Genomic DNA, 89,734 nt, shown 5'->3' on the forward strand with positions numbered 1-89,734 from the left:
ATGCGCTCCAGGCGTGTTACCTGCATTTTTAAATAAGACAGCGACTGGGCGAGTGAGTCATGAAGCTCACGGGCAATAATCGTGCGCTCGTTGACAAGAGAAAGCTGTTGCTCTTCTTCAATACGCTTCTGTAAAAAGATAGCTGTGGCCAGGTTGTCGGTAAGCGTATTGAGTAGCTGCTGCTTCGATGCGTTGATGGGCGCAGAGTAGCCCACGGTCAGGGAGCCAAGAATCTCCTCGCCAACCGCAACGGGCAGCACGATCGCTTCGGCATTGCGAGCAACTGCATTGCCTCGTTGCGGCTCCAGGCAGGCAAGGCAGTTTAAGTCTCGACAATAGAGAGGCCGCTCGGATGAGTGGGTTGCTAAAATTGCCATATCAGTATCGTCATGCTCGCTGCGCAGCGAAAGCACGATAGGGCCGATATCCAGTAAGTCTTCAAGCTCGCGTAAGATAGGTGCCGTGCTGGCGCAAAGGTCATTGCCGCCCCATAAAGCGTACGGCTCCCATTGTGAATGATCTGGAGGGCGCGATTGTGGCGTTTAAGCTCTGCCTGCTTGCGAGATACACGCGCTTCCAACGCCTGGTAACGCGTATCCAGCCTCGCTGCCATCTGATCAAAAGCGCGCCCAAGCTGGCCTAGCTCATCGTGGCTGGAAAAATTAGAGCGATATTGGAAGTTGCCATGGCCCGCTTCGCGGCTCAGGACTCTAAGCTGGCGAAGCGGCGTCACCAGATTATGCCGAATATCGTAGAGCGCAATGAAAAGCAGCACACCAATCAAAAGGAAAAAAAGCAGCTGCAGAGAACCCAGTAAATGCATCTTGGATTTAGTGCTGCTTTCAAGTGTCGAGACATACTGGTCAATATGATGAATAAGATTATTCAGCGCTACTCTGGCTTGTGCTACATCATTGCTACTACCATGAATAGCATCATCAAGCAGGGGGATTAAGGTGTTATGCCACAGCGCTTTTAGCCCAGCAAGCTGCTCTTGAAGGATCTCATCATGGGTGTAGTGATATCCAACGGCGAGTGCTGGGCCTTCCAGTTTCGCGGTAAGCTGATCAGTCAGTCGGCTAACGTTTTGTTGAGACCCGTTTTGTGTTTGGGTCAATGGGCCTAAGGCTTCAGAAAGCTGCGCGCTGTTCAAGCGTAATGAGCCCGCGATATTAATCGCCGCTGCATCACCTTGGCTATTTTGGGCAATCATCATGGTGAAGCCGATGCTGAGAACGGTCATCCCCGTGATGGCCAGGAGGTAAGCAGTAATACGAGCTACAAGAGAGTGGCGTAAGAGATTCATGCGACTCCCATGGATTTAAAAAAGGAGGGGGCTTAAAAAGATAAGTAAAAGCTGCTGAAGCCGACGGCATGGCTAACGATAAATGACTATATTACTTATCGAAAGATATGAGAAGCAGATACATCGTATCCTGATGAATCATGTAATCTTCTTTGTCTCTCGTCAATATAACGGTTGGTTAAGAGGCCTATCACGTAAAACTTAAAAAAGTGAGGCCGTGTGGTTTTTTTTAGATTCGGGTATTTCTGATGAGCGTTATTTTTAGCGCTCACAAGCGACGTCTTCGCACATTGAAAATGCGCTAGAACTATGGCGTTCAACGGCGTTTAGTAAGCCCAAACAACCGCGAGCAAAACACCCCATCCAAGAATGCCGGCTGACATAATAGTATAAGTGGCTGATATAGTGGCAACATCTAGCTCGTTACGAGTGCAGAGCGCTTGCAAGCCGTGATAAATCAGACTGCATGAAACGCCTAGAGCCGCCAATCCGACGATCACATTGAAAAATAACGAGGGCACCCATAGCGCAAGGGCTGATATCCATAAGGGAAGAGGAGCGAGTGTGGCAAGTAAATAGGCATTTTTATAGCTAATTGAAAGCTGCTCGACACCATTGACGACTGCGTGAATAACCCAGCCCATTATAAAAAAAGTCAGTAGCTCGGCCAAAAAAAGAATTGTCGTAATAAATCGCCACTCCCTTTCAGCAAAACCGGTCATAAAGGTATCGCCATAATGCGTTCCTGCATAATAGAGCATTAAAGGGGGCAATAACGACATGGGAAGAACCACACACCACGCTAACGTGGGAATGGAAGGCGAGTTCGATTTAAGCGCTTGCCAACCAGCGCGATGACTAAAGGGCATTTTGAAAAATGTAAGTACATTCATCTCAACTACCTCTTGGTGTCTTAAAATTAAACGGCTATATATCATATAATGATGTTTTATTTTTAGAGGACGTCTTCGGTATTGTCAAGCGGGGGAAAGTCGTCACGAGCACGTTAAGGAGCATTCATGGCAGAAAAAACAGCAGTGCAAAAAGGTGAGCTTGATAAGGAAGATTTCGAGCGTCTATCTCAGTTTCGCTATCAGTTACGCTGTTTTTTACGTCGCAGCGAAGATATCTGCCGCAAGCATGGGCTCACCGCGTTGCAATACCAGCTGTTGCTGCACTTACGCGGTTTTGCTGAGCGTGATTGGGCAACGGTAGGTGAGCTTGCCGAGCGGCTGCAAGCCAAGCATCACGGCACTGTGGCATTGGTCGATCGCTGTGAGCAGCTATCACTCGTTGAGCGCCGTCAAGGACGTGAAGACCGCCGCCAAATAGAAGTGCACTTGTTGGAGGAGGGAATCGAACGTGTCACCCGAATTGCTGAAGCGCATCAGCCAGACCTCTACCAGCTTCACGCCGGTATGTTATTCCCGCCTGGTGAGTAATGCGCGCTAATGGCGTCACTTTTTATGGGTAACGTCATCAGCTTAGCCATGAAAGCGGAGTCCGATGCATCGCAACGCCCAGTATATAGATAAATACAAGCACCGCTGCCACGGCGGCACCGGCCCGAATGGCTGGTGTTTTACCGCGTTTAATCGCCATTGTACCGAGCAGAATATAAACAATCAGCGCGGTGATTTTGGCGCTGATCCATGGCGGAAGTGGCCAGAAGCTCAGCATGATGGCTAATAGCACGCCGAAGGTTAGAAGCGCCGTATCGATGATATGGGGGAGTATCTTGACCCAGCGCGCCTTAAGAATCGGTCGCTCAGTGACTGACCAATAAGCACGTACTATAAAGAAGGCGAGGCTCGCATAGGCGGCCGCCATATGAAGATGCTTAACCGCAAAATAGTGCTCAATCATACGTTTATCTCTGGATTAAAATAGCTTCTTGTGAACAAAAAACACCTCTTTTCGCTGAGGGGTTATACGGAGTTTCATCGCTATCTTGTCTGATTTACTGCCATGAATGAAACGTCGTCGCCTGTGGTCTTTAGCCGCGTATCCCTTAAGAGGTAGGGTGGGGTTATATGGAGGTAACCTGGCAGATATTGCCGTTTTAATCGCTCAGAATCGATTTCCAAGACGTCTGTTTAGGCATTGCTTTCTTTTTGGCGCCAGGGAGATCGACCATGAGTCATTTTATTGACCGGCTAAATTTTTTCCGCAAAACGCGCGAGCCTTTTGCCAATGACCACGGCGAAGTTCGCCAGGAAGACCGCCAGTGGGAAGACAGTTACCGCCGCCGATGGCAACACGACAAGGTCGTCCGCTCTACCCACGGCGTTAACTGTACCGGCTCGTGTAGCTGGAAAATTTACGTCAAAAACGGCCTGGTGACATGGGAAACTCAGCAGACCGATTACCCGCGTACACGCCCCGACCTGCCTAATCATGAGCCTCGCGGCTGCCCTCGAGGGGCGAGCTACTCGTGGTACCTTTACAGTGCTAACCGTCTCAAGTATCCCCTTGTCCGTAAACCGCTGTTGGAGCTTTGGCGTGCAGCGTTAAGTGAAAAAGGCGACCCGGTAGAGGCCTGGGCCTCGATTGTTGAAGATCCGGCCAAAACCAAAGAGTACAAACGCGCCCGCGGCATGGGCGGCTTTGTTCGTGGCAACTGGGATGAGCTTAATGAGTTAATCGCGGCTTCCAACGTTTATACCGCCAAACAGTACGGGCCTGACCGCATCATTGGCTTTTCACCTATCCCTGCCATGTCGATGGTCAGTTACGCCGCCGGTAGCCGCTACCTGTCGTTAATCGGCGGCGTATGCATGAGCTTTTACGACTGGTACTGCGATTTGCCACCCGCCTCGCCGATGACGTGGGGCGAACAAACCGATGTTCCCGAATCTGCCGACTGGTACAACTCAGGCTATATCATTGCCTGGGGGTCGAATGTGCCTCAGACCCGCACGCCAGACGCCCACTTCTTCACCGAGGTTCGCTATAAGGGCACCAAAACCGTTTCCATTACCCCCGATTACGCCGAGGTTTCCAAACTCACAGATGAGTGGCTCTCTGCCAAACAGGGCACCGACGCAGCGCTCGCCATGGCCATGGGCCACGTCATTCTCAAAGAGTTTCACCTTGAAAATCCCAGCGCCTACTTTACCGATTACGTGCGCCGGTATACCGATATGCCCTGCCTGGTCGAGCTGGAGCCACGCGATGATGGCTCTCTTGTGCCCGGGCGCCAACTGCGCGCCAGTGATATTGCTGATCACCTGGGGCAGGACAATAATCCTGAGTGGAAAACACTGGTTTGGGATGACGCACGTGATCAGCTGGTAGTCCCGCAGGGCTCTATTGGTTTCCGGTGGGGGGAAGAAGAAGCTCACCAGGGTAAATGGAACCTGGAGCCTTTGGATGCCGACGGCGTTGAGATTTCACCTCTCCTGAGCCTTGCCGAGCGCCATGACGACGTCGCGCGCGTGGCTTTTCCCTATTTCGGCGGTATCGAGCATAAGCACTTTGCGCATGTAGAAGGCGAAAGTGGCGACCGCTTGTTCCACAGCCTGCCCGCTAAACGGCTGCAAAAAGCCGATGGCAGCAGCGTGCTGGTGGTGACGGTCTTTGACCTGATGTGTGCCAACTACGGTATCGACCGTGGGTTTGGTCAAGCGGGTGAGGACGATGGCGCTACCGACTATGCCCAGATAAAACCTTACACCCCCGCTTGGCAGGAAAAAATTACCGGCGTCTCGGCAGAGCAGTGCACTCGTATCGCGCGGGAATTTGCCGATAATGCCCACAAGACACGTGGGCGCTCCATGATTATCGTGGGTGCCGGTATGAACCACTGGTACCACATGGACATGAACTATCGCGGCTTGATCAATATGCTGATCATGTGCGGGTGTATTGGCCAGAGCGGCGGCGGCTGGGCACACTATGTCGGCCAGGAAAAATTGCGCCCCCAAACGGGCTGGCTGCCCTTGGCATTTGGGCTTGATTGGACGCGCCCACCGCGTCATATGAACTCTACGTCATTCTTCTATAACCACTCTTCGCAGTGGCGCTATGAGAAGCTTGAGATCAAAGAGATTCTTTCACCACTGGCTGACCCTCGCCGTCACACCGGCAGCCTGATCGACTACAACGTACGCGCCGAGCGTATGGGCTGGCTGCCGTCTGCCCCTCAGCTAACCACGAATCCGCTGCATTTGGCGGGCAAGGCCAAAGACGCCGGCATGGCCACCAAGGATTATGTCGTTCAGCAATTAAAAGCCGGTGAGCTTTCCTTTGCTGCCGAAGACCCGGATAACCCCCAGAACTTCCCGCGTAACATGTTTATCTGGCGTTCTAACCTGCTGGGTAGCTCCGGTAAAGGGCATGAATACATGCTCAAGTACCTGCTGGGGACTCGGCATGGCATTCAGGGTAAAGACCTGGGCGATTTTGGCGGGCAGAAGCCAGAAGAGGTCAAATGGCACGACGAGGCGCCTGAAGGCAAGCTTGACCTATTAGTCACGCTTGATTTTCGTATGTCGACGACCTGCCTCTATTCGGACATCGTGCTACCCACGGCGACCTGGTATGAAAAGAACGACCTTAATACCTCCGACATGCACCCGTTTATCCATCCGCTAACGGCTGCCACCGATCCTGCCTGGGAGTCGCGCAGCGATTGGGATATTTATAAAGGCATCGCCAAGGCGTTCTCGAAAGCGTGTGTGGGCCACTTGGGCGAAGAGACGGATTTAGTCACGCTCCCCATGCAGCACGACTCTCCGGGCGAGCTTGCGCAGATAGATGTAAAGGATTGGAAAAAGGGCGAGTGCGCGCCCATCCCCGGCAAAACCATGCCTGCATTGATAGAAGTACAGCGCGATTACCCCGCCACGTACGAGCGTTTTACCTCACTTGGCCCGGCGCTTGAAAAGCTCGGTAATGGTGGCAAAGGCATCAGTTGGAACACGGATAGCGAAATAGAACTGATCGGCAAACTGAATCACGTTAAGCATGAAGGCCCGGCAAAAGGGCGCCCGAACATCGAAAGCGCTATTGACGCGGCAGAAACCGTACTGACGCTGGCGCCAGAAACCAATGGCCAGGTAGCACTCAAGGCGTGGGAGGCACTCTCCAAAATTACCGGGCGCGACCACTCGCATCTGGCACGACCTAAAGAGGATGAAAAAATCCGCTTTAGCGATATCGTGGCGCAACCGCGCAAGATTATTTCCAGCCCCACTTGGTCGGGCCTGGAGGATGAACACGTCTCCTATACCGCCGGGTATACCAACGTTCATGAGCTGATTCCATGGCGCACGGTCAGTGGACGTCAGCAGTTTTATCAGGATCATGCCTGGATGCGTGATTTCGGCGAAAGCCTGTTGGTGTATCGCCCACCGATCAACACCCGCGCCGCGGAAAATTTCAAGCTGCCCGAGGATAACGGTTTCAAAAGCAAGGCGCTGAATTTCCTGACACCGCACCAAAAGTGGGGGATTCACTCCACCTACTCCGACAACCTGCTGATGTTGACGCTGAATCGCGGTGGCCCCGTGGTGTGGCTTTCCGAAGGTGATGCTGCCGATATCGATATTCAAGACAACGACTGGATAGAGGTTTATAACGCCAACGGGTCGATTGCTGCCCGCGCCGTGGTCAGTCAGCGCGTTAAGGATGGCATGGTGATGATGTACCACGCCCAAGAGCGTCAGGTGAACGTCCCCGGTTCGGAAATTACCGGCACGCGTGGTGGTATTCATAACTCTGTGACGCGTGTTTGCCCTAAACCCACTCATATGATCGGCGGCTACGCCCAGCTCGCTTACAGCTTCAACTACTACGGAACCGTAGGCTCGAACCGCGATGAGTTCGTGCTGGTACGCAAGATGAAGCATATCGAATGGCTGGATGGTGAAGGCCAGGATGACGTTCAGGAGGCGGTGAAATGAAAATTCGCTCTCAGGTAGGCATGGTCCTTAACCTTGATAAGTGCATTGGTTGTCACACCTGCTCGGTAACGTGCAAAAACGTCTGGACTAGCCGCGAAGGTGTCGAGTATGCCTGGTTCAACAACGTTGAAACCAAGCCGGGTATCGGCTATCCCAAAGAGTGGGAAAACCAGGCCAAGTGGAAGGGCGGCTGGATGCGCAGCCGTGATGGCAAGATAGAGCCACGCATTGGCGGTAAATGGCGTGTATTGGCCAATATCTTCGCCAACCCCGACTTACCCGCTATTGATGACTACTACGAACCCTACACCTTTGATTACCAGCACCTGCACACTGCCAAGCCCGGCCAGCACCAGCCGGTAGCCCGCCCGCGTTCACTGATCTCTGGCGAGCGTATGAAGAAAATTGAATGGGGCCCTAACTGGGAGGAAATTCTAGGCACCGAGTTTGCCAAGCGCCGCAAGGACATAAACTTCGAACAGGTGCAGGCAGATATCTACGGCCAGTTTGAAAACACCTTTATGATGTACTTGCCGCGGCTGTGTGAGCACTGCCTTAACCCCACCTGCGTGGCAAGCTGCCCCAGTGGCGCCATTTACAAACGTGAAGAAGACGGCATCGTACTGATTGACCAGGATAAATGTCGCGGCTGGCGGATGTGTATTTCCGGTTGCCCCTACAAGAAGATCTACTACAACTGGAAAAGCGGCAAATCCGAGAAGTGTATTTTCTGTTACCCGCGTATTGAGTCGGGCCAGCCAACCATCTGCTCAGAAACCTGCGTGGGGCGCATTCGTTATTTGGGTGTCCTGCTTTATGACGCCGACCGCATTGAGGAAGTCGCAAGCTCCGCCGACGAGCAGGACTTGTACCACCGCCAGCGCGACATCTTCCTGGACCCTCATGACCCCGAGGTCATTGCCCAAGCCAAGAAAGACGGTATTCCCGACAACGTCATTCAGGCCGCTCAGGCATCGCCCGTCTACAAGCTGGCCATTGATTGGGAGCTGGCGCTTCCGCTGCACCCTGAATACCGCACGCTGCCCATGGTCTGGTACGTACCGCCGCTGTCGCCCATTCAGTCTGCGGCCGAAGCGGGTAAGGTCGAGTTCGATGGCGTGATGCCAAAAATTGAGTCGCTGCGCATCCCGGTGAAGTACTTGGCCAATATGCTGACCGCCGGGGAAGAAGCCCCCGTTGTGCTCGCGCTTAAGCGTTTGATGGCGATGCGCCTTTATATGCGCGGTAAGCATGTTGAAGGAGAAGCGGATATCAGCGTACTGGAAGATGTGGGTCTAAGCGTTGCTCAGGTGGAGGACATGTACCGCTATCTGGCAATCGCCAACTATGAAGATCGGTTCGTAATTCCAACCAGCCACCGCGAGATGGCGCGCGACGCCTTCCCAGAACGGGGTGGGTGCGGATTCACCTTTGGTGACGGGTGCAACGGCGAGAGCACAGCGAACCTGTTCAACGGTCGGCCTGTTGAAAGCACGATGGTGAAACCGGTCAATGTTTTTGATCCGCAGGCGCAATCCGAGGAGGCTCGTCATGAGTAATCTGGCAGAACCGCTCTTGACCCCAGAGCAACAGACCATGCGCAGCCTGCGCGTACTGTCGCGGTTGCTTGACTACCCAACAGCTGAATTGCAGCAGGCCGTAGGGGAGCTTGTCGAGATCGTGGCCGCGGAGAATCGCTGGCCCGCTTCGTTACGCCAACGTTTGATGAGTTGGTGTCAGCAAATTGCCGATAGCGAGCTTTTAAGCCTTCAAGCCGAGTATGTCGCGCTTTTCGAACAGGGGCGGGCTACATCGATGCTGCTGTTTGAACACGTACACGGAGAATCGCGAGAGCGTGGCCAGGCTATGGTGGATCTCATGGATGAGTACCGAAAGGCGGGTTTTGAGCTAGACGCCCGGGAGCTGCCTGACTATTTACCGCTGTTCCTGGAGTATCTCTCCACGCGAAGCGATGCGGAAATGGCCCGCTGGATTGGCAATATCCGCCATATTCTGGCGCTACTTGCCGCTCGCCTGGAAGAGCGTGATAGCGACTATGCCCTGGTGACCCATGCGCTGCTGGCGCTCATTGGCGCCGAAGCGGACATAAACGCGCATCGCCCCGTTGTGAAGGCGGAAAAGCCTGACAATACCCCCGAAGCGCTGGATGCCGTATGGGAAGAGGAAGCCGTACGCTTTTCTGCGGCATCCGACGAGGACTGTGCGTTGCAATCTGCCGAAGGGCGTCGCTTGGCTGAACGCAAGCAGGGTGTTCAACACGATGCCGTTCGCATTCTCTCTCCCGGAGCCCAGCCTCCGGCAATGGGTCGTTAACAGGAGAATCTCAATGTCCGCTATTACGACTTACCTCGAGCATTTTATCTACGGCTACTATCCCTATCTCGCCGGTACCGTATTTCTGTTTGGGAGCCTGGTGCGTTTTGACTACGGGCAGTACACCTGGAAGACCGGATCCAGCCAGATGCTGTCGACCAAAAACATGCGCCTGGCCAGCAATCTCTTCCATATCGGCATCATTACCATCTTTTTTGGCCACTTGGTTGGTCTGCTTACCCCACACTGGATGTATGAGCACTTTCTTCTCCCTAGCACCAAGCAACTGCTTGCCGTGGTGATTGGTGGTATTGCCGGCGTGTTGTGTGTGATCGGCGGGGCGATGCTGCTTTATCGGCGGATGTTCAATCCACGTGTGCGCGCCTCATCGAGTAAAATGGATACGCTGATTCTGGCTATTTTGCTTATTCAGGCATGCCTTGGGCTCACTACCATTTTCTTCACGCTGGGCCATATGGATGGTGAAATGATGCTGACGTTGGCAAGCTGGGCACAGGCCATTGTGTTCTTTAATGGCGGTGCAGCGAACTATCTGCAGGATGTTTCCTGGATATTCAAGCTGCATATCTTTTTGGGGCTAACCATTATCCTGTTGTTCCCTTTCACTCGGCTAGTGCATGTATGGAGCGCGCCTTTCGGTTATCTGACCCGGCGCTATCAATTAGTGCGTAAACGCGGCTAAACGATAATTTATCAGGAGAGTTGTTATGCAAATGATTGATATCGAAGCGCTGCCAAGTGAAGCCACACTACCATTGATACAGGTGGGCAGCCGCGCTATTGAAGAAAGCGACATTGCCCATGAAATGCAGTATCACCCCTCAGACAGTGCGGGGAGTGCCCAGCTTAAGGCTGCGCGGGCGTTGGTTGTCCGTGAGCTGCTGTGTCAGCAGGCCCAAGCGCAAGGTTTATTGGCTGATAATGAAACAGCGGATGACAAGGTGATTGCACAGCTTCTAGAGCAGGCGCTGAACGTGCCGGAGCCCAGCACCGAGGATTGCCAACGCTTTTATGCGCACCACCCCGAGCGTTTTAGTGAGCCCACACGCTTAAAGGTGCGTCATATTTTGCTGGCTGCGGCGCCTGAAGATGCTGTGGCTCGGGATGCACACTATCAGCAAGGCGTAACACTGCTGGAAACATTGAAGGACGATCCTGCGCGCTTTACGGAGTTTGCCCAGCGCCACTCAGCGTGTCCTTCCAACACCCAAGGTGGGGAACTCGGCTGGTTGGCCCAAGGGCAAACGGTTGCTGAACTTGACCGAGTGCTACACCACTTACCCAACGGCCTTCATGAGCGGCCCATTGCCTCCCGCTATGGTTGGCACTTGGTGGTGGTTGATGCCCGCGAGGAAGGGCAGTTGCTGCCTTACGAAGCCGTTACCGAACGTGTTCGCCATCACCTGGAGGAACAGGCAACGCGGCGCGCATTGCGCCACTACCTGTTGTCATTAGAGGCGGAGATAGGCGTCCAGGGAATCGCGCTTGACGACGACGCGGGCGGTAGTCTGATGCAATAGGACCGCTCTGCGTGGTTATCGGCTTGCCCGGACTTTATGGAACCATTTCTTTCTTCTAAGGTTGAAGTGATATAGGAAAAAGGAGAACGGCCATGGAACATGTCGATAAGTGTCAGAAATGTGGTAAGGAATATATCGCCGACGCAAACGATACGGAAAATGCCCTCCCAACGTGTGGCACTTGTGGTGCAGAAATATACAGCGGGGGGGCGAACTCAGAGTTTAGCGTGACAGGTGATAATGATGATGAGCATCCGATTGAAAGGGGATTGCGAAAAGTCACCGATGAAATTACCGGAGATAAAAAGAAAGTTTGATTGAACCGCTTGAGGCTGAAAACTCTCATAGACTCCGCCACCCTTGGCCTAGACGTCGTTACGGCTAGCCAAGGGTCGCAGAACTAAATATCACGCTACATCGTTATGTTGCTCTGCTAATGCCCTGCGTAGCTTGGCGTTTTCAGTAGCCAATATCTTGTTTTCGGCGATAAGCCCATATTTTTCAGATTCAAGGCTGTCGACACGGTTAATAAGCTGGTTGATAACCAAACGCCGGTAAATAGCTGAAAACGCAATTTTGGTACCCTGATGAACAGCGATCATCACTTTCTCCTCCATGAGTTATGTATCAACCCGAATACGGGTGATGAAAGACTATAGGCCTTTTTTCATCTAATGTTACATACTATTTTTAAATCAAAAGAAGGTTTCTTATTGTTAATTTGTATTAGAGTGCATGGCGTCCTCAATAAGTATGATAAATAAGATTATAGTTATAACTACTTATGGCTAAGTTTCTACTACTTAACCCGAAGTGGATTAGCAGGTGGTCTCATTGTTTGGCTAGTTGGCTAACTAACAGAGTTACTGCAGGTTAATAAATAAGTGCGTTTTTACTATCAATTATACTATGTTACTTACAGGCCATTTTTAGTGTGTCAATCTCAACCCACTGGACAAGGATGTTCAGCAAGGAAGCTTGCGGAGTGTACAAGGATGCAACGTTAAAGCCCGGCCTCTGGTCGGGCTTCTTGCTTTAAGCGTAAAAGTAAATAACGTATATCTGGATTATATCGTCGGTTACGTTGGGTTCGCCTTGCCCAAGTGTAAATTCTTCTCAGGTGCGAGGCATACATTTCGTTATGGTGGGTAATCCATGAGAATTAAAAAAATGAACATGGCCGTTTAGCAACCAAGCTAGCCTACTCTACAGGTTGTTGTTTAATAATCATTAACAAGAAGCCCTGCCAAGTTGACCTTTGCTGATACCCGTATCTATACCTATAGGCCTAGTGAACATTTATATGAAAGTGACGAGCTAAGGCGTAGCTTTGCCATGGAGGCTTAAATGAGTAAGCAGCTGGTAGGTGATTTTCTGGTTCAACGTTTGGGTGAGTGGGGTGTTAAACGTATTTTCGGGTATTCGGGAGATGGCAGCAACGGCATCATGGGGGCATTACAACGAGCGGGTGACCAGTTCGAGTTCGTGCAAGCCCGTCATGAAGAGATGGCGGCATTCATGGCGTGTGCTCATGCCAAGTTTACGGGGGAAGTTGGTGTGTGTACCGCGACTTCCGGGCCTGGTGCCATTCATCTGCTTAATGGCTTGTACGATGCCAAAAAAGATCATCAGCCAGTCGTCGCCATTGTTGGACAGCAAGCACGTGCGGCCTTGGGCGGTGAATATCAGCAAGAAGTCGACCTGGTGTCGCTTTTCAAAGACGTCGCCCATGAATTCGTGCATATGGCGACCAGCCCAGCTCAGATACGCCACCTTATTGACCGCGCTATCCGTATAGCCCTGGCCGAGCGGACCGTGACGGTTATCATCATTCCCAATGACCTTCAGTCCCAGCCTGCGGTTGAAACACCTGCGCATGCTCACGGTACTGTGCATTCGGGCGTGGGCTACTCAAGCCCCATTACCGTGCCTCATGACAATGATTTGCGCCAAGCCGCCCAAGTGTTAAATGAAGGAAAGAGAGTGGCGATGCTAGTGGGTGCTGGGGCTCTGAATGCGACCGATGAGATTGTTCAGGTGGCTGACAGGCTAGGCGCTGGTGTCGCTAAGGCGCTACTGGGGCGTGCAGTGCTTCCTGACGACTTGCCTTTCGTTACCGGATCTATCGGGTTACTGGGTACTAACCCAAGCTGGGAGTTAATGGCCAACTGTGACACGCTATTGATGATTGGCTCAAGCTTCCCCTATTCGGAATTCTTACCGGAGGAGGGGCAGGCCCGGGGTGTACAAATCGATATTGATGGGCGCCAGGTGAGTATGCGCTACCCAATGGAGGTGAACCTCGTGGGTGATAGCGCGACTACCTTACAAGCGCTGTTGCCCTATTTAGAGCAGAAAACAGATCGTGGTTGGCGTCAAGATATTGAGAAAAGTGTTGCCCAATGGTGGGAAGTGCTTGAAGAGCGTGCCATGGCGGAGGCTGACCCGGTTAATCCGCAGCGTGTTTTTTGGGAGCTGTCGCCGCGCCTGCCTGATAGCTGCATTCTCACCAGCGATTCCGGTTCCGCTGCTAACTGGTACGCACGTGATCTCAAATTACGCCGTGGCATGATGGCATCGGTTTCTGGCGGACTTGCCACGATGGGAAATGGCGTTCCCTATGCGATAGCCGCCAAGTTCGCTTATCCCGAACGGGTGACCATTGCATTGGTTGGGGACGGGGCCATGCAGATGAACGGTAATTCGGAGTTAATTACCATTGCCAAGTATTGGCAGCAGTGGGCGGACCCACGCTTGATCGTTATGGTGCTTAATAACCAGGACCTTAATCAAGTCACGTGGGAAATGCGGGTAATGGAAGGCGACCCGAAGTATGAAGCCTCGCAGGATCTCCCTGACTTTCCCTATGCCGAATATGCCGAGCTTATTGGGCTCAAGGGCATTAAGGTCAGCGATCCTGAGATGCTTGCCACTGCCTGGGAGCAGGCCTTAAGTGCTGACCGCCCTGTTGTGCTGGAAGTTATAACTGACCCTGATGTTCCGCCGATCCCGCCGCATATAAAGCCCGAGCAGGCGAAAGCCTATATGTCAGCGCTTTTGCACGGCGACCCCGACGCGCTGGGTACGGTTAAAGCCTCGTTTCGGCAGTTTGCCCGGCAGATAACCCCCAAGCTTCGCAAGCACTGACACCCCAAGCCGCATAAAAGGAGAGTCTCATGTCGTTAAAAGCCTTGGCTATCAACTGTACGCTTAAAGCGTCACCCGCAGCGTCTTCTTGTGATCGACTTATATCCGAGACCTTGGCAGCGCTTGAGCGCCATGGCGTCACTGGCGAGAAAATCCGTGCTGCGGATTTTAATATTAAGCCCGGTGTGACATCGGATGAAGGTGAGGGTGATGATTGGCCGCAAATACGAAAGCAGATTCTGGATGCCGATATCTTCATCCTGGGCAGCCCTATCTGGTTAGGCCATCACTCCAGTATCTGTCAACGTGTATTAGAGCGACTGGATGCGTTTCTTGGCGAAACCGATGAGCAGGGACGAATGGTCTCGTATGGTCGGGTCGCCGGTGTCGTGGTGGTAGGTAATGAAGATGGCGCTCATCATATTGTTGCCGAGCTGTTTCAGGGGCTAAACGACGTTGGTTTTACCCTTCCTGCCAACGCATGCACCTATTGGGTAGGTGAAGCCATGCAGGGAGTCGACCTCAAGGATTTTGAGAAGACACCAGAAGCGACTCAGAGCGCTACGGCAGGCCTGGCGCTTAATTGTGTTCACTTGGCCACGTTATTAAAGCAGAACCCGTATCCACCACAAGAGAGCTAGGCGCTGAATGTGCTATAGGTGCACATACGCAGTTAATTCACTTCTCAGCTAAGCTGTAAAGGTATGTCGCACACAACACAAGGAGTAAGTTTAAATGGCATTTCCGAAACGATGTGCCCAATGTGGCAGCGAAGACTACCGTTTCCCTGAAAACACAGACGAAGATGACAATATCTACTGCAGTGCCTGCAATGCCGTCGTGGGAAATAAAAAAGAGCTGGCGAAAGAGGAGTTGGATAATGAAGGCGAGGGCGACCACCAGGTTGAGACGCTGCTTAGATCGTTAACGGGTAAAAAATAGCGGCCTCCTTCTGCTTGCTACATTATTATCGTCCACCAGCCTGTCAGCTGTCAGGCTGGTGGATGTTCAGCCGTCGTACTGTTATCGATACTACTAAGTCGTTGCATATTTTTTGTTAAGTTCATTAACGGCTTCATCGGCTTCAGGCTTGGTCGCACAACGTTTGCGTACCAAATCGCCATCTCTTTCTTCCTCCTCACGCAAGTCTACGACCCACCACTCAGGCTGGGCATCAATTTCAGCGCCTTCCTGAACCGCTCGATACACCATAAACGTCGCCATCATCCGCTCCCTGGTTTGAAATCCTTTTATAACGTAGCTGATGGCGTGCGGCTTGAATACGACGTCAGCCACCTGCCAATCAGTTTTAAAAACCTTCTTAACATGTATTAGGTCACGGGCTGTTAGCTTGGAAATACCGGTCAGGCGAGCTAGCTTGAAATGGAGCTGGCGGCTCATGGATCCTGAATAAGAGGGAGAGAAGGGTATGGATAACCACACGCAAGGCCAGACAGGAAACGGGTTGGACGTCATCAATATTTTAACGACTGACCACCAGGAAATGCTGGAGCTACTTGCCCAAGTAGAAAGCAGTAACGACCCCGAGCAACGTCGAGTCTTGATAGACGCCGCTATTGCCGAAGTGATGCGCCATGCCGTTGCTGAGGAAATGTATGTTTACCCTGCTATGGAGAAACATATTCCTAATGGGCGTGATGAAGTTGAGCACGATAAGAGAGAGCATGATGAATTGGTCAACGTGATGAAGAAGCTAGAGGATGTCGATGCGTCAGACCCCACGTTTATGCCGTTGACTAAAGAGATGGAAAAGCAGCTTCGCCACCACATTGATGATGAAGAGTCCGACCAATTTCCCAAACTACGTAATCATATACCCGTTGATGAACTTATCGACTTGGGGAATAAAGTCGACGCTGCCAAAAGCTAGCGCCGACACGGCCGCACCCTAGCGCACCTCATTCTGAGCTATTTCATAAGAGCGTCGGGCCGGGCGTCGGCATGGTTGATCGGCTACTGGATAAGCTTCAAGGCCGTCATACCGGTTAATAGGCTTTTGAAAACCTGCCATCTGAAATTTATGGTTCGTTGCCGAAAGCCCCATGGTGTGCCGTGGGGCTTTCGTTCGTTGAGTTGTTAACTATTATACGGCATAACGGTACTGCAGAAATTTTCTTTCAGGGAATGCCTATGTCGATGTTTTTCCAGCGTCTTAAAGAAGTGTCTTCGCCTGCTGTTGGCCTTGGTTGTATGAACTTGTCTCATGGTTATGGTCAGCAGGTGTCTGAAAAAGACGCCCTGCGAGCATTGCATGAAGCGTTTGAAATGGGGTATCGGCACTTTGACACCGCGACACTGTATGGGGCCACGGCGAATGAGCGCTTACTGGGCAATGCCTTAAAAGACAAGCGCCAAGCGCTGTTGTTGGCCAGTAAATGCGGTATGGCGATTGATGCTGAGACGGGAAAGCGGGTTATCAATGGTCGACCAGACATACTACGCCAACAGTGTGAGGCAAGCCTGACACGTTTAAAGACCGATCATATCGATATCTATTACCTGCACCGGCTTGATCCCGGCGTACCCGTCGAGGAGAGTGTCGGCGAACTGGGTAAGTTGGTCGATGAAGGCAAGATAGGCGGTGTGGGGCTGTCGGAGGTTTCAGCAAAAACGCTTTCCAAAGCGCATAAGGAGTATCCCGTAGCAGTAGTGCAGTCAGAGTATTCCCTCTGGACACGCAACCCCGAAATTGCGCTCATTAAAGCCTGCCAAACACTGGGTGTGGCGATGGTTGCATTTAGCCCCTTGGGTCGTGGTTTTTTGGCAGGAGCGATTCAGGTCGATACAGTGTTTGGTGAGGACGATATGCGGGCTAACATGCCTCGTTTTAACGCTGACAATCTGCCTAAAAATCTAGCGGTGCTTTCACGCTTTCAGGCGCTAGCCCAAGCGCTTGACGTGACTACCGCCCAATTGGCACTGGCCTGGGTAAAAGCACAAGGTGGCCATATAGTGCCCATTCCTGGGACTTGCTCAATCGCTCATATGCGTGAAAACCTGGCAGCCGATAGTTGGGTGCTCGATAAAAACTATCTCAGTGACCTCAACTCAATGATGACACCTGATCAGGTAGCCGGTGAACGGTATAGTCCAGCGCAGCAAGCGGACATCGATACGGAAGAGTTTACTCAGTAGACTAGAGATAGGGCGCTATTTTTCATGGCAGGTTTTTATCGAATACCGCTATTGCTTTCAGCCTGCTTTAAGCTAGCATTCAGCAAAAGGCTGGCTATCGCCAGCCTGGTTCAGGAAAGCCGCCATGATCAAAGCTTTAATCATCTGTTTTGCAGTGCTTTTCGTACAACTTGCGGTGCTACATGTGGTTGATGCCCGGTTATATGCCTCGCAGGATATTCGCCAAACCGCCAGCAGCGCGGTGACTCCGCTGAAAAAAGATGAAGAAATAGAGAGCTAGAAATCGAGCATTAAACACCACGACTGGCGATGACAATATCGTCAGTCGTGGTTTTTTCTGCAAGATGCCGCTATTCAAATCCGTCAATTCTTTCGTTAGAAGAAAGTTGAGTACTTTACATGAACGAAGCGATAAGGACTTGCGTCTGGAACTTGGTAACGGCATGCTGGTCTATTGTTAGCACTATTATTTGGGGAGCATACGTAGATGGCTTATAACGATCTGAACACGGCACAAACACGATCCAGTGGTGTTGCCAACAGCGTCAGCACCAATAAGGTACTGCGCAATACCTACGCATTATTGGCAATGACACTGCTTTTCTCCGCAGTGACCGCTGGCGCATCAGTGGCTATGGGTATCCAACAAATGAACATCTTTGTGTTCTTTATTGGGGCCTACGGCTTGATGTTCCTGGTACATAAAACGGCAAATTCTGCGGCTGGCTTGCTGGCCACCTTCGCTTTTACCGGTTTTATGGGGTTCACACTGGGACCCATCATTTCAGCCTATTTAACGCTCCCTAATGGTGGCGCGCTGATTATGAATGCGCTGGCAATGACAGGCCTTACCTTCTTTGGCCTTTCAGCGGTTGCGTTAACGACCAAGAAAGATTTCAGCTTCTTAAGTAACTTCCTGCTGGCTGGCGCTATTGTGCTAGTGCTTGCGATGGTTGCTGGCTTGATCTTCAACATTCCTGCCCTGTCACTGATGGTATCAGCAGGCTTTGTTCTGTTCGCCTCAGCGGCCATCCTGTATCAAACCAGTGAAATCATTCATCGCGCTGGTGAAACGAACTATATTCTGGCAACCGTTACGCTGTATGTTTCTATCTACAATCTGTTTATCAGCCTGCTTTCAATTTTAGGTATCATGAGCAACGACTAACCAATAGCGTTGTCAGCTGGTAACCGGACAGACCCTACTTGTAGGGTCTGTCTTTTTTTGGCTATCCGATTCGAGAGACGATAATGGAGTATGGTTTATTGGTGATGGGTGCGCCGTATACCAGCCCCGCACCACACTCTGCTTTAAGGTTTGCTCGTACGCTGCTGGCACAGGGGCACCACTTGTCGGGCGTATTTTTTTATCATGAAGGGGTGCACAACGCGTCTTCACTCATGGCCCCACCCCAGGATGAGCTTAACCTGCACGATGCCTGGGTCGAATTACACCGCGCGCATAACGTTCCCCTGGACGTATGCATAGCGGCGGCACTAAGGCGTGGCTTGGCAAGTGAAGCGGAGGCGCTGCGTCATGGTAAAGCATCGTTTAATATAGATGCGCCCTTTGAGTTAACCGGGCTAGGGCAGTTGTTAACCTTACAGCAGCGCTGTGATCGTTTTATTACGTTTGCCTAACAGGAGAGCTAATGGCTGAGTCAAACAGCTTGCTGGTTATCATTCGTCATGCTCCTTACGGCTCCAACCTGCTGCGAGAAGGGCTGGATACAGCGCTGGTAGCAGCCGCATTTGGACAGCCTGTAGACCTGCTGTTCCTTGGGCAGGGCGCTATGGCGTTATTAAAAGAGCAAGGCAGCGGGGCGCCAGGGCAGAAAGCCAGCCTCCCCACCATCGATATGCTGGAGATGTACGATATCGAGCAGCTTTGGACCACCGAAGAGACCTTGGTTACTCTAGGAGTGCCCGCATCCACGTTGCGAGACGATGTGCAGTTTTTGAAAGCTAAAGTACTACCCGGGTTTCTTCAGCAGTACGCGCAAATACTTAATTTTTAGTGGGATGCTCAGTATGTTGCATATTTTAACCAAGGCGCTAAATAGCGACGCTGCGCAACAGATGCAGCAAGCCGTTGGTGAAGAGGATATCGTAGTACTGACGGAAGAAGGTGTACAAGCGGCGCTGAATACGCACTGGGAAGGTTGGCAGGCGTATCAGTCACGCATCTATCTGTTAGCCGAAGATGTCGCGGCGTGGGGCCTAAATGCTGCCGTTACAGCGAATGGCTTACCTACGGTTGATATGAACGGATTCGTTACGTTAACTGGGCACCACCCTCAAATCGTTACGTGGTATTAATATGTCGGATTCAAAAATATACCGTTATCTTGATTCAGATAAAGAAATTGGATTAGACCCTGAGGGATACTTGGTAGAGCAGTCGAAATGGTCAAAAGCTGTAGCTGAAATGCTGGCCAGTGATGAAGGGCTTGTATTAACTGAAGCACATTGGGAATTAATTAGTGTAATGCGTGATTTTTATAACCGCTATGAAATGGCGCCGGCTATGCGTCCCTTGGTAAAAGCCACGAAGAATGCGCTGGGAGAAGAGAAGGGCAAGTCGATGTATTTAATGTCGCTTTTCCCCGGCAGCCCTGCGAAACGTATAGCGCGGCTTGCCGGGCTGCCTAAACCCACCAACTGTCTGTAGAAGCGGTAAGTTGAAGATTAAGCCAAATCGCCACGGGTACAAACGGACAGAACAACCGCATCATCAGCACTGGTAGACACCAGTGCATGCCCCATATCACTATCAAAATAGATGCTGTCACCTTCAACAAGCAGCAGCGGAGCATAAAACTCGCTGTACAGCATGATATCGCCATGAAGCACCATCAAAAACTCTTCGCCATCATGACGCACCCATTGGTGGTATTCGTCAAAGTTGCGTGCGCGCACAATGGTCTTAAAGGGAATCATGCGCTTTTGAGCCAGCTGGTGCCCCAGTAACTCATGCTCGTAAGTAGGCGTTGGATGTAGCTGCCCTTTGTCTTTACGCGTTAAGTCGCGTCGTCCCATGGTATAGCGTTCACGTTTGGGCGGCGTAAAGAGCTGGGGTAGATCGATATTAAGCCCAGTGGTGAGTTTTTGAACGACGCTAAACGTAGGCGAGACTTGATCATTCTCAATCTTTGAAAGGGTAGAGCGCGCTAGCCCGGTACGCTGGCTAACATCTTCCAGCGTCCATTGGTTAGCCAAGCGAATCTGCTTGAGCCGCGCGCCCAAGAGAAGCGGTTCTACAAACGGTTTGCTGCCGGAGGCAATACGCAGTGCGGCATGTTCTTCAGAAGTGGCGGTCATAATGGTCACATAAGAGACAGCAATAGGGACCATAGTAACATAGCGTTAGCGTCTGCCAGGGTATTCGCGAGTACAGAATATTTAACCTTCTTCTGAAAATGGTAGCCCCAGCAAGGCTCTAATATGCGCCTCCACACCTCTTCCTAATGATTTAGGGTCGTAGCCACCTTCCAGTACAGAGACAACGCGGTTATCCGCATAAAGCGCCGCGATCTCCATTGCCAAATGCGTTATCCAATAATAGTCTTCATCATCCAGGCAGATATCGGCCATCGTATCGTCGCGATGAGCATCAAATCCTGCCGATATCATCACCAGGTCCGGTTTAAACGCATGAAGGGCGGGTAGCCACTGATGCTCAATGAGGCGTCGAAATTCAGCGCTGTCAGTGCCTGATTCTAGCGGCGTATTAACAACGTTGTGCCACTCACTACGCAGATAACGCCACGGGTAAAACGGGTACTGAAAGCTTGTACAGATCAGGACATCTGATCTGCCCTTAAAAATATCGATAGTTCCATTACACTGGTGGACATCAAAATCGAGGATAGCGATACGCTTGGCACCATATACGTCACGTGCATGGGCGGCACCTACGGCGATATTGTTATAAAAGCAAAAGCCCATCGCCTCGCTTGCTTCGGCATGATGGCCGGGAGGCCTAACGGCACAAAAAACATTATCAGCGTGACCCTTAAACACCTGATCGACTGCTTTTATAGTGGCCCCGGCAGCAACCCGGGCAGCTTTTAAGCTATCCGGATTCATGAGTGTTTCGCTGTCCAGGGCGACAATGTCTTCAGCAGGCACACATTTCTCTAAGGCATTAAGGTGCCGGGGCGGGTGTACTTTTGCCAACGCCTCAAAACTGGCTTCTTTGGCATCAGACTGCATGGTCTGCTGTAATAAACCGGCAAGTGAAAGGCGAGCGCGAATTGCTTCCAGACGCTGTGGACTTTCAGGATGTTCTGGTCCCATATGATGCAATGAGCAGTCTGGATGGGTAAGGTAAGAGGTGATCATTCAAGCGCTCCATTGTATTGAGGCCACCTTAATCGCCTCTGGGGCTTGCGCGACAGTGTCAATAAGTCGTACACCGTCGTTATTTACTTCAGGGGAGGCTCAATTTTGAGTACGCGCTTTTTGCATCATTTTTTTGAACCTCGCACGCTAGCCGTGTTTGGCGCCTCTGAAAAACCGGCCTCGCTGGGTGGGTTAGTGCTGAATAACCTGCAAGAGGGGGGCTTTAAAGGCACCCTGTGGGCGGTCAATCCAAAAGGTTATGACCAGGTATTCGGCGTGCCCTGTTTCAGCAGTGTAGCGGACTTGCCCGAAGCGCCGGACCTGGCGGTTGTTTGCTCGCCGATTAAAGGCGTTCCCAAATTAATTAAACGCTTGGGCGAGTCTGGTGTGAAAGCCGCGTTGGTGCTTTCTGGAGGCGCCTACCTGGACCGCGATAGCGACAATACCGGTTCTATTCGTGAGCGGATGTTAAAAGCCGCCATCGCCTCAGGTATTCGAGTGTTGGGCCCAGAGTGCATGGGTGTCATCGTCCCAAGCAAGCGTTTGAATGCCTCTTACGCCAGCCAGCCTGTCAAAGCGGGCCGTGTTGCGTACCTGGGCCAATCGGGCATGCTTGCCAACGCCATGATTGATTGGGCCGCTGGGCGCGATGTTGGGTTCTCTCACTTGATTACGGTGGGGGATAGCGTCGATGTTTTGTTGCCGGATTTAATCGACTACGTGAATCAGTTTTCACCCGCTCAGGCCATCTTATTACACTTGGAAAGGGTGAATGACGCACAACATTTTATGACCTCTGTGCGCGATGCTTCGCGTAACCGCTTGGTACTTGCCATTAAAAGCGGCCGTACGCCGCAATCCGATATTTCGGGGATGGCACCTACGCCGGGTATTGCTAATCGTGATGTCGTTTTCGATGCGGCGTTTGCACGCGCTGGGGTGGTAAGGGTCGACGATTCTGATGAGCTATTGGATGCTCTGGAAACGCTCTCGCGCATGAAGCCACTACGCGGTGATCGGTTAGCCATTGTTTCTAATGGCTTGGGTCCAGCCATGCTGGCGATTGATAAGCTGGTTAGCGCAGGTGGTAAGCTTGCCGTGTTTAGCGAGGAAACCCAAGCGGCGCTACATAAAAGCCAAGTCGATATAAGTAAGCCCGGCGAAAACCCGGTTGACTTGGGTGGCAACGCAACCCCTGCGCGTTTTGTTGAGGCGCTGGAAATTGTGGCCGCCGATGCCAATGTCGATGCGGTGCTGGTGGTCCATGCCCCAACACGGTTGGCACCTTCAGCGATGACGGCTCAAGCACTAATTGATAATCGCAAAAAATTTCGGCGTAACTTGCTGACCAGTTGGATGGGCCTGAAGGAAGCCCTTAATGCCCGCCATCTCTGCAACATCGCGGGTATACCGACCTATATTTCCCCGGAAAAAGCCGTTAAGGCTTTCATGCACATGGTAATTTACCAGCGTGTTCAAGCCTTGCTGCATGAAATTCCACCTAGCCTGCCATTTTCAACCAGCTCGGAAATACGTGCCCAGTGTCGGTCACTGATCATCCAGGCAAAAGAGCAGGGGAGAGAGACACTCAGTCATTCAGAAACAGCCCAGGTACTTAAAGCGTATGGTATTCCTACGGCGCCAAGTGTGTATCTGGGCACCCCTGAAGAGGTCGAATCCGCAGCCCAAAAAATCCAAGGGCCGATGGCTCTGAAAGTGGTTCATGAAGGTAATTGTCGGCCTTACCGATACCGTAAACACCCCCATAAAATGTCTGCCGGGCTGCTACAAGACCTGGAAACGCCTGCTGAAGTGGCGCAAGGGGTACGTCAGCTGGGTGATAAAGTACATGAGAAATTTCCCCAGTACACTATTCGCGAGTTCTGCTTACAGCCTATGCAGCGGGGTAAGCACTCCATGCAGATTTGTGCCGGAATTACCCGCGACCCGGTTTTCGGCCCGCTGATTGTGTTTGGTATTGGCGGCTATAAAGTCAATATTTTGGCAGACCGCCAGGTCGCTCTGCCGCCGTTGAACATGAGCCTGGCGGCCGACGTCGTCGGCAGGACGCACGCAGCCTCTTTAATTCGTGAGCACTCCGCTGAACCTGAGCGCGACATTCAGCGGCTATGTCAGCTGTTAGTCAAGCTTTCGCAAATGGCATCTGATTTGGGGGATCTGCGAGGGTTGGAGATCAACCCGTTACTGCTTAATCGTGATGGCATGCTGGCGGTGGATTTTGCGATGGATTTAGGCACGCCTGCGCGCTTTGCCATCATGCCATACCCGGAAGAGTTGCGAGAGTGGGTAACGCTGAAAAACGGCTGGCAGGTAGAGGTACGCCCCATCAGGGCCGAAGATGCGCCTTTAATCACCGCTTTTCACCGTCAGCTATCGGAAGAGAGTATTCGTTTCCGCTACTTCCACAATAAGTCCAACCTCACTCAACGTGATTTATCGGTTTTGTCACATATTAATTATGATCGACAAATGGCATTTATCGCCGAGCACCAGCACGCAGATGGGCGTAAAGAGATGTTAGGCGTTGTGCGTGTGTGGAACGACCCTGACAATATACGCACCGAGTTTTCGGTGATCATCCGCGATGATTTACAAGGGCTTGGGATTGGCAGCCTGCTGATGAAGAAGATGGTCAATTACTGCACGCATATCGGTACGCTCGAAATGATAGGCAAAATCATGGTCGATAACCACCCAATGCGGGCGTTAATGAAACACTTGGGATTCACGTGCCGCTATAACATGGAAGAACAGGTGATTGATGCTGTCCTGCGCTTAAATGAGCCCGAAAGCGAGTGGCAGCGCCTTCGTCTGGAAAGTCTGCCCGATTAACCCGGCCAAGTGCACCACCTCTACATCACCACTACAGCAGGCCTGCCTAATTAACGTATCACCGAAACAGACCTGCGCTGAACAATAATGAGCGATCTTTATAGGGGTTATGGGGCCAAGCGGAACTGGCTCCACTCTCCACCATCGCGACGCTCGAAACGTATACGGTCATGTAGTCGGCTGGGCTGGCCCTGCCAAAATTCAATCATGTCAGGTTGCAGGCGGTAGCCGCCCCAATGGATGGGCCGCGGGATTTCTTGCCCCTCATAGGCCTGTTCAAAGCGTTTCTGACGCTCCTCAATCCAGTTACGATCAGGAATGACAACGCTTTGCGTTGCAATCCAGGCGCCTAACTGGCTACCGCGAGGGCGGCTGGCAAAGTACTCATCCGATTCATCCGGCGCAACCTGTTCGACGGAACCTTCAATACGCACTTGGCGAGCGAGTGATGGCCACCAAAACGTCATTGCCGCAAACGGCACATTGCTCAGCTCGCTACCTTTATGGCTATGGTAATTGGTGTAAAACACCATTCCTTGCTCATCAAATCCTTTCAGCAATACAACGCGTGCATGCGGCCGCCCTTGGCTATCCACTGTTGCCAGCGTCATGGCATTGGCGTCTTTATCCTCCTTCTCCATGGCCAGGCTAAACCACTCATCAAACAGCACGAAAGGCCCTTGAGTGACATGGGTTTCATCAAGCCTGCCACCTTCGTAATCACGCCGAATGTCGGCTATGTTGCGAGTCATTAGCGGAACTCCCTAAGTTTTAATAACACCCTGAATTTTAATAACGTTCGTCACTCTTTAGATAACGCCCAAAACGTTCACTTACCTGTTTGGCGCTGTTGTTGGCTACGAAAACGTGCGTACCCCATGCAACCTACAAAAAGCGCCAGCGATACGAGCGCTTCCACAATGCCATGCACCGTTTGCCCGGGTACAGAGGCTAGCATGACACCTTGTGTAACGTAGAGAAGGCTGACAAAGGCGAGCCAGGCATGGCCACGTGCACGCTGGCCAAGAATGGAAGGTAAAAAAAGCACCAGCGGTAAAATAAAGGCCACCACAGGCCGCCAATCAAACGTATCGCTTTGCAATGTAAAGCCACGATAAATAACCAGCAGCAAGAGCAGCGTAAAACTGATCAATACACACTTCCGTGCACGCAGTGTTAACGTATTTATGCCGTGGCGCTCCTCCAGGCTAGTTAGCCACTGCTTCATGATGTCCCCTGACGCATGGCATTAAGCGCTACTGCTAGTTTAGCCAGTCGTTTGCCTTGTGCTACGCATAGTGCTCGTTCATGTTCATCTACCGAACGGTCGCTACGTGGGCCTGCCAAATGGCTGGCACCGTAAGGCGTGCCTCCGCCTTGGGTGCTTAACAGGGCCGTTTCACTATAGGGAATACCTGCATAGACCATTCCGTGGTGCAACAAAGGCACTAACATGGTCAGCAGCGTACTTTCCTGGCCGCCGTGTAGACTGGAGGTCGATGTAAATGCACAAGCTGGTTTATCGACCAAAGCACCGTTCATCCATAAGCTGCTTGTGCTATCCAGGAAATACTTTAAGGGAGCGGCCATATTGCCAAAGCGCGTGGGGCTACCCAAGGCAAGCGCGCTGCAGTTACGCAGATCATCAAGTTCAACATACACCGCCCCCTCATCAGGGATTTCCGGCGCGACGGCCTCGCAAGTTGTTGAAACTGGAGGTACCGTGCGTAAACGCGCTTCAATACCCGCAATGCTTTCAATACCTGCAGCCAATTGACGGGCCATATCGGCCGTCGCCCCTGAGCGAGAGTAATAAAGAACCAATACGTAAGGGGTGGTGTTACTCATAAATTTTCCTTGGTCCTGGAAGAATGCCGATAAAAGCCCTGCCTGATGCCTTATGGTATCAGAGCTATGTACTTGGCAGGAGATGGCTTTAAAAGATGGTAGCTGGTTTCGGGTAATCTGACGTAAACCCAGACGTCGCTTCCATCGGCTAACCGTTTTTTAACGCGCTCGTACCGAACGCCCAAGCGTTCATAGCGATCAAGCCGCCTTAACGCTTCCGGCGTCACGGTTAATTTTAGGCCTTCGACGTGGCTACCTGGCTGAGGAGCGACGTCCAGATCGTGACGCTGATACCCTGGAAGAACCGCCGGTTCTGGACTGCCTAAACTGCCAGCGACTAACCAGCGAATCAGTGGATAACGTAGCGTTCCATACACAAACAGCTGATGTGTGCGTTGCTCTACCGTTTGCACCTCATCAGGCGGGGAATAGAGCCAGGGACTTAACAGGGTTAGCCATAGCCATGTGGCCGCTGACAGCAGTAATAAACCTGCCAGAGCGACTGTTTTTTTAACCCAGCCCATCCGTTGCCCTTTTAAAAACGTGAGTGGGATAGCCTGGCGTGCCGTTCTCCCTTAAGCAAGTGTTGAGCAATCTGCTTAAGCAATACGATATGGTTTGCTAGGATAGAGGTAGACCTTATCGGAGGAGCCTGCAATGAACCAGCCACTTCGTGATGATATGGATTTCCGAGCCTCTGTGGGTGATGTAACGCCGTTGGCACGTAGTAATCAGGCCGACGCAGGTAATCACCGGAGGAAGCCTTCTGCAGCACAGCTTGCACGCAGAGAAAGCGCTCAAGAAGAGCTTAGTGAACGTAATTTTCTATCCGATGATTTTGTTGATTTACTGCCCCCTTTTGATCCTATCGAATACCGTCGAGAAGGCATTCAGCAGGGCGTTGTCGATAAATTAAGGCATGGAGGATATAGCGTACAGGCACAACTTCATTTATTGCGTCGGCCGCTGGCTGAATGTCGCCGCATGCTGTTCCCGTTTATTCAGGAAGCCTATGCGCATGACCTGCGTTCGGTCATGATTGTGCATGGAAGAGGGCGCGAACTGGACAGCCCAGCCAACGTGCTGCGCTCTTACCTGGCCAAGTGGCTTGGCCAGTTTGAAGAGGTCCAGGCGTATGTCTCTGCCCAGCCTTCCGAAGGCGGGCTTGGCGCTACGTGGGTGATGCTGCGCAAAAGCCAACGGGCGAAAGCCAATAACCGTGAGCGCCAGCAAAAAAGGAAAGGATAACAACAAAAATGCCCCTGAAAGCAGGGGCATTCACTGTGTGCTTCGCTATCAAGCGTAAGAAGCTACCTTATTGGTTGCCTGTTGGCGCAAGTGAAACAGCGGCTCGGGTTGATCGGTCGCAGGCTGATAAGCGCGACTAAAAATATGCAGATTTCGCAGAGCATCTTCGACCCACTGGTCTTCTCGAAGCGAAAGTCCGTCAAATCCACAGCGGGTCATAAAAAACAGCTGGTCAACCAGCACATCGCCAATGGCACGCACTTCACCCTGGTAGGCATAGCGCTCCCTTAGTAGGCGCGCCAGGCTATAGCCACGGCCGTCAGTGAATTTTGGAAAATCGATTGCAATTAATGGCGCGCTTGAAAGGCGTTCAGACAACTCTGGTGTCAGCTCGGTATCCGCAGGCAACCAGGGAGCTGTCAGCTTGCCCTCTGAAGTGCTATCAAGCCAGATTGAGAGCGGCACGATGGTATGCGCGTCAGATACTGTTGCGTTTGTTTCAGTATCGCGTACTAACGTCCAGCTATCCTGCGTTTCTTGGCCGCGAAACAGGTAAGGACGTTGGCGTTCTACCAGATCTGTCTCGAATGGCAGGTTCTCTTCAGAAGAAGGCTGGTTAAGCATAAACGCGCTCCTTAAAAGGCTTCAGGCCGATACGACGGTAAGTGTCCAGGAAAGTCTCGCCACTATGACGCTCACCCACGTAAACGTTTAGCAGCTTATCAATCACATCAGGCACATTTTCACGGCTAAAGGATGGGCCAAGAATCTTGCCCAAAGCGGCACTGTTGCCTTGATCACCACCCAGCGAAATCTGGTACCACTCTTCACCTTTCTTATCGACGCCTAGTATGCCGATGTGGCCTACATGGTGATGTCCGCAGGCATTCATGCAGCCTGAAATATTAAGATCCAGCGGGCCGAGATCATACAGGAAGTCCAGGTCTTCAAAGCGTTCTTGAATTGACTGTGCCACAGGGATTGACTTCGCATTAGCAAGCGCGCAGTAGTCCCCCCCCGGACAGCAGATAAGATCTGCCAGTGTACCGACCGTGGGATTTGCCAAGCCTAGTGCTTCCAGATCGTGCCATAGTGCTTCCAGTTGATCGGCAGGTACATCACCAAGCACCAGGTTTTGTTCGTGAGTTACACGAAGCTCGCCGAAGCTATATTTGTCTGCCAGGTCCGCTATCTGGTGCATTTGTTCCCAGGTAACGTCACCCGGTGAATGGCCGCTGCGTTTTAGTGACAGCGTCACCGCTTTATAGCCTTTAACTTTATGCCCCTGAACATTGTTGGTCATAAAACGGCCAAAAGCACGATTTTCCTGGCGCAGTGCATCAATAGCCGCTATAGCGTCGTCACTTACCGGGCGGCGGTCAGGATCAACAAAGTATCCTGCAACCCGCTCAATACTTTCAGGCGTTAAGGTTTGAGGGCCATCTTTAAGATGCGCCCACTCCTCGGCTACTCGGCGGCTAAACTCTTCGACACCTAGCGCTTTGACCAGTATCTTGATCCGTGCTTTGAACTTGTTGTCCCGGCGGCCAAACTGGTTATAAACGCGAACCAGAGCCTCCAGATACGTAAGCAAGTGCTGCCAAGGCAAGTCTTCACAAACAACTTCACCGATTAGCGGTGTGCGGCCCAGACCGCCGCCCGCGAGAACTTTTACGCGCACTTCACCCGCATCATCACGCCATAGGCGTAACCCTACATCGTGAACCTGAATGGCTGCACGGTCTTGCTCAGCGCCGGTCACGGCAATTTTAAATTTGCGCGGCAGATAAGCGAATTCAGGATGAAATGTCGACCATTGGCGTATCAGCTCACACCAGGGGCGAGGATCTACTTCTTCGTCTTCCGCAATACCTGCAAATTGATCAGTCGTGGTATTACGAATGTCATTACCACTTGTCTGAATTGCATGCATTTGGACAGTTGCCAACTCCGCCAGCATATCCGGCACCGTCTCAAGCTTAGGCCAGTTCAACTGCAGGTTGGTACGCGTTGTAAAGTGACCGTACCCGCGGTCAAAGTCACGCGCTAGGTCCCCCAACTTACGCAACTGATAGGAAGCCAGCATGCCGTAGGGAATGGCGATCCGCAGCATGGGAGCATAGCGCTGAACGTATAAACCGTTCTGTACCCGCAAAGGAAGAAACTCTTCTTCGCTGAGTCGACCCGCCAGATAGCGGTTCATCTGATCGCGAAATTGAGCAACGCGCTCATCAACAAGCGTTTGGTCGTGAATATCGTAACGGTACATGTGGCACGATCCTGCTAAAAAGCGAAATGGTCACGTCAAGGCGGACATTAATGTAGTGTTACCTTAACGCGTGTTTCATATTCTACAAAAGAATATATAATTATCTTTTTATCGCTAAACGATATTTAAAACATTGGGAGCTAGCCAGCGCTTACGCTGCCAAATCCATAAAAAACCCGCCGAGTTGGCAAATCGATAAACTATCTGTACCAGCCAAACCCCAAGCAGGCCTTGTTGTAAACCAATCCCAACCCACCAGGCAAGGGGCAGAAACAAAAGCCACTGCATGCTTAAGGTCAGCAGCATCACCGTACGCTGCGCGCCAGCGCCCATCAATGCCTGAGCCAGCACCAGCGCCGCCGCATCCAGCACAATCATTGCACCGGTAATTTGTAAGGGCAGCGTGCCCAGGGCGATAAGCTCGGGGCTGGAAAAGAAAATGCTGAGTACCTGCATCGGGAATACGAGCATTGGCAGTGCCAAGAGGGCGAGCAGCACACCGGCAACGCCCAGCGCATCCAGCCCCCACCGATGGGCCGCCCTTTGATCATCCTGGCCTAATGCTTCGCCTACCAGGCTCATGGCAGCAACGCCCACACCCACACCCGGCAGGATTAGCAATAATGACAAGTTAACCAACACATGCCCAACCGCAACACTTGCGGTCCCCATACGACTTAACAACCAAAAAAGCACCACATAGCCCGCCGCAAAACATATCTGCTGTAGGGAATGAGGCAGAGCAAGTGCTAGCGTTGTGCGCAGCGTATCGAACATCGGTAGGCTGAACAAAAAGCCATTCTGGTCGTGCTGTCTTACAGTGACCCAAAGCCAGATAAAAAGGCCTAAAAACATCGAGAGAGTTGTACCTACGCCTGCGCCGCTTGCCCCCATACGTGGTAGCCCAAACAGGCCATAGATCAGCCCGCTACTGGCCGCTACGTTAAACAGCTGAACAACCATAATAATGCGCAGATAAAGGTGTGTCTGTTGGCGGCCATTCCAATAACCACGAAAACATAGTGTTAACGCAATGGCTGTCAGGGCGATAACCCGCCAGCGAAAGTAATCAACCGCCACGTGATGCACCTCAGGCACCTGTGTTATCAAATACAGCAGGGCAGGCGCTTGCCACCAGGCCAGCAGCGATAGCGGCAGCCCAACTACCATGCCAACCGCGACGCCTGCCTGTAAAGGCTGAGCCGAATGCTCACAGCCCGCTCCAAGGCGCTGGGACGTTTGCGATTGAACGCTTGAAGAGAGACCAAACACCAGGGCGGTGAGCATAAACATGGCGTAACCACCCACACCCACACCCGCCAGCGCGACCTGGCCTAAATGCCCCACCAGTGCGGCATCAATGATGTTGAGCATGCTCTGAGAAAGCATGCCCAACATGATCGGTAGCGCCAAGCGAACGACCTTGCCGTGGCGTCGAGTTGCTAACGCCATATCAACTGGGGTCGTAAGAGAGTACCGGCGATAGCCAGCGCTCCATTTCCTCAAACGGCATCTGTTTACGCTCAGCGATTGCTTCTACCTGGTCACGGGTGATTTTGCCTGTCGAGAAATACTTTGACTGCGGATGAGCAAAATACCAACCCGCAACGGCAGCGGCCGGCCACATGGCGTAGCTTTCGGTTAGCGCAAGGCCGGTATTTTCTGTGGCGTTTAGCAGCTTGAACAAGGTGCCTTTCTCGGTGTGATCCGGGCAAGCAGGATAGCCGGGGGCGGGGCGAATGCCCTGATATTTTTCTGCTATCAGCGCGTCGTTATCCAGTGTTTCTTCTGGCACGTAACCCCAGAACTCTTTACGTACCCGCTCGTGAATGCGCTCTGCAAAGGCCTCTGCCAAACGGTCGGTAAGTGCTTGAACCAAAATCGCGTTGTAGTCATCACCTGCCGCTTCATACGCCTTGGTAAGTTCGTCAACGCCATGCCCGGCGGTAACCGCAAAGCCGCCGATCCAGTCGGCTTTGCCGCTCTCTTTAGGCGCAATAAAGTCCGCCAGACTGTAGCAGATACCGTCTCGACCCTTGGTGGTTTGCTGGCGAATATGGTGAAGGCGCTCGATGACCTCACTGCGCGATTCATCGGCATACACTTCAACGACGTCATCATCCACACTGTTGGCCGGCCACAGGCCGATAACGCCCCGAGCCTGAACGCGCTTTTCATCGACAAGCTTGCGCAACATGACTTGCGCATCGGCAAACAGGTTGCGCGCCGCTTCGCCCACGACCTCATCGTTAAGAATTTTTGGGTACTTACCCGCTAACTGCCAGCTCATGAAGAAGGGCGTCCAGTCGATACGCTCGATCAGCTCTTCAAGGTCATAGTTATCGAACGTTTTGAGGCCCAGGAACTTGGGTTCAACCGGCGTCTGGGTGCTCCAGTCGGTGCGGAAACGACGTTTGCGCGCCTGAGTGTAATCCAGGTCCGCCGCTTTAGGACGGCGCTTGGCGTTACGTTCGCGCACCTTGACATACTCTTCACGAATTTCCGCGACATACGCCGTTTTTAGATTGGGGGCGAGTAATCGGCCGGCGACACCTACCGCGCGAGAAGCATCGGTCACATAAATGACCGGTTGCTCGTACTGTGGCTCAATTTTAACGGCGGTATGCGCTTTGGACGTCGTCGCGCCACCAATCAGCAGCGGCAGGTTCATGCCTCGGCGCTGCATTTCCTTGGCTACATGTACCATTTCATCGAGCGACGGCGTAATCAGCCCCGAAAGGCCAATAATATCGGCGTTGTGGTCAATCGCGGCTTGAAGAATTTTCTCGGCAGGTACCATTACGCCAAGATCAATAACTTCGTAGTTATTACACTGCAGCACCACGCCGACAATATTTTTGCCGATATCGTGAACGTCGCCTTTAACCGTGGCCATGACAATTTTGCCCTTGGCCTGAGTGCCTTCGTTTTTTTCCGCTTCGATATACGGGATCAAATAGGCAACCGCCTGCTTCATGACCCGCGCGGATTTCACTACCTGGGGCAGGAACATTTTACCGGCGCCAAACAGGTCGCCGACCACGTTCATGCCATCCATCAGTGGCCCTTCAATGACCTCGATAGGGCGCTCGGCCTGAACGCGAGCTTCTTCGGTGTCGTCTTCGATATAGGCCGTAATGCCTTTCACCAGCGCATGTTCGATGCGCTTATTAACGGGCCAATCACGCCACTCAAGGTCCTCTTTCTTGGCCGGGCCGCTACCGTCACCCTTGTACTTGTCTGCCAGCTCCAGCAAGCGCTCGGTGCCGTCGCTACGCTTATTCAGCACAACGTCTTCCACGGCATCGCGAAGCTCGGCGGGTAAGTCGTCGTATAGCGCAAGTTGCCCGGCGTTAACGATCCCCATGCTCAAACCCGCACGGATGGCGTGATACAGGAACACCGAGTGGATCGCTTCACGTACCGGGTTATTGCCCCGGAACGAGAAGGAGACGTTGGAAACGCCGCCTGAAATCATCGCATGGGGCAGGTTTTCGCGAATCCACTGAGACGCCTCGATAAAGTCGACGGCGTAGTTGTTGTGCTCTTCGATGCCTGTGGCAATGGCGAAGATGTTGGGGTCGAAAATGATATCTTCGGCCGGAAAGCCGATGTCATCGACCAGTAGGCGGTAGGCGCGCTCACAGATTTCCGTCTTGCGTGCGAATGTATCGGCTTGACCATCCTCGTCGAAGGCCATGACCACGATAGCCGCGCCAAAGCGACGACATTTGGTGGCCTGCTCACGAAACGCCGCTTCGCCTTCTTTTAAAGAAATCGAGTTAACAATGGCCTTGCCCTGAACGCATTTTAGGCCTGCTTCGATAATGTCCCATTTGGACGAGTCGATCATGATTGGCACACGGGCAATATCCGGCTCGCCAGCAATCAGATTCAGAAAGCGCACCATGGCTTCCTGCGACTCCAGCATGCCCTCGTCCATATTGATATCGATGATTTGCGCGCCGTTCTCGACTTGCTCAAGCGCTACTTCCAGGGCAGTGGTGAAATCTTCTTCAACGATAAGCCGTTTGAAACGCGCCGAACCCGTTACGTTAGTACGCTCACCCACGTTGACGAATAACGAGTCTGCATCAATGTTGAAAGGCTCAAGTCCGGACAAACGGCAAGCGGAGCTACGCTCAGGAATCTGACGCGGTGCCATGGGACGCACCGCATCTGCAATTGCACGAATATGTTCAGGCGTCGAGCCACAGCAGCCACCAATGATATTAACCAGCCCGCTCTCGGCAAACTCGCTAACAATCGCCGCCATCTCCTCCGGCGTTTGGTCATACTCACCAAATTCGTTAGGCAAGCCAGCGTTAGGGTGTGCAGAGACAAACGTATCGGCTTTGGTGGATAGCTCTTCAAGGTAAGGACGTAGCTCTTCAGCCCCTAGCGCACAGTTAAGGCCTACTGACAGCGGCTGGGCATGGCGAACCGAGTTCCAAAACGCCTCGGTGGTTTGCCCGGAAAGCGTCCGGCCCGAGGCATCGGTGATCGTGCCTGAAATCATCACCGGCAGACGCTTGCCAAGGTCTTCAAACAGCACTTCAAGTGCATAGATCGCGGCTTTGGCGTTAAGCGTATCGAAAATGGTTTCGATCATGATCAGGTCAGCGCCGCCCTCGATCAGCGCCTGAGCAGCTTCATAATAGTTTTCACGCAGCTCATCGAAGGTCACGTTACGCTTGGACGGGTCGTTCACATCCGGCGATAACGAAGCAGTGCGTGAAGTGGGTCCCAATACGCCTGCAACGAAACGCGGCACGCCGGTTTCAGCCGCGACCGCATCGCACACTTCCCGAGCGAGGCGCGCAGACTCACGGTTAAGCTCGACAACAATGTCTTCCATGCCGTAGTCGGCTTGAGAAAGGCGCGTACTGTTAAAGGTATTGGTTTCAATAATGTCCGCACCCGCTTCCAGGTAGCCGCGGTGAATACGCGACACTACGTCGGGGCAGGTGAGCGCCAGTAAGTCATTATTGCCTTTTAAATCTGACGGCCAATCGCTGAAGCGTTCGCTACGAAAGTCTTCCTCGCTCAGCTGGGCATTTTGCAGCATGGTCCCCATACCGCCATCCAGAATTAGAATGCGTTGGGTAAGGCGTTGGGTAAGCGAGGCGTTCAAATCACTAGCGGCCATAACAGGGAATCTTCTCCAGCGTCTTGATCGAAAATATTTTATTAAAATACGTTTTCGAAAAGGGGTATGAGCGGCGTTTTACAACATATCAATAACCAAACGGACATTATGATACCAAAGGGCGCCAAGCAGGGCAGCTATACAATGCAGCTGTTAAAAAATCATTAGCCCGTTAGCCATTTAAATAGCCTACTAAAACAGTCGGGATTGTGTCGACGCGCTGTTTTGCTTACCATAGCAATAAAATGACATGTGAAGTGGTATTGCCACTGTTCACGGGAGGGAAAATAGCCTCATGACCACGACTACCGAAGCACCAGGTATCGACATTACCGATAGCGCCCAAGAGTACCTTGCGGAATTGCTTGAAAAGCAAAACGTTGAAGGTATCGCTGTGCGTATTTTCATTACCCAACCGGGCACGCCGTATGCAGAGACATGCCTTGCATACTGCCGTCCGGGCGAAGAAGAACCCGCTGACGTTACGCTTGAACTTGAAAAGATCAACGTATTTCTTGATAAAAACAGCCTGGCGTTTTTAGAAGAAGCCGTGGTCGATTTCAATGCTGATCGTATGGGGGGGCAGCTGACCATCAAGGCACCCAACGCCAAGATGCCCAAGGTAAATGCTGACAGCCCGCTTGAGGACCGTATTAATTACGTGCTGTATAGCGAGATTAACCCTGGCTTGGCGGCGCATGGCGGTGAGATCAAGCTGATTGAGTTAACCGAGCAAAAAATGGCCATTCTGGCCTTTGGCGGCGGTTGCCAAGGGTGTGCAGCGGTAGATTTAACGCTTAAAGACGGCGTCGAAAAAACGCTGATGGAACGCATTCCTGAGCTTGCCGGTATTCGTGATGTGACAGACCATACCGATAACACCAACGCTTATTACCGCTAAATAAAGCCGTGCTTTGATTCGAGCCCAGCCTTATGGCTGGGTTTTTGCGTTTTATCCAAACGTATACGGGATACGTGTTGTACAAGGATAAGGAGTCTTTAAGATTCGTTACGCGGAATGCTTTATTCGTTGGCGTACCTTGGGCAACATGCGCGATATGGCCGGAATGCGCAGGCACATCAGCAGTGCGCCTGCCATCGCGTATAAAAACCACTCCTGCATGTCGGCGCGTACTATCCACAAGAAATGCAGCAACACCAGCACCAAAATAACGTAGCTAAACTTATGGAGCGTTTTCCAGCGCTTGCCCAGTTTACGCATGGCCCAACGGTTAGACGTAGCGCCTAACGTTACCAAACCCAGCAGGGCAAGCATGCCCACAATAATATACGGCCGTTTAACGATCTCACTGCCTAGCTGCGTCCAATTAAGTCCCAGAATAAATAACGCGTAACAAACGAAATGCAAAAATGCATAGGCCAGCGTCCACAGACCCAGCTGGCGGCGAATAACGCTAAAACCTTTCCAGCGTGTCAGGCGGGTCAGAGGCGTAAGACTTAAGGTAAGCAACAATAGCCATAGTGCGCCTTGGCCAATATTTAACAGCAAATAGCGCCCAGGCTCTGGGCCCGCCAGGTTGTTAGCTACTTGCAAACTCCACCAGCCCAAGGGCGCCAAGGCGAAAATGAAAACGCCTATACGCCATAGCGTCATAAAATAAGCCGGCATCAGTAGTGAACCCGAAGATCCATGCCTGCGTATAAGTCAGCGACTTCATCGGCATAACCATTAAACATACGCGTGTCGATGATATTGGTATTGAAGAGGCTGTTCGGTAAACGGCGTTCGGTGGCCTGGCTCCAACGAGGATGATCGACTTCAGGGTTCACGTTGGCGTAAAAGCCATATTCATTGGCAGCGATTTGCTGCCAGGAATTGAGTGGCTCTTCTTCAACCAGTGAAATGCGCACAATCGATTTAATGCTTTTAAAGCCATACTTCCATGGCACCACTAGGCGAAGCGGTGCGCCGTTTTGATTAGGTAGCTCTCGTCCATACATGCCCATCGCTAGAAAGCTTAGCGGATGCATTGCCTCATCAAGGCGTAGTCCTTCTACATAGGGCCAGTCGATTAGGGCAAAAGCGGAGCCTTGCCCAGGCATTTGCTCAGGATCTACTAGCGTTTCAAAGAGCACGTAATTGGCTTTTGACGTCGGCTCTGCGCGTTGAATAACCTCGGCAAGCGAAATACCTAGCCAAGGAATAACCATCGACCAGGCTTCAACACAGCGTAGCCGGTAAATGCGTTCTTCAAACTGGGAAGGGTTGACGAGATCTTCAAGGGCGAAGCGCCCACCCTTATTGACCTCACCATCAATCACTACGCTCCAAGGCTTAGCCACCAGCGAGCCCGCTTTGCGTGAGGGGTCGCTTTTACCGGTACCAAATTCAAAAAAATTGTTGTAGCTGCTGGCATCCGCATAAGGGGCCATTTTGTCCTGGCTCGGGTCAGTAGGCACAACTGCCCGCCACTCGGCCGCATCGCGTTTGGCCTTAAACCATTCAGGCGCATCGCCTTCGGGAACATCGTTGTAGTCAGGCATTTGCTCACTGGCTGAGGCGTGGCCTGCTAATGCCAGCCCTGCTCCGAGGCCCGCGAGTCCGCCCATAAAACGTCGGCGTGATAAGTAAATCGACTCAGGGGTGATCTCTGATTCATGTAAGTCACCAGATTTAGCAATTTTAATCAGCATGGTGATGCTCCTGCCGGTCAACAACCATCGGCTGGTTAAATGATGTCGGCAGGATAGCCGGTGTCGACGTCATTCAATCATTCTCGTTCAACTGCCTTTCTCTGACGTTTATCGAAGCAGGTAGTTCAGAAAGTTGCTGCTGTAACGCCGTCATTTGTTGACCCATTGTGGTCTGCCATTCGCGCTCACGTTTCATCTGCTCTCGCTGCTGTTTGTTGTTTTCCTGAGCATCTTCCAATTGCTGAGTGAGCGATGCAATGCGCTCTTCTTGGGTGGCGATGTGCTGCTCCTGTTCTTTTGCCTGCTGGGCATATTGGTTTGCCTGAGTCTGCTGTTTTAGTAGATCGCCGCGATTCTGCTTTAGCTCCTCCGTTAACGCCTCGATGCGTTGCTGCTTCTGCTGGAGCCGCTTTTGCGAGGCTTTTTCTTCCTGAGCACGCTCCTGGCGAGCCTCATCCAGCATCGCCATCAATCTTCCCTCGGCATTTTCATTGCGCTGCTCTTCTTGGGCCAGGCGTTTTTCCCATGCGCTCTGTTGCTCTTTTAACGCAGCGGCATGTTGCTGGCCAAGGGCCTCATTATGCTGGTGTAAGGCTTCATTCGCTTTTTTTAACTGCTGGTTTTCCTCATGCGCCTCAGTGGCAGCCTGCTGCCAATGCTGCTCTTTGGCCTGGTTTGCGGCCAGCTCACGGTTAAGCGCTTCAAGACGCTGCTCGGTATGGCGGAAGTGTTCCGCCAGGGCGCTTTCGCGCTGTTCGGCGTTCGCGGCTAACTGTTCGGCATTCTCAGCCAGCTGTTGGGCTTCTTCGACTTGTCGATTCGCCTCTTCGCGGTAGTGCAGCAGCGCCTGATTGGCGACTTCTTGCGCTTCACGCCATAGCTCACTGGCGACATTAACAACTACCTCAGGGACACCTTTAGGTGGAGGAACGTCGCGGTTCTGTTCGCGCTCGGTGCGCCAATAGCGGAAGTGCTCGCTAATCGTCGTAAAGCTGCCGGTACCCAACACCTCGCGGATTCGTTGCACGCTGGGCGTATCGCCACGGGTAAGAAGCGTATCGATTGCATGCTGTACGTCACTGTACTGAATGCCACTGCGCGCCATGCTGTCTCTTCCTGATATTGCCTATTGAATCGTTCTATTTTCCGCGTAATGGCTTATAAATACAATAATTACGTTATATGTATTACGTAATTTTATTTATCATTAAGCACATAAATTCAAGATTACTCTTATAATCTTGAATTTATACACGCCCGGCATCATACTTATCCCTTAGCAAACAGCGGCATAGCGATGCAGGCTAAAATAGAGCCAGGTAGCGTTATCGAGATAGGTATCAGTATGTTTATGATCAAATGGACGTAATTGCCGGACAGAAGGGCGGCATACAAGCGTCAGGCGCTGTAGTGGAGCTGCCATTTCAGTCATCACACATTAATGCGCATACAGACGCTCAGGCCGTTGCTGCATGGCTTGCCGAGTATCAGGACAGCCCGCAAACCTGGAAAAGCTACCGGCGTGAAACCGAGCGACTGTTGCTTTGGCTTGACCACCAGCACTTAACGCTGGAAGCGATGAACCGGGAAACGCTGCGCCAATTTGAAGCATTCTTGGCAGACCCGCAGCCCGCCCAGCACTGGGTTGGGCCTTCAAAACCTCGTTACCACCCGGAGTGGCGGCCATTTCGTGGAGCGTTATCACCCGCCAGCCGCCGACAAAGTTTGATTATTTTGCAGGGGCTGTTTAGCTGGCTGGTAGAAGCAGGATGGGTTAGCCATAACCCGTTTCGGTTGATGCGCGATAAATCTCGCCGCTTAAATAATCAGTCACCGCGTATTGAGCGCTATCTGGAACGTGAGCTATGGGAGTGGTTTTGGTGTTGGCTTAATAAGCCAATGAGTGACGGGAAGGGAAGTCGCGTCGAGTATGAACAGGCCCGACGCCGGTTTATTTTTGGCTTTGCCTACTTATTAGCACCGCGTATTAGCGAAATGGCGGGCACCCGCATGGGTGATTTTTCCCAATCAGAAGGGCGCTGGTGGTGGTCCGTGGTGGGCAAAGGCAGCAAGCTTGCTCGCGTCCCTGTGCCTGATGATATGCAGGCATGTTTGGCTGATTGGCGACAAGCGCTTGGGCTTGATGGATTGCCCATGCAGTTTGACGAGACGCCTGCTATCCGAGCGCTGGATGGAAAGCGGGGTATTGGTGATAATCAACTTTACCGGCTGATTCGTGAAACCTTTGCAGAAGCGGCCGACGTGCTTGAAGCTGAAGAGGGGGCGCCCGCCTATCTGGCTGCGCTGCGCAAGGCAACACCGCACTGGCTGCGGCACACCTCGATCACGCACCAGGCTCAAGCGGGTATTAGCTTGCGTCACTTGGCAGAAAGCGCCCGCCATGCACGGTTGGACACCACGTCGCGCTACCTGCACACCGAAGATAACGAGTGGCACCGTGAACAGCAACGTCACCGGCTTACGCCATAAGGCACGTCAGGCTGACAAAGCTATCCACGCAAGCCACCTTGAACCCGTATAATAGTCTGACGCTTTTAAATCGAATATGAAAAGGAACGAGTATGAGCACTTCCGGCGCCGAGCAGGCCCAGCAAGAGCTAATCGAAGAGTTTGAAATGTTTGATAACTGGATGGACCGATATCAATACATTATCGATATGGGCAAGCAGCTTCCTGATTTTCCAGAGGCCTGCAAAACTGCGGAGTATAAAATTCAGGGCTGCCAATCCAATGTATGGATGCGCCATGAACAGCAGGGCGACACGCTGGTCTTTAGCGCTACCTCTGATGCGGCAATTGTTTCTGGGCTGATTGCGGTGCTGTTACGCATCTATAGCGAGCGCACAGCGGCTGAAATCCGCACTACCGAACCGCACTTTTTAGCGGATCTTGGGCTGGATAAACATCTTTCCCCCACGCGCAGCAATGGCCTCCACGCCATGCTTGAGCGTATTTACCAAGTGGCGCAGCAAGCCTAATACGGCATTAACGTTGATGTTGATGTTGATGACAGCATGAAGGAGAGGGCGGCGACTCGTCGTCCTCTTTACAAAGTTGCTCACTACGCCCACCGGGAACAGGGTCCATGCCACCAGGGTTGCCAGGATGGCATTTTAGGATTCGCTTGATAGCCATCCAGCCGCCTTTGACAGGGCCGTGCACCTGAAGGGCTTCAATGGTGTAGGAGGAGCAGCTTGGCCAAAATCGGCAGCGAGGCCCGAGCAGGGGACTAATAAGGTATTGGTAGGCACGCACCGCGCCAACCATCACTAAAACCGCCAGCTTGCGTAAAGCACCTAATATATAATGCACCCAGCGCATGACTAGCGGTTACCGTAAAGCTCATCCGGGTGAATAAGCGGTTCACTATTAATAGTGGCATCGGCGCTGGTTAGCGACAGATAAAAGCAGCTTCGGCGGCCGGTATGGCAAGCAGGACCTGTCTGGTCTACCTGTAGCAGCAATGTATCGCCATCACAATCCAGAGCCGCCGACTTAAGATGCTGCTGCTGTCCGGATGACTCGCCTTTACGCCAGAGCTTGTTGCGTGAACGCGAATAGTAGCAAACGCGATGCGTGCTCAGCGTTTCCTCTAGCGCTTCACGCGTCATCCAGGCCATCATTAACACTTCTTTGGTGTCATACTGTTGAGCGATAGCAGGCAATAAACCTTCCGCGTTAAATCTAACAGCATCCAATAACGTCGTGGTGGCGGGTAATCTATCTTGTGGCGTTGCCGCCTCAAGTGCCTTGAATAACGTATCAGCCGGTAGTTGATCAAAACGAGACATATCTATTATTCACTCTTGGCTCGACAGTTTTGACAAAGGCCTTGCAACTCAATCGTCTGTCGCTCAACACTAAAGCCTTGCCGGCTGGCAAAGGCTGACAGCTGATCGCTGACTTCATCCAAATGCAGTTCTTCGACGTAACCACATTGACGGCAAATCAGCAGTTGGAACCCATGAATATGTTCAGGACAGGCGCATGCCACATAGGCGTTTAGCGACTCGATACGATGCACCAATCCTTGGTCAATCAAGAATTCCAGCGCTCGATAAACCGTAGGAGGGCGGGCAGCCGCATGCTCGGTTGAAAGTTGATCCAACAGGTCATAGGCTTTTAAACCGCCGCCATTGTGAGCAATCAACTCAAGCACGCGGCGTCTAATGGGGGTAAATCGAACGCCGCGGCTGTGACACTGTGATTCCGCTTGTTGAAGTAGCGTATTCGCTTCAGTCATTGGTGCACTCAGTAAACGTCATCAGCTTAGTCTACGCGCTTGCGATAGTTGTGTCAGGGCTTTCTGTTAGCTCACTCTTGCGAGCAAAGTGGTGCTGAGCAAACGCGACACGCTCGGCAACTGGCACCCCTTCTGGTTGACGCTCGATGAGATCAAGCCGACGACGCAAACCCTCTCCGTTGGTCATTTGAATCGCAAGGCCCGGGCGTGCATTCAGCTCAAGCAGCATGGGCCCATGTTGCCTGTCCAGCACCATATCGGTTCCCAAATAGCCTAATCCGGTCATTTCATAGCAACCCGCCGCCAGATTTAGCAGGGTGTCCCACTGGGGGACCGCCAGGCTTGCCAGGTCATGCCCGGTATCCGGGTGGTTGAAGCAAGGGCGGTCAAACTGCACGCCGCGAAGCGCTTCTCCGGTGGCAATATTCAATCCAACACCGACCGCTCCCTGGTGCAGGTTGGCTTTGCCATCGGAGGCCGCCGTTGATAAGCGCATCATCGCCATGACGGGGTAGCCCTTGAAAACGATGACCCGAATATCCGGCACACCTTCGTAGGTATATGCCATCAGGCTTTCTTCAAAATTAATCAGCGTTTCAATGACAGCTACATCCGGAGAGCCGCCCAGGGAGTAAAGCCCTGAAAGAATATTAGAGACATGACGCTCTACAGCCTCAAGCGTTAAATGCGCTCCGCTGGGTTTAACAAACTGATTATCAACTACCTTTTCGATAACCAGGATACCCTTACCGCCACTGCCTTTGGCAGGTTTGATAACAAAACCATCATGACCTGTCAGCATATCGCCAATATGCTGAACGCCAAACTGCGTGGTTACCGTACCAATAAGTTCCGGCGTGGTAATGCCATACTCTTGCGCCAAAAGTTTAGTCTTGAGCTTGTCATCCACCAACGGGTAAAGGCGCCGTGAATTGTACCGGCCAATATAGCGAATATTGCGCCGATTCATGCCGATAATGCCTTTGTCGCGCAGGCGGCTAGGCCATGTCCAGTTGTTGAGCCAACTCATGACGGCTTCTCGTCATCAGTAATCGGCTTGAAGCGGCGTAACTCCAGCAGACGATAGCCGGTGTAGTTACCCAAAATCAGAATAAGCGCCATTAAAATCAGCTGAACACCCAGGAAGTTAAAGGTGATGTGACGCACCCAAGGGTTGTTCATGGCAAGGTATGCGAGCACGGCTGTCAACAAGCTGCCGCCCCCCTGAATAATGACCTGTTTTGGGCCTTCTTCTTCCCAGAGGATCGACATCCGCTCAATCGTCCAGGCCAGGATAATCATGGGGAAGAAGGTGACAGTGAGCCCCGCGCTTAGACCCATACGGTAAGCCAATACGGTAAAGATCGAGATAATCGCGATGACCGTTATGATGACCGCCGACACTCTCGCCACCAACAATAAATTCAAATAAGACAGGTAGTTACGAATAACCAAGCCAACAGCCACGATCAGCAGGAAGCCAATCAAACCCGTCAGCAGGGTGGTTTGTATAAAGGCGAGGGCGATCAGAACAGGCATAAACGTGCCTGATGTTTTCACCCCGACCAATACACGCAAAAACACAACGACCAAAGCGCCAATAGGAATCAGCAGAATCGTTTGGAAAAGAGCTTGTTCTTCAAGCGGCAAGCTATGGATTGAGAAGTTCAGCAGCGTATCATCAGAAAAGTGGTTGCGCACAGCAGCAGACGCTGGCTGATGGTGCGTTAGCATAGAGAAGCTAACCCGCGAGTTTGTACCGCCTTGAACTTCAAGCACCGCCCGACCACTTGTTTCCCAGAGCAGCAGGTTCTCGGGCTGGCCTTCCTCGCCCGTTGCGGGGTCGAATATATTCCAGCTTTCTGCAGGCTCATCAAATACCTGAATCCAACTGCTTAATAGTTGACGCCGGCGCCCATCTTCCAGTAGTAGTCCGCTGACTTCTCGTGCTTGTACACCCGCTTGATTTAGCAAGCGCACGATGAGAGCTGACGGCGTTTCCTGGGTAAGCAGTAAGCGGGCATTTTCGCCCTGACGCTCGCCATTTACATCAAGAATTAGCTCACGCGCAAAGGTCGCATTATTTGCACTTCTGGCCCACGCTCTATCAATTAGCTGGGTAGCTGCTGAATCATAAGGACTTTCCCAGGGCGTGCTCGACACCAGCCCTGGCGGTGCTTGTACCGGCGGGCGGGAACCTGGTGATACCAGCATTTGCACCGAATAATAGAGCTGCTGGCTGCCAGCAGCATTCCGAATGGTCCATTCGGCTTGGCGCCCGAAATCATCCGTCTGGTAGGCTAAACCATAGCCAGAAGAAGCGGTATTTTCGGTCAGTACACGAAAGCCTGCCTGCTGGGTGGGCAGCGCTAAGTCCACTTTTACGGGGCCATTCTGGGCATTGAAATTGATAACGGCCTCAATTTCCCATACCTGACGCTGCTCGCCTGGTACCCAAGGAATTTCAAAATGAAGATGTCTATGCACACTGGTGGCAATACCTGCCACAAGAAGTAGACCTACAATGATATAAAACGGAAGGCGTGACATTAAAATTCCTTTCAGCGAAAAGCGGCAGGGGAGCTTTTACTCTTCGATATCGTCTTGGTCGACCGCTTCATCTTCAGCGGCTTGTTCAGCAGGGTCACCGCCGGGAAATTCTGGACGCTCATGTAAGTAGGTTTGCGCCACATCAACAATAGCAATATCCATTAAGAAACGGCGGCCTAGCAATACGGGGAAATCGAGGTGGGTACGATCATTCAGCGTAAATTCGACGTTTTCACGAATAGGACCGAGCGTCATTAATAGAGAGACAACGGGGCGAGACTCTTCACCAGACGCTTGAACAATGCGTACACGCCGTTGAACAGGTGCCTCGATCCACTCGTTACGCAATGACTCCACGACACTATCATCCTCAGTCAGTGCCAGCTTGAAGCGCACCCAATCTTCGCCATCGCGCTCAAAGCGCGTAATGTCGGAGGCCGATAATGATGACGTCTCTGCACCGGAGTCCACGCGTGCTTTTAAATAGGTACCTACACCTGGCAGGCCAACCCATTCGCTACGTCCCAGCATGGTTTTCATATCTAGCGTGGTGTCCACTTCACACTCTTCGCGGATAATGATGGGCTCGTCACCCCGAGCTTCAAGCTCCTTTATATCACCGCGTAAAAGGCGTAGCAGGCTACCCACTTCACGAACATCAGCGGTAAGCACCTGCTGCTGGCTGAGTTGTTGCGCCTGATGCTGAGCATTGGCACTGCATTGTTGCCCTAATGCATCCTGTAGCTCGAGCATTCGAGTATTGAATGATACCTCGTTCAATAACGGTGGCTCATTAGAATCTGGTTGCTGAAGGGCGCAGCCAGAAAATAGAAGTGATAAACCAGCCATCAGCCACAAAACACCTGGGCGCATAACGAGAGACATCCTTGAAAATTAAAAAGGAATAATAAGGAGAAGCTAGACCGGTTGTCCAACGCCGTATTAACTTTTTAGAAGCTACCTAATCTACCATTTAACATAATATATATTATGCGAACATCTAGATTGTTAATTTCCACATAAAACACTTAAGGTGGCATATATCCGTCTAACATTTTGATTTTTGGACCCCAATGGCTTTAGCGTACACATTCTTACATAACCAGATGCCGATTGCTTCCTCCTGGACCGGTTCCGACCGCGAAGATGACATTTATGCTGCAGACAAGCCCAGATTATCGTTTCAGCTTTTTAACGTGGTCACCCCCCGATAATGCCGAGCGTTAATGTCGGTTTCATCTGTCATCTCTTGTTGAGCCGCCATCTCTTCGGGCGTAAACCGCGCTCTATGGCGCGCAGCAAACCGCTCAAGATCAGCATGGGTGCACATCTGCCCAGTAAAAATATTGATGTACTGAGCCACTCGGGCGATCCGCGTATCTTGGGTCTCCTGGGTATGCATCGAGATATAGCCGATCTGAATCAAATACACCGTGCGTGCACGGGTATCAGCTTCCAGCACGTCATAGCCATAGCGAATAAACATGTCTTGCAGCGCTTGTAGCCGCACGCTATCGGCTTGGCTAACGCGCTCAGCAACCGCTTGATCTTGCAGGCTCCAGCTTCTAACGGCGTACTCAAATTCAGAATCAAATACCGCCGGGTCAAACCAACAATCAAAGATATTGAGCGTGGCTTCCACGATGGAAGATGCATATTTCTCCGATTGCTCAACTAAGGCCTGGGTATTTTGTCGCTCCCACCGCTCCAGTAGTGCAGCAAGCACTTCTTCACGGTCTTTAAATAACCAGTAAAAACTGGTGCGTGATGTTTTTAACTTCTTTGCTAACGGTACGATCTTGACGGCGCTGACTCCCGAGGCTGTCAGTAGCTCGTAAGCAGCATCAATCCAAGCAGTTTGGTTAATCGTGGCGCGTCCGTTTTTCACGTATTTCTCTCTTTGCCATGGCGATGCAATCGATCATACAGCAAGCTTGTCATTTTAATGTACACTACTGTCATATATATTGACAAATATGTACAGTGAAGGCTAGCTTGTGTCAACCATCAAAACAACAAGGGAAGACGACCGTGAAAAACGACCCTTTGCTACAGCCGTTACAACTAAAACATTTAACGCTGAAAAATCGGGTAATGCTGACTTCTCAAGAACCAGCTTACCCCGAAGATGGCATGCCTAAAGAGTTATACCGGGCTTATCATGTTGAACGTGCCAAAGCAGGTATTGCCCTGACCATGACTGCTGGGTCGGCAGCGGTTTCCCGAGACACCCCGCCGGTGTTTAACAATATTTTGGCTTATAAAGATGAGGTGGTGCCGTGGATGCGCGACCTCACCGAGGCGTGCCACGAACACGGTACGGCGGTAATGATTCAGCTAACGCACCTGGGTCGCCGCACCCGGTGGGACAAAGGAGATTGGCTACCGGCGGTATCAGCCTCCAATCATCGGGAAGCATCTCATCGTGCTTATCCGAAAAGAGCCGAGCTTTGGGATATTGAGCGATTAATCAAGGATTACACCGACGCCGCCGAACTTAACCAACGAGCTTGATGCGCCTTATGGCGGCAGCCTGGACAACCGGCTACGATTTACCTTTGAAGTGCTCCAAAGCATCCGTGAGCGTGTTGGTGAGAAGTTCTTACTTGGCGTGCGTTATACCGGTGATGAGTGCTTACCCGGGGGCTTCGATGCCCGTGATGGCATGACCATTTCGCACCGTTTGAAAGACAGCGGTTTGGTAGATTTTCTTAATGTCGTTAAAGGGCATATTGATACCGATCCGGGTCTGACGGACGTGATTCCTATCCAAGGCATGCCCAGCGCGCCACATCTGGATTTTGCAGGCGAGATTAAGCATGAAGTCGACTTCCCCACTTTCCATGGGGCTAAAATTCAGGATGTTGCGACGGCTCGTCATGCGATTGCCACCGGCAAGGTCGATATGATCGGCATGACTCGTGCTCATATGGCCGACCCACACCTAATGAAAAAAGTCATCGAAGGCCGTGAAGAAGAGATCCGTCCCTGCGTGGGCGCCAATTACTGTCTGGACCGCATCTACCAGGGCGGCGCGGTGTACTGTATTCACAACGCCGCGACTGGACGTGAAACCACCATGCCCCATACCATCCCTCTCGCCAATACCAAACGTAAGGTAGTGGTCGTTGGCACAGGCCCCGGCGGGCTGGAAGCCGCCCGCGTGGCTGCCGAACGCGGTCACGAAGTCGTCGTATTTGAAGCAGCAGATACCCCCGGCGGGCAAATTCGTTTAACGGCACAGAGCGAGCGTCGTCGAGAAATGATGGGAATCATCGACTGGCGCTTTGAGCGCTGTCAGGCCATGGGCGTAACATTTCATTTCAATGTTTTTGCCGAACAGGATGAAGTACTCGCCGAAGCGCCGGATGTGGTCATTGTGGCAACGGGCGGGCAGCCTAACGAAGAGGCGCTTCAAGAGGGCAATGAGCTGGCCGTCACCGGTTGGGATTTACTCTCAGGCCATGTGGCGCCAGGCAGCAACGTGCTGGTGTATGACGATGCAGGCGACCATACCGCCTTGCAAGCGGCTGAGATTATTGCCAAAGCAGGCGGTAAGGTCGAATACATGACAGCCGACCGCGCCTTGGCGCCGGAGGTCATGGCCATGAACCTGGTGCCTTACATGCGTACGTTACAAATGCTGGATACCACGTTCACCCCCACCTTCCGCCTGACCGGCATTAAGCGCGATGGCAGTGAACTCGTTGCCTTGGTCAGCAGCGATTACACAAACGTTGCTAAAGAGCGGCGCGTAGACCAAGTCGTCGTCAATTTCGGCACCTTGCCTATGGCCGATCTATATGAAGAGCTGAAGCCGCTGTCGAGCAACCAAGGGGCCGTCAACTATGACAACCTCATTGTAGGCACACCGCAGCCTATCGCTACCGAAGGCAAGTTCCAGCTGTTCAGGATTGGGGATGCCATTTCGCACCGCAATACCCATGCCGCGATTTATGATGCCCTGCGCATCGTCAAAGACTTATAAGGTCCTGGCACTTAAGGGAGCCGGTTTTCGACCCGGCTCACTATTTTTAGTTTAGTGCTTTTCTTGGTCGTCTAGTCTCGCAGGCACAAAAAAGCAGCCTGCGTTAGCAAGGCTGCTTTAAAAGCGGTAAATAACTAAGGTTTACTCATCGGCCGGCGCATAGGATCCATCTTCGCGGTGCACCTCATTGCCACTCAGTGCCGGTGTAAAGACACAGGCCACAGTCATGCCTTTTTCTTTGCCGCGCAGAAGGTGCTCGTCATGCTTGTCCAGTAGATAAATATCGCCCGCTTTGATTGGCCAGATTTTGCCATCCGCCAGGGTTTCGACTTCACCTTCGCCTTCATAGCAAAAAACGGCTTCGTAATGATGCTTATACTGAATGTGAGTCTCTGTGCCCGGGAAGATGCGTGTGATGTGGAAAGAGAAACCCGCATTATCCTCGGCAAGCACCAAACGGGTACTGTCCCAGTTACCATTTTCAGCAGTTACCAGTCGGCTTGTTTTACGTGCTTCTTCAAGACTACGGACGATCATAATATGCTCCATGCCTGAACGGCTGGCGATACCAGCCGTTGAGTTTATCGTTAAGGTTCGTTAACTACCCAAAGTAACGTCAGGTTATCCGTTGATAACCGTGTTGACAGCCGCTTCCAGAATATCCAGCGCTTCAAGCAGATCTTCGTCGCTAATCGTTAACGGACAGAGGCATTTAACGACTTCGCCGCCTTGGCCGCTTGTCTCAATAATCAAGCCGTTTGCAAACGCTTCGCTGGTAATCTTGTCGGCGATGTCACCCGAAACAACGTCGATACCACGCATCAGGCCGCGGCCGCGCTCGGTAGCTGGGATACCATTTTCAGTCAACAGCGCCGCTAGCTTCTGGAAACGCTCTTCAACGATGCGGGCTTTGCGTTGTACGTCGCGCTCAAACGTATCGTTTGCCCAGTATTTTTTAAGCGCGGCAGTCGCCGTTACCATGGCTAGGTTAAAGCCACGGAAGGTGCCGTTATATTGGCCAGGTTTCCACACGTCCAGCTCTGGACGAATCAATACATGAGCAAAGGGCAAGCCAAAGCCAGACAGTGACTTCGAGTTAGTGACGATATCCGGCTTGATGCCGGCATGCTCAAAACTGAAAAACTTGCCGGTACGGCCACAGCCTGCCTGGATATCGTCCACGATGAGTAAAATATCGTGTTCACGGCAAATACTTTCAAGCCGTTTTAACCAGTCCAAGCCTGCTACGTTGATACCGCCCTCGCCTTGCACGGTTTCAACAATAACCCCTGCGGGAATATCCAAGCCGCCTGACTGGTCGCCCAGTAATTTTTCAAAGTAATCAAGCGTATCGGCATGCTCTCCCATATAGCCATCATAGGGTAAAAAGCTTGCCCCTTGCGTCGGAATGCCGCCGGTTGCTTCGCGGAATTTACGGTTGCCGGTGGTGGCCAACGCCCCCATGGTCACACCGTGGAAACCGTTAGTGAACGTCACAATATTGTGGCGACCTTTGGCTACGCGTGCCAAACGAATAGCCGCTTCAACTGCATTCGTCCCGGTCGGGCCAGGTAGATGAACTTTATAATCCAGCCCACGCGGTTTAAAGATGAGTTCTTCGAGTGTTTCGAGATATTCCCGTTTAGCTGCCGTCCACATATCCAGACCGTGGACAATACCGTCGCTAGACAGGTAGTCAATCATGGCTTGCTTGAGATGCGGGTTGTTATGACCGTAGTTAAGCGTTCCGGCGCCCGCCAAAAAGTCGATATATTCGCGACCGTTTTCGTCGGTTAAACGAGCATTTTGCGCTTTGGTAAACACAACGGGAAATGAACGTGAATAGGTACGAACATTAGATTCCATACGTTCAAGCGATTGGGTCTTCATTGGCGACCTCCTTGTGTCATCGTTAAGCCGAGAGATGTCGAGAACATCGTGGCAATACGGATAGAAAAAGAAAAATCAGATGTGATCAGTTTGGAATGGGCCGATGCGAACCAGGTTCTCTGGGTCATGCTCCCCACCAAGCTGTTCGGTAGAGAAATATTCACGGCTATTTAACGGCGCATGCCAACGAGTGGCTAAACGTCGAAACAGTCCCCAGGAAGCCAGGTTGTCAGGTGTAATAGTGGTTTCCAGGTGGTGAACATCGGCGAGTTCAGGGCGAGAAAGGATGGCTTCAACAAGGCGGCGGGCAAGCCCTGTACCGCGTGCTTTTTCACCTACGGCTACTTGCCATAAGAAATAGGTATCGGGGGCGTTGTCTTTTACATAGCCAGACACAAATCCGACTATTTCGCCCTCTTCGTTGGTGGCAACAGCGCAGGTATCACGAAATTGGGTGGCTAACAGCAAGTAAGCGTAAGCAGAGTTAACGTCCAGTGGAGGACACGCTTTTACCAGCTCGTATATTCCCCAACCGTCCTCTGCATTTGGCTTTCGGATATAGAGAGGCGCTTCTGAAAACCCAACGACCGCGTCGGCAACGGTGGGTCGTGCGAGCTCAGATGAAGGGGTAAAAGGTTGCATTGGCGTATTCATGGTTATGCTTCGCTGTAGCGAATTTGAGCATCATTATAACAGCTGATTATTAGCAATTCAAAAGCCATATTATCCACCACCCTGTTTTCCATAATTTACGGTTATATTAGGCTTGGTATTTTTAATACTGACATCGCCACTGGCGAAATAAAAATATGAGTTTAGTCCAACTTTTAAAAAACAGTGATATTAAAAAAGCGAGCCACTGGCTCGCTTGATGTACTGCACATTAGGAAGCTGCTGGCAGTTTATTGCCGAGTAACAGTCCGCATGGTGACAAACTCTTCAGCACCGGTTGGATGAATACCAACGGTGAGATCAAAATCCTGTTTGGTAAGACCAGCTCTAACGGCGATGGCAATGCCTTGAATAATTTCTCCGGCCTCTTCGCCTACCATGTGCGCTCCGACTACAATATCCGTTGCGTCATCAACAATAAGCTTCATCAACGTGCGCTCCTGGCTTCCCGACAAGGTGTGCTTCATCGCCCGGAACTCCGTGGAGTAAACCCGAATGTTGGTAAACTTTTGGCGGGCGCCCTCCTCGCTTAAGCCAACCGTGCCAATATTGGGCTGACAAAAAACGGCGGTAGGCACCGTGGTGTAATCAAGCCGTGTCGGCGTGGTGTCTTTGAAATGATAATCCACCAACTGCATGGCTTCAGCCAGCGCCACTGGGGTGAGCTCTGGACCAACCGTTAGATCTCCAAGCGCTAACACAGACGGCACCAGCGTTTCATAATGTGCGTTAACCGGAATTTTGCCGTTGCCATCCAACTGAATACCCAGCTCTTCAAGGCCCAGGCCCTGAATATTGGCTTTACGCCCTGTTGCTGCCAGTACAACGTCTACCTCTAACGTCTCGCCGGTCGTTAGATGAACGTTGTAACCGGATTCAATGGCTTCAATACGCTCTATATTGGCGTTGAAATGGAGATTGACACCTTTTTTATCCATTTCCTTACGAGTGAATTCACGCACTTCATGATCAAAGGGTTTCAAAAATAGATCGCCACGATAAATCAAATGCGTTTCGCTGCCCAGGCCATTAAAAATACTCGCAAACTCAACGGCGATGTACCCGCCGCCCAGGACCATAAAACGCTTGGGAAATTCGTCCAGGTCAAACACCTGGTTAGAGTCCAGCGCATGCTCATTACCCGGGAAATCAGGCACCCATGGCCAGCCACCTGTGGCCAATAGTATTTTTTTTGCGCTCACGTGAGTAACGCCGTTTTCATCTTCTAACGCCACCGTATGCGCATCGACCAGTCGACCGCGAGCGCTAAGCAGGGTGACGTCAGCCCCCTCCAGCATGCGTTGGTAAATATTGTTTAAACGCTTAATTTCACTTGTTTTATTGTCTCGCAATGTGGCCCAGTCAAAGGTGGCCGGCTCGGATAGCTGCCAGCCAAAACCTGCAGCGTCATCAAAACTGTCATGAAAATGTGCGGCATAGGCATAAAGTTTCTTGGGTACGCAGCCTACGTTGACACAAGTCCCCCCGAGATAGCGGTCTTCCACAATAGCGACGTTGGCACCCGTTGCTGCAGCCATGCGTGCAGCGCGAACGCCCCCTGAACCTGCGCCAATCACTAATAAGTCATATTGATACTCAGAATCGGCTACCATTATTTGCTCCTAAAAATTGGCATGCGCGTTAAGAAACCGACGGCACATGCTTATTGACCTTAGTCGCGATGAAGGTTAAAACCTTCATCGCTTGCTTGATTTCGCCTTAACCTGACGATGTAACGATACGGAGACTCAATGTCTGACCCTATTGCGACGCTCCTCGAAAATAATCGTGCCTGGGCTGAACGCATGTGCGAAGAGGATCCCGAGTATTTTAAGCGCCTGTCTAATCAGCAAAATCCTGATTATTTATGGATAGGCTGTTCTGATAGCCGGGTTCCCGCTAATCAGATTATTTCATTGCCACCAGGCGAAGTGTTTGTTCACCGCAATGTCGCCAACCTTTTACATCACACCGACATGAATGCGCTCTCTGTTGTGCAGTATGCGGTCGATGTCCTTAACGTGAGCCACATCATGATTGTGGGGCACTACGGCTGTGGCGGTATTAGAGCGGCAGTGACGGGGGGTGAGTGCGGTGTCGTTGATTACTGGCTGCACTCCGTCCGTGAGCAATATAACCACCACCGCCACTCGCTTGATCACCTTCCGTTGGATGAGCAAATTGACCGTATGTGTGAGCTTAATGTTAAAGCACAGGTTAAAAGCTTATGTCGCACTAAAATTTTGCAGCGCGCCTGGCAAAGCGGCCAGAATATTTCAGTACATGGCTGGGTCTACGGCTTAAGCGATGGTCGTGTTAAAGACCTTAAATGCACCGTCACTGGGCTGGATCAGGTAGAAACGCTTTACCGCATTGATCGAGTGCAGCCAACCGATTAAGCCCCAGGCGACGATTGCCCGAAGCAATAGTCGCCTTTGCCTGCTAATACCGCGTTACCTACCCGCCAATGGGGCATGTTACCCCTGTCCCTTTTAAGCCACAGTATCCGTTAGGGTTTTTGTCCAGATATTGCTGATGGTACGCTTCTGCAAAATAGAAAGTATCCAGCGGCTTTATCTCGGTGGTAACAGTACCTTTACCTGCCGCCTCTAACGCCTTTTGGTACGCTTTGGCACTCTGCTCAGCCGCCTGCTGCTGTTCATCGGTGGTTGTATAGATAACAGAACGATACTGCGAGCCTATGTCATTTCCCTGCCGATTGCCTTGGGTCGGGTCGTGTTGCTCCCAAAATATCTGGAGCAAGGCGTCAATATCGGTTTTGTTGGGGTCATACACCACGCGAACCACTTCAGCGTGCCCGGTCCGCCCCGAGCAGACTGCATCATAATCGGGATCAGGCGTTTGGCCACCCGCATAGCCTGCGGCAGTCACGTATACGCCTGGTTGCTGCCAAAAGAGCCGCTCGACACCCCAAAAGCACCCCATTCCCAGAACGATTTCCTGATAACCCTCAGGATACTGCGCTTGCAGGGAGTGTCCGCTAATAGTATGAACATAGTTCTCGGTTAATCGTGTCATATCACTCTCTATTCGTTTCGTGCTGAATCACCGGGTTGCCTCGGCGAGTAAAAGTATAAATCAAATCAATCGCCTGATTAGTACCCGATACAGCTTGCACGTATAAGTTACGCCATAGCGTATAGCGAACGGTTAGCTCTGCAATGGGCGAGAAAATTCCCACACCATAGCTAATTCTAATATCTTCGGTCAGCTGACCGCTAAGGGCAACCTGACTTTCATCCCCGGCGCCGGTTGTATCCAGCGCCAGGTCATCAATGCCAAATGATTGCCCAATAGAGCCGACAGCACCACCTACACGGCCTAGCGACATTCCGATCAACGCGGTTGTCAGTGCGCTGTCCATCCCACCACTTGAATCCTGGCTACGCCCGCGCAGTAAGTAGGAAAGCGCTTGTGTTTCCCCCATGGAAGGCTCAGAGAAAATCCTGACGTTAGGCTCTGCGGCACTTCCGGTAACGCGGACCCCAGCAATAACGTTATCTTCTGTTCTATCAGGATTACGTATTGCTTCAAAGTCCAGTGAGGGAAGCGATGGTGGACCACTAAACAGGAGTTGGCCACGGCGAATCAGCAAGTCCTGCCCAAAGGCCTGGAAACGCCCGTCAACCAAGTTTACACCCCCAAAAAGCTGAAGTCCACCGCTATCCTGGCGAACTTGAAGTGTCCCGCCCAAATCGGATTCCAGACCATAAGCGGAAATATGCATATCGCGACCTAGCGTCAGGTCAATCAATACATCAAGCGTCATGCCCGTTTGGCCTAGCTCCTCCGAATTACTAATCCCCCCATTTGCCGCGGCCCTTAGCGCGGCCTCTTCTGCCATGCGGTCGTCGCGCTCAGTAATGATGACCTCATCAGGGCTTGGCTCAATAGCGGACGAAGATCTGGCACCAATAACAAGCCGGGACCACGGTAAATCAACATTACCGCGCACCTGTAAATGCTCGGGTGTAACACGTACCCGAATATCCGGGGCGACTTCTATACGACCAAATTGGGGCAGCACCAGAAGGACGGGCTCCTGAACTGCTTCAAGATCGACACCGATACGCCAATCATCTAGCGCTGGCCAATAGCTGTCGCCGGTAATGTTAAGCCGACCTTTTTCGGCTTCCACAAACCCATTGATATTCCCCTGCTCTCCATCAAATAAAAGCGTAAGTTCGCCATCACGGACGTCAACAGGGATACCTGGCCCATGAACATGCAGGTTGCGCAACGCTAACGCACCCTGTAAATCTGGCTGGCTTGTGGTTCCGCCAATGAGCACCCGCCCATCAAACTCGCCTTCAAGACGGTCTAAGCCGATGGCCATGGGTAGATAAGGTTCAAGCAACAGTTTATTCGCGCGTAGATCGCCATCTAGCGTGCCCCGCCCCATCGGATCATCGAGGGTAAGATCCAGGGTTAGCTCTCCCGCCTCAGAAAACGAGAGTACGATGTTGGCGTCCGCTTGTGCTTGATTCGCTTGCACCTGAACATTGAGGTCAATAGCAGGAAGCTGAACCGGCTGTCCATAATCGTTAACAGCGGTAATGGCGAGATTGCTTAGTAGCTCTACATCAGCCTGCCAGCGCGCTCCACCTTGACGCCAGTCAACAACCATATCGGCCGTTGTATCACCCTCAAACGTCCACTCTTCAGGCAGGAAAGGTTCGAGCATTTCCATAGGTACTTCGCGTACGCTTACCACCGCATGGCCCTGGTTAGCCGAGGCGTTAATCGGCTCTTCAGAGCACACCAGCCCGCCTTCCTCACGGCGCAAACAAAACGCGGAGAGACGCGCTTGACCATTGGCGAGGTTATAGCTTAGGTCCAAGGGTTCCGCTAGGCGAATAGTGCCCGCCTCGGAATCAATCTCCAACGGTGTCAAACGGCCCTGGTAGACGTGGCGCTGTTGATCAAAGCGACCATTCAACGCCACTACCGCACGGCTTAATGGACTCTCTGGTTGACCTTGCACAGTCGCTTCAAGCTGGTGCTGGGAAAGTCGGCCGGTTAGGTTCAGGTCAACGGCCTCAAGATCCTGCCCGCCTGCAAAAATCTCTTTCAAGCCTAGCTGAACATCAAGTCTTGGATCCTCAAGCCCCTGCACATTAGCGTTAAGCGAGAGTTGCTGCACAAGGCTGTCGGTGAAGCGCAGATCACTGCCTGACAAGTCGGCAACAAGGGTAGGTTGCTCAAAACTACCTCCGGCCTGCAGGTTACCCGTTAATGTACCGCCCAACTCAGGCGAGAGCGTATTGAGTTCACGTAGGTCAATATCAGCCTTCAAGGACATTGCCCGCTCGCTTAGCTGGCCTGACGCGTGAAGTCGGTTGTTGCCCTGAGCGAACTGAAGTTGATGAATATCGATTTCCAGATTACTGTTAGCATCCAGCGCCGCCTGCAAGGTCAAGGGATAATCGCGAAGCTTGCCTTCAATATCGATGTTTGCCACGCTAACCGACCATACATCGTCTAGCTGGCGCACGTTGAGATCAATATCGCCGGTTAAGCTACCTTCCATTTGGTCAACAAAATTGCCGGGATTAAATTGATCCAACCAGACCTGTGCATCGACCGTTAGCGGCGCTAACCAGTGGATACGCCCTTCGCTGCGCAGCCTGCTTTCTTCTACCTGCAGAACCAGCGGCTCCCAACGGAAGTGATTAGCATCGCCATCGCCTGTCAGTGTAACGCTAGCGCGAGGCAACTCAGGGCCATGCGCCTCAAGACTAACCTCCGCATGGTAAGCCTCCATGCTGCCTTCCACCGTCAGGTTAACCGCCTCAGCCACATACGGCTGGGTAGCGCTCGCACCGTCGGCCGCAGGTTCGTCTACCAAGGGCCATTGCAGTCGTTCACTTTGCAAACGCGCTTGGAAAGATAAATCAGGTGTTGACCAATCGACATGCCCCTCGCTGCGCAGCGTGTTTTCCCCCAGTTGCAGAACTAAAGGCTGCCACTGAAAATGGTCAACGTCTCCATCGCCAGTAAGCGTTACCTGAGTAGGTGGTAACTGAGGGCCCTGCGCGCGTAGGCTAACCTCGGTGCGGTAAGCCTCAAGACTCCCCTCTACCGTAAGGTCAACGGCTTCAATCACATAAGGCTCAAGAGCACTCTCGCCTGCTGGCGGCGCTGCTTCTACTAAAGGCCATTGCAACCGGTCGCTTTGCAGCCGCGCATGGAAAGGTACGTCGGGTGCTAATGCATCTACGCTTACTGCAAGGGATGCGGTTACCACGTCTGAGGCACTAAGCTCAGCCTGTAGATTGTTTAGCGGACCGGACAGCGTAAGGGCCAGTTTTTCCCCCCTTAATTCTGGATAAAGTTCGGGTAAAAACAGCTCGGCATTTAACTGCGCTTCCAGCGGATAACTACCGGTTAAGCCCACATTACCTACAAGAGTGGCTTCAACATCCTTGGTCACCACATCAAAAGATGTGATATCTACCTTACTTTCCTTTGTGCTACCCGCTAACTGCAAGCGCTCGATAGCGTATTCAAAGGCACCTGTCAGTTGTACATCGGTTACTGTCAGGTCGCTCACGCTTATATCGACAGGTAAAGCGATCTCGGGCAGCTCAATACGCTCTCCGTCAGCCAAGCGTTGCTCGGGTGACGGAGCTGGTAAGGCATTCTCTTGAGGTTGAGGCGTGGCCACGGCAATGGCGCCGTCAATGCCCTCAGCCGCTAGTGAGGTTTGAGCACCCTGCGTAAGCTGAACACCCGCTGAGGGCGGTAAATAAATGGTCAACTGATCAAGATGTGTTGGCGCTAAATCAACGTTGCTCCACGCGGCACTGGCAGATGATTCAAATGATGCCCATTGAATACGCGTACCATCCGCAAGCTGCACATTGCTATTATTGACAACCACCGAGCGCAGCTCGATAGGAAATGGCAGATGTAGCCGGAAAGGCTCGCCCGACGCTTGTGGCTCTTCAGGCGTGCCATCTGCACTCAAGCGCACATTTAACCCATCAGCGTGCAATGTATCCAGGCAGAGTCGTCCAGAGAGGAGGCAATCATCGGCCCAGGCAAGCTCAAGGTCAGCAATGCTGATCGTTAGATTGCCTAGATCAAGATGAAAGCCTTTTAACGTAAATTGTTCCAGTAATGCGCCGTCTTGTTGCTCGTAAGAAAAGTATCCTCGCTTCTCCCCTTGTGAGAATAAAAAATCAGTCCCCCAAGGCGATAATGCCGTACCCAGTAGCAGTGCGACTAACCCAAATAACCAAAGTGGCAGAACAATAGCCAGCCGTATAAGGCTCCAGATCAATAACCACGCCCGGTGTCGGGATGAGTATGGTTGGCGCGTCGTAGAAGTAGAAGATTCAACCTGGGACAAAGCGTACTCCTAGAATTCCGGACCGATGGAGAAATGCACACGATATGCATCGTCGTTATCGAAGGGGTGCGCTACATCAAGGCGAATTGGTCCTACCGGCGATACCCAGCGGATACCCACCCCGGCGCCGGTTTTTAAATCGTGTGGACCCCAGTTATCGAACGCATCACCGGTATCCACGAACGTCGCCGCCCACCAGTCGCCCCTAACACGACGCTGATATTCAAGCGTCGAGGTAATCATTTGACGCCCGCCCTGTAAGCGGCCCTCGTCGTTTCGTGGCGACAGGCTCTCATAGGAGTAACCGCGCACGCTGCGATCGCCCCCTGCGAAAAAACGCAGCGAGGGTGGAATTTTGGAAAAATCATCTGTTTCGATAGCGCCAATGCTTAGCCGTGCTAAAAAGCGATTATCGTTGCTGATAGTACGGATAAATTCTGTATCACCGGTTAAACGCAAAAACTGGGCGTCTGATCCCCACACTGTGTCGGAATACTCAATCGAGAGCTGCTGACGGTCGCCCCAAAGAGGGAATCGCTGTGGCCGTGTCCGCGTTCGGGACCACTGGATGCCTGGATAAAAGAGCCAGACTTTGTCTGCCTCTCCCCCTTGAGTAAAGTCTTCATACGTTGTTCGAAAATACACCGACTGGACCCAGTCGTTGTCAAATTGCCAACGACGAGCCAGCTCAACAGAGCCTTGCATCGACCGGGTATCGCTATCATCAATATTGCGAACCCCGTATTGCAATCGATAGCTATCGCGGAGCGGGTCTTCAAGGGGAACGTTGTACACACCGGTAAAACGCTGTTCCGGCGCGGAAAGATAAAGGTCATGATTCAGGCTGTGGCCTAAACTATTAATCCATGGCTGGTGCCAGCTAAAGCGTAAACGAGGTCCTACATCTGTCGCATAACCGATACCCACCTCAAACTGGTGACGGTTCGCAGGATCAACGTTCACATCAATGGGCAAACGAATATCGTCATTTTTATTGATAGTCAGTACGCTCGCCAGTGCCGCGCTACTAATCCGCGGACGCTTCGGCTGGGAAGCCGTGGCTGATTCCCACCAAGGCGAGGCACCGCCCTCAGGAGGCGCAACAACCAGTTCTTGGGCCGTTGTCAAACGAGGGCGAATCGAAACGGATCGAAACCAACCGGTTTCAACCAAGCGCTGCGTATAAGTAGCAAGCGACTCCGCGAGATAGGGATCGTTATTCTCATACGTCTGCATGTTATGCAGGCGATCAAGAACAATGTGGCTCCCTGTGATATTGGTTTCGCCAAACCGAAAGCGTGGGCCGCTATCAAAATCCATATAGAGGCGCGCACTTCGTAAATAAGGGCGTACTTCCATGCGCCGTTTGGTAAAAGCCCAATCAAAGTAGCCACGTTCGATAGCTAGCCCCGCAAATTGCGAACGCAATTGATCCCAGGGTGGCTGAACTAACGGGTCGCCTACTTTTAAGGGAAAGCTATCCAGGGCATCTTTAAACGTAGGATCATCTTTGGCATCGCCATCAACATTAATCGCAAGCTCCTGAATTTCGACCCGAGGACCAGTATCAATATTGAGTACAATGGCAGGGTCAATTTGAACCTCAACGGTGGGCTCATAATAACCATAGACACGCATTGCCACTCTTGTACGGCTACGTATCTCACCCTCTAAACGAGTTTGGATATATTGTTCTTCATCAATGCTCTCTAAATAGGCGCTGATATTATCTTCAACGTCGCCGTCAACCCCGTTAATAGTAGCCGTTAACGCCAAAACTGATGGAGCATAGGCAAAACTCAGAGGGAGCGCAATAAAACAAGCCATCCGAGTAGCTGAAAGCCAACGCCACTGTCTTCCCATACAATAAACTCCCTAACAAACTCTTTTGTTGGCGGTTATAGCCTGTTCCACTACTATCTAAGCATTTCTATTTGGGCGCTAAAAGCGAGTTGGGCCTGGCGAATTTGCCGTATATCACTTTCAAGGGTAGATAAACGCTGAGTCCACTGCTCTTCAAATGCCGCAATTTCATCACTTGGAGAGGATGGGTCTAACTGTAGCGTATTTAACTGAGTGTCCAATTGATTAAAGCGCTCGCTCAAAGCAGCGATTTGCTCTTCCAACTGCCCTGTTACTGTTTGGTTTAACTGATTGGCCTGCTCTTCCAGTGACGTGAGCTGCTGAGCGGTGGTTTGCTCCAAATGATCAACCTCTTCAACAAGGTTTTGCCGACCGGATATGCCCGCCTGTTCCAGTGCATCCAGGGAGGTGCTAAACGCTGCCAAGCGGCGATCACGTAAGGCGGCCTGCTCTTGGTACTGGGAAAGGCGCTGATTAAACGACGTCATCATCTCATTGGATGGGCGCTCTTCGTCATCTGTCAGCGCACCATAGAGCTCTTCACGCGTATTGATTAACGCAACAGACAGCTGCTCCTGCTCTTGGAACAGTGTTGTCATCTGAGCCTGCACAAGCGCAATTGTATCCTGCACATCAGTATCACCTGAGTCTAACCGAGCATGAACGTTAGAGACCTCGCCACTGACGCGGTGGAGTTCGGTTAATAAACGCTCGCGCTCCAACCACAGCACGACAGCGGCGCCTGCGAGTAGCGCACAGAACAAGAGCATTCCAAGCCATAAGGGCCATACGAGAGGCCCTTTTCGGTGGCGCAGATGCTGAGCCGTTAAGCTTTGGCCTACATCGGGAACAATACGTTGGGAAGGCGTCGGATTAGGCATGGCATTTTCTCAAAAAGACGTAGGGTCGGCGCGACGACCAATACCACGGTACTTTAAGCCGCAGTTGGCAACAAATGTAGGGTCGTAAATATTTCGACCATCTAACACCAGCTTAGCGCTGAGTAGCCCTGCAAGTCGATGCCAGTCCGGGTTCCAGTATGACTTCCACTCCGTAACCAGCATTAGCGCATCGGCACCTTCACACGCCTGATATGGGTCTTGATCAAATGTTTGAAGGTCATCGCGCTGCCCAACAAGCTGATGTAATGCGCTAGTAGCGGCGGGATCATGAAGCTTTACCTTTACACCTTGTGCCCACAAAGCGTCTAAAAGCGTCAATACCGGCGCATGGTCGATACGTGCTGTGCCAGGCTTGAACGCGGCCCCCCAAATAGCGATCGTTTTACCCGCTAACTCGCCTTCAAAATGAGCCCAAAGTTTACGGAACAGCGTCTCTTTTTTCTGCTCATTAATGTCCATGACCTGTTCAAGCAACGCGGAGTAACGGCCACTTTTTGACTGAACATCTGCCAGGCGCATTAAGTCCCGCGAAAAGTTGGGGCCACCAAAACCACAGCCGGGATACAAATACTCAAAACCGATACGTGTGTCGGCCCCCATACCTTGGCGAACATGCTCAACATCCACGCCTAGTGTATCGGCTAAACCGGCAATTTCATTCATGTAGCTAATTCGTGTGGCCAGCATGCCATTGATGGCAAGCTTGGTAAGCTCTGCCGCCCTGCGCGGCATGGGCTGGAAAACTTCTTGTCGGCGATTGAACGCGCGTAAAAGCTCGCGTGCAACGTGCTCTCCGTGGGCATCATCACATCCAAGCAGCCAACGCGTGGGGCGAGTAAACGACGCCCAGGCACGCCCTTCTTCAAGCGTATCAGGCAAGGCCACGCTGCTATGCTGGCCTCTCATTAAATCATCCAAGCGCTCCGTTTCGCCGACCGGAAACGTAGAGTTATTAATTAACACGGCACCTTGCTGAAGACACAGTTCCGACTGTTGAAGCAGTGTGCTGGCGTCGTTACGCTGGCTTGGCGAAAGTGCAAGCCAGACAACATCAGCCGAAGACGCTTGTGATACATCATCAATCAGTACTAACGTGCCATCGGCCAATCCCTGCTGGATATGCGGCATTAGCTCCGGCTCACTGCGCAGCCAATCCACCTGAGAAAGAACCGTCCAGGGCGCACTTTGATGAGGTAACCACTCTACTTGATGACCTACCCAGGCTAATGCGGACGCTGCTGTCACCGCACTTAGTTCACTGCCGTAAAGAAATACTCGCATTTACCGAACTCCTTGTGCGGCGGAAAAGCGAGAAAATATAGCCATAAGATTCATACAATGGTCCTTTTCATGCGTTCTGACCTGGGAGTGGTTAGAATGTCCATAATACTGAATGATTGAGTGGATGCCACTCGCACTTGATGCTAACAACCAGGCTGGATAGGAAAACACTATCCATTGCTGACTGACGATGGGAGTCAACACATGCAAGCGACACCTCAGGATAGCACTGCTGATCGCTACCAAGGCAACGTCGATGCAGCGGAAGTTGCTAAATTTGAAGCACTTGCTAGCCGCTGGTGGGACCCAAAGAGTGAATTCAAGCCGCTACATGAGATTAACCCCCTGCGCCTTAATTTTATTGACGCACGCGCCGGTTTAGCCGGAAAACAGGTGCTGGATGTGGGCTGCGGAGGCGGTATCCTGAGTGAGTCCATGGCACATCGTGGTGCCAAGGTAACGGGCATTGATCTTGGCGAAGCGCCGCTTGGCGTTGCCAGGCTGCATGCAGAAGAGAGCGGCGTGTCCGTTGACTACCAAAATATTAGTGTTGAAGCGTTGGCTGCTCAAACCCCGGGACATTTTGATGTCGTTACCTGCATGGAAATGCTGGAGCACGTACCTGACCCCGCCTCAGTGATTCGGGCCTGCTGTGCGTTGGTACGCCCTGGCGGCTATGTGTTTTTTTCAACGCTCAACCGTACGCCAAAATCCTACGCATTTGCGATATTAGGCGCCGAATATGTCCTTAGGCTACTGCCCCGCGGCACCCACGACTATGCCAAATTTATTCGTCCGTCTGAAATGGCGGCATGGTCCCGCCAAGTGGGCCTGGAAGTACGTGAGCAAACAGGGCTGACCTACAACCCTCTTACTCGTCGCTACCGCTTAGTGGCTGACGATGTCTCTGTAAACTACATGATGTATTGCCGCAAAGTGAGTCAATAGATGCCAACGACGCCACCGCTTGCCATTCTGTTTGATCTTGACGGAACCCTGGTGGATACCGCGCCCGATCTTGCTCAAGCAACAAATGCCCTACGCGCCCACCACGGGCTGGCGCCCCTGGCCTACGAGCAGATACGTCGTCAGGTTTCCAATGGGGGGAGCGCGCTAGTCACCCTGGCGTTGGATCTTGATCACAAAGCCCCAGGCCATGATACCGCCCGCCAGTTTCTGCTCGATGCCTATGAACAAGCCGTAGCGGTGCATAGCCAAGTATTTATCCCGCTTAACCAATGGCTTATTGAATGGCACGGAAGTCAACGGCCCTGGGGGATTGTCACCAATAAGCCGCGCCGCTATACCGAGCCTTTACTCGCCGCATTAGCGCTGGAGCCCGGTGCGTTACTGTGTGCCGATGACCTGAGTGTCAAGAAGCCCGACCCGGAACCTTTGTGGGAAGCGGCCCGTCGTTTAGGCGTCGCGCCGGAACAGTGCTGGTATGTCGGCGACCACGTACGTGATATGCAAGCAGCGAAAGCCGCTGGCATGACAGCCGTTGCGGTAGGGTATGGCTATATCAGTGAAGAGGATGATTATCAGCAGTGGCCCGCCGACCTGTGGTTTGAAGAGTGCTCAATGCTGGTTGATGCATTAAACGCTTTTAATAATGCGGAGTAGTTAGCAGCTATCACTACAGCTGGCGTAATAACCACCGTTAGGGCCTTGCTTTAAGGCTTCTTTTTAAAGGCTCTTTTTTAAAGGCGCTGCATTCAAGCCCTAACGGTAGAATTAAGAATCAAACACGCGGCGGTTGCGCATCAAACTTTTGGCCGCTAACACCGGTACTATCGGGGCCCATTAGCCATAAATAGGTCGGCATAATGTCATTGGGCGTTCGAAGTGTGGCAGGGTCTTCACCAGGGTAGGCGCTTCGGCGCATTTGAGTGCGGGTAGCTCCCGGGTTAAGGGTATTCACCCGGATATTGGTTTGATGCTCAAGCTCGTCGGCCAGCACTTCAACAAACCCTTCGGTGGCAAATTTGGAAACCGAGTAGGCCCCCCAATACGCGCGTCCTTTTCGTCCCACACTGGATGAGGTGAAAATAATTGAGGCGTCGTCTGATTGTTTAAGCAACGGTAATAACGCTTGAGTCATCCATACTGGGCCATTGATATTCACCTGCATGACCTGCTCCCATAGTTCAGCATCGTACTGCTCGAAGGGAGTAATCCGGCCAAGCAATCCAGCATTATGCAAAAGCCCATCCAAACGACCAAACTCTTTATCGAGCGTTTTGGCCATATCATCGAAGTCACTAAGCGTTGCGCCTTCAAAATTAAGCGGAAAAATAGCAGGCTGTGGCCCACCTAACGCCTCAATTTCGTCGTAGACCCGCTCCAGCTTTTCGATAGTACGGCCTAGCAAGATAACGGTCGCACCGTGTTGCGCATACTGCAACGCTGCCGCACGACCAATCCCATCGCCGGCTCCAGTGACCAATACGACACGGTTTTCAAGCAATTGCGGCGATGCTTGATAGTCGATTTTGCAACTCATGACACTTCCTGCAAACAAACATTTAACGTGATATTACCCAGCCGACTGGCGGAGAAAATCATTGGCAAGCCCAGCCGCACTACTTTGCGGATAGTCGTCACGCACTTGCTCTAATAGCTCGCGGCTGCGCTCTGCATCGCCTTGACGTGCTTTAACCAAACCAAGTTTATAAAGGGCATCGGGCACTTTACTGCTGCTATCAAAGTCGGTAATAACCCGGCTAAAGGCTGCATCGGCATTATCAAGCTGGCCTTCAGCGGCATACAATTCACCTAACCAGTAATAGCCATTAGAGGTCAAGCTGGTATCAGGATGAGCAGTGACGAATTCATCAAACGCTTGAATTGCCTCTTCAAATTGGCGTGCCTGAACATGGGCAAAGGCAGCCTGATAGTCCGCCTGGGCATCATCACTCACGTTACGTGCTGAGGGTGCACTGATAACTTCTTGAGCGGCCTCAGGTTCAACCTGTGGCGTAGACTGCTCTATGGGCGTGGATCCACTGCTCATAAGGCGGTCTTCGATATCCAGATACTGCTGCTGCGATTGGCGACGCAATTGTTCAAGCTGATGGCGCAACTCTTCAATTTGGCCACGCAACTGTTGGATTTCCTGCGTGTGCGCTTCCACCTGGTTGAACAGCACAAGGTTGCCACCGGATGCTTCCTGACGCTGAGTCTGCTGATAAAATCCGCTGGAATTACCGGAAGAAAGATCCTGGACCAGCGGCTGCTGGGCAATAGCTGCAAGGGGCAATACGGACAGCGGGAGCACCAAGGCTCCCGCACCGCACAGCCTCTCAAAACAGCGTTTGAGACTGTGATTCATGACGACTCCGTAGACAAAGTCGGCGTGCCGTTTACACGCCGTCAATATCAGTAATTAAATACAACGCGACGGTTTTGGGCATAAGCATTTTCGTTATGACCATTTACTGCCGGACGCTCTTCGCCATAGCTTACAACAGTCATTTGTGAAGGAGAAACGCCTTGGATATTCATGAAACGCTGAACAGCGCGTGCGCGACGCTCGCCCAGTGCCATGTTGTACTCCCGGGTACCACGCTCATCGGTATGTCCCTGTAACACAACCTGGGCACTCGGATTAGCGCGCAGGTAGCGTACATGAGCCATTACCGCAGATTCATACTCACTCTTGATAGCATCGCGGTCATAATCGAAGTAAATCGTGCGTACCTCAGGAATGCGAGAGTCCGCTTGTTGACCAGCGCCTGTACCTGAGCCGGTAGTAGAGCCATATTGACCACCGGTACCCGCACCAGAAGTGCCAGCGCCCGTGCTGCTGCCATTCTGGCTTCCGTAAGAATCCCCATCCTGGGTTCCGCCGGTGCTGGAGCAACCAGCAATCGCTACGATAGATAACGCTACGGCCAATGAGCGAGCCAACGGCTTAAGTTGCATAATCAGACTCCTTGCCTGAAAAAAATAACACGATAGATCATTAGTTTAAAAACGGTGACCATGCGGGGTCACGTACTTCGCCTTGAGCAGCAGGAAGCCGGAATGACGATCGCCCGTCGGCAGAAACGGCACTTAGCACCCCATTGTTACCCTCTTGGTTAGCGAAGATTACCATGGTCCCGTTCGGCGCAACACTAGGAGATTCATCTCTTATCGAATCGCTTATTACGACCAGCCGCCCTCCATCCAAATCCTGGCGTGCGACCTGGTATCCTCGGCTGGAACGGTGGATTAAAAAGATCTGATCGCCGTCCGGAGAGTAACGCGCACGGGCATTATAATTGCCGGTAAACGTCACGCGATTTGTCTCGCCGCTACCTAACGAAAGCTGGTAAATCTGAGGGCCGCCGCTGCGATCAGAGGTGAACAGCAGGCTACGACCATCCGGTGACCAAGCGGGCTCGGTGTCAATGCTATTACTGTTGGTAACGCGTTCTACCGAGCGGTTAGCGATATCCATGATATAGATTTCAGGCTGCCCATCCTTGGATAACGACATAGCGATACGGCGACCATCGGGGGACCACGTGGGTGCACCATTGATACCGTCAAAGGATGTTGCCATGACACGCTGACCGGTGGCGATATCCTGGATATAAATCGCTGGGCGCTCCGTTTCAAAGGAAACATAAGCAAGCTTGCGTCCGTCCGGCGACCAAGTGGGCGACATAATCGGTTGATCAGACGTTAATACCTGCTGGCTATTGCGACCATCAGCATCGGCTATATAGAGACCGAACTGCATATTATCGCCAACCCCTTGGGCCGTTACGTAAGCAATGCTGGTTGAGAAAGCACCGCGTATATCAGTAATCGCCTCAAATATCTGGTCGCTGATGTAGTGTGCCGCACCACGCAGATCATCGGCATTCGCTGTGACGGTTTCGCCAATCATCCGGCGCTGGCCACTGACATCCATCAGGTCAAACTGTAGCTGATAGCCGTTGTCCGTTTGCTCGGCACGCCCAACGACCAGATAACGCACGTCCAATGACCGCCAGGTCCCAAACTCGACGTCATCCGCTTGGTTTGGTTGGTCAAACATGGCACTACGCTCTAGCGGTGAAAATAGACCACTACGTTCAAGATCATCCTGAATGATTTGAGCAACATCTTCCGACATGCCCTGATTGCCTGCGAAAGGCACCACCCCAATGGGTAATGCCTGGTCGCTGCCCCGTGTAATTTCGATGGTCAAGTTTGCATTCGCAGCTGCGAAACCACTTACTAGCAGTAGTACGCAAAATAACCACACTTTCCTTAGTTTTTGCATCAGCGAACATCCCCCGGGGTAAATCGCAGATTAAATTGACGTAAGTTCCGCTGCTGTTCCGCAGGTAAATCTCTTAATTCACCAAACGGTGCAGCATGTTCAACGGCTTGCATGGCAGATCGATCAAATGCACTGTCGCCACTAGATGTAGCAATTGACGTTGCAAGTAGTTCGCCCGAAGGGCCTAAACGTATTTGTAGCGTAGCACTCAATGAGTCGCTTGCTCCAGGTGGGATCAACCATGCCTGTTCAACCGCTCGACGCACAATATTGATAAAGCTATTGGCTGCCTGCTGCGCTTGTTGCGCATTCGCCGCCGCTTGGGCTTCACCTTCTAACTGGCGCTGCATAGCGGCTTCCGCTGCGGCAGCAGCTTGGCGTTCGGCTTCCTCGCGTGCGCGCTGCTCTTCAGCTTCACGTTGACGCTCCGCTTCCGCTGCTGCCTGAGCCTCTGCTTCCGCCGCTGCCTGAGCCTCTGCTTCCGCCGCTGCCTGAGCCTCTGCTTCCGCTGCTGCCTGAGCTTCTGCTTCCGCCGCTGCCTGAGCTTCTGCTTCCGCTGCTGCCTGAGCTTCTGCTTCCGCTGCTGCCTGAGCTTCTGCTTCCGCTGCTGCCTGAGCTTCTGCTTCCGCTGCTGCCTGAGCTTCTGCTTCCGCTGCTGCCTGAGCCTCTTCCTCACGGGCTTGTGCTTGCGCTGCCTGTTCTTGCGCTAGTCGTTCGGCTTCCTCAGCGCGGCGTTGTGCTTCTGCTTCTGCGGCGGCTTGAGCTTCTTCCAACGCTTGTTCCTGCGCTTCAGCTTCAGCGGCAGCCTGCTGCTCGGCCTCTTGGTTATCTGGCTCTGGCTCAGCTACCTCAGGCTCACTCACTTCCGGCTCAGGAACAGGTTCAGTTGAGCTGTTCATTGCCGCCTGCTGTTCAGTTACCTGCTGGGCCTGATCTGTGAACGTCTCGGTACTCACAAACGTGGCCTGAACAATGGATGAAGAGTCAGGTTCCGGGGTTGAACTGGGCCAATTAATAAGGCTAAAAACAATAATAGCCAAATGCACAGCGACCGCGAGGATGATTGGCAATGTGTAGCCAACGTCTTGCGGGTCATGCGGCGCAGCAACGGTTACTTGCGGCTTGCCCTTACTCATCTTGCGGTGGCTCTGAAAGCAGTCCTACGTTTTCAACGCCCGAGCGCTGGAGCGTGCTCATGAGTAGAACAATTTGTCCATACTGTACGCCTTGGTCGCCACGCACCATGACGGGCGTGCCCGGGCGACGTTGCAATATGGCCGAAACGCGTTCTGATATTTGCTCAAGCGAAACGGAGGTTGAATCCTCACCCAGCGTAATAAAATATCCGCCTTCACGATCCACCGAAATAATGATCGGGTCACTGTCCTGAGTATCGATCGGTTCGGATGACACCTGAGGCAAATCCACCTGAACGCCTTGCGTTAGCATCGGAGCGGTAATCATAAAAATGACCAGCAGTACCAACATAACGTCGATAAAGGGGACAACGTTAATCTCCCCCATCGGCTTACTTTTGCCGCTGCGATTGAACGGACCTTGCATGGCTAACTCCCTTAACTGGCGCTAGGCTTGCCATCACGGCCTTGCAAATTACGATGCAAGATAGCGTGAAACTCTTCGGCGAAGTCTTCATATTTACCGAGTAAGCGAGACGCACTGTTAGATAAGCGGTTATAGAAGATAACAGCGGGAATAGCCGCGAAAAGCCCCATAGCGGTCGCAATGAGTGCCTCGGCGATCCAGGGCGCTACGGTTGCCAGTGTCGCTTGCTGGGTCATTGAAAGGGACTGGAAAGAGCCCATGATGCCCCAGACGGTACCAAACAAGCCGATATAGGGGCTGGCAGAGGCAACCGTTGCCAAAAACACCAGGTGTTGAGTCAGACGATCTTCTTCGCGTGACCAGGCAACGCGCATGCTGCGCTGCACACCTTCAAGCACGGTGTCGGCATTGTGAGTTTTTGGCATTAGTCGGTTGAATTCACGAAACCCAGACTGAAAGATATGTTCGGCGCCATGGCGCGGGTCATCAGCTGGTATTTCTCGGTAAAGTTCGTTTAAGTCGACACCTGACCAAAACGACTCTTCGAATTGGTCGTATTCCCGCTTGGCACGGCGCAGCGCAATACTGCGCTGAAAAATCACCACCCAAGAGAGGACTGACCCCACCACCAGGAGTAGCATTACCAGCTGTACAACCGTGCTGGCATTCATAATCAGGTGCGGGATGGACATGGTGTTATCGTTCACAGGTGCCCTCATCAATCAATGATTGTCGGTCAAGCCCGACAAGTAGTGGTCTCTAAATTACGAAACCGCAGTGTTAAGAAATCGCTAACGTTTGTAGCCGGGACTGAAAAAAAGCGGGCCAGGCTTTGGGCCGCATCCGTTCAGCGCTCAAGCACGCTATCTCGACTGTCGCGCTGCAGAGGAGTTCCTCACCGCGCATTACAAACTGCTCAAACGTTACTCGGCATCGCCCTATATCAATGACCCGTGCGGTTATCTCAAGCGCTTCGTCCAAGCGCGCCGGTTTCGCATAGTGACAAGCTAAGCGATATACCACTAGCTGCGTGCCTTCGTCTAGTAACGTTTGCTGGTTGAGCCCTTGCTCGCGCAGCCACTCGCTGCGCGCTCGCTCCATAAACTTCAAGTAGTTAACGTAGTAGACAATGCCGCCAGCGTCAGTATCTTCCATATAAACACGTAGAGGCATTGAAAACGAAATACTCATGGGCGACGCTCCCCTTCCATATCAACCGAGTGCTCGTTGGGAACGCGGTTAAAGTGCCGCCATGCCTGACGCGTAACGGTACGTCCGCGCGGCGTGCGCATCATCAACCCTTGTTGAATAAGATACGGCTCAATGACATCTTCTATCGTTGTGCGCTCCTCCCCAATGGCGGCCGAGAGAGAGTCGACGCCTACCGGTCCGCCTTCGAACTTATCGATCATCGCGAGCAGCAGCCGCCGGTCCATGTGGTCCAGACCATAGTGATCCACATTGAGCATATTAAGCGCCGCATCCGCCAATGCCACGTCTACGGTGCCATCCCCTTTAATTTCGGCGTAGTCACGCACTCGGCGTAGCAAGCGATTGGCAATACGTGGCGTCCCTCGGGAGCGCCGGGCAACCTCAACCGCGCCTTCATGGTTGGTTTTTACACCCAGCAGACGAGCTGAACGGGTCACAATTTCAGTGAGTTCTTCGAGATTATAAAACTCAAGCCGCTGAACGATTCCGAACCGATCACGTAGCGGCGCTGTTAAAAGACCTGCGCGGGTCGTCGCCCCCACCAGCGTAAAACGCGGCAAGTCCAGCTTGATGGATCGCGCAGCGGGTCCTTCACCAATCATGATATCCAGCTGAAAGTCTTCCATGGCGGGATAAAGGACTTCTTCAACGGCGGGCGATAACCGATGGATCTCATCGATAAACAAGACATCGCCTGGCTCAAGGTTGGTCAGCATGGCAGCCAAGTCGCCTGCACGCTCCAATACGGGACCAGACGTTGACTTAAGCCCTACGCCCATTTCTGTTGCAATGATGTTGGCCAGGGTGGTTTTACCTAGCCCTGGTGGGCCAAATACAAGGGTATGGTCAAGGCTCTCTTCGCGTAATCGGGCTGCGCCAATAAATATCTCAAGCTGCTCGCGAACCCGTGGCTGGCCGATGTAATCATCCAGCCGCTTGGGACGAATGGCATAATCAATCCGCCCTTCTCCCTGTTCTGGTTCAGCCGCTATCAACCGATCATGTTCTAACATAGATGCTCTTTTTGAATATCTGGCGATCTGCTTGCACTGGGTGACGGCAAAACGGCGACCGCTATCAACCGCTCATTCGCCGTGTTAACGCTGCCTTGATCAAGGCCTCTGCCGATTGTTGTGGGTCAAGGTCTGAGAGCATTTTACTGGCTTCGGCTAGCTTGTAGCCCAGACTAACGAGTCCGGACTCGGCATCGGCCAGGTTATTACGGCTCGGTTGCCCATTGGTGCCTTCCAGGGCAAGCGGCGTGTCAGCACCTTGCTCCCATTCGGGAAAACGGTCACGCATTTCGATAATAAGTCGTTCGGCGGTTTTCTTGCCAACACCGGGCAGCTTGGTTAACGCCTTACTGTCATCATCACGAACACAGCGCATGAAGGCGTCTTCATCCATTCCTGACAAGATCGCCAACGCTAGCTTGGGACCTACACCGTTGACTTTAATCAGCGCCCGAAAAAGAGCGCGTTCGTGCTGTCGCGCAAACCCGTACAGCAGGTGGGCATCATCACGAATGGTTAAATGAGTATACAGAGATGTGCTTTCGCCTAACGCAGGAAGCGAGACAAGCGTATTCATTGAAGTCTCAAGCTCATAACCCACGCCATGAACGTCAATAACGATCCAGGGCGGTTGTTTTTCCAGCAAATAGCCACTTAGACGTCCGATCATAAATACGCTCGCGATAGTAAAAACAGACGGTTACTATAATGCTACTCTGTACAAGTGACCAGTGGTCGTTAAAGTCGCCAGCGCCCTGTAGAGGCGCGCCGCCCGCGCCCACGAGGCGTACTGGAAACTGCATTGTTGGTATAAGCGTGGGTTAATGCGATGGCCAAGGCGTCTGCCGCGTCCGCTTGGGGTGTGGCAGACAGCGTTAAAAGCGCGGTCACCATGTGCTGAACCTGTTCTTTATCTGCGCCTCCCTGCCCGGTTACCGCTTCCTTGATACGCCGCGCGGCATATTCGGCGACGCTTAGCCCGTGGTTTGCCATACATACCAACGCAGCACCACGCGCTTGCCCCAGCTTTAGCGCTGAATCGACGTTTTTAGCCATAAAAACGCGCTCTATCGCAGTATCTGTGGGTTTGTACAAACCCACTACTTCGCTTAGTCCTGCGTATATTTGCGCCAAACGCTGCTCCAGCGGCCCTTCTGAGGTGCGAATGCAGCCGCTAGCAACATAGCCGGGTTTAACACCGACAAGATCAATAACACCATAGCCAGTAATTCGAGACCCAGGGTCGATGCCTAATATGCGCACGGGTAACGCAGCGCCTGCTTTATCCATTAACGTTTATCCGCTCAAGGTTACAAATTCCACACCACAAAAAGCACTGATACAAAAACACCGACGCCGGGGCGTCGGTGTTTTTAGCCATTGTGCAACTCATAGCCGTTACATCAAATAGCGCTAGGCTTACTCGCTGGCTGCTTCAGGCTTGGCTTTTTGACGCAAGCGGATATTAAGGTCTTTCAACTGGTCTGGGCTAACCTCACCAGGTGCATCTGTCATTAAGCAAGCGGCGCTTTGCGTTTTCGGGAAGGCAATAACTTCACGAATGGTGTTGGCACCGACCATTAACATCACCAAGCGGTCCAGGCCAAAGGCCAAACCACCATGAGGCGGTGCACCGTACTGAAGTGCGTCCAGCAGGAAGCCAAACTTCTCCTGGGCTTCTTCCTCGCCAATACCCAGAATCTCAAACACCGTGCTTTGCATGTCTTGATTATGGATACGGATAGAGCCGCCACCCAGCTCGGTACCGTTGAGCACCATATCATAGGCGCGTGAAAGCGCTTTTGCCGGGTCAGCCTTGAGCTCCTCCGGCGAGCAGGACGGCGCGGTGAACGGGTGATGCAACGGGCTTAAGCGACCATTGTCATCCGCCTCAAACATCGGGAAGTCGACCACCCACAGCGGTGCCCACGCTTGGGTGTACAGATCAAGATCAGCACCCAACTTAACGCGCAGCGCGCCAATGGCTTCGTTAACGATGCGCGTTTTGTCAGCACCGAAGAAGATGATATCGCCATCTTCTGCGCCAAGACGATCAAGCAGCTCTTCAACGATGTTTTCCATGAACTTGACGATAGGCGACTGAAGCCCTTCAAGTCCTTTGGCACGCTCATTGACCTTGATCCAGGCCAACCCTTTCGCGCCATAGATACCCACGAACTTGGTGTATTCGTCGATTTCCTTACGCGAGAGCTTGGCACCGCCCGGTACTTTAAGCGCGGCTACTCGGCCATCATCGGCACTGGCGGGGCCAGAGAAAACCTTGAAATCGACCTGTTTCATCAGGTCGTCAACGTCGGTCAGTTCAAGCGGAATACGCAGATCCGGCTTGTCTGAACCAAAACGGTCCATAGCTTCTTGCCAGGTCATGCGCGGAAATTCTGACAGCTCAACGTTCAGCACTTCCTGGAAGAGCTGACGAATCATGTCTTCAGTGATGCTCATGATGTCGTTTTCTTCGACAAACGACGCTTCGATATCAATCTGAGTAAACTCAGGCTGACGGTCTGCGCGCAGGTCTTCGTCACGGAAGCACTTGGCAATTTGATAGTAACGGTCAAAGCCCGCCACCATCAGCAGCTGTTTAAAGAGCTGTGGCGACTGAGGCAGTGCAAAGAAGTTACCCGCATGCGTACGGCTAGGTACCAGGTAGTCACGGGCGCCTTCGGGCGTCGCACGCGTTAGGATCGGCGTTTCGATATCCAGAAAGCCCTGATTTTCCAGGAACGCACGGACGTTATGCGAAATGCGCGAGCGCAGACGCAGTTTTTCGATCATGTCAGGGCGACGCAGATCAATATAGCGGTGCTTCAGGCGAACTTCTTCACCCACCTTACCATGCTCATCAAGCTGGAACGGCGGTGTGGCCGCGGTGTTCAACACTTCAACGTCTTTGGCTAGCACCTCAATCATGCCGGTGGGCATATTGGGGTTTTGGGTACCTTCTGGGCGCAGCCTAACGCGGCCGGTAATACGCAGAACATACTCACCGCGCGCACGATCGGCATTGGCAAATGCATCAGCAGTATCCGGGTCTACCACAAACTGAGCGATGCCATCACGGTCACGCATATCGAGGAAAATTACCCCGCCGTGGTCGCGACGACGGTGTACCCATCCGCAAACGGTGACCGTTTGATCTACCAATGTCTCGTTTAGCTGGCCGCAATAATGGCTGCGCATGTCAAATCCTGTTCTGTTTCGTGGCAAATAAGGTGTCTTGGGCCAACCAGGCCCTGACCGCTACAGTCAAACTGCAGAGTCTTTTGACGTGGAAGTAGTATCGCTTTTAGCACTGGTGTTAGCCGTTGTGCTTTTTGCATCAGCGACCAGGTTCTTTTTACTTCCCGTTTTAAAATCGGTTTCATACCAACCACCGCCCGCCAGGCGGAACCCTGCCGCGGATACAAGCCGCGCCAAGTCATTACGATTGCACGCAGGGCACTCTTTTAACGGATCTGCGCTGATTTTCTGTAATTTTTCCATGCGATGGCCGCAGGCCTTGCACTCATATTCATAGATAGGCATGTTGGTTATTCCTGAAAGCTCAACGACGACAGAATATTGTCGAATATAAACGCAGCCAGCTGCGAATATGTAGCCTGTCGATATAAAATCCAAGGCTGCGGTTGATAAAGCGTCAATATTATACCCTTTTGTGCCCCCTGCCGAGCAAGGTTAACAAGCCCTGGCAGCAACTGGAGAGAATAAAATGCCTCATGCGGTCATGTTGGATGCGAAAAGTCTTGGGCCTCAAATAGATTTAAGCGCTATTCGCGGTGCGGTTACTCAACTGGATGTCTTCGATCAAAGTACAACGCAACAAGCTAAAGAGCGCTTGGCAAATGCTGACATCGCATTAGTAAACAAGGTGGTACTGGATGCGGAAACGTTAAAACAGCTGCCTTCGCTTCGCCTGATTTGTGTCATGGCTACTGGTCTAAATAATATCGACCTTGAGGCAGCAAAAGCACTTAATATCAGCGTTAAGAATGTCGCGGCATACGGCACGGCAAGCGTGTCTCAGCACACATTAATGCTGATACTTAACCTGGCAAACCGGCTACCTCTATACCAACAGGAAGTCGCCAAAGGTGTTTGGCAGCAAAGCGACTTTTTCTGCCTCCAGGACCACGTAACGCTACAGTTAGCGGGCAAGCGGCTGGTGATGGTGGGCCAGGGCGAACTGGGAACGGAAGTGGCGCGCTTGGCGGAGGCCTTTGGCCTTCAGGTGACCTTTACGGCACGCCCCGGTCATGAAGCTAACGACGCACGTCCTTCTCTCGATGACATGTTGCCTGAAGCCGATATTATCAGCCTACACTGCCCGCTTAATGCTGATACGCAGCACCTAATTAACCAAGAACGCTTGGCCAAGGCCAAACCCTCCCTTCTGCTAGTAAATTGCGCTCGTGGTGGCATTATTGATGAAGTAGCGGCGCTTGAGGCATTACGCCAAGGGCGTATCGGCGGGTTAGCGGTAGACGTGCTTCCTGTAGAGCCACCGAGGGAGGGACATCCACTATTGGCAGCGCTGGATGAACCGCTTAATCTGATTGTCACCCCCCACAATGCATGGGTAACGCCAGAAGCGCGCCAAAACATTATCGCTCTAACGGCGGAAAACATTACGCAATGGAAGCACGCCCAGTAAGCCTAAAATAAATATTAGCCTAATGCGTCGTGAAAGCATCAGGAGCGCGGCATTGGGCTAATGCCTCATATTCGACATGGGTTACCTGCGCATTAGCAGGGCCTTGCCAAAGCCACTCCAGCAGCATGTTCACACGCTGATGTTCGCCACACATAAGCACCTCAACCCGACCATCCGCCAGATTTTTGGCATGACCGGTTACTCCCGCCGGTAACGCCTGCTTTTGAACGGCGCGGCGATACCCTACGCCCTGCACTTTTCCGGTGACCAAGGCTTTTATGCAACACGCTGACACTATTCGTCTCCTGCTATCCTGGGCGTAAACGCCTCTGTTTCCAAGACTTCCTGCCTAACCTGAACGGCACTGTTTCGCGGAATAAGCTTTCTGCCTCGACGCAGTAAAAGCGAGCGTGTAAAGGCGGCACCAAACAATAAAATAAGTGACGAGTAATACACCCAGAGCAATACCATCACCACCGACCCGGCAGCGCCGTATGTCGATGCCGTTGCGGTATAGGTGAGATAAATCGCAATTACGGTGCGGCCGATAGTAAACAGTACGGCCGTGACAACAGCCCCGGTTAGGACATCCTGCCAACGTAGCACTACATCGGGCAACACTTTGAAAATAGCAGCAAATAGCAAGGTAACGACGCCAAGTGACACAAGAGAGTCCAATAGTGTCGTGGTATAGCCCGCGAGCGGGACAAGATCACCTGCCATTTGCAGGATGCTTCGCAAAGCAATACTTAATACCAACGAAATTAATAGAATAAAACCAATGAGAAAGACAACCATTAACGATAAAAAGCGCGTTTTTATAAATACAAACAAGCTGTTACTGGCCGGCTTGGCGATCACTCCCCATATGGTGTTCAGTGAAAGCTGCATTTGCGCAAAGACGGTTGTTGCACCGACTAACAGAGCACAAACGCCTAACACAGAAGGCAATACACCAGACTCTTCGAACCGAGAGTGGATAACGGCCTCTTCAATCGCGGAGGCCACATCGGTACCCAGTGAGTCCTGCAGCTGGGCCACGATTTGACCCTGAGCAGCGTTTTCACCAAAGACAATACCGATAACCGCAACGGCAATAATGACAGTAGGGGCTAATGAAAAAAGCGTATAAAACGCTAATGAGCCCGCGAAGCTAAACGCATGACGCTCTAACCATAGCTTCGTTGCATCCTGGACCACCTTCCACCAAAAAGTGAGGGTGTCTTTAGTCATATTCAGTCCCTTGCGTCATTTATGGATGGCTTTATGTGCAATAGCTTAGCAGCATACCCAATACGGGTGCAGTACGTAGCCTTCGTCAGATTGCACCGCTGAACCGCTCTCTTCATAATGACGCTGTTATTTGACCAAATATTAAAGGAAGCACCATGGCCCTTGATGCAACATGCTCTACGCCTGATTACACCTTTGATTGTTTGGTATTTATTGGGCGTTTTCAGCCTCCTCACTTAGGCCACTTGGCCGTTATCCGTGAAGCACTTAATCAGGCACGTCAGGTCATTGTACTGGTAGGCTCTGCATGGCAGGCGCGCTCGCTGAGAAACCCATGGCGCTTTGATGAACGCCAGGCAATGATTCGTTCCGGGTTTGATGATGCTGATAACCAGCGGTTAGAAATCACGCCGCTGCTGGATGCTCTTTATAACGATGATGTTTGGGTAAGAGATGTACAGCGAAAGGTACGAGACTTAGCCGCACCGGCTAATATTCGTTTACCACGCATTGGTTTGATCGGTGCAAGCCGTGGTCAGTCAAGCTACTACTTGTCTCTGTTTCCGCAGTGGGAATCCGTCAGCGTTCCGCTGATTGAAGGCATTTCAGCCAGCCAGATTCGTGAACGACTGTTTCGATCGCCAAGCGCTTCAGACGATTATTTGAGCACGGGGGCTTATCATGACCTGCCGCCCGGCGTGGTCAGTCGCGTTAGCGAATTTTGTCACGCAAGCGCCTATCAACAATTACTGGAAGAGCAACGGCTACTGGACCAGTACCATCAAGCCTGGTCACATGCGCCCTACCCGCCTATTTTTGTTACCGTGAATGCGGTGGTTGTGCAATCCGGGCATGTACTTCTGGTGCGCCGTAATGCAGCGCCCGGCAAAGGATTGTTTGCGCTGCCTGGTGGATTCATTAACCCTCATGAGCGATTGCTGGATGCGTGCTTGCGGGAGCTCAGGGAACGGCTGCGCTTGAAAGTACCAGAGCCCGTTCTAAAGGGATCATTACGTGGGCAGCGCCTTTTTGATGAGCCGCACCGAAGCTGGCGAGGACGCACGCTAGCGGAAGCCTTCTACTTTGCGCTACGCCCAGACCAACAGCTACCGCGTTTAAAACCTGTGAAAGGTGGCGACCAAGCGCGGTGGGTGGCACTGGCTGATTTAGAGCCAGATAGCCTATTCGAAGATCATTTTTTTATTATTCAAAACTTTCTTGGCCTGCCTGCTGACTTCGGCACGTCAACTTAACCCATTACGCTTGTAAAAAATCACGTGGCAGCTTCATCATTTGACGCCAAAGCTTCTCAACGCCTGGTTTGTGTACCAACGAGCAGCGATAAAGGCGAATTTCGAGCGGTATGTCCCAACTTTCATCACCGGCCCTGACCAAGCGCCCACTTTTGAGCTCTTCACGAATACAAAAATCAGGGATCCATGCCGCTCCAATACCTTGAAGCACCATGCCTTTTAATCCTTCTGCCATGGCGGTTTCATAAACCGTACGTAATTTCATACGCAGAGGGTCATTCTTTAATAGCATTCGTACACTGCGCCCTAAAAAAGCGCCCTGGGTATAGGCCAGGTAGGGAATTGAGGCCTCTTGCTGTAGCGAAAAACAGGGTTTCCCCGTTTCGTCGGGTAGCGAGACGGGCAGCATATTGACCTTGCCTATCGAGAAGGACGGGAAAACCTCGGCATCCAACTGCATAGTGGCAAAGGGGTCATAATAGGCCAGCATGAGATCGCAATTACCTTCACGCAGCACGTGGATCGCTTCGCCTACATTCATGGCGACCAAACGCGTTGGCAGCTCTCCAAGGCCTTTCTGAAGGCGTGAAATCCAAGGGGGGAAAAAGCTTAATGCCAATGAGTGAGCGGCCACAATATCAAGTGCTTCATTGGCAATCGACAAGCCACGCAAATGACTTAATGACTCGTTAAGCTGTTCAACGAGGTTTCGCGCCGTCACCAGAAACAACTGCCCTTCTGATGTAAGCCCTACGGGGGTTGTTGAGCGGTCAACAAGGGTTACGCCAATGGCTTGTTCCAGTGCTCGAATGCGGCGGCTAAAAGCAGGTTGAGTAACATGACGCTGGCGGGCAGACGCTGAAAAGCTGCGTGTATTCGCAAGTGCGACAAAATCTTCTAGCCATTTTGTTTCAAGATTCACCCAACACTCCTTTGCCGATTATTGCTATTGGACAGGCGACATTAAATACGCCGCCCGTGATACTACTTTTTTCCATAATGGACGCTGTTGAATTTCATCAATTGTGATACGCCGACAATCATTAAAGTCTTTCACCAACATGGTGTGCACTTCGGCGGCAAATATGGTGTCAGGAATATACGCTGTAATTTCAAAATTTAAGCGAAATGAACGATTATCCAAGTTTACCGTACCTACGGTGGCGGCATCATTATCAATCAGAATTACTTTTTGGTGCAGAAACCCAGGTTGATAACGGTATATTTTAACGCCTGCTTTTAACATATCGGCCAAAAAAGCAAAGGCCGAGAGAAATACCAGCAGGTGGTCTGGCCGCTCGGGAATCATCACTCGTACGTCAATTCCCCGCATGGCGGCCAAGCGTAGCGCATCCTGAACGCCTTGGTCGGGTACAAAATAGGGGCTGGTGACCCATAGCCGATGCGTTGCACTATGAATCAATTGCTGAATCAACAGGCTGGCAGTGTCCTGTTTGTCCGCTGGGCCTGAAGGGACAATAACAACATTCTGATCAATATTAGGGTGGCTTTCAGCCTGCCAATTCAAGCTGGTGACCTCCCCCGTTGCCCAGTGCCAATCTTCCCAAAAAGCTTCTTGTAGCCCCAATACGCTGGGCCCTTCCAGTACCAGGTGCGTGTCACGCCAAGGCCCATGGCGAGGGTCCTGGCCCAGATATTCAACCCCCACATTAAAGCCCCCTAACCAACCCCGCTTACCATCGACAACAGCTACCTTGCGATGGTTACGAAAATTGAGCTGAAAGCGATGTTTAAAGCCTCTTGAGGAGCGAAACGGGCTGACTTCCACGCCTTCTCCGGCCAGTTCCCGAAAATAGCCCTCATTGAGTTTGCGACTACCAATTTCATCGTAAAGAAAATACACCCGTACCCCGCGGCGTACGGCACCCAGCAAGTGCTGTTGAAGACGGCGGCCCAGCGCATCATCTCGCACAATAAAAAACTGCAGCAGTAAATAGTGTTCTGCTTCATCAATACCGTTAAACAAGCTATTGAACGTGGCGTCACCATCAATAAGCAACTCAGCGCTATTGCCCCGAGTGAGAGGCATCATGGCCAACTGCTCTACTGCTTGTGTATCAGAATTAGAAAACGGGACTAAATAAGGCAAGGAGCTTTCCTGGTAGCGAGCAAGCACACGCCTTAACACGCTATCGCGCTCGCCACGGGCCATTACGTATCCATAAAAGCGCGGCCGACCAAAGAACCAATAGGCCGGTAAAGCGATATAAGGAAAGGTAAGAAGAGAGATAATCCATGCGACGGCACCTTGTGATGTCCGGCTAGACATTAGCGCCATGATCGCCGACATCACCCCTAACAGGTGTATCAGCATAATGCTTGTCCCTATCAGCCAAGAGACCATACCTACATCTCCATTAAACGTATGGATATTTGAAACAGGGTATCGCTATGGTTCTCAATGCACAGAAGCCCCGTATGAACGGGGCTTCTGTAATTTAATCACTCATCACAGCACAGACTGCCTTATGCCGTTTGAGCAATAATCTCCTTCCATTTGGCCGGTCCGGTTTGATGAACCGAAGTGCCTTGGCTATCAACCGCTACGGTGACCGGCATATCTTCTACTTCAAACTCATAGATGGCTTCCATCCCCAAGTCCTCAAAACCAACGACCCGGGATTTTTTAATTGCCTGAGCGACCAGGTAAGCCGAGCCACCCACCGCCATCAAGTAGACAGCCTCGTTATCGCGGATTGCGTCTATGGCCACTTGGCCACGTTCCGCTTTACCCACCATACCCAAAAGTCCGGTTTCTTCGAGCATGGTGCGCGTGAATTTATCCATCCGCGTCGCCGTTGTGGGCCCTGCTGGCCCCACCACTTCGTCACGTATCGGGTCAACTGGGCCAACGTAATAGATAAACCGGCCTTTCATATCAACAGGCAGTGGCTCGCCTTTCGCCAGCATATCCACCATGCGCTTATGAGCAGCATCACGACCAGTCAGTAGTTTGCCATTCAGTAACAGCGTATCACCTGGCTGCCAGGTTTTAACTTCTTCGGGTGTTACGGTATCCAGATTAACGCGCTTCACGTTATCACCCATTTCACGGGTGATTTCTGGCCAGTCTTCCAGCTTCGGCGGGTCAAGCGCTGCAGGGCCTGAGCCATCTAGCGTGAAATGCGCATGGCGAGTTGCCGCACAGTTAGGAATGATCGCAACCGGCTTATTCGCCGCGTGGGTCGGGTAATCTTTTACTTTTATGTCCAACACCGTGGTAAGGCCGCCGAGACCCTGAGCGCCAATACCACTTTTATTAACCTTATCAAAAAGCTCTAACCGTAGCTCTTCAGCGCGGTTGCTCGGGCCACGTGCTTGCAGGTCCTGAATATCAATAGGGTCAAGCAGTGCCTCTTTTGCGATTTGCATCGCTTTTTCAGCCGTACCACCAATCCCAATACCCAACATGCCCGGCGGGCACCACCCTGCCCCCATTTTGGGAAGCTGCTCCATGACCCAATCGACAACGCTGTCAGAGGGGTTGAGCATCGCGAACTTGGATTTCGCTTCACTACCGCCGCCTTTTGCCGCAACGTGAATGTCGACCTTGTCACCTGGCACCAGCTTGTGGTGGATAATAGCCGGCGTATTATCTTTGGTGTTTTGGCGCTTCCCGTCCGGGTCTGCCAGCACGGATGCACGCAGCACGTTATCGGGCAACTGGTAAGCGCGGCGAACTCCTTCGTTGACCATGTCGTCCAAGCTCATATCCGCGTCCCAAGTAACGTTCATGCCTACATGAACGAAGACGGTCACAATACCCGTGTCCTGGCAGATAGGCCGATGGCCAGTGGCGCACATTCTTGAGTTAATCAAAATCTGCGCGATAGCATCCTTTGCAGCCGGGTTTTGTTCCCGTTTATATGCCGCATCCATGGCATCAATAAAATCTTTAGGATGATAGTAAGAGATATACTGCAGAGCATCGGCAACGCTTTGTATCACGTCGTCCTGGCGAATCACGGTCATGGAGTAACAGCTCCTTGGTTTTCGTCTTGTCTACGGCTACTTTAACGAAGGTGGAAATAGCCGTTTAAGCGTGCAAGCAGTATACCGTATTGATCCCCAAGCGGCAGCTTCTACGATTTCTTAACTACCATTGAATGAGTTTGATAGTGATGTTTTGACAATCCAAAACAAGATAACGGTATAAGTTTCTAATTATGCGCTCGGCTCGACTGCCCGCCGGATTTCGGGGCCTTCTGGCATATCTCTATCCTAGCGCCAGCTGTTTTTCTTTCATTTGATGCAGTTGATCGCGCAGGCGCGCTGCTTCTTCAAACTCCAGATTCTGCGCTGCCTCAAACATTGCGTCTTCCAGCTTGCTGATAGCGGCTAACAAATCATGCGCCCCCATGCTGGCGATATCATAATCACCGGCACCTTCTGCCACCTTACGCTCGGACCCACGCTTGCGGCTGCTCTTTTTGCCGGGGGTTTGCGCAGCTTCCAGAATATCTGCCACGGAGCGCGTCACGGTGGTTGGCGTAATACCATGCTTTTCATTGTGCGCTTGCTGTTTGGCTCGGCGACGCTCTGTCTCATCAATCGCTTTACGCATGGAGTCGGTGATGCGATCACCGTACAAAATGGCTTTACCGTGGGCGTTACGTGCCGCGCGTCCAATGGTCTGAATTAGCGAGCGCTCTGCACGCAGGAAGCCTTCCTTGTCAGCGTCAAGAATCGCCACCAACGAAACTTCTGGAATATCCAACCCCTCGCGCAGCAGGTTAATACCTACCAACACATCAAACTTGCCCAGGCGCAGATCACGAATAATTTCTACCCGTTCGACCGTATCGATATCGGAGTGCAAATAGCGTACACGTACCCCATGCTCATCAAAGTATTCTGTTAAATCTTCAGCCATACGCTTGGTAAGCGTTGTCACCAGTACGCGCTCACCGACGGCAGTACGCAAGCCGATCTCGGAAAGCAGATCGTCCACCTGGGTGCTGGCCGGGCGCACTTCAATTTCAGGATCCAGCAGCCCCGTAGGACGCACAACCTGTTCAACGACTTGACCAGCATGCTCGGCCTCGTATTTACCCGGTGTTGCCGAAACAAAAATAGCCTGAGGGACAATGGATTCCCACTCTTCGAATTTCATGGGACGGTTATCCAACGCCGAAGGCAAGCGGAAACCATACTCCACCAGCGTCTCTTTACGTGAACGGTCCCCCTTATACATACCACCCACCTGAGGCACGCTGACGTGAGACTCATCAATAAACAGCAGCGCGTCGTCAGGCAGGTAGTCAAAAAACGTGGGCGGCGGCTCGCCAGGCGCACGCCCGGATAAGTAGCGTGAGTAGTTCTCGATACCGTTGCAGTAACCCAGCTCTAGCATCATCTCGATATCGTAAAGGGTACGCTGTTCAAGGCGCTGCGCTTCTACCAGGCGTTCATGCTTACGCATCCATTCAAGGCGCTCTTTTAACTCATCTTTTATGGAGTCAATCGCGCCTAAAATGGTTTCACGCGGCGTCACATAGTGAGACTTGGGGTAAATTGTCATACGCGGAACCTGACCCCGTATGTCCCCGGTTAGCGGATCAAAAATTCGAATAGAGTCAATTTCGTTATCAAACAGTTCAACCCGTACCGCATCCTCATCAGAATCAGCAGGGAAAATATCAATAACATCCCCGCGCACGCGGTACGTACCTCGGCGGAAGTCCATGTCATTACGGGTGTATTGAAGCTCCGCCAAACGGCGCAAAAAGGCACGCTGATCAATCAACTCGCCGCGGGTAAAGTGCAGACGCATTTTTAAATACTGGTCGGGATCACCCAACCCGTAAATAGCAGAAACGGAAACAACGATGAGCGCATCACGACGTTCAAGCAACGCCTTGGTTGCCGAGAGACGCATCTGCTCAATATGATCATTGATAGAGGCATCTTTTTCGATAAACGTATCCGATGATGGTACGTAGGCTTCGGGCTGATAGTAGTCATAATACGAAACAAAGTACTCGACAGCATTATCCGGAAAGAAGGACTTAAACTCTCCATAAAGCTGAGCCGCGAGGGTTTTGTTAGGTGCCATCACAATGGTCGGGCGCTGAAGCTGCTCAACCACATTCGCCATGGTGAATGTTTTGCCCGACCCGGTTACACCCAGCAGCGTTTGATGGGCAAGTCCTGACTCCAGGCCACTTACCAAGTCTTTTATCGCATTTGGCTGGTCACCGGCAGGCTTAAATTTCGACTGTAACCGAAACTCTTTGCTCATCATTGCTCCTGAATGAAAAGTTAAATAATGTGCGTAGTGATATCGACAGTTGCCTGCGTCATCAGGCGCTGGATGGGGCAGCGATGGCTGATCTCTTCCAAGCGTGCCCGCTGTTCCGGGTCGCTGATCCCATGCAGTGTTAACGCTACATTCAATTTATAAGTTCCATGCGCTTCCTCACTGTCGTCCCTCTGCACCGTGACAGTAATCGCGGTAAGCGGCCACTTCTTGCGCTTGGCATACATCTGCACCGTAATGGCCTTACACGTTCCCAGAGAAATATCGAAATAGTCATGTGGGTCGGGCGCACTGCCTTCGCCTCCGACCAGAGTGGGAACATCGGCATACAGGGCCTCCAGGCTATCGACCTCAATACGCTGGCGAAATACATGGTTACGCTGGCTGATTACCGTAATAGGCGGATGCATCAGGATACTTTCACTCCCAGTTTGAGCTTCTCTACAGCGTTGATCAGTGCCTCACGTTTAACACGGCCATCCACATCTGCGCCGTGGCGACCTACCTCTGCACTATCAACCCCCTCCAACATCATCAACGCCGTGGTAATCTTGTTGACTTGATCAGCGTTTTTTACGCCTTGAAACGTTAACGATTGCTGTGCCATTACGCTACCCTCCTCACTTAACCTTATGCAAAACTGATACAACAGAAAGATTCTAGCACGCTATTACACCTTGCAATTAGTATCATTCGCCCACAGGTTGAGAAGCGCGGCGTCCTAATCCTACTTTCAGCGATCAGCTACTCATCAGGAGTCTATATGGCAACGGTTATCCCCTCTACTGCGATCACCGACAATGTGCGCCTTCATCACTTGGCAGCGCTGGATGTAACAGGGGCAGATGCTGAAAAATTTCTGCAGGGCCAAACAAGCGCTCAGGTAAGTTTAGCGGATGGCGAGTTTGCCCCTCTTACGTGTTTTTGCACACCCAAAGGAAGAATGCTCGCCAATGGTCAGCTGCTGCGCCTTAACGCTGAACACTTTAGACTTATCCTTAGTGTCTCTCTTGCCGACTCGCTGGCGGCCCATTTAAAAAAATTTGCCGCGTTTTATCAGGCTGAATTGATCCATAACACAAACATCACGTTTATTGGCGCCAGCAAAGCAGCAGACACCTTAGCTGAGTCACTGGGATTAACCCTTCCTGAACAACCATACGCACAAAGCGTTAATGAACAATCAAGCGTTGTACGCGTGGCCGGGGAAATGCCTCGCTGGCTGTTTTGCACGACAGAGACAACGACAGAGGCATCCTCTCAACAGGTGGTGGATGACGAAGCCCAGCAGGCTGCCTGGCAACTTGCCGACATTCGCAGCGGAATTGCCTGGCTCTCAGAGGCTCAGCAGGATCAATTTCTGCCTCAAATGCTGAACTGGGAAGCACTAGGGGGCATTAGCTTTAAAAAGGGCTGCTACACAGGACAGGAAGTGGTAGCCCGAGCACACTTTCGTGGACAAGTTAAAAAACGCTTGGTTCACGCTGAACTTACATCGACAACGCTACCCGAGACAGGCGCCAGCATAAAAACCGAGCTGGATAAAGCCATGGGCGAGGTCGTTGCAAGCGTAAGGCGCGATAATGATAGCGTGGAGCTACTGGCAGTGATGAATACCAAGGCGACAGAAGAAGCGATACCGCTTTACTGGGAAGGCAACGCAATCACCCTACTGCCGCTACCCTACGCTATTGAACGGCTTGACCCTGAACAACTGGTGGCCACGTTAAAGGGCCAGGTTTAAAAGGACTAGGCTTACAAGGGCTAAACTCACTCGTTTAAGAATCCTGAAAAGCCTTAAGGTTAAACAATCGGGCGGCATTGGCACTGCTATGTGCCGCCACCTCTTCTTCTGTTTGGTTGCGCAGCGTTGCCACGACGCGACACACGCGAGCAACACATTGGGGTTCGTTACGCTCACCCTGATGACCGCTAAGGGGCATGTCAGGGCTATCTGTTTCCAGTACAAAGCCATCATTGGGCAGTGCCGCTACCGTTCGCCGCAGCCGCTGAGCACGCTCATAGGTAACAGTGCCCCCAAGCCCTAGCACAAAGCCTCCGTCTAAAAACTTTTGGGCTTGCTCTATAGAGCCAGAGAAGGCGTGAATCAGCCCCGCTTGTGGAAGCGCTAACTGGCGCAGTCGTTTACTGACCTTGTCATTGGCCTGCACACAGTGAACCACGACAGGAAGCTTGTACTGCTTGGCCAAGCGAAGCTGATCATCGAAAAGGCGCCACTGCGGCTCCCAGGAATCTGTAAAGCGTGCATCAATGCCGCACTCCCCAACCGCTGCCACCTGTGGATTTGAATACAGCGCCTGCTCCAGCGCAAGGATATCCTCATCGCGCTGGTGCTGTTCCATAAAATAGGGGTGGAGGCCCAAGCACACACTAACATCATTGCGCTCGCCTAGCGCCAGCACCTGTTGCCAGCGCTTCCGAGTAGTGCCAGGCACAATGAAATGAGAGACACCGGCCGCGTGTGCTGCTGCAAAAACAGCATCGCGGTCCTGATCAAACGCGCTAAAGTCCAGATGACAATGGGCATCGATTAGCACTGTCGGGCCTCCCTGTTGATATACCACGCAAGCCCCTCCTTGGGCTTGCCAACCTTTGCTTAGCTTAAAGAGTAGCTAACTTAATGCTCTCGTGTGGGCTGGAAGCGAATATCGGGCCAGCGCTCCTGGGTCATTTGTAAATTAACCCGAGTAGGTGCGATGTAGGTTAAGTAACCGCCTCCATCAATAGCCAAATTCGTGCTGGCTTTACGCTTAAACTCTTCGAGCATTTTGGCATCGTCGCAATATACCCAACGGGCCGTTTGTACGTTGACCCCCTCATACAGACAATCGACCTTGTACTCCTCCTTTAGCCGATGGGCGACCACGTCAAACTGCAAGGTGCCCACCGCCCCCAGGATTAGATCGTTGTTATCCATAGGCATGAAGACCTGAGTAGCGCCCTCTTCGGACAGCTGCTGCAAGCCCTTCTGAAGCGCTTTCATTTTCAGCGGGTCTTTCAGGCGAACTCGCTTGAAAAGCTCAGGCGCGAAGTGAGGAATACCGGTAAAACGCATATCCTCGCCAACGGTAAAGGTATCGCCGATTTGGATCGTGCCATGGTTATGCAAGCCAATAATGTCACCCGGCCAGGCTTCTTCTACATGGGAGCGATCAGATGCCATAAACGTCAACGCATCAGCAATTTTGACATCCTTGCCAATACGTACATGGCGCATCTTCATGTTCTTCTCATATTTGCCGGAGCAAACACGTAAAAAAGCGATACGGTCACGATGATTAGGATCCATATTGGCTTGGATCTTAAATACAAACCCGGTGAAACGCTCGTCGTGAGCGGTTACTTCACGCAGGTCAGTTTTATGCGGCTGAGGGGCAGGCGCATACTCGACGAAGCCGTCCAGCATTTCGCGTACACCAAAGTTCCCCATCGCAGTACCGAAGTAGACGGGCGTAAGCTCACCTCGCCGATAAGCCTCAAGATCAAACGTGTGCGAAGCGCCCCGTACCAGTTCAACTTCCATACGTAGCTCTTCGGCCTGCTCTTCGCCCAGAACGGCATCAACTTCAGGGCTATCCAAGCCCTCAATGCGCTTGTCTTCCGGAATATGGCTGCCCTGACCCTGGGTATAAAGATGGATAACATCATTGTAAAGGTGGTAGACACCCTTGAAATGACGCCCCATACCGACAGGCCATGTCATGGGCGCGCACTGAATATTTAAAACGGTCTCGACTTCGTCCATCACCTCAATAGGGTCACGGATATCACGGTCCATTTTGTTAATAAAGGTCAGGATGGGCGTGGCACGTAAACGACACACCTCCATCAATTTGATGGTCCGATCTTCGACACCCTTGGCGCCATCAATCACCATCAAAGCGGAGTCAACGGCGGTCAGCGTTCGGTAGGTATCTTCCGAAAAGTCTTCGTGCCCTGGCGTATCCAGCAAGTTCACAACACGGCCGCCATAGGGGAACTGCATAACGGAGGTCGTCACCGAGATCCCCCGCTCCTGCTCCATCTTCATCCAGTCAGACGTCGCGTGTCGGTCATTACGCTTGCTTTTCACCGAGCCTGCCAGCTGAATAGCATTCCCAAACAGCAGCATTTTTTCGGTGATGGTTGTTTTACCCGCATCAGGGTGCGAAATGATAGCGAATGTGCGGCGCAGATCCGCTTCCTGGGCTAACTGAGTGTCTTTCATCTTGCCTCTACAGAAATTAGTACTCAGCAACGTAACGCGACTCTGGCTGAGTGATTCAGAATTGGGCGAGATTGTAACGTTATGACCGTTTTGGTGCCATGTTCATTGAAACCTGCGCCTTGAAACCCTTGGGGGAAGACACATGATGGATGCTGGGAGTTTTTAAGGGCTACTACATGTGTCCGCGCGAGCGAGGCCTGCAAAATCACTTTTGAGCCCAATAAAAAAAACGCCGAACGGGTCGGCGCTTTAAAATGCTAGCTGATGGTGGTCGCGGATAACGTTCTAAGCGTAGGTATTAACCTGCGTACCCACATTACCTTCTTGAGCAAGATTGGGTTCAGCGCCCATATCCGCTGACGCCATGATTTCCGTGACCTGTTGAGCCTGAATATCCAATGCGTCTTTGAATATCTGCATTTGGGCCTGTTCAGCAGTTTGCGCTTGATTCATATAAAGCGCTGTACTCACCGTATTGCTTA

The 89,734-nt window shown here is 52.0% G+C and carries 88 protein-coding genes and 1 pseudogene; 30 read left to right on the forward strand and 59 right to left on the reverse strand.

Annotation, left to right across the window (positions count from 1 at the left end; all coding sequences use genetic code 11):
- From ACT3TJ_RS10855 to ACT3TJ_RS10865, 3 genes are all read right to left on the reverse strand, one after another.
- A partial coding sequence (locus ACT3TJ_RS10855; protein WP_444621623.1) for a histidine kinase occupies positions 1-377 on the reverse strand: 377 nt, incomplete at its 3' end.
- A complete protein-coding gene (locus tag ACT3TJ_RS10860) occupies positions 365-1,306 on the reverse strand; it encodes a HAMP domain-containing protein (RefSeq protein ID WP_444621624.1) in 942 nt (313 codons plus the stop codon). The genes ACT3TJ_RS10860 and ACT3TJ_RS10855, both read right to left, overlap by 13 nt.
- 326 nt (positions 1,307-1,632) lie before the next feature.
- Entirely contained in the window at positions 1,633-2,199 is a 567-nt protein-coding gene (locus tag ACT3TJ_RS10865) for a YIP1 family protein (protein ID WP_172116670.1), read from the reverse strand.
- 126 nt (positions 2,200-2,325) lie between these two features.
- On the opposite strand from ACT3TJ_RS10865, the gene ACT3TJ_RS10870 reads away from it, so the two are divergent.
- The gene (locus ACT3TJ_RS10870) at positions 2,326-2,748 is read left to right on the forward strand and encodes a MarR family transcriptional regulator (protein WP_444621625.1); all 423 of its coding nucleotides are present in this window, start codon (positions 2,326-2,328) and stop codon (positions 2,746-2,748) included.
- 37 nt (positions 2,749-2,785) lie between these two features.
- Here the strand turns inward: ACT3TJ_RS10870 and ACT3TJ_RS10875 are convergent, their stop codons facing one another.
- Positions 2,786-3,172 (reverse strand): SirB2 family protein, encoded by a 387-nt coding sequence (locus ACT3TJ_RS10875; protein ID WP_444621626.1) that lies wholly within the window; start codon positions 3,170-3,172, stop codon positions 2,786-2,788.
- Between the two features lie 269 nt (positions 3,173-3,441).
- Here ACT3TJ_RS10875 and ACT3TJ_RS10880 point away from each other — a divergent pair, with 269 nt between their 5' ends.
- From ACT3TJ_RS10880 to ACT3TJ_RS10905, 6 genes are all read left to right on the forward strand, one after another.
- Complete coding sequence (locus ACT3TJ_RS10880; protein WP_444621627.1) at positions 3,442-7,212, forward strand: nitrate reductase subunit alpha; 3,771 nt, start codon at positions 3,442-3,444, stop codon at positions 7,210-7,212.
- Positions 7,209-8,771 carry a nitrate reductase subunit beta gene (gene narH, locus ACT3TJ_RS10885; RefSeq protein ID WP_193056418.1) on the forward strand — a complete coding sequence of 521 codons (1,563 nt, stop codon included), beginning with the start codon at positions 7,209-7,211 and terminating at the stop codon, positions 8,769-8,771. The genes ACT3TJ_RS10880 and narH overlap by 4 nt, the downstream gene beginning before the upstream one ends.
- Complete coding sequence (gene narJ, locus ACT3TJ_RS10890; protein ID WP_193054578.1) at positions 8,764-9,546, forward strand: nitrate reductase molybdenum cofactor assembly chaperone; 783 nt, start codon at positions 8,764-8,766, stop codon at positions 9,544-9,546. The genes narH and narJ overlap by 8 nt, the downstream gene beginning before the upstream one ends.
- Before the next feature lie 13 nt (positions 9,547-9,559).
- Positions 9,560-10,249 (forward strand): respiratory nitrate reductase subunit gamma, encoded by a 690-nt coding sequence (gene narI / locus ACT3TJ_RS10895; RefSeq protein WP_441679318.1) that lies wholly within the window; start codon positions 9,560-9,562, stop codon positions 10,247-10,249.
- A gap of 25 nt (positions 10,250-10,274) precedes the next feature.
- Positions 10,275-11,087, forward strand: a complete 813-nt coding sequence (locus tag ACT3TJ_RS10900) for a peptidylprolyl isomerase (protein WP_444621628.1) — start codon at positions 10,275-10,277, stop codon at positions 11,085-11,087.
- Between the two features lie 92 nt (positions 11,088-11,179).
- Positions 11,180-11,404, forward strand: a complete 225-nt coding sequence (locus tag ACT3TJ_RS10905; protein ID WP_172116663.1) for a hypothetical protein — start codon at positions 11,180-11,182, stop codon at positions 11,402-11,404.
- A 90-nt stretch (positions 11,405-11,494) separates the two neighbouring features.
- Here the strand turns inward: ACT3TJ_RS10905 and ACT3TJ_RS10910 are convergent, their stop codons facing one another.
- Entirely contained in the window at positions 11,495-11,689 is a 195-nt protein-coding gene (locus tag ACT3TJ_RS10910) for a hypothetical protein (protein WP_172116662.1), read from the reverse strand.
- 745 nt (positions 11,690-12,434) lie between these two features.
- Here ACT3TJ_RS10910 and ACT3TJ_RS10915 point away from each other — a divergent pair.
- The 3 genes from ACT3TJ_RS10915 (at position 12,435) to ACT3TJ_RS10925 (ending at position 15,176) form a co-directional block, all read left to right on the forward strand.
- A complete protein-coding gene (locus ACT3TJ_RS10915) occupies positions 12,435-14,234 on the forward strand; it encodes a thiamine pyrophosphate-requiring protein (protein WP_444621629.1) in 1,800 nt (599 codons plus the stop codon).
- Positions 14,235-14,263: 29 nt separating this feature from the next.
- Complete coding sequence (locus tag ACT3TJ_RS10920) at positions 14,264-14,875, forward strand: flavodoxin family protein (protein WP_172116660.1); 612 nt, start codon at positions 14,264-14,266, stop codon at positions 14,873-14,875.
- Positions 14,876-14,969: 94 nt separating this feature from the next.
- The gene (locus tag ACT3TJ_RS10925; protein ID WP_193056413.1) at positions 14,970-15,176 is read left to right on the forward strand and encodes a hypothetical protein; all 207 of its coding nucleotides are present in this window, start codon (positions 14,970-14,972) and stop codon (positions 15,174-15,176) included.
- Between the two features lie 93 nt (positions 15,177-15,269).
- Here the strand turns inward: ACT3TJ_RS10925 and ACT3TJ_RS10930 are convergent, their stop codons facing one another.
- Complete coding sequence (locus ACT3TJ_RS10930) at positions 15,270-15,635, reverse strand: hypothetical protein (RefSeq protein WP_444624378.1); 366 nt, start codon at positions 15,633-15,635, stop codon at positions 15,270-15,272.
- Positions 15,636-15,663: 28 nt separating this feature from the next.
- On the opposite strand from ACT3TJ_RS10930, the gene ACT3TJ_RS10935 reads away from it, so the two are divergent.
- The 8 genes from ACT3TJ_RS10935 to ACT3TJ_RS10970 all read left to right on the forward strand — a co-directional run bounded on the left by ACT3TJ_RS10935 (position 15,664) and on the right by ACT3TJ_RS10970 (position 20,061).
- On the forward strand, positions 15,664-16,125 hold the full coding sequence (locus tag ACT3TJ_RS10935) for a hemerythrin domain-containing protein (protein ID WP_444621630.1): 462 nt from the start codon (positions 15,664-15,666) through the stop codon (positions 16,123-16,125).
- 260 nt (positions 16,126-16,385) lie between these two features.
- The gene (locus tag ACT3TJ_RS10940) at positions 16,386-17,390 is read left to right on the forward strand and encodes an aldo/keto reductase (RefSeq protein WP_444621631.1); all 1,005 of its coding nucleotides are present in this window, start codon (positions 16,386-16,388) and stop codon (positions 17,388-17,390) included.
- A 124-nt stretch (positions 17,391-17,514) separates the two neighbouring features.
- Complete coding sequence (locus tag ACT3TJ_RS10945) at positions 17,515-17,670, forward strand: hypothetical protein (RefSeq protein WP_444621632.1); 156 nt, start codon at positions 17,515-17,517, stop codon at positions 17,668-17,670.
- Between the two features lie 207 nt (positions 17,671-17,877).
- Positions 17,878-18,558 carry a Bax inhibitor-1/YccA family protein gene (locus tag ACT3TJ_RS10950; RefSeq protein WP_193053578.1) on the forward strand — a complete coding sequence of 227 codons (681 nt, stop codon included), beginning with the start codon at positions 17,878-17,880 and terminating at the stop codon, positions 18,556-18,558.
- 83 nt (positions 18,559-18,641) lie between these two features.
- Positions 18,642-19,031: a sulfurtransferase complex subunit TusD gene (gene tusD, locus ACT3TJ_RS10955; RefSeq protein WP_172116654.1), complete on the forward strand. Its 390-nt coding sequence runs from the start codon at positions 18,642-18,644 to the stop codon at positions 19,029-19,031.
- An 11-nt stretch (positions 19,032-19,042) separates the two neighbouring features.
- The gene (gene tusC / locus ACT3TJ_RS10960; protein ID WP_444621633.1) at positions 19,043-19,408 is read left to right on the forward strand and encodes a sulfurtransferase complex subunit TusC; all 366 of its coding nucleotides are present in this window, start codon (positions 19,043-19,045) and stop codon (positions 19,406-19,408) included.
- 13 nt (positions 19,409-19,421) lie between these two features.
- Complete coding sequence (gene tusB, locus ACT3TJ_RS10965; protein ID WP_444621634.1) at positions 19,422-19,709, forward strand: sulfurtransferase complex subunit TusB; 288 nt, start codon at positions 19,422-19,424, stop codon at positions 19,707-19,709.
- 1 nt (position 19,710) lies between these two features.
- Complete coding sequence (locus tag ACT3TJ_RS10970) at positions 19,711-20,061, forward strand: TusE/DsrC/DsvC family sulfur relay protein (RefSeq protein ID WP_444621635.1); 351 nt, start codon at positions 19,711-19,713, stop codon at positions 20,059-20,061.
- 17 nt (positions 20,062-20,078) lie between these two features.
- Here ACT3TJ_RS10970 and ACT3TJ_RS10975 read toward each other — a convergent pair whose 3' ends face one another.
- Together ACT3TJ_RS10975 and ACT3TJ_RS10980 are read right to left on the reverse strand one after the other, a co-directional pair.
- The gene (locus ACT3TJ_RS10975; protein ID WP_172116650.1) at positions 20,079-20,711 is read right to left on the reverse strand and encodes a helix-turn-helix domain-containing protein; all 633 of its coding nucleotides are present in this window, start codon (positions 20,709-20,711) and stop codon (positions 20,079-20,081) included.
- Positions 20,712-20,792: 81 nt separating this feature from the next.
- Entirely contained in the window at positions 20,793-21,734 is a 942-nt protein-coding gene (locus tag ACT3TJ_RS10980) for a histone deacetylase family protein (RefSeq protein ID WP_444621636.1), read from the reverse strand.
- A gap of 105 nt (positions 21,735-21,839) precedes the next feature.
- Here ACT3TJ_RS10980 and ACT3TJ_RS10985 point away from each other — a divergent pair, with 105 nt between their 5' ends.
- Positions 21,840-24,587: a bifunctional acetate--CoA ligase family protein/GNAT family N-acetyltransferase gene (locus ACT3TJ_RS10985; RefSeq protein WP_444621637.1), complete on the forward strand. Its 2,748-nt coding sequence runs from the start codon at positions 21,840-21,842 to the stop codon at positions 24,585-24,587.
- Positions 24,588-24,694: 107 nt separating this feature from the next.
- Here ACT3TJ_RS10985 and pdxH read toward each other — a convergent pair whose 3' ends face one another.
- The 4 genes from pdxH to ACT3TJ_RS11005 all read right to left on the reverse strand — a co-directional run bounded on the left by pdxH (position 24,695) and on the right by ACT3TJ_RS11005 (position 26,959).
- A complete protein-coding gene (gene pdxH / locus ACT3TJ_RS10990; protein ID WP_172116647.1) occupies positions 24,695-25,339 on the reverse strand; it encodes a pyridoxamine 5'-phosphate oxidase in 645 nt (214 codons plus the stop codon).
- 77 nt (positions 25,340-25,416) lie between these two features.
- The gene (locus ACT3TJ_RS10995) at positions 25,417-25,815 is read right to left on the reverse strand and encodes a DUF2069 domain-containing protein (protein WP_444621638.1); all 399 of its coding nucleotides are present in this window, start codon (positions 25,813-25,815) and stop codon (positions 25,417-25,419) included.
- The gene (gene wrbA, locus ACT3TJ_RS11000; protein WP_444621639.1) at positions 25,812-26,435 is read right to left on the reverse strand and encodes an NAD(P)H:quinone oxidoreductase; all 624 of its coding nucleotides are present in this window, start codon (positions 26,433-26,435) and stop codon (positions 25,812-25,814) included. The genes ACT3TJ_RS10995 and wrbA overlap by 4 nt, the downstream gene beginning before the upstream one ends.
- Positions 26,436-26,485: 50 nt before the next feature.
- Positions 26,486-26,959 carry a gamma-glutamylcyclotransferase family protein gene (locus ACT3TJ_RS11005; protein WP_441679312.1) on the reverse strand — a complete coding sequence of 158 codons (474 nt, stop codon included), beginning with the start codon at positions 26,957-26,959 and terminating at the stop codon, positions 26,486-26,488.
- 133 nt (positions 26,960-27,092) lie between these two features.
- Here ACT3TJ_RS11005 and smrA point away from each other — a divergent pair, with 133 nt between their 5' ends.
- Positions 27,093-27,683, forward strand: coding sequence for a DNA endonuclease SmrA (smrA, locus tag ACT3TJ_RS11010; RefSeq protein ID WP_172116643.1), 591 nt, complete (start codon positions 27,093-27,095; stop codon positions 27,681-27,683).
- 48 nt (positions 27,684-27,731) lie between these two features.
- Here smrA and ACT3TJ_RS11015 read toward each other — a convergent pair whose 3' ends face one another.
- From ACT3TJ_RS11015 to metH, 4 genes are all read right to left on the reverse strand, one after another.
- On the reverse strand, positions 27,732-28,307 hold the full coding sequence (locus tag ACT3TJ_RS11015; RefSeq protein WP_441679311.1) for a DUF934 domain-containing protein: 576 nt from the start codon (positions 28,305-28,307) through the stop codon (positions 27,732-27,734).
- Complete coding sequence (locus ACT3TJ_RS11020) at positions 28,300-29,952, reverse strand: nitrite/sulfite reductase (protein WP_172116641.1); 1,653 nt, start codon at positions 29,950-29,952, stop codon at positions 28,300-28,302. The genes ACT3TJ_RS11015 and ACT3TJ_RS11020 overlap by 8 nt, the downstream gene beginning before the upstream one ends.
- A gap of 114 nt (positions 29,953-30,066) precedes the next feature.
- Positions 30,067-31,404, reverse strand: a complete 1,338-nt coding sequence (locus ACT3TJ_RS11025) for an MATE family efflux transporter (protein ID WP_444621640.1) — start codon at positions 31,402-31,404, stop codon at positions 30,067-30,069.
- A 1-nt stretch (position 31,405) separates the two neighbouring features.
- Positions 31,406-35,101: a methionine synthase gene (metH, locus tag ACT3TJ_RS11030; protein WP_444621641.1), complete on the reverse strand. Its 3,696-nt coding sequence runs from the start codon at positions 35,099-35,101 to the stop codon at positions 31,406-31,408.
- 295 nt (positions 35,102-35,396) lie between these two features.
- On the opposite strand from metH, the gene nfuA reads away from it, so the two are divergent.
- Complete coding sequence (gene nfuA / locus ACT3TJ_RS11035) at positions 35,397-36,002, forward strand: Fe-S biogenesis protein NfuA (protein ID WP_172116638.1); 606 nt, start codon at positions 35,397-35,399, stop codon at positions 36,000-36,002.
- A gap of 108 nt (positions 36,003-36,110) precedes the next feature.
- Here nfuA and msrQ read toward each other — a convergent pair whose 3' ends face one another.
- From msrQ to ACT3TJ_RS11050, 3 genes are all read right to left on the reverse strand, one after another.
- On the reverse strand, positions 36,111-36,731 hold the full coding sequence (msrQ, locus tag ACT3TJ_RS11040) for a protein-methionine-sulfoxide reductase heme-binding subunit MsrQ (protein WP_193056409.1): 621 nt from the start codon (positions 36,729-36,731) through the stop codon (positions 36,111-36,113).
- Positions 36,731-37,756: a protein-methionine-sulfoxide reductase catalytic subunit MsrP gene (gene msrP / locus ACT3TJ_RS11045; protein WP_444621642.1), complete on the reverse strand. Its 1,026-nt coding sequence runs from the start codon at positions 37,754-37,756 to the stop codon at positions 36,731-36,733. The genes msrQ and msrP overlap by 1 nt, the downstream gene beginning before the upstream one ends.
- Positions 37,757-37,829: 73 nt before the next feature.
- On the reverse strand, positions 37,830-38,861 hold the full coding sequence (locus ACT3TJ_RS11050) for a DNA-binding protein (protein WP_444621643.1): 1,032 nt from the start codon (positions 38,859-38,861) through the stop codon (positions 37,830-37,832).
- 305 nt (positions 38,862-39,166) lie between these two features.
- On the opposite strand from ACT3TJ_RS11050, the gene ACT3TJ_RS11055 reads away from it, so the two are divergent.
- Both ACT3TJ_RS11055 and ACT3TJ_RS11060 read left to right on the forward strand, forming a co-directional pair.
- Positions 39,167-40,246, forward strand: a complete 1,080-nt coding sequence (locus ACT3TJ_RS11055) for a tyrosine-type recombinase/integrase (RefSeq protein ID WP_444621644.1) — start codon at positions 39,167-39,169, stop codon at positions 40,244-40,246.
- Between the two features lie 92 nt (positions 40,247-40,338).
- On the forward strand, positions 40,339-40,755 hold the full coding sequence (locus tag ACT3TJ_RS11060) for a SufE family protein (protein ID WP_193053557.1): 417 nt from the start codon (positions 40,339-40,341) through the stop codon (positions 40,753-40,755).
- Positions 40,756-40,762: 7 nt separating this feature from the next.
- Here ACT3TJ_RS11060 and yidD read toward each other — a convergent pair whose 3' ends face one another.
- The 7 genes from yidD to ACT3TJ_RS11095 form a co-directional block, all read right to left on the reverse strand.
- A complete protein-coding gene (gene yidD, locus ACT3TJ_RS11065) occupies positions 40,763-41,098 on the reverse strand; it encodes a membrane protein insertion efficiency factor YidD (RefSeq protein WP_444665737.1) in 336 nt (111 codons plus the stop codon).
- A 2-nt stretch (positions 41,099-41,100) separates the two neighbouring features.
- A complete protein-coding gene (gene hisI, locus ACT3TJ_RS11070; protein WP_172116631.1) occupies positions 41,101-41,568 on the reverse strand; it encodes a phosphoribosyl-AMP cyclohydrolase in 468 nt (155 codons plus the stop codon).
- A gap of 5 nt (positions 41,569-41,573) precedes the next feature.
- On the reverse strand, positions 41,574-42,020 hold the full coding sequence (locus tag ACT3TJ_RS11075; protein WP_444665739.1) for a Fur family transcriptional regulator: 447 nt from the start codon (positions 42,018-42,020) through the stop codon (positions 41,574-41,576).
- 31 nt (positions 42,021-42,051) lie between these two features.
- Entirely contained in the window at positions 42,052-43,050 is a 999-nt protein-coding gene (locus ACT3TJ_RS11080) for an alpha-L-glutamate ligase-like protein (protein WP_193056403.1), read from the reverse strand.
- Complete coding sequence (locus ACT3TJ_RS11085; RefSeq protein WP_172116628.1) at positions 43,047-44,570, reverse strand: inactive transglutaminase family protein; 1,524 nt, start codon at positions 44,568-44,570, stop codon at positions 43,047-43,049. Before ACT3TJ_RS11085 ends, ACT3TJ_RS11080 begins: the two co-directional genes overlap by 4 nt.
- Before the next feature lie 36 nt (positions 44,571-44,606).
- Positions 44,607-45,443, reverse strand: a complete 837-nt coding sequence (locus ACT3TJ_RS11090) for an ATP-dependent zinc protease family protein (RefSeq protein ID WP_172116627.1) — start codon at positions 45,441-45,443, stop codon at positions 44,607-44,609.
- Positions 45,444-45,753: 310 nt separating this feature from the next.
- Complete coding sequence (locus ACT3TJ_RS11095; RefSeq protein WP_444621646.1) at positions 45,754-46,458, reverse strand: TetR/AcrR family transcriptional regulator; 705 nt, start codon at positions 46,456-46,458, stop codon at positions 45,754-45,756.
- A gap of 143 nt (positions 46,459-46,601) precedes the next feature.
- Here ACT3TJ_RS11095 and ACT3TJ_RS11100 point away from each other — a divergent pair.
- Positions 46,602-48,558: pseudogene (locus tag ACT3TJ_RS11100) on the forward strand (oxidoreductase).
- Between the two features lie 141 nt (positions 48,559-48,699).
- Here ACT3TJ_RS11100 and ACT3TJ_RS11105 read toward each other — a convergent pair.
- The 4 genes from ACT3TJ_RS11105 to gorA all read right to left on the reverse strand — a co-directional run bounded on the left by ACT3TJ_RS11105 (position 48,700) and on the right by gorA (position 52,733).
- Positions 48,700-49,095 carry an ectoine synthase gene (locus ACT3TJ_RS11105; protein WP_172116624.1) on the reverse strand — a complete coding sequence of 132 codons (396 nt, stop codon included), beginning with the start codon at positions 49,093-49,095 and terminating at the stop codon, positions 48,700-48,702.
- Positions 49,096-49,179: 84 nt separating this feature from the next.
- On the reverse strand, positions 49,180-50,448 hold the full coding sequence (gene ectB / locus ACT3TJ_RS11110; RefSeq protein WP_444621647.1) for a diaminobutyrate--2-oxoglutarate transaminase: 1,269 nt from the start codon (positions 50,446-50,448) through the stop codon (positions 49,180-49,182).
- 75 nt (positions 50,449-50,523) lie between these two features.
- Positions 50,524-51,102 (reverse strand): diaminobutyrate acetyltransferase, encoded by a 579-nt coding sequence (gene ectA, locus ACT3TJ_RS11115; RefSeq protein ID WP_172116622.1) that lies wholly within the window; start codon positions 51,100-51,102, stop codon positions 50,524-50,526.
- A 248-nt stretch (positions 51,103-51,350) separates the two neighbouring features.
- Positions 51,351-52,733: a glutathione-disulfide reductase gene (gene gorA / locus ACT3TJ_RS11120; RefSeq protein ID WP_172116621.1), complete on the reverse strand. Its 1,383-nt coding sequence runs from the start codon at positions 52,731-52,733 to the stop codon at positions 51,351-51,353.
- Between the two features lie 138 nt (positions 52,734-52,871).
- Between gorA and can the strand changes: the two genes are divergently transcribed.
- On the forward strand, positions 52,872-53,519 hold the full coding sequence (can, locus tag ACT3TJ_RS11125) for a carbonate dehydratase (protein ID WP_087105449.1): 648 nt from the start codon (positions 52,872-52,874) through the stop codon (positions 53,517-53,519).
- 58 nt (positions 53,520-53,577) lie between these two features.
- Here can and msrA read toward each other — a convergent pair whose 3' ends face one another.
- From msrA to ACT3TJ_RS11150, 5 genes are read right to left on the reverse strand one after another with little or no spacing between them, the layout of a single operon-like run.
- On the reverse strand, positions 53,578-54,159 hold the full coding sequence (gene msrA, locus ACT3TJ_RS11130; protein WP_444621648.1) for a peptide-methionine (S)-S-oxide reductase MsrA: 582 nt from the start codon (positions 54,157-54,159) through the stop codon (positions 53,578-53,580).
- Position 54,160: 1 nt separating this feature from the next.
- Positions 54,161-58,495, reverse strand: a complete 4,335-nt coding sequence (tamB, locus tag ACT3TJ_RS11135; RefSeq protein WP_444621649.1) for an autotransporter assembly complex protein TamB — start codon at positions 58,493-58,495, stop codon at positions 54,161-54,163.
- A gap of 9 nt (positions 58,496-58,504) precedes the next feature.
- Entirely contained in the window at positions 58,505-60,358 is a 1,854-nt protein-coding gene (tamA, locus tag ACT3TJ_RS11140; RefSeq protein WP_444621650.1) for an autotransporter assembly complex protein TamA, read from the reverse strand.
- Positions 60,359-60,411: 53 nt separating this feature from the next.
- Complete coding sequence (locus ACT3TJ_RS11145; protein ID WP_444621651.1) at positions 60,412-61,239, reverse strand: hypothetical protein; 828 nt, start codon at positions 61,237-61,239, stop codon at positions 60,412-60,414.
- A 9-nt stretch (positions 61,240-61,248) separates the two neighbouring features.
- Entirely contained in the window at positions 61,249-62,541 is a 1,293-nt protein-coding gene (locus ACT3TJ_RS11150) for a nucleotide sugar dehydrogenase (RefSeq protein ID WP_444621652.1), read from the reverse strand.
- Positions 62,542-62,745: 204 nt separating this feature from the next.
- On the opposite strand from ACT3TJ_RS11150, the gene ubiG reads away from it, so the two are divergent.
- Positions 62,746-63,489, forward strand: coding sequence for a bifunctional 2-polyprenyl-6-hydroxyphenol methylase/3-demethylubiquinol 3-O-methyltransferase UbiG (gene ubiG, locus ACT3TJ_RS11155; RefSeq protein WP_172116616.1), 744 nt, complete (start codon positions 62,746-62,748; stop codon positions 63,487-63,489).
- Positions 63,490-64,164 (forward strand): HAD-IA family hydrolase, encoded by a 675-nt coding sequence (locus ACT3TJ_RS11160; protein ID WP_193056396.1) that lies wholly within the window; start codon positions 63,490-63,492, stop codon positions 64,162-64,164.
- Between the two features lie 118 nt (positions 64,165-64,282).
- On the opposite strand, the gene ACT3TJ_RS11165 is transcribed toward ACT3TJ_RS11160, so the two are convergent.
- From ACT3TJ_RS11165 to ACT3TJ_RS11225, 13 genes are all read right to left on the reverse strand, one after another.
- A complete protein-coding gene (locus ACT3TJ_RS11165) occupies positions 64,283-65,044 on the reverse strand; it encodes a YciK family oxidoreductase (protein WP_172116614.1) in 762 nt (253 codons plus the stop codon).
- A 33-nt stretch (positions 65,045-65,077) separates the two neighbouring features.
- On the reverse strand, positions 65,078-65,872 hold the full coding sequence (gene ybgF / locus ACT3TJ_RS11170) for a tol-pal system protein YbgF (RefSeq protein ID WP_172116613.1): 795 nt from the start codon (positions 65,870-65,872) through the stop codon (positions 65,078-65,080).
- 47 nt (positions 65,873-65,919) lie between these two features.
- Positions 65,920-66,465, reverse strand: a complete 546-nt coding sequence (gene pal, locus ACT3TJ_RS11175) for a peptidoglycan-associated lipoprotein Pal (protein WP_172116612.1) — start codon at positions 66,463-66,465, stop codon at positions 65,920-65,922.
- Positions 66,466-66,505: 40 nt separating this feature from the next.
- On the reverse strand, positions 66,506-67,798 hold the full coding sequence (gene tolB, locus ACT3TJ_RS11180; protein ID WP_172116611.1) for a Tol-Pal system beta propeller repeat protein TolB: 1,293 nt from the start codon (positions 67,796-67,798) through the stop codon (positions 66,506-66,508).
- Complete coding sequence (gene tolA, locus ACT3TJ_RS11185) at positions 67,798-68,934, reverse strand: cell envelope integrity protein TolA (RefSeq protein ID WP_444621653.1); 1,137 nt, start codon at positions 68,932-68,934, stop codon at positions 67,798-67,800. Before tolA ends, tolB begins: the two co-directional genes overlap by 1 nt.
- A complete protein-coding gene (tolR, locus tag ACT3TJ_RS11190) occupies positions 68,927-69,361 on the reverse strand; it encodes a protein TolR (protein WP_444621654.1) in 435 nt (144 codons plus the stop codon). The genes tolA and tolR overlap by 8 nt, the downstream gene beginning before the upstream one ends.
- Before the next feature lie 11 nt (positions 69,362-69,372).
- Entirely contained in the window at positions 69,373-70,068 is a 696-nt protein-coding gene (gene tolQ, locus ACT3TJ_RS11195) for a protein TolQ (RefSeq protein ID WP_172116608.1), read from the reverse strand.
- Positions 70,069-70,141: 73 nt separating this feature from the next.
- Positions 70,142-70,552: a tol-pal system-associated acyl-CoA thioesterase gene (gene ybgC, locus ACT3TJ_RS11200; protein WP_444621655.1), complete on the reverse strand. Its 411-nt coding sequence runs from the start codon at positions 70,550-70,552 to the stop codon at positions 70,142-70,144.
- A complete protein-coding gene (ruvB, locus tag ACT3TJ_RS11205; protein WP_172116606.1) occupies positions 70,549-71,586 on the reverse strand; it encodes a Holliday junction branch migration DNA helicase RuvB in 1,038 nt (345 codons plus the stop codon). Before ruvB ends, ybgC begins: the two co-directional genes overlap by 4 nt.
- A 64-nt stretch (positions 71,587-71,650) precedes the next feature.
- Positions 71,651-72,256, reverse strand: coding sequence for a Holliday junction branch migration protein RuvA (gene ruvA, locus ACT3TJ_RS11210; protein ID WP_444621656.1), 606 nt, complete (start codon positions 72,254-72,256; stop codon positions 71,651-71,653).
- A gap of 68 nt (positions 72,257-72,324) precedes the next feature.
- Positions 72,325-72,849, reverse strand: coding sequence for a crossover junction endodeoxyribonuclease RuvC (ruvC, locus tag ACT3TJ_RS11215; RefSeq protein WP_444621657.1), 525 nt, complete (start codon positions 72,847-72,849; stop codon positions 72,325-72,327).
- A gap of 156 nt (positions 72,850-73,005) precedes the next feature.
- Positions 73,006-74,787: an aspartate--tRNA ligase gene (aspS, locus tag ACT3TJ_RS11220; protein WP_444621658.1), complete on the reverse strand. Its 1,782-nt coding sequence runs from the start codon at positions 74,785-74,787 to the stop codon at positions 73,006-73,008.
- A 66-nt stretch (positions 74,788-74,853) separates the two neighbouring features.
- Complete coding sequence (locus tag ACT3TJ_RS11225; RefSeq protein ID WP_193056389.1) at positions 74,854-75,132, reverse strand: FmdB family zinc ribbon protein; 279 nt, start codon at positions 75,130-75,132, stop codon at positions 74,854-74,856.
- 184 nt (positions 75,133-75,316) lie between these two features.
- Between ACT3TJ_RS11225 and ACT3TJ_RS11230 the strand changes: the two genes are divergently transcribed.
- Complete coding sequence (locus tag ACT3TJ_RS11230) at positions 75,317-76,258, forward strand: D-2-hydroxyacid dehydrogenase (RefSeq protein ID WP_444621659.1); 942 nt, start codon at positions 75,317-75,319, stop codon at positions 76,256-76,258.
- 19 nt (positions 76,259-76,277) lie between these two features.
- On the opposite strand, the gene yccX is transcribed toward ACT3TJ_RS11230, so the two are convergent.
- Positions 76,278-76,553 (reverse strand): acylphosphatase, encoded by a 276-nt coding sequence (yccX, locus tag ACT3TJ_RS11235; protein ID WP_444621660.1) that lies wholly within the window; start codon positions 76,551-76,553, stop codon positions 76,278-76,280.
- A complete protein-coding gene (locus ACT3TJ_RS11240; protein ID WP_172116599.1) occupies positions 76,553-77,491 on the reverse strand; it encodes a YihY/virulence factor BrkB family protein in 939 nt (312 codons plus the stop codon). Before ACT3TJ_RS11240 ends, yccX begins: the two co-directional genes overlap by 1 nt.
- 155 nt (positions 77,492-77,646) lie before the next feature.
- Between ACT3TJ_RS11240 and ACT3TJ_RS11245 the strand changes: the two genes are divergently transcribed.
- On the forward strand, positions 77,647-78,744 hold the full coding sequence (locus tag ACT3TJ_RS11245; protein ID WP_444621726.1) for a bifunctional nicotinamide-nucleotide adenylyltransferase/Nudix hydroxylase: 1,098 nt from the start codon (positions 77,647-77,649) through the stop codon (positions 78,742-78,744).
- A 4-nt stretch (positions 78,745-78,748) separates the two neighbouring features.
- Here the strand turns inward: ACT3TJ_RS11245 and ACT3TJ_RS11250 are convergent, their stop codons facing one another.
- The 6 genes from ACT3TJ_RS11250 to ACT3TJ_RS11275 form a co-directional block, all read right to left on the reverse strand.
- Positions 78,749-79,666 carry a LysR substrate-binding domain-containing protein gene (locus tag ACT3TJ_RS11250; RefSeq protein ID WP_087105473.1) on the reverse strand — a complete coding sequence of 306 codons (918 nt, stop codon included), beginning with the start codon at positions 79,664-79,666 and terminating at the stop codon, positions 78,749-78,751.
- Positions 79,667-79,690: 24 nt separating this feature from the next.
- Positions 79,691-81,109: a cardiolipin synthase gene (gene cls, locus ACT3TJ_RS11255; RefSeq protein WP_444621727.1), complete on the reverse strand. Its 1,419-nt coding sequence runs from the start codon at positions 81,107-81,109 to the stop codon at positions 79,691-79,693.
- Between the two features lie 122 nt (positions 81,110-81,231).
- Positions 81,232-82,737, reverse strand: a complete 1,506-nt coding sequence (locus ACT3TJ_RS11260) for a fumarate hydratase (RefSeq protein ID WP_444621728.1) — start codon at positions 82,735-82,737, stop codon at positions 81,232-81,234.
- A 244-nt stretch (positions 82,738-82,981) separates the two neighbouring features.
- On the reverse strand, positions 82,982-85,006 hold the full coding sequence (uvrB, locus tag ACT3TJ_RS11265) for an excinuclease ABC subunit UvrB (RefSeq protein ID WP_172116595.1): 2,025 nt from the start codon (positions 85,004-85,006) through the stop codon (positions 82,982-82,984).
- Positions 85,007-85,026: 20 nt separating this feature from the next.
- Positions 85,027-85,434, reverse strand: a complete 408-nt coding sequence (locus tag ACT3TJ_RS11270; protein ID WP_172116594.1) for an OsmC family protein — start codon at positions 85,432-85,434, stop codon at positions 85,027-85,029.
- Complete coding sequence (locus ACT3TJ_RS11275) at positions 85,434-85,631, reverse strand: hypothetical protein (RefSeq protein ID WP_087105479.1); 198 nt, start codon at positions 85,629-85,631, stop codon at positions 85,434-85,436. Before ACT3TJ_RS11275 ends, ACT3TJ_RS11270 begins: the two co-directional genes overlap by 1 nt.
- Before the next feature lie 156 nt (positions 85,632-85,787).
- Between ACT3TJ_RS11275 and ygfZ the strand changes: the two genes are divergently transcribed.
- Positions 85,788-86,768, forward strand: coding sequence for a CAF17-like 4Fe-4S cluster assembly/insertion protein YgfZ (ygfZ, locus tag ACT3TJ_RS11280; protein WP_444621729.1), 981 nt, complete (start codon positions 85,788-85,790; stop codon positions 86,766-86,768).
- Between the two features lie 34 nt (positions 86,769-86,802).
- On the opposite strand, the gene ACT3TJ_RS11285 is transcribed toward ygfZ, so the two are convergent.
- From ACT3TJ_RS11285 to ACT3TJ_RS11295, 3 genes are all read right to left on the reverse strand, one after another.
- A complete protein-coding gene (locus ACT3TJ_RS11285) occupies positions 86,803-87,582 on the reverse strand; it encodes a TatD family hydrolase (RefSeq protein WP_444621733.1) in 780 nt (259 codons plus the stop codon).
- Positions 87,583-87,662: 80 nt separating this feature from the next.
- Positions 87,663-89,252: a peptide chain release factor 3 gene (locus ACT3TJ_RS11290; protein ID WP_193053530.1), complete on the reverse strand. Its 1,590-nt coding sequence runs from the start codon at positions 89,250-89,252 to the stop codon at positions 87,663-87,665.
- Positions 89,253-89,537: 285 nt separating this feature from the next.
- The coding region (locus ACT3TJ_RS11295) for a putative motility protein (RefSeq protein ID WP_444621730.1) at positions 89,538-89,734 on the reverse strand (197 nt) is incomplete at its 5' end.

Origin of the sequence: Halomonas sp. AOP30-A1-24, assembly GCF_052378165.1 — a bacterium.
Taxonomy (GTDB): domain Bacteria; phylum Pseudomonadota; class Gammaproteobacteria; order Pseudomonadales; family Halomonadaceae; genus Vreelandella; species Vreelandella citrativorans.

Bases quoted from the DNA above. Each gene is read 5' to 3' on its own strand.
- narJ (WP_193054578.1), top strand. From the start codon at position 8,764: ATGAGTAATCTGGCAGAACCGCTCTTGACCCCAGAGCAACAGACCATG.
- ubiG (WP_172116616.1), top strand. From the start codon at position 62,746: ATGCAAGCGACACCTCAGGATAGCACTGCTGATCGCTACCAAGGCAAC.
- narH (WP_193056418.1), top strand. From the start codon at position 7,209: ATGAAAATTCGCTCTCAGGTAGGCATGGTCCTTAACCTTGATAAGTGC.
- ruvA (WP_444621656.1), bottom strand. From the start codon at position 72,256: ATGATCGGACGTCTAAGTGGCTATTTGCTGGAAAAACAACCGCCCTGG.
- ACT3TJ_RS11075 (WP_444665739.1), bottom strand. From the start codon at position 42,020: ATGACTGAAGCGAATACGCTACTTCAACAAGCGGAATCACAGTGTCAC.
- ACT3TJ_RS10920 (WP_172116660.1), top strand. From the start codon at position 14,264: ATGTCGTTAAAAGCCTTGGCTATCAACTGTACGCTTAAAGCGTCACCC.
- ACT3TJ_RS11240 (WP_172116599.1), bottom strand. From the start codon at position 77,491: ATGACTAAAGACACCCTCACTTTTTGGTGGAAGGTGGTCCAGGATGCA.
- ACT3TJ_RS10970 (WP_444621635.1), top strand. From the start codon at position 19,711: ATGTCGGATTCAAAAATATACCGTTATCTTGATTCAGATAAAGAAATT.
- ACT3TJ_RS10935 (WP_444621630.1), top strand. From the start codon at position 15,664: ATGGATAACCACACGCAAGGCCAGACAGGAAACGGGTTGGACGTCATC.
- ACT3TJ_RS11145 (WP_444621651.1), bottom strand. From the start codon at position 61,239: ATGCCTAATCCGACGCCTTCCCAACGTATTGTTCCCGATGTAGGCCAA.
- tolB (WP_172116611.1), bottom strand. From the start codon at position 67,798: ATGCAAAAACTAAGGAAAGTGTGGTTATTTTGCGTACTACTGCTAGTA.
- nfuA (WP_172116638.1), top strand. From the start codon at position 35,397: ATGACCACGACTACCGAAGCACCAGGTATCGACATTACCGATAGCGCC.
- ACT3TJ_RS11275 (WP_087105479.1), bottom strand. From the start codon at position 85,631: ATGGCACAGCAATCGTTAACGTTTCAAGGCGTAAAAAACGCTGATCAA.
- tamA (WP_444621650.1), bottom strand. From the start codon at position 60,358: ATGGGAAGACAGTGGCGTTGGCTTTCAGCTACTCGGATGGCTTGTTTT.
- ACT3TJ_RS11150 (WP_444621652.1), bottom strand. From the start codon at position 62,541: ATGCGAGTATTTCTTTACGGCAGTGAACTAAGTGCGGTGACAGCAGCG.
- ybgC (WP_444621655.1), bottom strand. From the start codon at position 70,552: ATGAGTATTTCGTTTTCAATGCCTCTACGTGTTTATATGGAAGATACT.
- msrQ (WP_193056409.1), bottom strand. From the start codon at position 36,731: ATGCCGGCTTATTTTATGACGCTATGGCGTATAGGCGTTTTCATTTTC.
- ACT3TJ_RS10865 (WP_172116670.1), bottom strand. From the start codon at position 2,199: ATGAATGTACTTACATTTTTCAAAATGCCCTTTAGTCATCGCGCTGGT.
- ACT3TJ_RS10910 (WP_172116662.1), bottom strand. From the start codon at position 11,689: ATGATCGCTGTTCATCAGGGTACCAAAATTGCGTTTTCAGCTATTTAC.
- ybgF (WP_172116613.1), bottom strand. From the start codon at position 65,872: ATGAATCACAGTCTCAAACGCTGTTTTGAGAGGCTGTGCGGTGCGGGA.
- ACT3TJ_RS11225 (WP_193056389.1), bottom strand. From the start codon at position 75,132: ATGCCTATCTATGAATATGAGTGCAAGGCCTGCGGCCATCGCATGGAA.
- hisI (WP_172116631.1), bottom strand. From the start codon at position 41,568: ATGTCTCGTTTTGATCAACTACCGGCTGATACGTTATTCAAGGCACTT.
- ACT3TJ_RS10975 (WP_172116650.1), bottom strand. From the start codon at position 20,711: ATGACCGCCACTTCTGAAGAACATGCCGCACTGCGTATTGCCTCCGGC.
- msrA (WP_444621648.1), bottom strand. From the start codon at position 54,159: ATGACACGATTAACCGAGAACTATGTTCATACTATTAGCGGACACTCC.
- ACT3TJ_RS10900 (WP_444621628.1), top strand. From the start codon at position 10,275: ATGCAAATGATTGATATCGAAGCGCTGCCAAGTGAAGCCACACTACCA.
- ruvB (WP_172116606.1), bottom strand. From the start codon at position 71,586: ATGTTAGAACATGATCGGTTGATAGCGGCTGAACCAGAACAGGGAGAA.
- ACT3TJ_RS11005 (WP_441679312.1), bottom strand. From the start codon at position 26,959: ATGGGCTGGGTTAAAAAAACAGTCGCTCTGGCAGGTTTATTACTGCTG.
- ACT3TJ_RS11050 (WP_444621643.1), bottom strand. From the start codon at position 38,861: ATGGCGCGCAGTGGCATTCAGTACAGTGACGTACAGCATGCAATCGAT.
- ACT3TJ_RS10930 (WP_444624378.1), bottom strand. From the start codon at position 15,635: ATGAGCCGCCAGCTCCATTTCAAGCTAGCTCGCCTGACCGGTATTTCC.
- ACT3TJ_RS11260 (WP_444621728.1), bottom strand. From the start codon at position 82,737: ATGACCGTGATTCGCCAGGACGACGTGATACAAAGCGTTGCCGATGCT.
- ACT3TJ_RS11090 (WP_172116627.1), bottom strand. From the start codon at position 45,443: ATGCGCCCAGGTGTTTTGTGGCTGATGGCTGGTTTATCACTTCTATTT.
- ACT3TJ_RS10915 (WP_444621629.1), top strand. From the start codon at position 12,435: ATGAGTAAGCAGCTGGTAGGTGATTTTCTGGTTCAACGTTTGGGTGAG.
- ACT3TJ_RS10950 (WP_193053578.1), top strand. From the start codon at position 17,878: ATGGCTTATAACGATCTGAACACGGCACAAACACGATCCAGTGGTGTT.
- ACT3TJ_RS10860 (WP_444621624.1), bottom strand. From the start codon at position 1,306: ATGAATCTCTTACGCCACTCTCTTGTAGCTCGTATTACTGCTTACCTC.
- wrbA (WP_444621639.1), bottom strand. From the start codon at position 26,435: ATGAGTAACACCACCCCTTACGTATTGGTTCTTTATTACTCTCGCTCA.
- ACT3TJ_RS11060 (WP_193053557.1), top strand. From the start codon at position 40,339: ATGAGCACTTCCGGCGCCGAGCAGGCCCAGCAAGAGCTAATCGAAGAG.
- ACT3TJ_RS11025 (WP_444621640.1), bottom strand. From the start codon at position 31,404: ATGGCGTTAGCAACTCGACGCCACGGCAAGGTCGTTCGCTTGGCGCTA.
- ACT3TJ_RS11245 (WP_444621726.1), top strand. From the start codon at position 77,647: ATGGCCCTTGATGCAACATGCTCTACGCCTGATTACACCTTTGATTGT.
- ACT3TJ_RS10905 (WP_172116663.1), top strand. From the start codon at position 11,180: ATGGAACATGTCGATAAGTGTCAGAAATGTGGTAAGGAATATATCGCC.
- tusD (WP_172116654.1), top strand. From the start codon at position 18,642: ATGGAGTATGGTTTATTGGTGATGGGTGCGCCGTATACCAGCCCCGCA.
- cls (WP_444621727.1), bottom strand. From the start codon at position 81,109: ATGGTCTCTTGGCTGATAGGGACAAGCATTATGCTGATACACCTGTTA.
- ACT3TJ_RS10925 (WP_193056413.1), top strand. From the start codon at position 14,970: ATGGCATTTCCGAAACGATGTGCCCAATGTGGCAGCGAAGACTACCGT.
- ACT3TJ_RS10945 (WP_444621632.1), top strand. From the start codon at position 17,515: ATGATCAAAGCTTTAATCATCTGTTTTGCAGTGCTTTTCGTACAACTT.
- ACT3TJ_RS10940 (WP_444621631.1), top strand. From the start codon at position 16,386: ATGTCGATGTTTTTCCAGCGTCTTAAAGAAGTGTCTTCGCCTGCTGTT.
- aspS (WP_444621658.1), bottom strand. From the start codon at position 74,787: ATGCGCAGCCATTATTGCGGCCAGCTAAACGAGACATTGGTAGATCAA.
- tusC (WP_444621633.1), top strand. From the start codon at position 19,043: ATGGCTGAGTCAAACAGCTTGCTGGTTATCATTCGTCATGCTCCTTAC.
- pdxH (WP_172116647.1), bottom strand. From the start codon at position 25,339: ATGACTCGCAACATAGCCGACATTCGGCGTGATTACGAAGGTGGCAGG.
- ACT3TJ_RS11080 (WP_193056403.1), bottom strand. From the start codon at position 43,050: ATGAGTTGGCTCAACAACTGGACATGGCCTAGCCGCCTGCGCGACAAA.
- yidD (WP_444665737.1), bottom strand. From the start codon at position 41,098: ATGCGCTGGGTGCATTATATATTAGGTGCTTTACGCAAGCTGGCGGTT.
- ACT3TJ_RS11230 (WP_444621659.1), top strand. From the start codon at position 75,317: ATGCCTCATGCGGTCATGTTGGATGCGAAAAGTCTTGGGCCTCAAATA.
- ygfZ (WP_444621729.1), top strand. From the start codon at position 85,788: ATGGCAACGGTTATCCCCTCTACTGCGATCACCGACAATGTGCGCCTT.
- ACT3TJ_RS11165 (WP_172116614.1), bottom strand. From the start codon at position 65,044: ATGAGTTGCAAAATCGACTATCAAGCATCGCCGCAATTGCTTGAAAAC.
- ACT3TJ_RS11160 (WP_193056396.1), top strand. From the start codon at position 63,490: ATGCCAACGACGCCACCGCTTGCCATTCTGTTTGATCTTGACGGAACC.
- ACT3TJ_RS11105 (WP_172116624.1), bottom strand. From the start codon at position 49,095: ATGATCGTCCGTAGTCTTGAAGAAGCACGTAAAACAAGCCGACTGGTA.
- ectB (WP_444621647.1), bottom strand. From the start codon at position 50,448: ATGAAGACCCAATCGCTTGAACGTATGGAATCTAATGTTCGTACCTAT.
- tolA (WP_444621653.1), bottom strand. From the start codon at position 68,934: ATGAGTAAGGGCAAGCCGCAAGTAACCGTTGCTGCGCCGCATGACCCG.
- ACT3TJ_RS11270 (WP_172116594.1), bottom strand. From the start codon at position 85,434: ATGCATCCGCCTATTACGGTAATCAGCCAGCGTAACCATGTATTTCGC.
- tusB (WP_444621634.1), top strand. From the start codon at position 19,422: ATGTTGCATATTTTAACCAAGGCGCTAAATAGCGACGCTGCGCAACAG.
- ACT3TJ_RS11085 (WP_172116628.1), bottom strand. From the start codon at position 44,570: ATGTCACGCCTTCCGTTTTATATCATTGTAGGTCTACTTCTTGTGGCA.
- smrA (WP_172116643.1), top strand. From the start codon at position 27,093: ATGAACCAGCCACTTCGTGATGATATGGATTTCCGAGCCTCTGTGGGT.
- ACT3TJ_RS11020 (WP_172116641.1), bottom strand. From the start codon at position 29,952: ATGTACCGTTACGATATTCACGACCAAACGCTTGTTGATGAGCGCGTT.
- ACT3TJ_RS10980 (WP_444621636.1), bottom strand. From the start codon at position 21,734: ATGATCACCTCTTACCTTACCCATCCAGACTGCTCATTGCATCATATG.
- ACT3TJ_RS10880 (WP_444621627.1), top strand. From the start codon at position 3,442: ATGAGTCATTTTATTGACCGGCTAAATTTTTTCCGCAAAACGCGCGAG.
- narI (WP_441679318.1), top strand. From the start codon at position 9,560: ATGTCCGCTATTACGACTTACCTCGAGCATTTTATCTACGGCTACTAT.
- ACT3TJ_RS10875 (WP_444621626.1), bottom strand. From the start codon at position 3,172: ATGATTGAGCACTATTTTGCGGTTAAGCATCTTCATATGGCGGCCGCC.
- tolR (WP_444621654.1), bottom strand. From the start codon at position 69,361: ATGCAAGGTCCGTTCAATCGCAGCGGCAAAAGTAAGCCGATGGGGGAG.
- can (WP_087105449.1), top strand. From the start codon at position 52,872: ATGTCTGACCCTATTGCGACGCTCCTCGAAAATAATCGTGCCTGGGCT.
- ACT3TJ_RS10995 (WP_444621638.1), bottom strand. From the start codon at position 25,815: ATGAAGCAGTGGCTAACTAGCCTGGAGGAGCGCCACGGCATAAATACG.
- ACT3TJ_RS10870 (WP_444621625.1), top strand. From the start codon at position 2,326: ATGGCAGAAAAAACAGCAGTGCAAAAAGGTGAGCTTGATAAGGAAGAT.
- ACT3TJ_RS11290 (WP_193053530.1), bottom strand. From the start codon at position 89,252: ATGAAAGACACTCAGTTAGCCCAGGAAGCGGATCTGCGCCGCACATTC.
- uvrB (WP_172116595.1), bottom strand. From the start codon at position 85,006: ATGAGCAAAGAGTTTCGGTTACAGTCGAAATTTAAGCCTGCCGGTGAC.
- gorA (WP_172116621.1), bottom strand. From the start codon at position 52,733: ATGGTAGCCGATTCTGAGTATCAATATGACTTATTAGTGATTGGCGCA.
- ACT3TJ_RS11015 (WP_441679311.1), bottom strand. From the start codon at position 28,307: ATGCTTAACCAGCCTTCTTCTGAAGAGAACCTGCCATTCGAGACAGAT.
- metH (WP_444621641.1), bottom strand. From the start codon at position 35,101: ATGGCCGCTAGTGATTTGAACGCCTCGCTTACCCAACGCCTTACCCAA.
- ectA (WP_172116622.1), bottom strand. From the start codon at position 51,102: ATGAATACGCCAATGCAACCTTTTACCCCTTCATCTGAGCTCGCACGA.
- pal (WP_172116612.1), bottom strand. From the start codon at position 66,465: ATGCAACTTAAGCCGTTGGCTCGCTCATTGGCCGTAGCGTTATCTATC.
- msrP (WP_444621642.1), bottom strand. From the start codon at position 37,756: ATGCTGATTAAAATTGCTAAATCTGGTGACTTACATGAATCAGAGATC.